Raw genomic sequence first — 112,162 nt, 5'->3', positions numbered from 1 at the left:
CGGTCACGGATACCGCCACGGCCGATCCGTTCTTCCCGAGGACCGTGGCCGAGCGCGCCGAACTCCTCGCGGCCGCGAAGGAGCAGGCCGCCGCGTGTGCGAAGCACAGCGGCGGCATCCTGCGACACGTCGGCACCGAGGACGTCGCCCGGGACATGGACGTGCTGCGGGCCGCCCTCGGGGAGTCCCAGGTCACGTATCTCGGCTGGTCGTACGGGACGAGTCTGGGCACCTCGTACGCCGAGCAGTTCCCCCGCCGGGTCCGGGCGATGGTCCTCGACGGCGCCGTCGACCCCTCCCTCGACTGGTCGAAGCGAGCCGTGAGCCAGGGCGTCGGCTTCGAGCGGGCGGTCGAGGACTACATCGCCTCGTGCGCCGACGTGGCCGGGGACAGCTGCCCCGGCAGCACCCCCGAGGAGATACGGACGCTGATCGACGGACTCTTCGAGAAGACCGCCCGCGATCCCCTGCCCATCGACGGCGAAGAGTACGGCGCCGACGCAAACGTGCTGCTCGAAGCGCTCGTGATGTCGACGTACACGCCCGAGACGCAGTGGAAGGACCTCTCCGAGGCCCTGGCCGACGCGGGCCGCGGCAACGGTACGAAGCTGGCGAAGCTCGCGGCGCCCGAGGAACCGGCGCCGGAGACCGACGACTCCGAGGGCTCCACCGAGACCCCCGCCCCTTCGGACGGACCGGACGACGGCGGCGAGCCCGGCACGGAGCCCCCCTCCGACAACAGTGACGCCGCTCTCCAGGCCGTCAACTGCTTCGACGTCCCGCACCCCCGCGATCCGCATGCGTACTGGAATGCCCTCGCCCCTGCCGAGAAGGCCGCCGGCCGCTACGGCACCTCGAGCGTGACCACGGCACTCACCTGCAAGGACTGGCCCACGACCGCACGGAAGCCGCATCGGGTCAGCGCCGCGGGCGTCGTCCCCGTCCTCGTGGTGGGCACCACCGGCGACGCGGCGACCCCCTATGAGGAGGCCGCGAGTCTGGCCTCCCAGTTCCCCGGCGGCATGCTGCTCACCTACGAAGGGTTCGGCCACACCGCGTACGGCCGCAGCAACACGTGCGTCACGGATCGCGTCGACGACTACCTGATCGAGCGGAAGCCGGTCCCCTCGGGCACCAGCTGCTGAAGCCGAGCGCGGCGAGCCGCCTCCCTCGGCCGTCACGGGGCCGAGGGAGGCGGTGGGCGTCGGCCTTACGGTGCCATCTCGTACGCGCCCGACAGCGCCTCGACGCGCTGCCAGACCCGGCCCGAACGGGCCTCGTCGACGACCGGGCGCCGAACGGCCCCCAGCGACCAGGCCTGCTGCTGCTCGGTGGCGGAGTCCTTGCCGTGCAGTTCGACGGCGTGGGCGGAGAAGTCCCGTACGAGCACGGCGAACAGCTCGTCGAGAACGTCCTCGTCCAGATCCGTGAGCGCCGCCTGCTCCAGGACCAGCTGGCCGTGGACGACGAGCGCGAACAGCTGGCCGACGGCGAGGAGGAGGTCGAGGTCGCGGCTCTGCTCCTCGTCGGGGGCGGCGGTCGCGACGAACTCACACAGGGCGTCGGCCTGTTCGCGGAAGCGCCCCACGTTGGGCAGGTGGGCGTACGTGTCGTACGCCGTGCGCCAGTCGTGGAAGCGGACGGATCCCAGGCCGCGGGCCGGTCCCTGGCGGAAGAGGAAGTCGTCGTCGGCCGCGTCGAGGCGGGTCGGGACGGCCTCGTACGCGACCGGGTCGAGGAGGTGGTTCCGCATGAACTTCAGGATGAGCGCCAGGTTGACGTGGACGGTGCCCTCCAGCTTCGGCAGGCCCCGGATCTCGACGGCCGCCTGGGCGAAGTAGTTGTCCTTCTCGAAGCCCTTGGCGGCGATGACGTCCCACATCAGGTCGATGACCTTCTCGCCCTCCGTGGTCACCTTCATCTTCGTCATCGGGTTGAAGAGCAGGTAGCGGCGGTCGTCGGGCCCGGCGGTGCGGAAGTAGTCGACGGCGCGGTCGCTGAACAGCTTCATCCCGACGAGCCGGACGTAGGCGTCGGTCAGCTCACGGCGCACGTGCGGGAAGGCGGTGACGGGGCGGCCGTAGAGGATGCGGTTGTGGGCGTGCGTGACGGCTTCGTACATCGCGTGCTCGCAGATGCCGATCGACGCGGTGCACAGGTTGAACTTGCCGACGTTGACAGTGTTGAGGGCGGCGTCGAAGGCGGCGCGGCCGGTGTGCAGGACGTCCTCCGGGGCTACCGGGTAGTCCTCCAGGCGGAACTCGCTGACGTACTTCGACGAGTCGACGACGTTCTTGACGAGGTGGTACGCCGGGTGGCGGCTGTCGGCGGCGAAGAAGACGTAGCCGTCCGGGCCCTCGACGTCGGTGCGGCGGCCGAAGACGGAGACGAGCCCGGCGGCGTTGCCGTTGCCGATGTAGTACTTGGAGCCGGTGGCCCGGAAACCGCCCGAGCCGTCGGGCTCCAGGAGCATGTCGGTGGAGTAGATGTCGGCGCCGTGGGACTTCTCGGACAGGCCGAAGGCGAACACCTCTCCCTGGGAGAGGAGCTCCGCGGCGCGGGCGCGGGCGGCGGGGTTCTCGCTCTGCCAGACGGGGCCGAGGCCGAGGATGGTGACCTGCCAGGCGTACCAGTAGTCGAGGCCGTAGAAGCCGAAGATCTCGTTGAGGGCGGCGATGCGGGCGGTGTCCCAGCGCTTGTCCCCCTCCCCGTCGGCGGCGGAGGACGGCGTCAGGAACGTCGCGAACAGCCCTTCCTTGGCGGAGAAGGCGAGGAAGTCGGCCAGCCAGGCGCGGGACCGGTAGTCCTCGATCAGCCGGCGCTTGCCGCGCTGCTCGAACCAGTCGACCGTGGCGCGCAGCAGCCGGCGGGTCTCGGGGTCGAAGTGTGCCGGGTCGTAGGTGTGCGGGTTGAACAGCAGCGAGTCGGCCATGTTCTCCGTCTTTCGGTCCGGTGGACGAGAGGGGTGGTGGCGCCGGCCGGGTGGATCCTGCCGACGGGTGGTCTTGGGGGTGGGGGCTCGGTTCGGGGGCGGTTCAGTGCTCGGCGCCGAGCCGGCGGAGGGTGGCGAGTACGTCGTCGAGCCAGGCGAGGGTCATCCGCTCGTAGGCGATGCCGCCGCGCAGCACCACGTGCTGGAGCTCCCTCCCGGCGTCGGGCGGGCCGGCTGCCGGGCCGGGCTCCCCCGATCCCGTGGAGTCTCCGAAGTCCCGTTCCTCGCCCGCGAGGTAGTGGGCGAGGCGCTCGGTGTGGGCCCGATGGTGCCGCTCCACCTCGCTGATCAGCGCGGCGGGGTCGTCGAAGGCCGCGCCCCGGATCTTCACGGCGAGGTCGTGCCGGACGCTCTCGGGTTCGATCGGCTCGTGCAGCCACGTGGACAGCGCGGTTCGTCCGAGGGCGGCGACGGAGTACTCCTTCTTGTCCGGACGCCCCTGTTGCGGCACGTCCCGGACGTCGACCCAGCCTTCGCTCTCCATCCGCTTGAGCACGCGGTAGATCTGCTGATGGCTGGCGGTCCAGAAGTACCCGATGGACCGCTCGAAGCGCCGGGCCAGCTCGTAGCCGGAACCGGGCTTCTCCAGCAGGGACACAAGAATCGCGTGTTCGATCGCCACACCCGGATCCTTCTATGCAACTCGTTGCATAGGCAAGCGTGACCGCGTGGGTGAGACGCGGCTCACCCGAGGGGACCCCACCGAAACGCTCAGGAGGTGGCGGTCCGGGTCAGTCGCGGGCGGCGGCCTTGTCCAGTTCCTCGTCGAGCGCGATCGCCGCGGTGATCAGGGCCAGGTGGGTGAACGCCTGAGGAAAGTTGCCGAGTTGTTCGCCGGTCGGGCCGATCTCCTCGGCGAAGAGCCCGACGTGGTTGGCGTAGGTGAGCATCTTGTCCATCGCGTAGCGGGCCTGGTCGAGGCGGCCCGCCCGGGCGAGCGCTTCGACGTAGAGGAAGCTGCAGAGCGAGAAGGTGCCTTCGGAGCCGCGCAGTCCGTCGGGGGACGCCTCGGGGTTGTAGCGGTAGACGAGGCTGTCCGTGACGAGCTCTCGGTCCATGGCGTCCAGGGTGGACAGCCACGAGGGCGCCCTCGGGGAGATGAAGCCGACCAGCGGCATCAGCAGCAGGGAGGCGTCGAGCACGTCGCTGCCGTAGTGCTGGACGAACGCCTTGAGCTCGGGGTTCCAACCGCGCTCCATCACCTGGATGAGGATCGCGTCGCGCGCCGCGGTCCAGCGTGGCAGGTCGGCGGGGCGGGCGTACCGGGTGGCGAGACGGATGCCGCGGTCGAGGGCGACCCAGCACATCACACGGCTGTATGTGAAGTCCTGGCGGCCGCCGCGGGTCTCCCAGATGCCCTCGTCAGGACGGTCCCAGCTGTCGGCGAGCCAGTCGAGGAGCAGGGCGAAGCCCTTCCACCCCTCGTAGCCGGCGAGTTCGGCCAGATCCGGCGAGTAGGTCATCGCATAGGCGAACTCGCCGTAGATGTCGAGCTGCAGCTGGTCGGCCGCCCCGTTTCCGGCCCGTACGGGAGCGGAGTCGCGGTAGCCGGAAAGGTGCCCCAGGATCTCTTCGGCCAGCTGGGGATCACCGTCGATCCGGTACATGATCTGCGCGGGCTCGCTGCCGGCGGGGCGCGGCCCGCGGAAGCGGTCGCCGAGCCAGCGACGGAAGGCGTCGACCTCCTCGAGGTAGCCGAGGTCGAGGAGGACGCGCATCGAGAGGGACGCGTCACGGATCCAGGTGTAGCGGTAGTCCCAGTTCCGCTCACCGCCGATCTGCTCGGGGAGCCCCATGGTGGCGGCCGCGATCGGCGCGCCCGTCGGGGCGTAGATGAGCAGCTTGAGGGTGATGGCGGAGCGAACGACCATGTGCTGCCAGCGGCCCCGGTAACGGCAGCGGCGGATCCACCGGTGCCAGAAGGCCTGGGTCTCCCCCAACTCCGCCTCCACCATCCGCTCGGTGACCGGCGCGGGGACGGCTCCGGGGGAAGAGGTCTCCAGAACGATTCCGGCGACCTGCCCCTGCTGGAGGGTGACGGTGGCACGGATGTCCTGGCCGTCGGCGTCCAGGGGGACGTTGCTCCGCAGATGCACGTCGAGGTCGGGGCCGTGGAAGGTGGCGGAACCGCCGTCGAGGGTGAGCGTGTGCGGTGCGCGTCCGTAGTCGAAGCGCGGTCGGCACTGCACGTCGAAGGTGAGGGTCCCGCGCACCACGCGCAGGACCCGCACCAGGCGGTGCCGGTCGGTGGCCACGTCCGGCCGCTCGTCCACCGTCATGAAGTCGACCACTTCGCCCACCCCGTCCGGGGTGAGGAACCTGGTGATCAGGACCGCCGTGTCGGGCAGATAGAGCTGGCGGACGGTCACGTCGTCCAGGGCGGGGGCGATGGTGAAATGGCCGCCGCGCTCCTGGTCGAGCAGGGAGGCGAAGATGCTCGGCGAGTCGAAGCGGGGTGCGCAGAACCAGTCGACCGCGCCACCGGCGGAGATCAGGGCGGCGCTCTGGAGGTCGCCGATCAGTCCGTGGTCGGCGATCGGTGGGTAGCCGGGCACGGGGACCTCGCTTCCGCCGCGGATCAGGGGGTTCCGCTGCCGCTCTTCGCCTCCCACGCAACCCGCCACCGTCCGCTTCGGCAACAGGGAGCGACCGACCGGGCGAACTGCTTCGGCGTGTCGCCGCGGCGGGCTCATGCAACGGGCGACCGCAACGGACTCCGCCGGGACCGGAAGGCTCGGCCGTCGCCGCCCGAACCAGTGGGCTCTACGGGCCATTCCGTCGCGTGTCGGCCCGCGCAGGTGCGGGGTCCCCGCGCCGTCCGGGCATGCTCGCCCCATGCGCGTGATCGCCGCCGTTCTGGCCTCGGCCGCAGTGTCCGTGGGGCTCATGGGGCTCGCGGGCTGCACGGGTACCGAAGGCCGGGCAAGGACCGCCGAGGCGGCCGCTCTCGCCTTCGTGGCGGAGCTGCGCGGCCCCGACCTGGGCCGGGCCTGCGAAGCACTGGCGCCGAGCACGCGCGAGGAGCTGGAAGAGGAGGGAGGATGCGTGCGGGCGCTGACCGCGCTGCGGCTCGGTCCCGCAGCCGCCGGTGCGGTACGGACCGAGGTCTACGGCTCCCAGGCCCGCGTCGTCCACGGCGACGAGAACATCTACCTGGCCTCCTTCCCGGACGGCTGGAAGATCACGGCGGCCGGCTGCACACCGCGGCCCGGGCGGCCGGACCGGTGCGTGGTGAAGGGCGGCTGACATGCGTGTGCTCTTCGTGCTCTGCCTCGTGGTGCTCTTCGGCGGCCTCGCCCACGCCTTCACCGTGGGGTTGATGCAGCGGTGAGGACGGGCACCCGCTTCCTCCGCGAGAACGGGCTGACGCTGGCCTTCGGTACCGGTTTCCTGCTCGTGCTGGCCGGTCAGGCGGTCGCCGGCTGCGCGGAGCTCAACACGCTCCTCGAGGCGGAGGGCATGCCGCGGATCGCCGTCCACGACTACGTCCTGACGTCCGACTTCATGGTGGACGTCACCGAGAACTGGCAGTCGGAGTTCCTGCAGTTCTTCCTCTACGTCTTCGGGACCGTCTGGCTCGTGCAGCGGGGTTCGCCCGAGTCGAAGTCGCTCGACAGGATCGGGGTGGAGTCGGACGAGGAGCAGAAGGTCGGTGCGTACGCCACCCCGGACTCGCCGCGCTCCGCGTCGGCGGGCGGTGCGAGGCAGGCTCTGTACTCACGATCGCTGGGCCTGGTCATGTTCCTGGTCTTCACCTTGTCGTGGCTCGCGCAGTCCGTCACAGGACGGGTGGCGTTCAACGAGAAACAGCTGAGCGAGCTGCAGGCGCCGGTCTCCTGGGGGACGTACGTCTCGTCCGCGGAGTTCTGGAACCGTACGCTCCAGAACTGGCAGTCCGAGCTGCTGGCCGTCGCGTCCATGGTGATGCTGTCGGTCTACCTGCGGCAGCGCGGCTCCCCGGAGTCGAAGCCCGTCGGTTCCGCGCATGGGACCACGGGTGTGGAGGGCTGACCGCCTCGCTCCGGGTCGGCATCGCGTCCCGTGCGCACTCCCTTCCCAGCCATCCGACCAGTCGGTATGTTGCCCGGGACCGCACCGAGCGCCCCTGGAGGACGTCATGCCCGAGCCCGACCCGGCCCGTTCACCGGCCCCCGCCGTCGAAGGACACTGCGACCGTCGCTTCGCCGCCGTACGGGATGCCTTCGAAGCCAACTTCCGTACGAGGGACGAGCTCGGCGCCGCGGTGACGGTCCAGGTCCACGGCGAGACCGTGGTCGACCTGTGGGGCGGCTGGGCGGACGCCGCTCGCGCGCGCCGCTGGGAACGCGACACCGTGGTCAACGTCTGGTCCACGACCAAGGGCGTGACCGCACTCTGCGCCCATCTGTTGGCGGACCGCGGAGTGCTCGACCTGGACGCACCGGTCGCCTCGTACTGGCCGGAGTTCGGCACGGCGGGCAAGGAGACGCTCCCCGTACGCCATCTCCTCTCCCACCGCGCGGGGCTGGCCGGCCTGCGAGAGCCGCTCACGCTCGCGGAGTTCTACGACTGGGAGGTGACGACCGCCCGGCTCGCCGCCATGGAGCCGTGGTGGGAGCCCGGCACCCGCTCCGGCTACCACGCGATGACGTACGGCTTCCTGGTCGGCGAGGTGATCCGGCGCGTCACCGGACAACCGACCAGCGCCTTCCTCCACGAGGAGATCACCGGACCGCTCGGCATCGACTTCACCATCGGCCTGCCGGAGAAGGAAACCGCCCGCGCGGCCGAGCTCGTACACCCCCCGGCCGCGTCCGCGAGCGAACAGGCCGCCCTCTTCGCCCAGTTGGAGCCGGCCGCACAGGCCGCCCTCGCCAACCCGCTCGTGGGTGCCACCCAGGCCAACAGTCCCGAGTGGCGCGCCGCCGAACTGCCGGCCGCCAACGGCCACGGTACGGCCCGCGCGGTCGCCCAGCTGTACGGCGTCTTCGCGGGGCGCGGCCGGTACGGCGAGCGCCGGATCCTCTCCGAACCGGCCGCCGAGCGAGCCCGCGAGGGACAGGGGTCCTGCCGGGACCTGGTGCTGGGCGCGGGCTTCGCCCACGACACGGAGTGCGCCCTCGGCCTCTGGCTCAGCGGCCCCAACGCCTCCTACGGCCCCAACCCGCGCGCCTTCGGCCACGACGGATTCGGGGGCTCCTGCGGACTCGCGGACCCGGAATCGGGGGTCTCACTGGGCTACGTGATGAACCGTATGGGCCCGAACATCGCGGACGACCCGCGCAAGATGGCTCTCATCGACGCGGTGTACGCGGCGCTCTGACGCCCGGCGCACGGAGTCGGCACCGCACGGCGGCCGCCGGCGACGACGGGAACCGGACACCCGATCGGCCGGGAGCAGAGGGAACGATTACGGCATTGGGGCCGTCCACACCTCTACCACTGGCCCGTGGACGGCCTCCCCTCCGCCGCGTACGCGGGCCACTCGCACCGCCCGTCCGACCCGAGGCCGCGGCCGAATCTGTGCGCTCGCTACTCCTCCGACCGGTGGCGAAGGGCTCCATCCGCCGGGTCGCCGCCGAGGCCGGCGCTCCGGGTGCGGGGCGAGGACGCCGCCGTCGTTGAACTGGAGAAACGGTACGCCTTCTTCCACTTCCTCACTCCACCGCCCCGGCTCCCTCCCACCCACCTGACGTCTCCCTGAAAGAACGTCAGCAAAGACCGGAAAGCGTTTGCAGCACCCCTCCCACGCACGCACACCACGGCAAGCGAGCCGGATGCACGCGGCGCCCGCCGGACCTCGGACCACGTGAACGCGCGTAGATCGGCCGAAAGGCGTTCTTGCCGTCAGGGTCGCCCGGATTCGAGGATTCCCCTGTCGAGCTTGACAGGTCCATGGCGGAGTACCCGCCGCCCCGGACCTGCCGGTTCGGCTTCATGGGCCCGCCCACCCAGCGAGTCCCCCACTCCCCCCACCGGAGGAAGTAGTGAACCTCAAGCGTCTGTCCCCCCTCGGCGGCGTCGCCAAGGGCGCACGGCTGATCGCCGTGGCCTCCGCGCTGCTCGCCGCCTCAGCGCTTGCCACCCCCGCCTCGTCCGCGGCGACGACCGTGGACGGCCGGGCCACCGCCGCCCAACTCGCCGTCACCGACGAGGCCGTGCGCGGAGCCGACGTGCCGGGCACCGCGTGGTACACCGACCAGGCCACCGGGAAGATCGTCCTCACCGCCGACTCCACGGTCTCGGCCGCGGAGATCGCCAAGATCAAGAAGGCGGCAGGCGACCGCGCCGCCAGCCTGGAGATCAAGCGGACTCCCGGCACGTTCAACAAGCTCATCGCCGGCGGCCAGGCCATCTACGCGGGCGGCGGGCGCTGCTCGCTCGGCTTCAACGTCCGCAGCGGCTCGACCTACTACGCCCTGACGGCCGGCCACTGCACCAACATCGGCAGCACCTGGTACACCAACTCGGCCAACACGACGGTGCTCGGCACCCGGACCGGTTCCAGCTTCCCGACCAACGACTACGGCATCATCCGCCACTCCAACGCCTCGGCGGCGGACGGCCGGGTCTACCTCTACAACGGCAGCTACCGCGACATCACCGGCGCGGGCAACGCCTCCGTGGGTCAGTCGGTGCAGCGCAGCGGCAGCACGACCGGCCTGCACGGCGGCACGGTCACCGGCCTCAACGCCACCGTCAACTACGGCGGCGGCGACATCGTCTACGGTCTGATCCAGACCAACGTCTGCGCCGAACCGGGTGACAGCGGCGGCGCACTGTTCTCCGGCACCACCGCGCTCGGCCTCACCTCCGGCGGCAGCGGCAACTGCTCCAGCGGCGGCACCACGTTCTTCCAGCCGGTGACGGAGGCCCTCAGCGCGTACGGCGTGAGCGTCTTCTAACCCCGAACGCACCACCCCGCCAACCCGCCCCACGGGCCGGCGGCCCCCAAGGGGGCCGCCGGCCTCATGCGTGGAACCGCGCACCGTGTCTCCGCGTCTGTGGCGGGCATGGGAGGTGGACAATGCCACGAACCACAGGTCTGACCCCGGAGCTCAGAAGCACCGCCGGATGCCTCATCGCCGGCCTCGGCGCGACGACCGCGATGGTCGTGTGGACACCGCGGGCCGCGTTCAGCATCGACGGCGGCTTCGAAGGTCATGCCCGCGATCTGAGCGTGATCTTCGTCGATCTGCCGCTCATCCTGCTCGGCTGCACGGTGATTCCGCTCTCGGCCTGGGGACTGGCCGCGCGTTGGGGCCAGCGCCCCTGGGTCGCGGCACTCGCGGCCGTGGCCACGCTCGGGCTCGGGGTGTGGGGCATCACCGAGTGGTGGACCCCGCGGCAGGAACCGGACCCCGGGTACCGGGGCGGCATCTGACTCGGGGCCGTGGCCACGCTGCGGAGCGCCGTACCGCAGGTCGGTGTGCCGTACCGCCGGTCGGTGTGCCGTACCGCAGGACGGTGTGCCGGACCGCAGGACGGTGTGCCGGACCCCCCGAGTCCCCGGACGGGCCCCACTGGCATTCTTGCCGCGTGCAGACGCCGAGCTCCGTCACCCCCGACGCCCCCGTCGACATACCCGACCCGCTGCTCACCCAGCAGTGGCTCGACCTCGCTTTCCTCCACTGGGCCGTCGACCCGGACGTCGTGGCGGGACTCCTGCCGAGCGGGACCGTGCCCGACACGCACGACGGGGTCACCTACGTGGGGCTCATCGCCTTCCGGATGCATCGGGTCGGGTGGCTGCGGCTGCCCGGAGTGCCGTACCTCGGCTCGTTCCCCGAGACCAACGTGCGGCTGTACTCGGTCGACGCGGAGGGGCGGCGCGGTGTCGTCTTCCGTTCGATGGACGCCGCGCGGCTGCTGCCGGTGATGACGGGACGTCTCGGCTTCCGGCTGCCGTACCTGTGGTCCCGGATGAGCGTCCGCACCGCCGGCGACACCGTCGCCTACAGCAGCTCCCGCCGCTGGCCGGGTCCGCGCGGCGCGTACAGCCGGATCACGCTGAGGACGGGCGAACGCATCGAGGAGCCCACGGACCTCGAGCACTTCCTGACCGCCCGGTGGGGTATGCACAACGCGTTCTTCGGCGGAACGGCGTACCTGCCGAACCACCACCCTCGCTGGCCGCTGTACCGCGCCGAGCTGATGGCGTGCGAGGAGAACCTGCTGGCGGCGGCAGGCCTCCCCGAGCCTGTCGACGGCCCGGTCAGCGTCCTTTACTCGCCCGGCGTCCCGGTGAGCCTCGGCCGCCCGTCCCGCCCGGCGGTCATCCCCGCTCCCCGCCGCCCGGAGTAGACACCGCCCCTCGCCTCGTCTCGCCGATGTGCGGCGCCTTCCCGGGGAAGGCACCCTGGAAGGGACCTGTCCGGACGAAGGCGCCCGGGCCGCCGGGCGCATCCGCCCGCTGTCGGCGAGTGACGCATGGAGGCGATCTGCCCATGGCCCCGGACGACGCGCTGCTCGTGATCGACGCAGCGGGTGTCGTGGTCGGGTGGAGCCAGGAGGCCGGGTCCCTGTTCGACCGTGGCTCGTCCGAAGCCCTCGGCCGCCCCGTCGTGGAGCTGTTGGCCGGCCAGTCCGTCAGCCCGGCGGCGGTCCCGGAACTCGTCGTGCGGCCGGTGACCTTGAGCGACGGCGGCTCGGGCTGGAGCGTGCACCTGCTCCGGTCGGAGCAGAGCACGGACGCGCGCGAGCAGGCCCTGCTGAAGGCGCTGTTCACGCAGTCGCCGATCGGGATGCAGGTACTGGATCCCCAGCTGCGCGTCCTGAGGGTGAACACCGCGGCGTCGGGGATGAGCGGGTTCGACCACACGCACACGCTCGGACGACGCCTCAGCGAGACGTTCCGGCTGTCCGACCCCGACGAGGCCGTGGCGATGGTCCGGGAGGTGCTCGCCACCGGCGAACCCGCGCTGGACAGGTTCGTACGCGTCCGCCCGCCCAACGACCCGGGTCACGAGCACGTCTACTCCGTCTCCGTGTTCCGGCTCCAGGACGCCGACGGGCGGGTACTCGGCCTCTCCACGGCGACCGTCGACGTCACCGTGCGCGAGCGAGCCCTCGCCCGCGCGCGGGTCCTCAACGACGTACGGGACCGCGTGGGGCACACGCTGGAGCTGGACGCCACCTGCGCCGAGCTCGTCGACGTCCTCGTACCCGCCTTCGCCGACGCCGCCGAGGTCGATCTGCTGGACCCGGTGGTCCGCGGTGAGGAGCCCCCGTCGGCGCCGGTCGGACCCGACGTACCGCTACGTCGGATGTCCTTCGCCTCGACGGACCGTCGGCAGGACTCCCTGGGCGCCGGTACGGGCCCGTTCCGCTTTCCGGCGGTGTGGCTGCAGTCACTGACCGACCTGCGGCCCCATCTGGTCACGTACCACCCGGACGACGACCCCCAGCATTCCGCCATCGTCACCCCGCTCACCCTCCGGGACGGCGTCCTGGGGACGCTGAGCCTCTACCGTTCCCCCGACCGCGACCTGTTCGTGGACGAGGACCTCGACCTCGCCCTGGACGTCGCCGCGAGCACCTCGCTGCACATCGACAACGCACGCCGCTACACGCGCGAGCACACCATCGCCCTGACCCTGCAACGCCGTCTCCTGCCCCAGCGTCCGGAGCCGCAGGTTGCCGTGGAGAGCGCTCACTTCTCCCAGTCGGATGAAGCCGGCGGCGGCTGGTTCGACGTCTTCCCGCTCTCCGGAGCTCGCGTCGCCCTCACCGTCGGCCGCGTCTCCGGTACCGGCATCAATGCCGCCATGGCGATGGGGCAACTGCGCACGTCCATCCGCACCCTGGCCTCGCTCGACCTGGAACCCGACGAGCTCCTCGCCCGGCTCGACGACACGGTGGCCCGACTCGCCGCTGAACGCGCCGACCTGCCCGTCGGCGACCCCCTGCGGAGCCAGACTCTGACAGCCGACTGCCTCTTCGGGGTCTACGACCCGCTGAGCCTGAGGTGCGTGATCGCCGGAGCCGGTGGCCCGCAACCCGTGATCGCGTATCCCGACGGAACCACCGCAACAGCTGACCTTGTCGTCGCTCCCCCGCTGGGCGGCGCCGAAGGAACACCGTTCGCGAGCACACGTCTCGACCTGCCCGAAGGAAGCGTCCTCGCGCTGTACACCGAGGCGTTCCTTCCCGCCGCGGGCGAGGGCGAGAGGAAGGCCGGCCAGGACCGTCTGCGACAGATCCTCGCCGAGAGCGGATCCTCTCTCGCCGACCTGCGCGACGAAGCCGTACGCACCGTCCCGGCGCCCGCCCCCGGTACCGACGCGGTCCTCCTCCTCGCGCGAACCCACACCCTCGCCCCCGACCTGGTCGCCACCTGGGACCTCGCCCAGGACCCCGCGGCCGTCGCCACCGCCCGCGCCCGCACCCGGCGTCAACTGGCCGCATGGCACCTCGACGAGCTCTCGCTCACCACCGAACTCATCGTCAGCGAGCTGGCCACCAATGCCGTCCGCTACGGCACCCCACCCATCACGCTCCGCCTGATCAACAGCGGCCGCACGCTCACCTTCGAGGTCAGCGACTCCAGCCCCGTCTCACCCCACCTTCGCCACGCCCAGACCAGTGACGAAGGAGGCCGCGGACTGTTCATCTGCGCCGAACTCGCGCAGAGCTGGGGCGTCCGCTTCAGCGAGAACAGCAAGACCATCTGGACGGAACAGGAACTCCCCCACCCGGCATAGCTTCGCCACGTGGAAGCTCCAGGTGGGGCTGACCTCCGGCTACGGATGACGCCCTGGTCCCCGTGGGACCGAACCCCCTTTTGCGGTCCTGGCAAAGTTCCTGGTCCTCGGCGCTCCCTCCGACCGAGTCTGGGCGGCGTACCTGTCTCGTCGAAGGGGGAACTCCCGTGCTCACGACATCTCTTGCCGCTCCACCCTCCCCGCTGAGCGCGCGCCGGCGCTGGACGGTGCTGGCGGTCTGCGCGCTCAGCATGTTCCTGGTCGGTGTCGACACCACCATCGTCAACGTGGGGCTGCCCGAGATCGGGCGAGGCCTCGATGTGGGTACGCGCGGTCTCGAGTGGGTCGTCGACGCCTACACCGTGGTCATGGCCAGCCTGCTCATCGTCTCCGGCGCCCTCGCGGACCGCTTCGGGCGCCGCCGGGTATTCCGGTGCGGACTGATCGTCTTCGGCCTGGCCTCCCTCGCGTGCGCCCTCGCCCCGTCCCTCGGCGTGCTCGTCGCCGCCCGGGCCGTCCAGGGGATCGGGGCCTCGATGCTGAGTCCGGTGGCCCTGGCGATCGTGGTGAACGCGATGCCCGACCCCCGGGAACGGGCCCGGGCCATCGGGGTGTGGGCCTCGGTCTTCGGACTCAGCATGGCGGCGGGCCCGGTCACCGGCGGGGCGCTCATCGCCGCGTTCGGCTGGCGCTCGGTGTTCTGGATCAACGCGCCGGTGATCGTCGCCGCTCTCGTCCTGATCGCCATGTTCGTGCCGGAGTCCCGCGGAGAGCGCACCCGTCGCCTCGACCTGCCCGGCCAGGTGCTCCTCACCGTGGTCCTCTGTCTCTCCATCGGCATCCTCATCGAAGGGCCCCGCATCGGCTGGACGTCGCCCGCGGCCCTGACCGGTTACGCCCTGACCGCGGCGGCCACGGCCGGCTTCGTCCTGGTCGAGCTGCGCCGCGGTGAACCCCTGATGGACCTCGGCCTCTTCCGCCGGCCGCCGTTCCTCACAGCGGTGCTCGGCGCGACGGCGGTGTTCGTCGCGCTGAACGTGACCCTGCTGCTCACCACCCTCTACCTCCAGCACACCCGTGGCTGGACACCGCTCGCGACCGGCGCCGCGACCCTGCCCATGGCGCTCGGGGCCACTCTGTGCGCGCCCTGGTCCGGCGCGCTGGTGGGTCGTCTCGGACCGCGGCGTCCGCTGATCCTCGCGGGCGGGTTCACCGCGGCCGGTGGTCTGTGCCTGGTGAACCTGGACCAGGACACGAGCGTGTCGCTGATCCTCCTCGCCTTCCTGCTGATCGGCATCGGGTTCGGCTTCGCCAACGCCCCCCTGACCAACACCGCGGTCAGCGGTCTGCCGCCGTCCCGGGCCGGAGTGGCGGGGGCGATCACCTCCACCGCGCGCCAGGTGGGTGCGGCGGTCGGCATCGCCGTCGCCGGCGGCTTGGTCACGGGCGCCGACCCCGCCGGCCTCGTCGCGGCGACCCATCCGGGATGGCTGCTCGTGTCGACCTGCGGACTCTTCCTCTTCGTCGTGGCACGCGTCGCGGGACCCCGACCCGCCGGGACTCGCTAGGGGTGTCTTCCGGGCCCGCCTCGGCCAGGGCTCACTCCGCCGTGGATTGCGCGCGGCCGAACCGCCGCCCGGCGTCGGGCCGCTGTCACTTGACCCGGCGCTCCTCCAGCGGTGCCCGTGCCAGGACGCCGTGGCCGACGCGTGGCAGGTGCGGGGTGTGGTTGACCAGGCGAGCCGAGTTGCCGACCACCGCGATGCTGCTGGTGTTGTGCAGCAGGGCCGCGAGCACCGGGTTCATCGAACCGCCCGCTCCCGCGACCAGACCGACCAGGTTGACGCCGATCGCGAGCCCGTAGTTCTGCCGTACGACGCGCAGGGTGTGCCGGCTCAGTTCCACGACGGCGGCGACCTGGCGGAGGTCGTTGCCGGCCAGGGCGATGTCGGCGGTCTCCAGGGCCACATGGGAGGAGTGTTCGCCCATGGTGATGCCGACGTCGGCGAGGGCGAGGGCGGGGGCGTCGTTGGTGCCGTCGCCGACCATCGCCACCGTGTGGCCCTCGGCCTGGAGATCGCGGATCAGCTGGAGCTTCGCCTCCGGCAGGGCGTGCGCGTGCACTTCGGTGATGCCGAGGGTGTCGGCGACGACCTGGGCGGTCTCGGGCGCGTCGCCGGTGAGCAGGATCAGCCGGGAGACCCCGAGGTCGCGCAGCTGCTGGATGACGGTCTCGGCCCCGGCCCGTACGGCGTCGGAGACACCGAGCATGCCGATCAGGTCCTCGTCGTGCGCCAGGCAGATGACGGTCTCGCCACTGCCGCGCAGCCGGTCCGTCCAGTCCTGGGCGCCCTCGGTCAGCTCCACGCCGTGCTGGCGCAACAGCGCCGGGCTGCCGACCAGCAGGCGGGTGCCGTCCAGTTCGGCGCGCATCCCCATGCCGAGCACGACCTCGCACGCCTGGTGGATCGGCACGTGGAGGTGTTGTTCCTCGGTGCGGGCGACGATGGCCTGGGCCAGGGGATGACGGGCGTGGAGTTCACCGGATGCGGCGAGGCTGAGCACCTCGTCGGCCGTGACGTTCTCGCTGAGGGTGACCACGCTGGTGACGAGCGGGCGGCCGAAGGTGAGGGTGCCGGTCTTGTCGAAGACCACGGCGGTGACCCGGCCGATGCCTTCCAGGTGGGTGCCGCCCTTGATGAGGGTGCCGCGGCGGGCGCCGTTGCCGATGGCGGCGCTGATGGCGGTCGGGGTGGCGAGACCCGCCGCGCACGGGCAGGCGATGAGCAGCATCGTCATCGCGCGCCGCGCGTCGCGGGTGATGCCGTACGTCAGCGCCGCCAGGGCGAAGGAGACGGGGACGAAGCGCTGGGTGAAGCGGGTGGCGACGGTCTGGATCGGGGCGCGGTCCGACTGCGCCTCCTCCACGCGGCTGATGATCCGGCCCACGGTGGTGTCACGGCCGACCGAGTCCGCGCGGACGGTGAGCGAGCCGGAGGTGACGATCGTGCCGGCGTAGACGTGGGAGCCGTCGCGCGCGTAGACGGGCAGGGCCTCGCCGGTGACGGCCGCCTGGTCGACGAGGGCCTCGCCGAAGAGCACGTGTCCGTCGACCGGGATGCGGTGGTGTTCGTACACGGCGACGACGTCGCCGGGCTCCACGGTCTCCAGATCGACCTCCACCTCGACGCCCTCGCGTACGAGCCAGACGCGCTCGTCGCCGATGGTGAGCAGTTCCTCGATGGCGCGCCGGGTGCGGCGCAGGGTGAGGGTCTGAAGGAACTCGCCGATGTTGAGGAGCCAGAGGACGGTCAGGGCGACCACGTTCTCCCGGAGCACGAGGGAGATGACCGTAGCCGCCGTGACCAGGGTGTCCGTGCCCGGACTGCCGCGGCCGCGCAGCGTCCGCAGGGCGCCGCGGAAGAACGGCAGACCGGTGAAGACCGTCACCACGCCGAGCAGTCCCGAGGAGCCGAGGGTGATCCTGGGCCTGCCCAGCAGGCGCCTGAGGGCCACGAAGGCCAGCACGGCCCCGCCGACCACCAGGCGGGCCACCTCTCCGGTGGAGGTGTCCGGCAAGGACCGGGAGGGCTTGACGGCGACGACTGTGGCCGGCGGGGCCTCTTCGAGGGCATCGACGAGTTGTTCGACGTTCAACTCGTCCGGCTCCACCCAGATCACGACACTGCCCGTACGCGGGAAGATCCTCAGCGCGCGGAAGCCGCTCACTCCGGTCAGGCGGTCGTCGACGAGGCCGGCGCAGCCGGGCCGGGCTTTCAGCCAGGGCACGGACAGTCGGGCCCGCCCCGCGGCCACGGAGCGGACGAGCACGGTCGACATGATCAGTGCTCGTGTCCGTGATCGTGGTTCACGTCGACCGCGGAGGGCGGCGGCACTTCTTCGCCGAGCGTGGTGCGAGCCTCGGCCAGCATGTCGCCGGCCTTCAGCCGGGCCTCCTCGGCGGCCGAGGCCAGCCAGCGGCTCGCGACGATCCCGCCCGCGAGGCCGCCGACGAGCGCCTTGCGGGCGGCGGGCTTGGCGGCGGGGAGGTTCTTGATGATCAGGCCGCCCACCACTCCGGACACCGCGTAGTGGGTCAGCTTGCCGGCTGCGGCACCGGCGATGGCGAGGGGATGCATACGTGCTCCTTCCGTCTGCGCCGGATCGGCGCGACGGCTCTCCATTCGCAACGGACCTCCCTTCCAGTGTGAACCCGGGAGGTCACCGGGGTCGAGCGGGCCGTCGATCCCGCTCACACGGGCGCGGCCGGCCTGTCCGGGACCGCGATCCGAACCGCTCGCACGGCGCGCCGGGAGCCGACCAGGCGGCAGCCGAGGTAGATCAGGAACGACAGGGTGGTGACGTACGGGCTGATGGGGATGGTGCTGCCGAGGGCGAGCAGGATGCCGCCCTCCATGGAGACCAGCGCGAAGGCGACGCTCAGTACGGGCAGCAGCACGGGGGACGCCGTGATGCGCGCGGCGGCGGCCGCGGGTGTGACCAGGAGCGAGAGGACCAGCAGAGCTCCGACGATCTGGACGCAGAGGGCCACCGCGAGACCGAGCACCAGCATGAAGGTCAGGGAGAGCCCCCGGACGGGCAGACCCCTTGCCTCGGCCACCTCCGGGTCCGCGCCGGCGAAGGTCAGCGGCCTCCAGACGACCGCGAGGGCGATGAGCACCACGACGGACGTGCCGACGAGCCATGCCATCTGCGGGGTGTCGACGGCGATGATCTGCCCGGTGAGAATCCCGAACTTGTTGGCCGCCCGCCCCTTGTAGAGGGCGAGGAAGAGCACGCCGAGTCCCAGGCCGAAGGGCATGATGATGCCGATGATCGAGTTGCGGTCGCGGGCCTTGACGCCCAGCACGCCGATCACCCCGGCCGCGAGCAGGGATCCCACGATGGACCCGGCGACGATGTTGACGCCCAGGAACAGCGCCGCCGAGGCGCCGGCGAACGACAGCTCGCTGATTCCATGGACGGCGAACGGCAGATCGCGCATGATCACGAACACCCCGACCAGGCCGCCGACCAGGCCCAGCAGGGCGCCGGCCAGCAACGAGTTGTCGACGAGAGCGAGCAGGTCGCCGTAGTTCTCGAAATTGAAGATCTGGCGCCAGACGCCGTCGTCTTCGCCGGCGAGTGGTCGATCACCGGTGAACAGCCCGGTCACGACCCTCCGCCTCCGTTCGGCCCGTCGGGATGGTGCTGCGCGGTGGCGGCGTCGGGTGCCCCCGCGACGATGATCCGGCCGCCGACCCGGACGACGTCGACCTGCGTCCCGTACAGCTGCGAGAGGGTGGAGGTGGTCAGCACCTCGTCGGGACGCCCGATCCGGAAACCGCCCTGGGCCAGGTACAGGACCCGGTCGACCAGGCCGAGGACGGGGTTGATCTCGTGCGTGACGAAGACGACGGCGGTCGCGGCGTCCCGGCGCCGCCGGTCCACGAGCCGGGTGACCGTGCGCTGGTGCTGCAGGTCGAGGGAGAGCAGGGGCTCGTCGCAGAGCAGGATCCGCGGGTCGGTGGCGAGGGCCTGGGCCACGCGCACCCGCTGCTGTTCACCGCCGGAGAGGCTCCCCACCGGAACCCGTGCGTACGCCATCGCTCCGACGGACTCCAGGAGTTCGTCCACCCGGCGTCGGGTGACGCCGGGCAGCAGGGACAAGCCCCATCGGTGGCCTTCCATGCCGAGCCGTACCAGGTCACGGGCGCGCAGCATCGTGTGCGCGGGCAGGGACTTCTGCTGGGGGACGTAGCCGATGTGTCTGCCACCGCGCCGTGGAGCCCGGCCGAGGACGGTCAGCGACCCCGCTGTCAGCTGCTGTCGGCCCAGCATCACGCGCAGCAGGCTCGTCTTGCCCGAGCCGTTGGGACCCAGGACCGCGAGGAACTCCCCGGGCCACACATCGAGGTCGAGACCGCGCCACAGCACCCGGTCGCCGTAGGCCAGCGCGGCTCCGCGCATGCGGATCACCGGAGCTGCGGGGGTGGTCTCCCGGTCGTCCGGGCGGGCGAGGGGCGCGACGGCCTCGGTACGGTCCATCACCGGTCCAGGGCGCTCTCGAGTCCGTCGACATTGGCCGTCATCCAGCCGATGTAGTCCTCGCCTTGCGGGAGAGTCTCGGTCACGGGGACCACGGGGACGCCGTTGTCCTCGGCTGCCTTCTTCACCTTGTCCGTCTGGGGGCCGGTGGTCTGCTCGTTGTAGACCAGCGCCTCGACCCGGGCGTCGGTGAACAGCGCGATCGTCGCCTGCAGACTGCTCGGTGAGACCTCGTCGCCCTCCTCGACGGCTTCGCTGAAGTCCGGGGGCGTGAGGTTCCGCAGCCCGCTCGCCTCGATCAGATACAGCGGGACGGGCTCGGTGACCGCGACCGCGGCTCCCGCGTGATCCGCCTTGATCCGCTCCGTCTCGGACGTGAGGGACGTCAGTTCGTCCTTGAAGGACGTGGCGTTGTCGCGGAAGACCGCCGCGTCGGCGGGTGCGGCCTCGGCCAGTGCCGCCGCGACCCGGTCGGCCAGCTTGGCCATCGTCGGGAAGTCGTACCAGAGGTGTTCGTTGAACTCCCCGGCCGCGTCGGGAGACTTGCCGGAGACCTCCACGACGTCGATGACGTCGGCCGAGGAGTTCTCCGCGCTGCGCAGCATGCGGCCGACGAAGTCGTCGTAGCCTCCGCCGTTCTGGACGACGACCTCCGCTTCGGAGAGTTCCAGCTGGTTGCGCGTACTGGCTTCGTACGAGTGGGGGTCCTGGGCCGGGTCCGTGATGATCGAGACGACGTCGACCTTGTCGGCCCCGATCCGCTCGACGACGTCGCCGTAGACGTTGGTGGAGGCCACCACGGGGATCGGTGCGCTGTCGGAAGGTCCGGCTCCCGCGGGGCTTCCACAGCCCAGGATCAGGACCAGCGCGATACCGGTGAGGAGGCCCGGACGGCACGCGGACGTCTGCATACCCGCCATACCCGCTCTCCCAGCCGAAGCGAAGTCGAAACGGTTATCACTTAGATTGTCCCCCCATCGCTTCGCGCCCTCTACTCGGCGGGGCGTCGCGGCGATCGTCGGCCGCGCATCACTTAATCTGCGAAAGCTGACATTCCATCACGAAAGGATAATTTCGTGCCCTCTCTGCTCAACCCCTACATCTCCTTCGCCGGTGACGCCAGGCAAGCCATGGAGTTCTACCGGGAGGTCTTCGGCGGCAACCTGACCGTGAACACCTACGGTGACTTCGGCCAGAAGGAGGCCGGGGAGGCCGCCGACAAGATCATGCACAGCATGCTCGTGACCGACAGCGGGTTCGCTCTCATGGGGGCGGACACGCCGCCCGGCATGGAGCACAAGCCCGGGAACAACATGTCGGTGAGCGTGAGCGGCGAGGACGCCGACGAACTGCGCGGCTACTGGGACAAGCTTTCCGGTAGTGGCACGGTATCGGTCCCCCTGGAGAAGCAGATGTGGGGCGACGTGTTCGGCATGTGTACGGACCGGTTCGGCATCACCTGGATGGTCAACATCAACCAGCGGCCGGCCTGAGTCGTTCTCCGGTTCAGGAGCGGGATCGAGCCGGGCGCGGTCCGGCGACGGCCTCGGCGAGCAGGCGGCGCCCCGCCCGGTTGGCGAGGACGCCGCGCAGGGCCGTGTCCCGTACGGCGCGGACGGGCGTCGAGCGCAGCGTCCACGCGCGGGTGGCGAGATCGGTGCGGGCGAGCACGCGCAGGGCGTCGGCGCGACGGCCGCGGTGCCAGGCCGCGAGCACGTCGGCCGCGCGGCCGCCGCGGGCGGTCGCGTCGGGCAGTACGGCGGCGAGGGAGACGGCGTCCCGCAGGCCGAGGTTGAGCCCTTGCCCGCCGATCGGGCTGCACACGTGCGCGGCGTCGCCGATCAGCAGCACGCGCCGATGCGCGTGGTGTGCGGCGAGGCGCCGCTGGGTGCGGAAGGTACTGGTCCAGCGGCATTCGCGGACGGCCGCCGTCCACCCCCGGGCCGCCGCCTCGGCGGCGAGCGCCGCCGGACCGTCGGCGCCGTCCGCACCGCTCGGCGCGAGGCCGTGCGGAAGGTGCAGCACCACCCTGGCCCAGCCGTCGAGATGCATCGGGAGCACCACGAGAAGGCCGCGCGGCCCGCCGACCATGTGCACGCGCGTCGGGTCCAGGGAGGGGTCCTCGACCCGCAGGTCGGCGAGTTGCCACAGACCGGCGTAGGTCCGGCCGCGAAACGCCGTACCGGCCAGGGCACGCAGCGTGCTCGACGCGCCGTCGGCCGCTATCACCCAGCGGGCGCGCAGCGGATCGAGGGCGTCCGACCGCACGGTGACGCCGTCGACGTCCTCGTCGATGGACCGGACGGCCACCGAGCGGTGCACACGCACACCCACACGCTCGGCCTCCGCGGCGAGCAGGCCTTCGGTGGCGCATTGCGGGACGGTCAGGATGTACGGGTACGGGGATGCCAGCCGTGCCAGGTCGAAGCCACCGAGCCTGCGCCCCTGAGCCCACATCTCCACCGTGTCCACGCGGCGGCCCAGCGGGTGAAGCGCATCGGCGAGGCCGCTCGGGGTCAGGGCCTCCAGGGTCCTGGCGTGCAGATCCGTGGCGCGGGACTCCGTGACCGGGCCGGGACGGCGCTCGAGCACGACCACGCCGAGTCCCGCCCTGGCGAGTAGCAGGGCGGCGCTCAGACCGACCGGCCCTGCCCCCACCACCGCCACGTCCGTGTCGACCCCCATGCCCGGCACTCTATCCGGGGCCGGCTGGCCGCGGCCCACCAAGCGCTGCGCACCGCGACCACACTGAACTCGCCCCGAGGAAGCGCCCCTTGGGTGCTTCGTTCTCACGACGGCGGTCGAAAGACGCGCAAGTCCCGTACCTCGTAGGACAGTTCCGTCGCTTCAGCATCCGGCGCAGGGTGGTAGCGGCCGGCGCAGACGGAGAGATTGACGATCAGGTAGGCGTGCCAGGACCGTCCGACGCCCCGCCCGTCCGAGAACACCTCGACGTCGTCGACCCACCACACCACCGAGTCGGCGCCGAACTCGGTCCGCAACCGCACCCAGCCGCCGGGCCGGATGCCGGGGTCACGGTGGTAGAGGTAACCGCCCCGGACGCGGTTGGACAGCTCCAACAGATCCGGGTTGTCGGGGTGGTACTCGAAGACGTCGATCTCCTGGCCGCCGTCCCGCCAGGTCCAGATCGCCGGCCAGGCGCCGGTCCCCTCCGGGAGCCGTACGCGCGCCTCCAGGACATCACCGGCACGGACCTCGAAACCCTCGGGGCTGCCCTCCGTCGTCAGGAGCCCCGCGTCCCAGAGGCCGTCGCGGCGCCGGGTCGCCCGGAATTCGCCCGATCGACTGTAGGCGGGGTCTGCCACCAGGTGGTCCAGCTTGTTGTCCCGCGGGTTGACCGGTCCGCCATCGGGATAGGCCCATGACCGGCCCGCGGTCCACTGCTCCAGAGAGGCGAAGTCGGCGGTGAAGACCAGCTGGGCGGCCGGAGGCGATGTCGACATGGACTGCTCCCCTGGTGTGCGACTGCGTGGTGTGTCCTCCACAATCTGCCCACGTGCTCCGCCGATATCCGGAACTCATCACTCACTGTCGTGAAGTCGTCACGTCGGCACATCCCCGGCATGGGCGGGCCTTCTGCCGGAACCGTCCCCTCCCTGTACCTCGTCGGTAACAGATCCACGAGACACGCGTGTCAGGGACGACTTCTGGTCAAGCTCTGCATGCAAGCGAGAATCGAGACCGGCCGCTTGCGGCCAACCACGGGGGAAACGACATGAGCACTCCTGCCTGCAAATCCCGCAAGAGCCAGAGAGGCTGGAAGCCCTACGCCATCGGGGCTGCGGTGGTCGCCGCGCTGCTCTCGGCGACGGCGTGCGAGTCGGGAACGGCCGGCGGTTCGGACGACGCCAAGGCCTCGGACCAGCCGAGCGCGACGAGTTCGGCGAAGCCGGGCAAGAAGGCTTCACCGAAGCCGGGCAGCCCTTCGGGCGACTCCGGCGGGAACGGCGGCGGCACCATCGCCGCCTGCACCAAAGAGGACCTCGCGGTCTCCGCCGTGAAGGAGCCTGCGGACAGCAAGGAGGCACGGCACCTCCTCATCACCGTCCAGAACTCCGGCGACAAGAAGTGCAACCTCTACCACTACCCCCACGTACAGCTCGGTGCCGATGCGCAGACCACGGTCCCCGTGATCGAGGACAGCAACATGGACCCGGGGACGCCCGTCACCATCGCTCCGGGTGAGGAGGCCCACGCCGCTCTGCTCGTCAGCGGTGGCGCCAGGGACGAGTACGAGGCGAAGAGCATCTCCCTCACCCTCCAGGGCAAGAAGCTCGGCAGCGAGGCGAGCAAGCCGATGGACGTCCCCATGCCGGTCGACACCTTGTACGCAGACGACGGTCAACTCGTCACCTACTGGACGACCGCCGAGGGCGTGGCCCTGGACTTCATCATGTCGAAGTAACGGCCGCCGATCGCGGACATCCTCACCGGAACCGAGCCAGCGTGCCTGAACCCCGCCCTATCTCTGCGCCAGACTGGACTGACGTACCACCAGCTCCGGCTGGAGGATGACGTGTTCGTGCTCGTGCTCGTCGGCCTCGTCGCCGGTCTCCTGGAGCAGGAGGTCCGCCGCGAGGGTGCCGATGGTGCGGGCGGGCTGGCGTACCGAGGTGAGGGGGACCGTGGCCGCCGCCGCGAACTCGATGTCGTCGTAGCCGACGATCGCCATGTCCTCGGGGACCCGGACGCCCGCCGCGTACATGGACTGGAGGACGCCGAGGGCCAGAAGGTCATTGGCGCAGAACACGGCGGTGGGCCGCTCGGCCAGGCCGAGGAGTCGGGCGCCCGCGTCGCGTCCGGCGGCGACGTCGAGGCGTTCGGCGGGGATCTCCCTGAGCGCCTCGGCGGGCAGGCCGGCCTCGGCGAGGGCGAGCAGGGCGCCCTCTCGCCGGTCCCGTATCTGCTGGAGATGCGGAGGGCCGCTGACGAAGGCGATCGACCGGTGCCCGGCCATGGTCAGGTGACGGATCGCCATGGAGCCGCCGGCGACGTCGTCGACCGAGACCGAACAGCCGTCCAGATCGGTGGCCACCCGGTCCACGAGCACGAACGGGATGCCGTGACGGCGGAACTCCCGCAGGTTGGCGCCACTGGGGTCGGCGGGGGTGATCAGCACACCGCGCACGCGCTGCTCGGCGAAGAGGGAGAGATAGTCGGCCTCGTCCCGCGCGTTCTGTGCGCTGTTGCACACCATGACGCCGAGGCCGGCGGCCCGGGCTGTGCGCTCGGCCCCGTGTGCGATGTCGACGAAGAACGGGTTGCCCATGTCCAGGACGAGCAGCGCCATGATGCGGCTCCGACCCGCCCGGAGCTGCCGGGCGGAATCGCTGCGGACGTAACCCAGGCGAGCGATCACGCCTTGCACGTGCTGCCTGGTCCCCGGCGACACACGCTCCGGCTGGTTGATCACGTTCGAGACCGTGCCCACGGAGACGCCGGCTTCGCGTGCCACGTCCTTGATGCCGACTGTCCGTGCGGTGCCCGTCATCCGTCCCACCTGATCTGTCCCGCTGCCTGCTCGTCCGAGCGACGTCCCGCCTGGGAATGCCATCCTACGCAGGAGGTATTCCGCGTCATGCGAGGTGGAAGACCTCCGTGAGCGGCCGCATCGCGGCGTCCGGGGCCTGTCCGTCCAGCTCTTCGAAGAACTCGGCCATCTCCGCCTGCCAGCGCGCGTTCACCTCCGTGGCGTCCATGGCGGAACGGGCCCTGTCGAAGTCCGGGGTCTCCAGATATCCGACGAGCAGACCGTCCTCCCGGAGGAACAGAGAGTAGTTGTGCCAGCCTGTTGCCGAGAGCGCGGACAGCATCTCCTCCCAGACGTGCTCATGACGGACTCGGTACTCCGCGACCTTCTCGGCCCGGACCTTCAGAAGGAAGCAGACGCGCTCCACGGGGGTCTCCTCGCTCGTGACATGGGATGGGGCGGGGTGTGGGGTGCGGTGGGTTCGGGAGAGGGGCCGCACCTCTCCGTGGCGGCCCCACGTCCCTGACGGATCAGAAGTCGAACCGGTCGATGTTGGTCTTGTCGAAGACGGTGGGCTTGCCGAGCGAGACCACGCCGTTGTCTCCGATGGTGAAGGTGCCCAGGTCGCCGGCCGTGAACGTCTCGTCCTTCGCACCGGTGATCCGGCCGGACTCGAGCGCGACGGCCGTGTGGGCGGCGAGCGCGCCGAGCTTGGCCGGGTCCCACAGCTCGAAGCCCTCGACGGTGCCGTCCTTGACGTAGGCGCGCATGTCGTTGGGGGTGCCGAGGCCGGTCAGCTTGACCTTGCCCTTGTACGTGGAGCCGGACAGGTACTGGGCGGCCGCCTTGATGCCGACCGTGGTGGGCGAGATGATCCCCTTGAGGTTCGGGTACTCCTGGAGCAGGCCCTGGGTCTGCTGGAAGGACTTCTGGGCGTCGTCGTCTCCGTAGACGGTCTTGACCAGCTTGATGTCCTTGTACTCGGGCTTCTCCAGCTCCTTCTTCATGAAGTCGATCCAGGTGTTCTGGTTGGTGGCCGTCTGCGCCGCCGAGAGGATCGCGATCTCGCCCTTGCCGCCGATCTGCTTCGACAGCAGCTGGGCCTGGGTGCGGCCGAGGTCCTCGGCGCTCGCCTGGGAGACGAAGACCTGGCGGCAGTCGGCCCGGGTGTCGGAGTCGTAGGTGACGACGCTGACACCGTTCTTCATGGCCTGCTTGAGGGCCGTGCACAGAGCGCCCGGGTCCTGCGCGGAGACCGCGATGCCGTCGACCTGTTGCTGGGTGAGGGTGTTGACGTAGGAGACCTGGCCGGCGGTGTCGGTGCCACTGCTGGTGCCGACCTCCTTGTACGCGGAACCGAGCTGCTCCAGGGCCTTCCTGCCACCGTTGTCGGAGGTGGTGAAGTACGGGTTGTTGACCTGCTTGGGCAGGAAGGCGACGGTGAGGCCCTTCTTGGTGGCCGCGTTCGGGTCGGCCTTGCCGGTGACGGCCGGGCCGGCCTCCTTGTTCGCCGAGTCCTTCGTCGTACCGGAGCAGGCCGTGACGCCGAGGGCGAGGGCGGCGGTGACGGCGAGCGCGGCGGTGAGGCGGCGGTTCCTGGCGGTGGTGCCGTGCATGGAGGTGCCTTTCTCTGTGGAACTACGCGGTGGGGGAAGGCGATACGGGGGATGCGGCCGCGGTTCTCCTGCGAGCCCGGGCCTGGGCGATCTGCCGACCGACGCGGGGCGCGAGGACGGAGAGGACCAGGAGGACCCCGGTGACGACGATCTGCGACTGGGCGGAGACGTTCACGAGGCTCATGACGTTCTGCAGGGTGCCGAGCAGGAACACGCCCGCGATGGCGCCGCCGAGGGTGCCCTTGCCGCCGTCGAAGTCGATACCGCCGAGCAACACCGCGGCGATGACGGAGAGTTCGAGGCCGGTGGCATTGTCGTAGCGGGCGCTGGCGTAGTGCAGGGCCCAGAAGACACCGGTGAGCGCGGAGACGAGGCCGGTGGTGACGAACATCGACAGCTTGAGCCGCTTGACGCGGATGCCCGCGAACCGGGCTGCCTCCTCGCTCGCGCCGGTCGCGAACAGGGAGCGTCCGACGGGGGTGGCGTGCAGCACCACGACAGCGACGGCGAGCAGGACGGTGAAGGGAACGGCGGCGTACGGGATGGAGGTGTCGCCGATTCGGCCCGCGCCGAAGTCGAGGTACTGGGCGGGGAAGTCGGTGACGGAGTCGGAGCCGAGCACGATCTGCGCGATGCCGCGGTAGGCGGCCATGGTGCCGATGGTGACCGCGAGGGACGGCAGGCCGAGCCGGGTGACGAGCACTCCGTTGACCAGGCCGCAGACGAGGCCGAGCAGCAGGCACAGCGGGATGATCGCCTCGATGCTCATGCCGGCGTTCCACAGCGCGCCCATCACGGCCCCGGAGAGTCCCGCCGTGGAGCCGACGGAGAGGTCGACCTCGCCCGCGACCACGAGCATGGTCATCGGTAGGGCGATCAGGGCGATCGGCAGGGTGTTGCCGATCAGGAACGACAGGTTCAGCGCGTTGCCGAAGTTGTCGACGAAGGAGAACGAGCAGATCAGCAGCGTCAGCAGGAGGGCGCCGACCGCGCTGTCCCAACGCACCGCGCCCTGAAGACGGGCGAGGGCGGGGGCCTTGGAGATGTCAGGCATGGCGGGCACTCCTCATCTGTGCGGCCTTCTTGCGCAGGGCTGCGGCCACCCGCAGGGCCAGGATCCGGTCGACGGCGATGGCGAGCAGCAGCAGGAAGCCGTTGATCGCGGTGACCCAGACCGAGTTCACTCCGAGGGCCGGGAGCACGCTGTTGATGGAGGTCAGCAGCAGGGCGCCGAGCGCGGCGCCGTAGACGGTGCCGGAGCCGCCGGTGAAGGCGACACCGCCGACGACGACAGCGCTGACGACGGTGAGCTCGAATCCGTTGCCGGTGGCGGAGTCGACGTTGCCGAAGCGGGCGAGGTAGAGGGCGCCCGCGAGGCCGGCGAGCGCGCCGCAGAGCACGTACGCGGTCATGATCCGCGCGCGGACCGGGATGCCGGCGAGCCGTGCGGCCTCCGGGCTCGATCCGAGCGCGTACATGTCGCGTCCGCCGTGGTAGCTGCGCAGGTAGAAGGCGACGGCCACCAGAACGGCGAGAGCGAGCAGGGCGAGATGGGGCACCACTCCGATCCCGTCGTGGCCGAAGTCGACGAAGCTCGACGGGAGCGCGTCGGCGGTGATCTGCCGGGAGCCGACCCAGATGGAGTCGATGCCGCGGACGATGTAGAGGGTGCCCAGGGTCACGACGAGGGCGGGCACCTTGCCGAGGCTGACGAGCGCTCCGTTGAGGACGCCGAACACGGCGCCGAGCGCGGTCGCGAGAAGGACCGCGACGAGCGGGTTGCCCCCGTCCTGGAGGTGGATGCCGGCGGCGAACGCCGAGATGCCGAGCACGGAGCCGACCGACAGGTCGACGTTCCGGGTGATGACGACGACGGCCTGGCCCACGGCGACCAGGACCAGAATGGTCGCATTGAGCATCAGGTCCTTGATGCCCTGCTCGGACAGGAACTCGGTGTTGGACAACTGGGTCGCACCGAGCATCAGCACGAGGACGGCGACCACGGCCAGTTCGCGGGCCTTGAACACCTTGTCGACGAGGCGCCGCGAGGCGGTGGGCGTGGGTGCGGTCTCCGGCCGCACCGGTCCGGCGGTGATGGTCATGCCGCGTCCCTTCCTCGGTCGGCACGCCCCGTCGCCGCGGCCATCACGCTCTCCTCGGTGGCCTCGGCCCGCGGGATCTCGGCGGTCAGCCGCCCCTCGTGCATGACCAGGACCCGGTCGGCCATGCCGAGGATCTCGGGCAGGTCGGAGGAGATCATCAGTACCGCCACGCCTTCGGCGGCGAGCGAGGAGAGCAGGCGGTGCACCTCGGCCTTGGTGCCGACGTCGATGCCCCGGGTCGGTTCGTCCACGATCAGTACCTGCGGGGCGGTGGCCAGCCACTTGGCGAGTACGACCTTCTGCTGGTTGCCGCCGGAGAGCGTGCCGACGACATCGGCGAGGCGGGCGTACTTGACCTGGAGCTTCACCGCCCAGTCCACCGCCCGGCTGCGCTCGGCCCGGCGGTTCATCACCCCGGCGCGGGTGGTGTCGGCGAAACCGGTGAGCCCGATGTTCCGCTCGATGGACATGTCCATCACCAGGCCCTGGGCGCGCCGGTCCTCGGGTACGAGGGCGAGACCGGCCGCCATGGCCAGGCTCGGCGCGCCCGACTTGAGCTTCCTGCCGAGCACCTCGACCTCGCCGCCGTCGAAGCGGTCGACGCCGAACACGGCCCGCGCCACTTCGCTGCGACCGGCTCCGACCAGACCCGCGAGTCCGACGATCTCTCCGCGGCGGACCTCGAAGGAGACGTCTGTGAAGACCCCTTCTCGGGTGAGCCGGCGCAAGGCGAGGGCCACTTCGCCGATCTCGGTCTCCTGCTTGGGGTACAGCTCGTCGAGATCGCGGCCCACCATGCGGCGCACGAGGTCGTCCTCGCTCAGGCCGTCGACGGGCTCGCCGGCGACGAAGGCGCCGTCGCGGAGGGTGGTGACGCGCTGGCACAGGTCGAAGATCTCCTCGAGGCGGTGCGAGATGAACAGCACCGCCGCTCCCTGCTCGCGCAGCGTCTTCACGACGCCGAAGAGGCGGGCGACCTCGCTGCCGGTGAGCGCCGCGGTCGGCTCGTCCATGATCAGGACACGGGCGTCCAACGACAGGGCCTTGGCGATCTCGACCAGTTGCTGGTCGGCTATGGACAGGCCGCGGGCGGGCTGGTCGGGATCGAGGTCGACACCGAGACGGGTGAAGAGTTCGGCAGCGGCGCGGCGGACCGCGCGGTGGTCCACCCGGCCGAGCGAGCGGCGCGGCTGTCGTCCCACGAAGATGTTCTCCGCCACCGACAGGTCGGGGAAGAGGGTCGGCTCCTGGTAGATCACGGCGACTCCCGCGTCACGGGAGTCGGCCGGGCTGTGGAAGTCGACCGGCTTGCCGTCGAGCAGGACCGTGCCCGTGTCCGGACGGTGCACGCCGGCGAGCGTCTTGATCAGGGTCGACTTGCCCGCGCCGTTCTCACCCGCGAGGGCATGGGCCTCGCCGGCGTACAGCCGCAGCGAGACGCCGCGCAGGGCCCGGACGGCACCGAAGGACTTGCTCACCCCCTCCAGCGCGAGCACCGGAGTCGTCTCCGGTTCAGGTTGCGTCATTGCGTGTCTCCATGGGTGTGCCAGGGGTCTGCCAGGGGTGATGTGTCGGGGTGGTGTGTCGGCGGGGCGCGGCAGGTGGTGCCGCCGGATCCCCTCGATGTGAAATGTTTCATTCGGGTTGCCCGGAAGTTAGCCCCGCCCGCCTCGTCGGTCAAGAGGTCTCTTCCGCGCCCCCACCGCCCCCTGGCGACCGCCCGCTCGGTTCAACTCCTGTGAACTGCGAGATGAGCGGCGCGTTCGGGATACCGGACGATGCGAACGACACGATTCGACAACGCGGTCGGAACGCTCCCTCGGCCGGCTCGACACCTTGACGGTCACCATGTCGCGGGCTAGCTTCACTCACGAAATGAATCGATTCACACATTCGGTTCGGCACTCGCCGACCCCACTTCGGGGACGGGGCCGGCCGGGCTCCCCCGTTCTTCCAGCCATCCAGAGGTGACCATGCCTGACATCGCCGCCGTGAAGGCCGCACTCGCCGGCCAGCGGATCGAGACACCGTCCTGGGGGTACGGGAACTCCGGCACCCGGTTCAAGGTGTTCGCGCAGGACGGTGTGCCACGGACGCCGTACGAGAAGCTGGACGACGCGGCTCAGGTGCACGCGTTCACCGGCGTCGCCCCCAAGGTGTCGCTGCACATCCCGTGGGACCGGGTCGAGGACTACGCGGCGCTGGCGACGTACGCCAAGGAGCGCGGCCTGGAACTGGGTGCGATCAACTCCAACACCTTCCAGGACGACGCGTACAAGCTCGGCAGCGTCTGCCACCCGGACCCGAAGGTGCGCCGCAAGGCCGTCGACCATCTCCTGGAGTGCGTCGACATCATGGACGCCACGGGGTCGAAGGACCTGAAGCTGTGGTTCGCGGACGGCACGAACTACCCCGGCCAGGACGACATCGTCGCCCGCCAGAACCGGCTGGCCGAGGCGCTGGCCGAGGTGTACGAGCGGCTCGGGGACGACCAGCGGCTGCTGCTCGAGTACAAGTTGTTCGAGCCGGCCTTCTACACCACCGATGTGCCGGACTGGGGCACCTCGTACGCCCACTGTCTCAAGCTGGGCCCGAAGGCGCAGGTCGTCGTGGACACCGGCCACCACGCACCGGGCACCAACATCGAGTTCATCGTCGCGTTCCTCCTGCGGGAGGGGAAACTGGGCGGCTTCGACTTCAACTCGCGCTTCTACGCGGACGACGACCTGATGGTCGGCTCCGCGGACCCCTTCCAGCTCTTCCGGATCATGCACGAGGCCGCCAGGAACGGCGGCCTGCTGCCGGAGACGAACGTGGCCTTCATGCTCGACCAGTGCCACAACATCGAGGCGAAGATCCCGGCCGTCATCCGCTCGGTGATGAACGTCCAGGAGGCCACCGCCAAGGCCCTCCTCGTCGACCTCGACGAGCTGCGCGACGCCCAGCGGTCCGGTGACGTGCTCGCCGCGAACGCCGCGCTGATGGACGCCTACAACACCGACGTACGTCCCCTGCTGCGCGAGCTCCGCGAGGAACAGGGACTCCACCCCGACCCGGTCGCCGCCTATCGGGCCGCCGGCTGGCAGGAGCGGATCGTCGCCGAGCGGGTCGGCGGCGAGCAGGCCGGCTGGGGCGCCTGAGCCCCCGACGCGACGGACCGACACTCCCATGACGAAGGAACACGCACCCATGGCACCGCACCCCGAAGTCGCCGCCCTCCTGGAGCGCGCGCACCGACTGGGCTCCGACCCCCGCACCACCAACTACGCCGGCGGCAACGCCTCGGCCAAGGGCTCGGTCACCGACCCGGTGACCGGCGGCGACGTCGAGCTGATGTGGGTCAAGGGCTCCGGCGGCGACCTGGGCACCCTCACCGAGGACGGCCTCGCCGTACTGCGCCTGGACCGGTTGCGGGCGCTCACGGACGTCTACCCGGGGGTGGAGCGCGAGGACGAGATGGTCGCCGCGTTCGACTACTGCCTGCACGGCAAGGGCGGCGCCGCACCCTCCATCGACACCGCCATGCACGGCTTGGTGGACGCCGCACACGTCGACCACCTCCACCCCGACTCCGGTATCGCGCTCGCCTGTGCGGCGGACGGGGAGGCGCTGACCAAGGAGTGTTACGGCGGCAAGGTGGCCTGGGTGCCGTGGCGCCGCCCCGGATTCCAACTGGGCCTGGACATCGCGGCGATCAAGGAGGCCAACCCGCGGGCGGTCGGTGTCGTCCTCGGCGGCCACGGCATCACCGCCTGGGGAGCCACGGCCGAGGAGTGCGAGAAGAACGCCCTGTGGATGATCCGTACGGCTGAGGAGTTCCTCGTCGGCAGGGGCAAGGAGCAGCCGTTCGGCGCGCCGATGGAGGGGTACGAAGCCCTGGACGAGGAGCTGCGCCGGGAGCGGGCCGCCGCACTGGCGCCCGTGATCCGAGCCCTGGCGTCCCAGGACCGGCCGCAGGTCGGCCACTTCACCGACTCCGACGCGGTGCTCGACTTCCTCGCCCACGACCAGCACCCGCGTCTCGCGGCCCTCGGCACCTCCTGCCCGGATCACTTCCTGCGCACGAAGGTCCGTCCGCTGGTCCTGGACCTGCCCGCGTCCGCGCCCCTGGACGGGGCGGTCGCCCGGCTGAAGGAGCTGCACGCCGAGTACCGCGAGGAGTACGCCTCCTATTACGCGCGGCACGCCACCGCCGACTCGCCCGCGATGCGCGGCGCCGACCCGGCGATCGTTCTCGTCCCCGGCGTCGGCATGTTCTCCTTCGGCAAGGACAAGCAGACCGCACGCGTGGCGGGCGAGTTCTACGTCAACGCGATCAACGTGATGCGGGGTGCCGAGGCGGTCTCCACGTACTCCCCCATCGAGGAGTCGGAGAAGTTCCGCATCGAGTACTGGGAGTTGGAGGAGGCCAAGCTGCGGCGCATGCCGAAGCCGAAGCCGCTCGCCACCCGCGTCGCGCTGGTGACGGGTGCGGGCAGCGGCATCGGCAAGGCGATCGCCCACCGGCTCGTCGCCGAGGGCGCCTGTGTGGTCGTCGCCGACCTCGACGGCGAGAACGCGGAAGCCGTGGCCGAGGAGCTGGGCGGCCCCGACAAGGCGGTCCCGGTGACCGTGGACGTGACGTCCGAGACGCAGATCGTCGCGGCCTTCCGTGCGGCCCTGCTCGCCTTCGGCGGCGTCGATCTGGTCGTCAACAACGCGGGCATCTCGATCTCCAAGCCGCTCCTGGAGACCACGGCACGCGACTGGGACCTCCAGCACGACATCATGGCCCGCGGCTCCTTCCTGGTCTCCCGGGAAGCCGCGCGGGTCATGACCGAGCAGGGCCTCGGCGGCGACATCGTCTACGTCGCCTCCAAGAACGCGGTCTTCGCGGGCCCGAACAACATCGCCTACTCCGCCACCAAGGCCGACCAAGCCCACCAGGTCCGCCTCCTCGCCGCCGAGCTGGGCGAACACGGCATCCGCGTCAACGGCGTCAACCCCGACGGGGTCGTCCGCGGCTCCGGCATCTTCGCCGCGGGCTGGGGAGCCCAGCGGGCGGCGACCTACGGCATCGAGGAGGAGAAGCTCGGCGAGTTCTACGCCCAGCGCACTCTGCTCAAGCGCGAGGTCCTGCCCGAGCACGTCGCGAACGCGGTCTTCGCCCTGACCGGCGGCGACCTGACCCACACCACCGGCCTCCACATCCCCGTCGACGCGGGCGTCGCGGCGGCGTTCCTGCGCTGACGGGCGCGCTCCGATCGCTGTGGGGGCCGGTGAACTGACGCGCCGGGCCCAGGGCGCCGACCCGCGCACCCGATCGACCTGGGGCCCGTGACCTGACGCGCCGGCCCCAGGTGCACCTTCCTCCGGCTCTCCTCCCCCGGCTATCCCCCCGACTCTCCCCCCCGGCTTTCCCCCCGACTCTCCCCCCCGGCTTTCCCCCCGGTTCTCCTCCCCCGCTCTCCTCCCCGACCAGCCGCGCGCACCGCGGAGGTACCTCACGTGACGACCACCCCACCGTCCTCCGCCTGTCCGTCCCCGTTCGCCGCGGTCGATCTCGGCGCCACCAGCGGGCGCGTGATCCTCGGTCGGGTCGGCCAGGACAACCTCGACCTCACCGAGGTCCACCGGTTCCCCAACCCTCCCGTTCTGCTCCCCGACGGGCTGCGCTGGGATGTCCTCTCCCTGTTCCAGTGCATCCTCGACGGTCTGCGTGAAGCCGCCCGTGCGGGCGGTGTCACGTCGATCGGCGTGGACACCTGGGCGGTCGACTACGGCCTCCTGGACGCGGACGGCGCCCTGCTCGGCCACCCCTTCCACTACCGCGACGGCCGCACCGAAGGAGCCGCCGAACGTGTGTGGACCACGGTCCGCCGTGAAGAGCTGTACGGGATCACGGGCCTGCAGCACCTCCCGTTCAACACCGTGTTCCAGCTCGCAGCGGCCGCGGGGAGTGTCCAACTGGGTGTGGCTCGGACCCTGTTGCTCATCCCGGACCTGCTGATCCACTGGCTGACCGGATCCATCGGAGCCGAGGAGACCAACGCCTCGACCACCGGTCTCTTCGACGCTCGCACCGGGACCTGGTCCAAAGAGATCCTCGGCCGGCTCTCCCTCGAACCCGGACTGCTGCCACGACTGCGCGCCCCCGGTGACCCGGCGGGCACGTTGCTGCCCCATGTCGCCGCCTACACAGGGCTCGACGCCCGGACTCCGGTGACCACGGTCGCCTCGCACGACACCGCGTCCGCGGTGGTCGCCGTACCGGCAACGGAACCGAACTTCGCGTACATCTCGTCCGGCACCTGGTCACTGGCCGGGCTCGAACTCGACGCCCCGGTCCTGACCGGGGCGTCCCGGGCCGCCAACTTCACCAACGAGCGCGGCATCGACGGCACCATCCGCTTCCTGCGCAACATCATGGGCATGTGGCTGCTCGAGGAAAGTCGCCGCACCTGGGAGAAGCAGGGCCTCCCCACCCACATCCCGGCCCTCCTCGCCGACGCCGCCCGAGCCGAGCCGTTCGCCTCGGTCGTCGACCCGGACGCCCCGGAGTTCCTCGCCCCCGGCGACATGCCGGCCCGCATCCGGGACTTCTGCACCCGCACCGGCCAGCGCGCACCGGGCAGCCAGGGCGCGGTGGTCCGCTGCATCCTGGAGAGCCTGGCCCTCGCCCACCGCCGCACCCTGCGGCAGGCAGCCGAGCTCGCCGGCCGTGACATGACCCACGTCCACCTCGTCGGCGGCGGATCGCGCAACGATCTCCTGTGCCAACTGACCGCCGACGCCACCGGACTGCCCGTGATCGCCGGCCCCGCCGAAGCCACCGCGCTCGGCAACATCCTCGTCCAGGCCCGGGCCGCCGGCCTGGTGGGGGACCTGTCCGCCATGCGCACGCTCGTCGCTTCCACCCAGCACCTGCGGCACTACGCCCCCCGGGGGGACACCGCCGCCTGGGACGCGGCCGCCGCCCGACTCGACCCCGCCCCGAGGACCTCCTGATGCGCGTCGCCCTCTTCGCCACCTGCGTCAACGACGCCGTCTACCCCTCCACGGCCATCGCCACCGTCAAGGTGCTGAGGCGCCTCGGCCTGGAGGTCGACTTTCCCGCCTCCCAGACCTGCTGTGGGCAGCCCCAGTTCAACACGGGCTACCGGCGGGAGACCGAACCTCTGGTACGGCGCATGGCACGGGCCTTCGCGGGCTACGACTACGTGGTCACGCCCTCCGGGTCCTGCGTCGCCATGGTGCGCGACAACTACCCCAGGATCGGGGCGAAGGCGCGCGCCGAGGGGCGTGGCACGGAGCTGGCGGACGCGGCCTCGTCACTCGTCCCCCGGACGTACGAGCTGACGGAGTTCCTGGTCGACGTGCTGGGGGTGACGGACGTCGGCGCGTACTACCCGCACAAGGTCACCTACCATCCCTCCTGCCACGGCCTGCGCTCCCTCCGCCTCGCGGACCGTCCGTACCGGCTACTGACGGCGGTCAAGGGGTTGGAGCTGGTGGAGCTGCCGGGGGCCGAGGAGTGCTGCGGTTTCGGCGGTACGTTCGCGGTGAAGAACGCCGACGTGTCGGCCGCCATGGGCGCCGACAAGGTCCGCAACGCCCTGTCCACCGGTGCGGATGTGCTGTGCGGCGCCGACAACTCCTGTCTGATGCACCTGGGCGGCATGCTTCGCCGCCAGGACGCCCCGCAGCGCGCGCTGCACATCGCCGAGATCCTGGCGAGCACGGAAGAGGAGCCAGCGGCATGAGCGGTGCGTTCGTGGGGATGCCGGCTTTCCCGAAGGCTGCGCATGAGGCCGTGCGGAACGCCACGCTGCGGGCGAATCTGCGGCACGCGACGCACACCATCCGAGACAAGCGGGCGGTGGCGGTGGCCGAGCTCGACGAATGGGCGGAGCTGCGCGAGGCGGGCAAGCAGATCAAGGACCACACCCTGCGTCATCTCGACCGGTATCTGGTCCAGTTGGAGGAGTCGGTCACTGCGGCCGGGGGGACGGTGCACTGGGCGGTGGACGCCGCCGAGGCGAACCGGATCGTCGCCGACCTGGTCAAGGCCACCGGGGAAAGCGAGGTGGTGAAGGTCAAGTCGATGGCGACGCAGGAGATCGGGCTCAACGAGGCGCTGGAGGCGGAGGGCATCTCCGCCTACGAGACGGATCTGGCGGAGCTGATCGTGCAGCTCGGCGAGGACCGGCCCTCGCACATCCTCGTGCCGGCCATCCACCGCAATCGTGGTGAGATCCGGGACATCTTCCGCTCCGAGATGGGCAAGTGGGGCCGGCCCGCGCCCGAGAACCTGACCGACAGTCCCAGGGAGCTGGCCGAGGCCGCGCGGCTGCACCTCCGGGAGAGGTTCCTGCGGGCGAAGGTGGGCATCTCGGGGGCGAACTTCATGGTGGCCGAGACCGGCACCCTGGTCGTGGTCGAGTCCGAGGGCAACGGCCGGATGTGCCTCACCCTGCCCGAGACCCTGATCTCCGTCGTCGGCATCGAGAAGATCGTGCCGACCTGGCAGGACCTGGAAGTCTTCCTCCAGACCCTGCCCCGCTCCTCGACCGCCGAACGCATGAACCCCTACACCTCCATGTGGACCGGCACCACCGACGGCGACGGACCCCGCACCTTCCACCTCGTCCTGCTCGACAACGGCCGCACCGACACCCTCGCCGACGAGGTCGGCCGCCAGGCCCTGCGCTGCATCCGCTGCTCGGCCTGCCTCAACGTCTGCCCCGTCTACGAACGCGCCGGCGGCCACGCCTACGGCTCCGTCTACCCCGGTCCGATCGGCGCGATCCTCAGCCCTCAACTCCGGGGCACCGCAAGCGAGATCGACGCCTCACTCCCGTACGCGTCCACCCTCTGCGGAGCCTGTTACGACGTGTGCCCGGTCGCCATCGACATCCCCGAAGTCCTCGTCCACCTCCGCGAACGCGTCGCCGACCAGGGTGGCAAGGGCCACCGCCTGGAGAAGGCCGCCATCAAGGCCTCGGGGTGGATCTTCGATCATCCCTCCGCCCTGGCGGCAGGCGAATGGCTCGCGTCCAAAACGCGCACCCTGCATCCCAGACGCCTCCCCGGCCCCGGCGCCGGTCAGTGGACCGACAGCCGCGACCTTCCCGAACTCCCCGCGGAACCGTTCCGTACCTGGTGGAAGCGGAACCAGCAGCGAAAGGAGGACTCCCAGTGAGCAGCAGAGACCTCGTCCTGGGCCGGATCCGACGGGCCCTGGCCGACGTACCTCCGACCGACACCCCGTATGAGCAGGCCGTGTCCCGCGCCTACGTGCGGGAGCACGGCAACCGGGACGCCGAACGGACTGTCGACCTGCTCGCGGAGAACCTGGCCGACTACAGGGCGATCGTCCACCGATGCCGGCCGGACGGGCTGCAGGAGCTGATCGGACGGCTGCTGGCCGAGCGGGGCGCCGGCACCGTACTCGTACCGGAAGGCCTGCCGCGACACCTGCTGGAAGGGACGGCCGCCGACGTCGTCCGCGAACGGGCCGACCACTCCCCCGACGACCTCGATCGTCTCGACAGCGTGGTGACCGGCTGCGCGGTGGCCATCGCCGAGACCGGCACCCTCGTCCTCGACGCCGGCCCGGACCAGGGCCGCCGCCGCCTCACCCTCGTCCCCGACCACCACATCTGCCTCGTCCGCGTCCCCGACCAGGTCGTCTCCTCGGTGCCCCAGGCCCTCGCGCGGCTGGACCCCACCAGGCCCCTCACCTGGATCTCCGGCCCCTCAGCCACCAGCGACATCGAACTCGACCGCGTCGAAGGCGTCCACGGCCCCCGCCGCCTCGACGTCGTCCTCGTCAGCCGCGCCTGACGAGGAAGCCGCGGCATCCGGGAGAGAAACCGTGGGTTTCGAAGACGCCGTCGAGGACCCCCGTCAGCCGGGCACGGGAGACACCCCGTGACCTCTTGAGTACGCGTACTCATGGCACGACGATCCACTTCGGCGAGAGTGGTGCGCACGCCGAACTACAGGAGAGCGCTGTGCAGATGTCCCGCAGGACCAGCCGAACCGCGACTGCTTCCCCACGCGGCAAGTACCGCGCCGCTGCTGCCGCGGCATTCGCATCCGCGGCGGCGATCGTCGCGCTCACCGGATGTTCCTTTGCCTACGAAGAGGACATCTGCAGCGAAGGCGAATACCCGGTACTGACCGTCGGGGGGACCGGGTCCGCTTGCGTCGCGAACGGCGAACAGCCCCCGGAGGGGTTCACGCGCTACCCCGAGGGCAAGGTGCCGCAGCAGGTCGACGACGAGTGGGACGTGTACTGGCGTACCCACACGCTCGACAGGGAAGGCAACATCATCGACGCGCCGGACGCCGGCTGACCAACGTCGGCGTCGCCGCGCACCGTGCCGGTCGCGTCGAGCAGCAGGGTGGCGGCGTCCACGGCCGGCACCATCGCCGCCAGAGAAGAAATGCCTAGACCTCGGGGAGGGAAGGGTCGGGCGTCCAAGGAGATGGTGCGCTGATGGACCAACGCTCGTGGTCGCGCCATGCCCCGTCGATGAAGAGATAGGCGGGCGACAGACCCTCGTAACGAAAGCCCAGGCGCTGAACCAAGGCCAATGACGCCTTGTTTCCCGGCTGAATGTTCGCCTCCAGCCGGTGGAGCCGCAGGTCGTTGAAGGCGTGCTGCAGGGTGACGGTGAGCCCTTCGGCCATGTAGCCCCGCCCCGCAGACGGAGCGAAAGCCGCATAGCCAAGGGACGCTCCCTGGTAACGGCCCCGGATGATCGAGTTGATGTTGACCATGCCGGCAGCTGCACCGGTCTCCTGAACGCGGATCAGAAAGCCCCTGGTGGTTCCGTCGTCAAAGCGGCGCATCCACTCCTGGAACTCCTCCGCGGTCGCGGGCAGTTGCATCCACGGCGCATGGAGCTCGGTGCTGGCCCTCACGAGCGAGCAGAACTCGTCCTGGTCGGCGAGGGTGAGCGGGCACAGTTCGACCCGTGACGGCATGTTGGACATGGGCCAATGTTAGGGCCCTCTCCTGAACAGAAGATCACATGAGTGATCCCAGTTCCGTGGGCGGGCCGCTGCTGTGGCCGGCGGACGAGGCATGGCCGGCGAGCTCCTTCCCGTCCGCACCCTCACGATCTTCGATGTGCACTGCGGCGACGACTCGGCAGCTCACTCGCGGGCGGCGGGGGCCGTAGGTGGCCATTCGCCGGCAGGGCCTGGTTCCGCCTTTCTATATGCAACGCGTGTTGTTCCTAGAATGGTCTGGTGAAGGACATCGACGCGATCGCGGTGTTGCAGGATCCGGTGCGGCGCCGCCTGTACGAGTACGTGGCGGCCCAAGGCCGTGAGGTCGGCCGCAACGAGGCCGCCGAGGCGGCCGGGGTGGCGCGCACGCTCGCTGCGCATCATTTGGACAAGCTGACCGAGGCCGGGCTGCTGGAGAGCGGTAGCCGCCGCCTGACGGGCCGCTCCGGGCCGGGGGCGGGCCGTCCCGCCAAGGTGTACACGCGGGCGCGGGCCGAGCACTCGGTCTCGTTGCCCGCCCGCGACTACCGCACCGCCGCAGAGCTGCTGGCCGAGGCCGCCGAGCAGGCCGGGCTGGACGCCGGGCTCTGCGCGGCCGCACGTCGACGGGGTGAGGCTCTCCGTGGCTCGGCGGCGGCCTGCGGCGACCTGGCAGAGGCCATGGAGGTGCTCGCCGCCCGCGGTTACGAACCGCACCTGGAAAACGCCGAGGACGCCCAGGACAGCGAAGGCCCCGAGGGGGCGACCGGGGCAGCCGCGCGCGTCGTCCGCATGCGCAACTGCCCCTTCCACGCCGTCGCCGAACGCTTCCCGCCGCTCGTCTGCGGCATGAATCTCGCACTGCTGGAAGGGCTGCTCGGCACGGACGGCCCTGTCCGCGCCCGCATGGACGCCCGCCCCGGGGAGTGCTGCGTGGTGGTCGAGGCTTCTAAAAACAATCATGATTGACATAGAAAAGCGGGCCGTGCTGGGATGTGGCCATGACCGCATCCGCGCATGCCGCCCACCTCGCCGAGCTCAACGTCGCCACACTCCTCCACCCCCTCGACGACCCGCGCATGGCGCCGTTCGTCGAGATGCTCAATCCGGTCAACGCCGCCGCGGACAACGCGCCGGGCTTCGTGTGGCGGCTCGTGGAGGAAGGGGTGGCTGACGCCACCGGTCTGCGTCCGGCGGGCGAGGACGTCATCGTCAACCTGTCGGTGTGGGAAACCCAGGAGGCGCTGTGGGACTTCACCTACCGCAGTGGGCACCTGGAGGTGATGCGGGGGCGCCGCGAATGGTTCGAGCGGCACGTCGAGGCGCACCTGGTGCTCTGGTGGGTCCCCGCCGGTCACCTCCCGACCGTCGACGAGGCCCTCGAGCGGCTGACGGAACTGCGGGCGCACGGGCCGTCCGCGCGCGCGTTCACCTTCACCTCCTCCTACACCGCCGCCGAGGCCGCCCACCTCCTTCAGGCCGTACCGCCGGCGCGGCCCGAACAGGCCGCCAGGAGCGCGCGGCCGATGCCCGCCGGGGACGCGGCGGCGCTGTAAGGAAGGGTTGCTCACACCCGGCGTGCAGGCTGCAGGCTGCAGGTACGCCCGCGCTGCGGTGACGGACGCCCCCGCGTCGGCAGGCGCCGCAGCCGACCAGGACCTAGCGTGGACGTGCGGCCGATCCACCAAGGAGGGAGCTCTGCCATGAGCAGCATGGACAAGGCCAAGGGCAAGCTCAAAGAGGTCGCCGGAAAGATCACCGGCAATGAGCGACTCGAGTCCGAGGGCAGGACCGACCAGGTGAAGACCAAGATCCGCGAAACGGTGAAGAGCGTTCGCGAGCACGCCGAGGGCGTCAAGGACTCCCTCAAGCGCGATCGCTCTTGATTCCAACCTCCCGAAGGGTTCTCCCGTGACTGCTGGTCGTCACTGGAGAGCGCCGCGCAGGTCCCGGATGTACCAGTCGAGCCGTGTGCCGTCATTGCTGTGACTGGTGTGATCACAGCGTCGGAGCCGTCCTGGACAGCCCCGTTCACGGCGCCGGGCTGATCGTCCCGTCCTCCGCCATGTCGAAGCTGCCGTGGGTCTTGCCGTCGACCTTGGCGTGCTTGAGCCAGTGCTTCGACAGGTTGTGCAGGTTCTTGTGCTGGCCTTCCCACACGACCTGGTGCCCGGCGCAGGCCATCTTCACCAGCAGCCGGTGCGGCCCCTTGATGGCGTCGTAGAGCGCGGGGACGGAGAAGTTGAGCAGGGGATCGGAGCTGGGCGGTGTCGTGTTCGCTGTCGTGTCGTACTCCCCGTAGGCGATCAGCACCGGCACGCTCCCGCCGAGCACGCCGCCCCGCGCCGCGGCCTTCGTGTTCCAGCCCCACCACAGCGCGTTCCGGAATCGGCTGAGACCCATCGGCTTGCCGGACGACTGAACCTTCCCCCAGGTACGGCCGATCGGATCGATGGCCATCAGTGCCTTCCACACCACATCGACCATGCCGGGTTCACGCTGGTTGGAACAGTGGATCTGAGGGTCCCACGATTTCTGGAATCCATCTCGTGTGAACACATGGGTGGGGAACCCGGCCGCCGGCAGCGTGGACGGCGGGTCCATCCTGCCCAGCGGCGGGAACATGGGTGCGACCAGGAAGAGACTTGAGACCTTGCCGGGGTTGTCGATCGCGTACGGCCCCATCTGGAACGAGGCTGCGGACCACCCGATGAACGCGACCTTCGAGACGTTCCGCAGGGTCCGGATGTACTCGACCACGGTGTCCAGTTCGTCCCAGTCGCTCTGCGAGTTGTTCAGCTGGAAGGGATAGCTGGGCGTGCGCTGCCCCGAGAGTGGATTGGGCGTGAGCAGGGTGGTGTGCAGGGCCGGATTGACGTTGCATGGATCCTCCATGCGAGGCCGCGTCGACCCGCCCGACCCCTGCAGGTCCATCATGAACACGTCGTAGCCGGCCTTGGCCAGCGCCTCGCCCCACCCGTACGTGCCGTGCTGGAGGTCGAAGCCCGCCAGCACGGGAACGCTCCTGCCGTGCAGCATGAGGACGGCCTCCCGCTCGGCTGTGTGGCCGGAGGGCGTGCCGTCGTGCTCCCGTACGAAGAGCTCGATCTGCTGGTCCTTCGTCGCGGGGACCATCGAGGTATGGGGGACCAGGTGGTCGGTCGTTTTGATGGCCAAGACGATTCCTTCCGTCGGCTCGGTCATGAGCGGGGAATTGGCTTTGTTGGGTGAGATTCGAGAGCGTCTGCCGCTCAGCGGTGAAAGAGCCCCTCGCCGAAGTCCCAGGGCGGATCCAGCCTCAGGGCGGCGACGCCCCGGCCTGCCGGGATCAGGAGCTGCTGCGGGGTGATGACAACAGCTCCGCAACAGGAGCGGCGAGGCGCACGCTCCCTCCGGTCGGTACATGGACCGTGCAGGTGACGTGCCCTTCAGCCTGTCCGGCGGGCCAGAGCAGGTCGCAGCGAAGGACGACGTGCCGCCGGCCCGGCACCACCGGCACCCTCTCGTTGACGGGGTGGCGAGCCCCGTCGACGGAGAGCGTCCAGCAGGACACCGGGCCGGGGACGTCGACGCGAAGCGTCTGCCTCACTCGAACTTCACTGAGGACAGGAAGTCGTTGAAGGTGTCCGACCCCCCCGACGGCGAGTGATGCACGGTTACCAGGGGAGGGTCACCGACCGGATCCGATACGGGGACGGCCCCGCCGAGGTTCCGGATGACGGTGAACAGCTGCGGCCCGACCTTCAGACTGAAATCACCGTTCTCGGTGTCGTAGTTGTCCTCGCAGAACCAGTGGACGGCCTTGCCCGGCGGCCCGATGAAGATCATCGAGCTGATCTCGTCCTCGAGCTCGATGTCGTTGGTGAGCAGGTCGTTCTGGATCACCGTCATGTCGTTGAGCACCGGCACCCCGTCCTCCGCGGCGAACGCGAAGTACGTGCTGGCGGTGATCCCGCTGACCAGGGAGTCGAGCCTCAGCAGGAACGCAGCGAGATCGGCGAAGGACTTCAGCGTGGTCAACGTCTCCTGCACGGTCGCCAGCGTCGTCTTCAGCTGGTCGACGCTGCGCAGCGGCGAGTGCCCAGGGACCATGAGGAAGACGAACCCGTCGTCGTCGCCGGCCTTGGGCTGGAACTCCCCATGCCTGAACGCCGCGATCAGCTTCGGGATGAGGAGCGTGGGGATCAGCACGGGGACGGACGGCAGGTCCGCAGGGGACTCCGCCGTCACCGGCGGCGTCGGGGGCGTCCCCTGGACCGTGAGCTTGATTTTGGCGTGAAGCTGGCGACGGACCGGTGCCGGCACCGGATTGGTCGTGGTGAGTTCGTCCACGAGCGGCTTGAACGCAACGGTGATTTCGGTCCCTTTGATCTTGGGCGTACCGCCGTCGTCGAAAGGGACTCCCTTGGCGATGTCCCACTGGTCCTCATGGAGTGGGTTGCCGTTCTCGTCCTTGACGGTCCACACCACCTCTACCTGTACCGGTACCTGCGTCTTGCTGAGCATGGGGATCGAGCCGGCGAGCTGGCCGAGCAGGCCGTTGACTCCGGCTGGCGCGGTCACGCCGCCCAGGGGCTGCCCGCCTGTGATCGCGTTGCCCAGATCCTCCGGAGTGAGGGAGGCTTTCTCAGGCCTGAAACCCGCGAACCTGACGTCCTTCGTGATGAACGTCATGTCGACGGCGCCCTTCACCATCTCCGTGATCTCGACCTGTCTGGGCAGTGGCTCGATCGTGGCATCCACGAGTACGCCGCCCGGCCGCGCTTTGACGACCGGCTGAAGCGACCTCACGAGAGTGTCGAGGACGTTTTGCACGGGAGTGACGGGAGTGGACATCAGCGTGCCTCTCCTGCCATGGCCTGCTCGGCGGCGGGACTGACGGGGTTGGCCGACTGCAGCGAGATGAAGAAGTCCTCCCCACTGGAGAGCAGGAAGTCATTCGCCTTGACGTCGATGAAGTCGTTGTGTCCTTCGTTCATGAGGGCACGGAGTCTTCCCGCCGCGTCGAAGGTGATCCGCCACCCGTTGTTGTGCGGTGTCATGGTGTGTGCCATGGGGATGTCGATCCGCAGGACGGATCGCCTGTTGATGTAGATGGCGGTGCGAGCGGGCGCCGCTTCGGTCCCTTGTATGTGGTCGGCCACGGTGAGCCGCCTCCTTCGTCAGGGTGCTCGGGGTCTCACCGTCAGCATGACCACTGCCCCGCGTCCCCTCCCGTGGCGCGCGACGAACCATTCGCGTGGGGCCCGGCGCTCGGGATCGCTTGGGATCACGCCTTACGCTCCCGGCGCCTCAGGTTCCCCCGCCTGCCCGGCCCCGCCTGTGGTGCTTGCCGCCGACCGGCCCGAGCGTCGGCCGCCGTACGGCGGACATCGACAGCAGCTACGTGGGACAGGCGCACAGCGCCCTTGCCGACCGATCACGCACCGGTGCGCGCCCACGACCTTCACGGCCCAGGGGGCGACCTGCTGCCCACGCCATCGTGAAGACAGCGAGCTCCGTCGCCGACTCGGCGTGCCACACCATCGGCCCTGACCGCCCAGACCTCAAGCGACGGGCCGTGATGGTTCTCCTCGGTCGGACCGGACGGCATGCGCGTCGCGCACACCGTGTCGATGCCCGGGGCGGACGCGTCGGAGCCCGATCATGAGCAGATTGGCGCATCCGATCCTGATGGGTACTCAATGCCGGAAACTGAATCAGGCGGCCGCTGCTGCACTCCGTCCCGAGGCGAGACAGCACGGCATGTGACCGCGACGGTCCCGTCCGCGCCCCCGGCCGACGCGCGGGCGGACGGCATGGTGCGCATTCCCGGCGGTGAGTTCCTGATGGGGGCGGAGGACGACTGGACCGTGCCCGGCGATGGAGAGGGGCCCGTTCATCCGGTGCGGCTCGCGCCCTTCCGGATCGACCGCTGTGCCGTCTCCAACGCGGAGTTCCAGGACTTCACCGACGCGACCGGACACGTCACGGATGCCGAACGCTACGGCTGGTCATTCGTCTTCGCCGGGCTCCTGCCCGCCGACTTTCCCGACACCCGGGCGGTCGCCGATGCCCCCTGGTGGCGACAGGTGTACGGGGCATGGTGGCGGCACCCCGAGGGTCCCGCATCAGATGTACTCGACCGCGCCGAGCACCCGGTCGTCCACGTCTCGTGGAACGACGCCTGGGCCTACGCCGTCTGGGCGGGAAAGCGGCTGCCGACCGAGGCGGAGTGGGAGTACGCCGCCCGTGGCGGCCTCGAACAGCGTGTGTTCCCCTGGGGGGACGGGCTGGAGCCCGGCGGTGAGCACCGGATGAACGTGTGGCAGGGCAGCTTCCCCGACCACAACACCGGCGCGGACGGCTGGTACGGCACGGCGCCCGTCACCGCGTACCCCGCGAACGGTTACGGCCTGCACAACATGTGTGGCAACGTCTGGGAGTGGTGCGCGGACTGGTACTCGCCCACCTACTACGAAGGCAGCCCGAAGGACGGTCCGCTCGGCCCTTCGCTCGGCATGCAGCGGGTGATCCGCGGCGGGTCCTACCTTTGCCACGCCTCCTACTGCCGCCGCTACCGCGTCGCCGCCCGCAGCTCCAGCTCCCCCGACAGCAGCACCGGCAACCAGGGGTTCCGCTGCGCCCGCGACGACACACCGGCGAGGGCCCAGTGAGCGGCAGCGCGTGGACAGGGGCGGCCGTGGCCGCAGTTACGGCGGGGTACGCCCTCTTCTCCCGGCGGCTGTCGACGACCGCCGTGTCGGCGCCGATGGTGTTCACCGGCTTCGGGGTGGCCATCGGTCCGATCGGGCTCGACCTCATCGATCTGGACCATGACTCAGGGCTGGTGCTCACCCTGGTCGAAGCTGCCCTTACGTTGGTCCTGCTCACCGACGCGATGTCCGTACGCCGACGTGATCTGCGCGTCGGCGGCTTCCTTCCCGGCCGTCTGCTGGGGATCGGGCTGCCGTTGACCATCGGGGCCGGCTGGCTCCTGGCGTGGCCCTTGCTGCCGGGGCTGACCGTGTGGGAGCTGGCGCTGGTCGGGACGATCCTGGTCCCGACCGACGCGGCTCTGGGCAAGACGGCGGTCTCCAGCCCGCGGGTCCCCCCGCTCGTGCGCAGCGGCCTCAATGTCGAGAGCGGTCTCAATGACGGCATGGCGCTGCCCTTCTTCCTGCTGTTCCTTGCAGCTCTGCCCGGAACCACAGCCTCGGAGGAGGGAGTCGCCGGGGTCTTCTGGCGTGCCCTCGTGCTCAGTACCGCGCTGGGTCTGGCTGTGGGGTGGGGCGGCGGGTGGCTGCTGCGCTGGTCGCGTGAGAGGGGCTGGGTCAGTGACGGTTGGCGGCAGGTGTTCGTCCTGGCCGTGGCAGCTGGCGGGTACGCGCTGGCGGTCGTCGTCGACGGAAGTGGGTTCATCGCGGCCTGGGCGGCCGGCTTCGCCTTCGGTGTCTCCCTGCGGCAGAGTGCGACAGTGGACGCACCGGCTGCCGGCGACGACACCGCCGGCCTCGCCGAGCGTCTCGGCGAGTTGCTCGCGTCCTTGAGCTTCCTGGTCTTCGGCGCCGTCCTGCTCGGTCCGACTCTGGAGCACCTCGACTGGCGGATCATCACCTACGCCGTGCTGAGCCTCACCGTGGTCCGGATGCTGCCCGTCGCCCTCTCCCTGGCCGGAACCGGCCTGGCCCTTCCCACGGTCGGCTACATCGGGTGGTTCGGGCCGCGCGGCCTCGCCTCCGTCGTCTTCGGGCTTCTCGTGGTCGAGGAGCACGTCCCGGGGGTGCAGCTCCTCGGCCGGGTGATCGCGGTCACCGTCGCGCTGAGCATCCTTCTGCACGGCGTCTCCGCCGTCGTTCTCGCCAACCGGTACGGCGCCTGGCACAGGAAGGCCGCTGCCGCGCGGCCGCACCTGCGTGAGGGCGTGCCCGAAGAGGACAACGCCGGGCCCCCACCCAGCGCGCCGTAGCGCACGGACGAGCTACGGAGGAATGATGCGTGGCGACGCCGCCGAGATCGCCCGCGACGCTCTGGCGGACGGCGCGGATCTCCTGCGGCGTGGCCGGCGGAGACGGTACGTATGCCCTCGTCGCCGGTGTGCCGGCGGAGCACGGAGTTCCCTTCATGGTGATCTCGGCCGGGACACGGAATCACTTCGCCCTCGACGTGGGTCACTGACGGCCCATAGCGATGCGGATGCGGTCTTCGGGGCGGATGTAGTGGTCCGCGTCGTTCGGCCCGGTGTCGACCTGGACCCAGTGGATGTCACCGGTGAACGCGCCGTTGGCGCTCTCGTAGTCGGCGGCGACCGGAGTACCGGTGTCCTGCCCGACGTCAGCTGTCTCGTCTGCCGAGAAGATGAACGGGACGGTGTGCTCGATGTGCCCTTCGCCCACCTTGTCGCCGTCGTAGAAGAGCGAGACGGTTCCGCCCTTGCCGAGGCCGCCACCGTCGTAGTCGAATTCCATGCGCACTTGGTGTTCACCGGAGGGCACTGGCCTGTCGGCCTCGATCTCGGCCGTCTCCATGGCACAGAGATTGTAAGCGAACTTCGCGCGGCCCTGCCTCGTGTACAGACTCCAGCCGCCGAAGCTTCCGCCCTGCGCGAGGATCACGCCCGAGACAGGTCCGTTGGTGGAGGCGATCTCCGCGGTGACCGAGAACGACTTGTTCTTGACGTTGACCAGGCTGCTCTCCGTCAACCGGCCCATACCGCCGTACAGCAACTGGGTGTCGGCCTTGATGAGTTCGGGTCGCCCGGCGATCTCGGAGTTGAACCGCTCGGCCGTACGGTCGTCCATAGGCAGCACGTTGTAGCGGGTGGCCTCGATCAGCCACAGACGCTGCAACTCATGCAATTTGTCCGGCATGTCGGCGGCCAGGTCGTGCGCCTGGGTCGGGTCGTTCGAGCCGTCGTACAGCTCCCACACGTCGTCGTCGAAGGCCACCGTCTGCCCGCCGACCACCCACGGCGTGCGGTGCTTGGTCACGGCGGACCAGCCCTTGTGGTAGATGCCGCGGTTGCCGAACATCTCGAAATACTGCTGGTCGTGGCGCTCGGGGGCGTCGGCGTCGTCGAAGGTGTAGAGCATCGAGATGCCCTCCATCGGCGACTGCTGTACGCCGTTGACCATGGTCGGCTCGGGAATTCCGGCAGCTTCGAGGAGCGTCGGGCCGACGTCGATGACATGGCAGAACTGGCTGCGGACCTCGCCTGCGGACCGGATCCGGCTCGGCCAGTGGACGATGGTGCCGTTGCGGGTGCCGCCCCAGTGCGAGGCGACCTGCTTGGTCCACTGGTACGGGGTGTCCATGGCGTGCGCCCAGCCGACCGCGTAGTGGTTGAACGCCTCCGGGGTACCGAACTTGTCGATGCGCGAGGCCATGAACTCCGGTGTCTCGATTGCGGCCATGCCGTTGAAGGTGAGCAGCTCGTTGAAGCTGCCGCGCAGACCGCCCTCGGCGGAGGCGCCGTTGTCCCCCGTGATCACGTACACGAGGGTCTCGTCGAAGATGCCCAGTTCCTCCAGCGCCGCCAGCAGCCGGCCGACGTGATGGTCGGTGTGCTCGAGCATGCCGGCGTAGACCTCCATCTGCCGGGCGAGCACGGGCTTCAGCACGGGCTCGATCTCCTCCCAGGCGGGGATCTCCGCATGACGTGTGGTCAACTCGGCGTTCTGCGGTACGACTCCGAGTTCCTTCTGCCGAGCGAGGATCTCCTCACGGATCGCGTCCCAGCCCTGGTCGAAGCGGCCGCGGTAGCGGTCGGCCCATTCCTTGGGCACATGGTGCGGCGCGTGCGTGGCACCCGGCACGAAGTAGCAGAAGAACGGCCTGTCAGGCATGAGGGTCTTCTGCTGGCGCACCCAGGCGATGGCCTGGTCGGCGAGGTCCTCGGTGAGGTGGTAGCCCTCCTCGGGGGTCTTCGGGGTTTCGATCGGGCTCGTCCCGTCGTACAGCGCGGGCTCGTACTGGTTGGTCTCGCCTCCGACGAAGCCGTAGAAGTGCTCGAATCCGCCGCCGCCGGTCGGCCATGCGGCGAAGGGACCGGCCGGACTCGTCTGCCACACCGGCACCTCGTGGCACTTGCCGAACTGCGCCGTGGAGTAGCCGTTGAGCCTGAGGATCTCGGCGACCGGCGCCTTCGTGTTGGGTCTCATCGAGTTGTAGCCGGGGGCCGAGGTGGCGATCTCCGTGACGCCGCCCATGCCCACCGAGTGGTGGTTCCGTCCGGTCAGGAGCGCCTGACGGGTCGGCGAGCACAGCGCCGTGGTGTGGAAGCGGGTGAAGCGGAGCCCGCCCTCGGCCAGACGCTCGAAGACCGGGGTCCGGCAGGGCCCGCCGAAGACACTGGGCGCCCCATAGCCGACGTCATCGAGCATGATCAGCATGATGTTCGGCGCGCCGTCCGGAGGCATCAGCGGCCGGATGGGCGGGAACGAGGTGTCCGGATCCTTGGCGTCGTACGTGACCGGCCCCGGGCGGGTCACGTCAGGGATCGGCAGGATCTGGCGATGGATCTCGGACATGAGCCGTGCCTTCCTTCCAGGTCACCCCGGTAGGGCCACGCCGTTCCCTGCTCACGCTGTGCTGGGCGGTGCGCTCGAGCGCCTCGCCCGTCCTGGGTGAAGATCGGCGGGAAGCGGGCGGCCAGTTCCCCTTCTACCCAGGTCCCGGGTCAGGCGCCGGTCGAGCAGATCGTGACGGCCGGGGTGCCTGCGCTCGCTGGACGCATGGGCAACACCCCCAAGGAGACTCAACCGCGCGTAGCAGGGCCGGCCCGGACCGCCGCCCCGATTGAGGCAGGCTGCGTCTGGGACAGGCCCTTTCATGGTCGCGTGCTCGGCCCTTGATCGCATACGAAGACAGACGCCGAGCGCGCTGGCCGCATGGATGTACCAGATCTGGTTCTGAGCAGTGTGTTGCAGGGGCAGGTTGCGCAGCTCGGCATTGGGGTGATCGTGGCACTGCTCAGCATCGGCGCGTGCACCTCGGCGGAGCCGGAGCCGACGTTCGAGGAGAAGCGGGCGCCGCATCGAACGGTTGTGGCCGCCTCGGTCCTTTCCGACCGGCTACGGTGCCTGGCGCGAGGCCGCTACCTCCACCACGCCCGGCCTGCGCGAGGGCGAAGGCGTACCCGAGCGCGGCCGGGCGCCGGCCCGGCCACGCCTGCGATGACATCGAGCTGGATTCCTCTCGCTGACTACCCGGCTGGCCCACCGGCCCGGCATGCCACTCCTCCAGCCCACTGCGCTTCCACCGCGGGAGGCTCAGTGAAGCCTCCGTCAGGGGCTTTCGATCCGGGCCACATTGTCGCCGCACAGCGGTCGACAGCACTCGCTTTGAACACATTCAAAGAGCCGCCCGCTCCGTGAATCGGTTGACTTGCGCGCATGTGGACACGCGTTGGACGGGCCGTATCAGGCGTGACATTCACCGTCCTGATGGTGGTGGCCGCCGCTCCCGTGAATCCTGCGGCGGACAGGATCTGCGCCGCGGCGGCGGGGCACCGGGAGGCCGGCTCGCTCGACCGGGCGAAGAAGCTGTATGAATCCGTGAAGCCGGCCGACGACGAGCGCAAATGTGCCGTGGAAGGCCTTCAGCTCGTGGCAGCGGCGCGTCAGGCGGCGGCGGAGCAGGTCACAGACGGCCAGCAGCTGATTCGCTCGGGAGACCTCAATGGGGCGGAGCGGATGTTCCGGGCCGCGCTGAAGCTGGATGCGGCCAACGCGGGCGCCGTGGCGGGTATTGCTCGGGTGGCAGATCTGGAGAGTCGCCCACTGCCGACGGCGGCGTCGAACTGGGATCGGTTCTACGGGGACTGGGTCCTCCCCCTGGGCAGACTCGTAATCTTCAGCGCGATCGGATTTCTCGTGCTCGGTGCGCTCGCCGGGCTGTCCTCATGGCTCTGGGTGAAAGTGGGCTCAGTTGCCTGGCCGACCGCGGTCAGACACATCGCAAAGGTCGTCGGCCTCTCGCTCCTGGTCGGCGCGGCGATCATGACGCCTCTGTTCGCCATGTTCAATCCCTTCACCCCGACGTGGATGCAGTGCTGGATCGCAGCGTCGGTGATTTTCGGCATCGGGGTGGCGGCAGTCCTCCTGGTGTTGTGGGGTACACGCCAGAGCCGCTTCCGGGATTGGTGGGCCTTGCTCGTCTCCATTGGCGTTGTGGTTGTGGCAGCGATCGTGATTCTGATGGTACCCATCGCCTACGAGACACGCCTGATGGTGGCCCATATCGCTCTTGCTCTGATCGGTCTTGTTCTGACCTCGGCAGCGTTCGGGCAGAACCTGCGTCTCCAGGTGGAAGTGCAGGAGCCCGATGGGAACGTGAACGCGGCCGCAACCGACTACCTGCTGGCCCGAATGAAGGGGCTCGGCACGGAAACACCGAGGGGTCTCCATCGGGCCGACTCCGCTCTGGCCACCACCCCTCTGAGCAAGATCCCGACCGAAGAGCTGAGCGTGCTTCCCGCCGGCCATGTCATCGGGGCACTGTCGCGTCTGTTCTTCGCTCTTCGACCCGATCTCACCTGGCGAGCACGCGTGACCCTCGTGGACGACAACAGGGTGGCGACCGCTGTCTTCCGCAACGGACGTCACGCGGCAAGCGCGGTGTTCAGCAGGATGGAACTCGGGCTCCCCGTGGACACCGACCATGACCGGGCAAGAGCGCAGATGCTCACCGGCGCTGCCGCCTTTGTCCTGGTGCACCTCAGCGGCGTGCACCAGGAGCTGAAGGAAGATCTGTGCGGGGCTCGCAAATGGAAAAGCGTCGCACTGCAAGTCATCGCCAAGAGCAAGTCTCTCCTGGAAGACGAGAATCGAAGCGAGCGCCGTGTGAATCTTCTGTCCCGGGCCACGGACGAGGACCCCGGGAACGTGTTGGCACGCTTCGAGTACCTGTGGGCGGGCTATGGGAAAATCCCGCACGAAGAGACGGACTTCGCGGCATTCGCGGGAACCCTCGATACAGAGTACGAAAGATCAGGTTTGGCGAAAAAGTTTGCCGGCAAAAAGGAGGAAGGCTGGGTACCGCTGAAAATCCGCGTATTGTACAGCCGTTCCACCCAGTGGCTCAACGCCTACAAGACCGCCGCCGACAAAGACACCCATGCGGACACCGGAGACCACCCGTATCTGGAGAAGGCGAAGAGGCCCGCAGTCGAGCTTGAGCGCTTGTGTTCGCGCCGCTCGTGGAACCGTACGGAGCTGCGGCGCCAGGCCGAGGAGATGCACCCGTTCGCTGAGAACCTTCTGCGTTGTATTGACGCCTTGAAGGGTGTGGAGCTGGACAAAGTCCCAGAAGAACATGACCACGAGGGCACCGATCCATCACCAAAGCTGACCTACGATCACGCGTGCCTGCACATGTTCCTGGCCGCCAAGCTGCCTCCGGAGAAGCGTAAGCAGCAGCTCGAGTTCGCATTGGACGATCTGCAATTCGCGCTCGTCACAGACCGCGACAGGGAGGACGCCGCGGCGGACCCGTGGTTCCGAGAGCTGCGGTCTCACGAAAGGTTCACGCAGTTGGTACGCGGACGGCCGCCCCAGGAATTCCTTGGCCTGCCCGTCTTCGTCGCACGGCGCGCGAGTCTTCAGGATGCGGGAGTCACCACTGCCGGAGACGTGCTTCGCCGCACCCGCACCACTCAGCTCCAGGCGCAGCTGGCCGGTCATCTAGAGGTTTCGACCGTGACCATCCAACAGATGCGCGACGTTGCGCTGCTTGCACACGTCCACGAGGACCTGCGCGACCCCCGCATGCTGCACGTGCTGCTGAGCGCGGGCATCACCTCCCGGGAAGCACTGTGTGAAGAGGCGCGCCGCGACCAAGGCAAACTCGTACTTCGGATTCAAACCCGCGCTGCTGAAGAGCATCTGACCAGCCTCGCGGGCGTCAAGAAACCTCAGTCGTGGCTGACAGCCGCTCAACGCAAGCGCCGTCCCTGGCGACGCTGACCTCAGCTCACCTCCTCGTCGCGATACCGCCGGCCCGTGCCAGAAGGCCATACCGGGCGAAAAGCCCGGCCCGCCGGGATGTCGGTCCTGGTGCAGCCGCGAGCCCAGCCCGCAACAGCGGGGCCTCGCGGTCGTAGTCCTCCACAACTCCTACGCGCCGTACATGGACTAGCTCGGTGTCAGGCAGCCGGCCATGGCCCTTTCACGTTCGGTCGTTTGCTGCGTGACCTGCGCAGGCGGGGACGCGTTCATCGGTCATGCGAAAGATCATCACTTGCGGCCTGCTGGCCGCCGCGGCCCTTTCTGCCGCCACGCCTGCCTTCGCCGACAACGACAGCAACTTCGGCAGTGGGGTCAACGCGGCGAACAACTGGAACTTCACCGCCGCTGACGTGTGTATCCAGGAACTCGCGGTGGTGCCCGCCCTAAGCGACTGGACCGGCAACCACAAGAACAACTGCTCCAACGGCGACGTCATCGACCACTCCGGCGGCGCGCTGCCGTCCGGACACTGACAAGCACCACATCCACCGAGCCCCGCCCGGTCCCGCGTGCCCAGGGGCGGGCGGGGCCACACCACAGACATTGAGCCAGAGCCAAAAAGTGCGTCACATCAGCGTCCACTCATCACCCGTGGCGTACAAGGGTCTGGCCCTGTGGGCCCGGATCGTGCAGGCGTGCGCGGAGGGCAGGCCGAACCTGGTGGTCGCGGCCCGACTCGGGGTGGACCGGGGCACCGTCGCCAAGCGGCGGACCCGGTTCCTGCGGGACGGGGCCGGCGCCCGGGCGTACGAAAGCCGTCCCGGTGGCGCGGGGGAAGCCACTGGGACGGTTTCACTCGGCGTAGGGCCTCAAGGGCCCCGTGGGTCGCACAGCCGGCCTGTCGTCAGGCCGTGCCTGTTGTGCCGCTAAGTGGTCGGCTCCGGAAATCCTTCGGGGGTTGACGCAGGGGTAGGGGCCTGTGCGGGGTGCTGGTCAGCTACCGCGTAGGCCGTTGAGTAGCTGCATGACATGGTCGCTGGCCTGGGTTGGGTCGAGAGGGGCGTGGCCGACGAGGAGCCGGTACCAGAAGGGGCCGAAGACCAGGTCGGTGGCGTGTTCGAGGTCCAGGTCGGCAGGGAGTTCACCGCGTTCGATGCCGCTGGTTAGCATTGTGGTGACCACCGTGCGGCGGCTGTGCACCCACTGGCGGAATGGTTCGGCGAAGGCCGGGTCCAGTTGCGCTTCGGCCATCAGGCCGCGGAGTGCCTTGCTCCGCAGCGGGTATGCGCTGATCCGGTAGAGGTCGGTGATGAACGACGTCAGGTCGCCGGCGACTGTCCCGGTATCCGGTTCCGGTACACGTATGGCGACCGTGTGCGTGTAGGCGTCCATGACGAGGGCACCCTTGGACTTCCACCACCGGTAGACCGTGCTCTTGGCGACGTTCGCGTGCCGAGCCACGCCTTCGATGGTCAGTGCGCCATAACCGCCCTCCTCCAGTAGTTCGGCGGTGGCATCCAGTACGGCCTGGCGCGCGTCCTGACTGCGGACACGGCCGCCGGTGCGGGAGGAGCGATAGTCGTGATCGGGGGAGTCCTTCGTAGCCACAGTGCCCACTGTAGTGCTGTGCTATCTTTTTTCGAAACGCTACGGAGCGTTTCGATTGATGAGGGGGCATCCTATGAGCACGATCATCGTGTCGCACGGCTTCGGCATGAACAGTGAGGACCACTGGTACCCCTACCTGCGGGACGAGTTGGGCGCTGAAGGTCACGAGGTGCGCATCCCGCAACTGCCGGACCCTCAGGCGCCTCGGCCAGACGCCTGGCTCAAGACGCTGACGGCGGAGACGGCCGCATCTCCGGCCGCCGACACCGTGCTGGTGGGCCACAGTCTGGGCGGAGTCAATGTGCTGCGACTGCTGGAACAGCACGATGCCGAGACCGAAGGCCCGTACGCCGGCGTGGTCCTGATCGCTTCGATGGCGGGCGAGGTCGGATATGACGCCCTCGCGGGCTTCTTCGAGCCGGACTTCGACTGGCAGCGCATCCGCCGTGCCGCCAAGACCTTCCGGATCCTGCACGCCGCAGATGATCCGGTCACCGGGGCGGCAACCAGCGAACACATCATGCGGTTTGTGACCGAGTTGGGCGCCACGGCAACGGTCGCCGCGACAGGCGGCCACTTCCCCAGCACCGGCGCGAGCCGACTGCAACTGCCCGAAGCGATCCGCCTGGTCCACGACAGCCTGCATAGCTGAGCAGCTGTCGGCGAACGCGAGTCATAGGGACGGAGTGCCCCTACCGGAGACGGCAAGCGCGGTGCCGGACGTTACGTCACTGCGCATGCCGGGCGGGCCCCTTGCTGCCGCCGCGTAGGGCGGCTGGTCGAGGTGCCGGCGCGCAGGGTACGGGGGCGGGCTCCCGGCCTCGTCATTGACCGTCCCCAAGGATCGGCCGGCCTCCTGCCATGTCCGTGTGCGTCGCTGTGCCAGTGGAGCTGAGCGCCACCGAGCGTCACCGGCTGAAGAAGATGGCCTACGGCCATAAGACCCCGTACCAGGCCCGGCAGCGTGCCACGGTAGTGCTGCTGGCGGCGCGCGGCCGGGCCAACGCCCGGATCGCCCGCGAGACCGGTCTGCACGTGGACACCGTGCGCACCTGGCGTCGCCGGTTCGCCGACGGCGGGCTGCCGGCCCTGGCCGACCGCAAGCGCACCGGCCGCCCGGCCCGCTTCACCCCGTGCAGGTCGCGGAGGCCAAGGCGCTCGCCTGCCAGCTCCCCGCCGAAACCGGCGTGCCGCTCTCGCACTGGTCGTGCCCGGAACTGGCCGCCGAGCTGACCACACGCGGGATCACCGACACTATCTCGGCCTCCACCGTGCGCCGTTGGCTGCGCCAGGACACCCTCAAGCCCTGGAATACCGGTCCTGGATTTCATCCGTGACCCGAACTTTCGCACCCGGGCCCAGCGGGTCCTGGACCTGTATGCCCGCACCTTCGACGGCGTACCACTCGGCGATGACGAGTACGTGATCTCCAGCGACGAGAAGACCTCTATCCAGGCCCGTTGCCGCTGCCATCCGACCCTGGCTCCGGGCCAGGCCCGTGCGATGCGCGTCAACCACGAGTACGGACGCGGCGGCGCCCTGGCCTACCTGGCCGCCTACGACGTCCACCGCGGGGAGGTCTTCGGCCGCTGCGAACCCAGCACCGGAATCGTCCCGTTCATGAATCTGGTCGAGCAGGTGATGACCAGCGAGCCCTACGCCAGCGCGAAACGCGTGTTCTGGGTCGTCGACAACGGCTCCTCGCATCGCGGCAGACGGGCCATCGACCGTCTGGCCGCCAGGTTCCCGAACGCCGTCTTGGTCCACACCCCGGTCCACGCCTCGTGGTTGAACCAGGTGGAGATCTTCTTCTCGATCGTGCAACGCAAGGCCGTCGCGCCCAACAACTTCATGAACCTCGATGAGGTCCGCAACCGGCTCCGAGTATTCGAAGACCGCTACAACGCCACGGCACAGCCGTTCCAGTGGAGGTTCACCACCTCCGACCTGGACGATCTGCTGGCCCGACTCGACCGGCACACACTCACCGACCGACAGGAAGAATCTTCCGTCGCCCTGGTTGCATGATCAACCCCCGAAGGACTTCCGAACGTGACCACTAAGCCTGCGGATCGCCAGCGTGCGCGGGTGCCGCACGGCGCCGGCCGGCGAACGCGAGCGCGGGGCCGATGGCCAGGAGGAGGGCGAGGGCGGCGAAGCCGTGGGTCAGGGTCGTGAGGGTGGCAACCACGGCGACCAGAAGCGGGCCGCCGGCGTCGCCGAGTTCGCGGCCGAGTTCGGCCGATCCCATGGTCTGACCCAGCCGCTCCTGCGGTGTGGTGGCTGCAAGAGCAGCGAAGCCGAGCGGGGTGATCAGTCCGGTTCCCGCGCCGATCAAGGCCGCTCCGGACAGGATGCCGGGCAGGCCGGGCAGCATCGCGCAGCCCAGGCCGGCGGCGGTGAGCAGGAGCCCGGCGGCCAGGCCGTTGCGGGTCGTGATGCGTCCGGCGTCCAGGGCCCGCCCGGCGGCCGGCTGGACGACGGCGGCGCATGCGGCGAGGACGGAGACGGCGGCGCCGGTGGCCACGGTGCCGAGTCCGGCGGTGGCGCCGGAGACGGGTAGGAAGCCGACGCCGACGGAAAGCGCGGCGGTCGCTCCGGCGAGGGCCGCGGTCGGGGCCAGGAAGGAGCGGGAGGTGAGCCGCCGGGCCAGGTCGAGTACGGTCTGGCGGCGGCGGGGCAGCGGCGGCACGGCGGGTACGGCGAACGCGGCCCAGGCCGCGACCGCCATTCCGAGCACCGCCATGACCGCGAAGAGCAGCTGCAATCCGCCCGCCCAGACCAGGACACCGCCAAGGAGCGGGCCGAGGGTGTAGCCGATGGACTTGTAGAAGCCGTAACTGCCGAACGCCCGCCCGTGCTTGGCAGCCGGGTTGAGCCGAGCCACCAGCGCGGAGGCCGAGGGAGAGAAGGCAGAAGCCGCGGCGCCCTGGCCGAGGCGGGCCGCCCACAGCCAGCCGGGGCTGTCTGCGACCGCGTAGAGGGCGGAGGCCGAGGCGAAGGCGATGAGTCCGCCGATCATGACGGGGCGAGCGCCGATCCGGTCGGCGAGGGTGCCGAAGAGCGGCTTGAGCAGGACCTCAGCCCCGTCGTAGAGGGCGAGCAGCCCGCCGAGCACCAACAGGGAGGTGACCGCGTCGTCGGAGAAGCCGCCGAGGTTGGCGGCGATGCCATGAGCGCCGAACGCGGTGGTGAATCCGGCCGCGTACAGCGGCCACATCTGCCTCCCGGGTGCCAGATGGCCCGGCGTCGCCGTCACGCGCCCTCCCCCTCGCTCTGGTGCAGGACGTTGAACACCCGCTCCGCATAGTCCTCGCAGGCCGCCGTGCACTGCTTCAGCCGCTCGGTCGCCCCGGCCGCCTCTGGAGCGCCGAACACGTCCCGCGCCATCAGGTCCCGGTGCCAGCGACGCAGCCGCTCCAGGCTCTGCTCCTCTTCCTCCAGCTCGGCCAGGGTGAACTTGGCGATGCTGATTTCCTTGGCGATCTCCGCCTCGAACTTGCCGCAGTCCGCGAGGAACTCCGTCCAGTCCTCGGACCGCGCGGCGGTGAACAGCGCCTCGAAGCGGGCCGCGTCCTCGGGCCCGCGTCCAGCCGCCTGCAGCGTCACGACCTGTCCCTCAGCACGCTCGGTCAGCTCCACCGCTCGCCGTACCCCGTCGGCGAAGACCTGCACATCCGGCACCGCCCAGATCCCCTGGCCCAGCGAGAGCGCACCGATCTTGCGCAGCTCCCGCCAGACCGCCACCCGATGCTTCGAGGGCTCGGCAGGCAGCTTGATCACCAGCACCAGCCACCGTATTGCTGCCTGACCGTTCGTCACGCATTGAAATGTAGCAGGCGTTACATCCCCCCGAAGCGCTCCTGCGGATGCGGGCCGCCACAGCGCCCCGGCCAGTCCTTAGACCGACCGGGGCCCCACGTGCTGTGCACTGCGAGCCCTGGCTGTTCCGGTGCCGCACAGCCCGTGATCGGGGGGCCGAGCCGAGGGGCAACGCGGCGGACGAGCGGCAGATCGAGCGCGCGGTCCGGTGCTTCCTGGCCGAACTGCCGCTGGTCATCGAGACCCCGTCGGTCGTCGGCGCCACCTCGTCGGTCTTCTGCTACCCGTACGAGACTGGAGGTGAGAGGAACTGCCATGGCCACCACCACCTCGGCCGAAGCCGATCACTCCGTAGAACTGGCCATCACCGGCATGACCTGCGCCTCATGCGTGGCGCGGGTCGAGCGGAAGCTGGCCAAGCTGCCCGGAGTGAGCGCGACGGTGAATCTCGCGACTGCGACCGCACACATCACTCGGGAGGACCCGGAGGTCTCACCTGAGCAGCTGATCGCTGCGGTCGAGGCCATCGGCTACGGCGCAGCCCCGATCCGCAGCCTGGTCTCGACCGACACAGCGGAGGAGACCGAGGCGGTCGACGCCGAGGGATCCCACGTCGCAGGTCTGCGCCGTCGCCTGATCGCCTCGGCGCTGCTTGGTCTGCCGGTGGTCGTCGTGTCGATGATCTCCGCCCTCCACTTCCCCGGCTGGCAGTGGCTCGCGCTGACCCTGGCCATCCCGGTGGTCGCCTGGGGCGCGTGGCCGTTCCACCGGGCCGCTGCGCTGAACCTGCGACACGGCTCGGCCACGATGGACACCTTGGTGTCGCTGGGTGTGCTGGCCGCCTACCTGTGGAGCGTCGGCTCGATCCTGGCGGGCGGCGAGCACCTGTACCTGGAGGTCGCCGTCGTCCTGACGATCTTCCTGCTGGCCGGCCGGTTCTTCGAGGCCCGCGCCAAGCGGCGGGCCGGGGACGCGATCCGGGCGCTGATGGACCTGGGTGCCAAGGACGTCGCCGTGCTCCGCGACGGTACGGAGCTCCGTATCCCGGTCGAGGACCTGGTCGTAGGCGACCTGTTCCTCGTACGGCCGGGCGAGAAGATCGCCACCGACGGAGAGGTCGTCGAGGGCGCTTCGGCGGTGGACGAGTCCCTGCTGACCGGGGAGAGCGTGCCAGTGGAGGTCGAGCCGGGCTCGGCTGTCACCGGCGCCACCGTCAACAGCCACGGCCGGCTGACCGTGCGAGCCACCCGGGTCGGATCGGACACGAAGCTGGCGCAGATCGCCGCCCTGGTGGAGCGCGCGCAGACGGGCAAGGCAGAGGTGCAGCGGCTGGCCGACCGGATCTCCGCGGTGTTCGTCCCCGTCGTCATCGCGCTCGCCGCGGCCACCTTTGGTGTCTGGATGCTGACCGGCGCCCCCGCCGCGACCGCGCTGACCGCGGCCATCGCCGTGGTGATCATCGCCTGCCCCTGCGCTCTGGGCCTGGCGACACCCACCGCACTGATGGTCGGAACCGGGCGCGGCGCCCAGCTCGGACTGCTCATCAGCGGACCGGAGGTACTGGAGTCCACCCGGCGAATCGACACCGTCGTCCTGGACAAGACCGGCACCGTCACCGAAGGGAGGATGCGCCTGGTCGGCGTCGTGCCCGCCGACGGTGAGGACGAGGACGACGTCCTGCGGCTGGCCGGCGCCCTGGAGGACGCCAGCGAGCATCCCATCGCCGCCGCGATCTCGGCTGCCGCGCGGGAACGGTTCGGCGCCCTTCCCCCGGTGACCGGCTTCGCCAACACCCAGGGCCGGGGAGTGACCGGTCAGGTCGAGGACCGCACCGTACTGGCGGGACGCGCTTCCTGGCTGGACGGTCAGCTGCTGCTGCCGCTGCCCGGCGAGCTCGCCCGGGCACGCGACGCGGCCGAGGCTGGGGGTCGCACGGTGGTCTTCGTCGCCTGGGACAACCGGGTACGCGCCGCGCTGATGGTCGCCGACACCGTCAAGGCCACCAGCGTCCAGGCGATCGCCGACCTCAAGCAGCTCGGGCTGACACCGGTCCTGCTGACCGGCGACAACACGGCCGCCGCCCGCGCCGTGGCCGACGAGGTCGGCATCGACCAGGTCATCGCGGAAGTCCACCCGGAGGACAAGGTCGCCGAAGTCCGGCGACTGCAGGAGCAGGGCCACGTGGTGGCCATGGTCGGCGACGGAGTCAACGACGCCGCCGCACTGGCCCAAGCGGACCTCGGCCTGGCCATGGGCACCGGCACCGATGCCGCGATCGCCGCCTCCGATCTGACCCTGGTACGGGGCGACCTGCGGGCCGCCGGGGATGCGATCCGACTGGCCCGCCGCACCCTTCGTACGATCAAGGCCAACCTGTTCTGGGCCTTCGCCTACAACGTCGCCGCCCTGCCGCTGGCCGCACTCGGGATGCTCAACCCCATGCTCGCCGGGGCCGCGATGGCTTCCTCCTCGGTCTTCGTCGTATCCAACAGCCTGCGGCTGCGTCGCTTCCAGCCGCTGCACCGCTGATCCCGGGAGCCGGTTCAACGGGCATCAGCCGGCCGCGCGCTCTGCCGACCTCCCAGGTTTTAGGCCTTCCAGTTCTGTGATCTGCTGGAAAGGGCAGCTCGCGTCCCTGGGAGGCGTTCGATGCCGCACCTGCGCCTTGCCCCGCCCGTACCCACTCGGCCCGGAGTCCTGCTGCCCGCGCGCGATCTGGCCGTCGCATGGTTCCTGATGGTGCTGCTGGCCGCGCTGGCATGGGTGCTCACCGTGCAGCAGTCCCGGCACATGGGGATGGAGCCCGGCACCATGGGCCTGGCGCTCCCGCTCTTCCTGCTGCTGTGGGTGGTCATGATGGCGGCGATGATGCTGCCGTCCGTCGCGCCTGTGGCCATCACCTGGGTACGCGGAATCAACCGCCGCTCGGCCGGGCCTGCCCGCGCCCTGCGGATCGCCGAATTCGTCAGCGGCTACCTCCTCGCCTGGACCGCCTTCGGGCTGCTCACCTACGGCGCCCTTGCGGCCACCGGACACCTCGTGGACCGCAATCCCGGGACGGGCCGCTGGATCGGCGCCGCCGCCTTCCTCCTCGCGGGGGCTCAGCAGTTCGGGCCACTGAAGCGGGTCTGCCTGCGGCACTGCCGAAACCCGATGTTCCAGCTGGTCCAGTACTCGCGTTACCGGCCATGGGCGAAGGACCTGCGCGTCGGGGCACACCACGGGCTCTACTGTGTCGGCTGCTGCTGGGGACTGATGATCATCCTGATCCCGCTCGGCGTCATGAACGTGGCCGCGATGGCAGGACTGGCGGCCGTGATCTTCCTGGAGAAGCTCTGGCGGCAGGGACCCTGGCTCACATGGGCCGTCGGCCTCGCGTTTCTCGTCCTCGCCGTACTCGCCCCCTTCCAGGACTGGCTCCTCCCCGGCCTGGACACGTCCGGTCCAGCCATGGACCAGATGACCGGCTGAGCAGGATGAGCGGTCGCTGCACACCCCGCCGGGGGCGGCCTGTGCGACGGTCGCCTTCCCGCGTTCCGACGGAACCGGTTGTTGCGCGCTGACTCGACCCCGTCCGGTGGCTGCGCTCGCGGGCAGCCCGGCTTCAGCAGGAGGAGAATTGATGATGACCCGCGATCGATGATGACCCGCGCCACCGAGCGCAGCGCCTGTGTCGACGTCCGGCAGAGCATCGCCGACGGCGATTCCCGCCTGTGCGGGCCACGAGGAGGCGACGAGATGTCCGAGACGACAGCGGCTGTTCCGAGATGGCACGTGGCCGGTGACTGGTTCGACACGTGCAGGTGCAATGTCCCCTGCCCCTGCTCGTTCGCCCAGCTGCCCACCTACGGCGAATGCGACGGCGTCCTGGCCTGGCACATACGCGAGGGCAACTACGGTGACGTACCGCTGGACGGCCTCAACGTGCTGATGCTCGGCTCCTTCGTCGGCAATGTGTGGGCCGAGCACACGGACGCGTACGCGGCGGTCTTCCTCGACGAGCACGCCGACGACGCGCAGCGTGGAGCCCTTCAGATGATCTTCGGCGGCCAGGCCGGCAGCTGGCCCGCCGAGATGGTGAGCATGATGGACGCCGAGATGCGGGGCATGGACTTCGCCCCTATCGAGATCGAGGTCGACGAGGACCTCGGCGGCTGGCGAGCCAGGATTCCCGACCGGGTCGAGGCGAGCGCGCAGGCGCTCACCGGCCCGACGACACCGGAAGGCGCCCGGGTCCAGTCGACCAACCTGCCGGGCTGCGAGACCGGACCGGGACAGGTCGCGACCTGGGGCCGCTCCACGGCGGACCGCGCCGATGCCTTCGGCTTCCACTGGAGCCGGGAGGGCCAGTCCAGCAAGCACATCACCTTCGACTGGTCAGGCCCTGACTGAGGTCAGCCGCTGTCGCCGAGGGTGAGTTGGCGACGGTGGAAGTCGAAGTGCTGGGTGGGGTATCGGTAAAGGTCCGCGAGGGTCATGAAGTCCTGGAAGAACGGGTCCCACCTGACCGGATAGTGCATGCCACGCACAAGGTCACGCTCGGACTCCTTCGCGAGCCGCCGCTCCAGCGAGCCGGTGATGCGGTCGAAGGTGACGCCCATCCTTCGGGGTCCGAAGACCTTCACCGCCCCGCAAGGCCCGAGGTAGTTGATCGCGTCGAAGGCCTGCGTCCCCGCGTCGAGCAGTCGAGCGAAGCCCTTGTTCATGCCACGGGGCAACCGGCTGAAGACGCGGGCGAGGCCCAGCAGGACGCGCGCGATGAGGTAGCCGAAGAGCATGTGCCACAGCAGTTGCCCGTTGGTCCAGCGAGTGCCGCGCGTCGGGCGGGCGAGGTCGGCCGGTGTGGCCTCGTCCAGGAGGGCGTGGAAGGTCCGGCGGGCCCTGGCGTAGTCGTCGAGGACGGCCTGCCGGTCCAGCACGGATTGTTCGCCCATAGTCCTACGGCTCCTGTTCGGGGCCTTGGGTGCCCGGGCTTGGATGATTCCCGCCCCGATGCGCCACGGAACCCGGTGCTCTCGTTCAGTCCTCGTCGAGCAGCGGTCGGAAGGTGCGTGTTCCGATGGCGACGGCCTCGGTCTGGCTGATGGTGCGTCCGCGGAACTCGGGGTGACGGCGCGCCCATGTCTCGGCCGTGGAGCGGTTGGTGAAGAAGTTCAGGGCGTCGCAGCACAGGTCGGCTGCTGGGCCTCGTCCCGGCCGTCGGCCGACGAAAACGACGGCGCCCTGCGGTTCCCACCGGGCCGTGCCGCTGGTGAAGGAGACGGTGATCGCGTGACCGCTGACCGGGTCGGAGGAGGTGACGAGGAGGTCCCGGTCGAGCATCGCCGCGATGCCGAGCGCGTCGATCGCGCACATCGACCACACCTCCGGCCCGGCGCCGAGCCGGACACGGTGAGGCGTCTCCACTGCGGAGAAGGGGTACGCGGCACGAATCCGGTCCTCGGCGTCGAGGGTGAGGAAGTCCTCGGCGTCGAGCTCGGCAAGGACGTCAGCAGCTGCGCGGCCGGCGCCGGCCGCCACCGCCTCGAGATCGGACGTACTCGGTGCGGAACCGGTCGCGGCGAAGTGCCGCAGCACCGCCTGGTGGACGGCGCGCAGCCCTCGCTCGGCAGGAGCCCGGCGGCCACGTCCCGCCCGCCCGATCGGATCAAGGACATCGTCCTCGCAGCACTCCTCCGTGGCCGCGAGCGCCTTCCGCAGCGCCTCGACGCCGGGTGCCCCGTCCACAGTGCCCTCCTCGTCCCGGTACAGCCGGCAGGAGACACTGGCCCGCGCACCGGGCACGGCGAACGGGTCGGCACCGTCGACCAGGACGGTCGGCGAACCGGTCATCCCGCACCTCGCGGCCTCCGCTTCCTCTCGTACCTCGACCAGCTCCAGCTCCGCCTCGCGCCCGTCCAGCGCAGCGGTGATCCGCTCGCGTACGAGAGGGGCGTTGGGGCAGTCCGGCACGGTCAGGACGGTGATCCTCGTGACGCTCATGAGGCGACCGTAGACCTTCCAGCGCACTGGAAGGTCAAGCCCGTACCCTGGTGGTGTGCGCATCGGAGAGCTCGCCACGAAGGCGGGGCTGTCGACCAAGACGATCCGCTTCTACGAAGAGGCGGGCCTGCTGCCCGCGCCCCCACGCACCGCCGGCGGCTACCGCGACTACCCCGAACAGGCCGCCACCCGGCTCTCCTTCGTCCGCGACGCCCAGGCCGCCGGACTCACCCTCGCCGAGATCCGCTCGGTCCTCGCCCTGCGCGACAGCGGCCAAGCCCCATGCGCCCAGGTCAGCACACTCATCGACCAGCACCTGGCCGCCATCGAACACCGCATGACCGAGCTGCGCGAGGCCCGCGACGCCCTGCGTGAGCTGGCCCACCGGGCCGCCGTGACCGACCCGGACACATGCACGGACGGCGACATCTGCACGATTCTCACGCGCCCCGCTCGCTCACACAGGGCCCATTAGTTGAGGAAGGCAGGCCCGGATCCGACCGATGACGCACCGGTGCGCGCCTGCGACCTCGAGTCGATAATTGCGCCATGATGCGCATTCGCAACGTTCATTCACTCGGCCCGAATCCGGCGAACCATCAGGAAAGGCAGCACTGAGTCGGCATCAGTACCGCGCAGGACCGCCCTCCGTCGCCGCGAACCGCACCGATCAACCATTTGCCGCGCATGCTCTGACCTGCACAAACCCTGCTCAGCTGCTCGCCTGCTCATCTCATCAGGAGGTACCCATGAGGATGCTGATCAACGTTCCGGAGACCGTGGTCACCGATGCGCTGCGGGGCATGGCCGCCGCGCATCCCGAGCTGACCGTCGATGTCGAGCATCGCGTCGTGCTGCGGCGGGACGCGCCCGTCGCCGGCAAGGTGGGGTTGGTGTCCGGGGGCGGTTCGGGGCATGAGCCGTTGCACGGGGGGTTCGTGGGGCCCGGGATGCTCGCGGCCGCGTGTCCCGGTGAGGTGTTCACGTCGCCGGTGCCCGATCAGATGGTGCGTGCCGCCGCCGCTGTCGACAGCGGGGCCGGGGTGCTGTTCGTCGTCAAGAACTACACCGGGGACGTCCTCAACTTCGAGATGGCCGCCGAGCTCGCCGAGGACGAGGGCATCCAGATCGCCAAGGTGCTCGTCGACGACGACGTGGCGGTGACGGACAGTCTGTACACCGCCGGGCGGCGCGGGACCGGGGCCACGCTGTTCGTGGAGAAGGTCGCCGGGGCCGCGGCCGAGGAGGGCGCGCCCCTGGAGCGGGTGGAGGCCGTGGCGCGGCGGGTGAACGAGCGCTCGCGGAGTTTCGGCGTCGCCCTGAGCGCCTGCACCACGCCCGCCAAGGGCAGCCCCACCTTCGATCTGCCCGCGGGCGAGCTGGAGCTGGGCATCGGGATCCACGGCGAGCCGGGGCGTGAGCGGCGGTCGATGATGACCTCGCGGGAGATCGCGGACTTCGCCGTCGATGCCGTACTGGAGGACCTGCGGCCGTCCGGGCCGGTCCTCGCCCTGGTGAACGGCATGGGCGCCACACCGCTGCTCGAACTGTACGGGTTCAACGCCGAGGTCCAGCGGGTCCTGACCGAGCGTGGGGTGCCGGTCGCGCGGACCCTGGTGGGGAATTACGTCACCTCGCTCGACATGGCCGGCTGTTCGGTGACGCTGTGCCAGGCCGACGAGGAGATCCTGCGGCTCTGGGACGCGCCCGTACAGACGCCCGCCCTGCGCTGGGGCCGGTGAGAAGGGTGAACGATGGGAGCAGAGTGCCTGAAGTGACCGAGTTCGACGCCGATTTCTTCCGTCGTTGGCTGACCGTCGGCGCGGCCGCCGTCGACCGTGAGGCCGACCGTCTCACCGAGCTCGACTCGGCGATCGGCGACGCCGACCACGGGACCAACCTCAAGCGGGGGTTCGCCGCCGTGACGGACCTCCTGGAGAAGGAGCCGCCCGCGACTCCCGGGGCCGTACTCGTCGCCGCCGGACGGCAGTTGATCTCCACCGTCGGCGGGGCCTCGGGGCCGCTGTACGGGACGCTGCTGCGCCGCACCGGGAAGAGCCTCGGGGACGCCCCGACGGTGACCCGGCCCGAGTTGGCTGCGGCGCTCACCGCAGGAGTCGCCGCCGTCGGGCAGCTCGGCGGGGCCCAGGTCGGTGACAAGACGATGCTGGACGCGCTCGTTCCTGCGGCGGAGGTGCTCGGCGAGTCCTTCGCGGCGGCCCGGGACGCGGCCGAGCGCGGCGCCCTCGCGACCGTCCCCCTCCAGGCGCGCAAGGGCAGGGCGAGCTATCTGGGCGAGCGGTCCATCGGCCACCAGGATCCCGGGGCCACCTCGTCCGCGCTGCTGATCGCCGCCCTCGCGGAGGTGGCGGGCGCATGAGCGCGCAGGTGGGCATCGTGCTGGTCTCGCACAGCGCGGCGGTGGCCGCCGCCGTCGCCGCCCTGGCCCAGGGTCTCGCCGGCGGCGGCGGGACCGCGCCGATCGCCCCCGCGGGCGGCGCCCCGGACGGCGGCCTCGGTACCAGCTCCGAGCTGATCGTCGAGGCGGCCCGCGGGGTCGACCGGGGGGCGGGTGTGGCGCTCCTCGTCGACCTGGGCTCCGCCGTACTGACGGTCAAGGCTCTGCTCGCCGAGGGCGACGAGCTGCCGGAGGGCGCACGGCTCGTGGACGCCCCGTTCGTCGAGGGCGCCGTCGCCGCCCTCGTCACGGCGAGCGCCGGCGCGGATCTGGACACGGTGGTCGCCGTGGCCTCGGAGGCGTACACGTACCGGAAGGGGTGACCGGAGTCCGGAAGGGGCATCAGGGGGCGCGCGGGAGATCCGTCACACACCGATCCGAGGTGCCTCCGTGTTGTGATGTACCTGGTCAACCCACTAATGTCACAGCGCCTTGGTGTACGGGAAACCGGTGCGGTACCGGTGCGGCCCTCGCCACTGTGATCGGGAAGTCCGGCTCCATCCCTCCGGGGAAGCCACTGTATCGCCGCGGGAGACCGCGGTGGTGTGGGAAGGCGGAGTCGCGGCGGCATGACCCGTCAGCCAGGAGACCGGCCAAGGTGCGTTGTCCATCCACGAGGTGCTGGAGAGGGTCTCCCAACCATGCATATAGCCGAGGGGTATCTGCCCCCTGTGCACGCGGCCGCCTGGGGCGTCGCGTCCGCTCCGTTCGTCGTCCACGGTGTCCGCGCGCTGACCCGTGAGGTCAAGGCCAACCCCGAGTCCACCCTGTTGCTGGGTGCCTCCGGTGCGTTCACGTTCGTTCTGTCCGCGCTCAAGATCCCGTCGGTGACGGGCAGTTGCTCGCACCCCACCGGTACGGGCCTGGGCGCGATCCTGTTCCGGCCGCCCGTGATGGCGGTTCTGGGCACGATCACTCTGCTCTTCCAGGCGCTGCTGCTCGCCCATGGCGGGCTCACCACGCTCGGCGCCAACGTCTTCTCGATGGCGATCGTCGGACCGTGGGCGGGCTTCGGCACGTACTGGCTGCTGCGCCGGTCCAACGTGCCGCTGATGGTGAGCGTGTTCTTCGGCGCGTTCGTCGCGGACCTGTCGACGTACTGCGTCACCAGCGTGCAGCTCGCGCTGGCGTTCCCCGACCCGGGCAGCGGTGTGGCCGGAGCGCTGGCCAAGTTCGGCGGGATCTTCGCCGTGACGCAGCTGCCGCTCGCCGTCAGCGAGGGACTGCTCACGGTCCTCGTGATGCGCCTGCTCAAGCAGTCGAGCAAGGCGGACCTGACCCGGCTCGGGGTTCTGCTCCCGTCCGGAAAGAAGACCGAGAAGGCGGAGGCGAGCGCCTGATGAGCAGGAACGCGAAGATCAACACGCTGCTGCTGCTCGTCGTGGCGGCGCTTGCGGTGCTCCCGCTCATGCTGGGGCTCGGCGACGACAAGGAGGAGCCGTTCACGGGCGCGGACGGGCAGGCGGAGGCGGCGATCACCGAGATCGATCCGGATTACGAGCCGTGGTTCAGCCCGTTGTACGAGCCGCCGTCCGGCGAGATCGAGTCGGCGTTGTTCTCCCTGCAGGCCGCGCTCGGGGCCGGAGTGCTCGCGTACTACTTCGGCCTGCGGCGCGGGCGCAGGCAGGGTGAGGCGCGCGCGGCGGCGGCGAAGGCGCCGCTCGTCACCGCCGGCGACGAGTAGCAGGTGCTGCCGATCGACGCGGCGGCGCACAGCAGTCGCTGGCGCCGCCGTCACCCGTGCGAGAAAGCAGTGCTCGGTTTCGGCCTGACGCTCTGCGCGGTCTGTCTGCCGCCGTGGCCCGGGGCCGTTCTCGTCGCGGCGGCCACCCTGGCCGTCCTCCTCGGTCCGGCCGGTGTGCCGGGGCGTCAGCTGTGGCGCGCGTTCCGCATTCCCCTGGGCTTCTGCGTGACGGGGGCGATCCCCCTGCTGTTCGAGGTCGGCGGGGCGCGGGGTCTTGTCGCCCTCGCGCCGGACGGCCCGGTCCACGCGGGCGAGTTGCTGCTGCGGACCTCGGCCGCGTCCCTGGGCGTGCTGCTGTTCGCGTTCACCACGCCCGTCTCGGACGTGCTGCCGCGGCTGGTACGGGCGGGGGTGCCGGCGCCCGTGGTGGACGTCGCCCTGGTGATGTACCGGATCAGCTTCCTGCTGCTGGACGCGATCTCCAAGATCCGGCAGGCGCAGGCGGCCCGGCTCGGGCTGACCACCCGGGCGGCGACCTGGCGCTCGCTCGCCGGGCTCGGGGCGACGGCGTTCGTCCGCGCCTTCGACCGGGCGCAGCGCCTGCAGACCGGGCTCGCCGGGCGGGGGTACGACGGGACGCTGCGGGTCCTGGTGCCCCAGGCCGCGGTCTCGGGTCGCTTCCTCGCCTCGACGGCCGGCCTGCTCGCCGGTCTCGTCGCCCTCACCCTCGTACTGGAAAGGTCCCTGCCGTGAGCCCTGAGCCACCTGTCGTGGAACTGGTGAAGGCCACCTTCGCCTACGAGGACGGGCCGGTCGTCCTCGACGGCATCGACTTCGCCGTGCCGGAGGGCCGGGCGATGGCTCTCCTCGGCCGCAACGGCGGCGGCAAGACGACGATGCTGCGGCTGCTGAGCGGGGGCCTGCGCTGCGGCAGTGGCGCGCTCCGGCTGGACGGCGAGGACGTGTCGTACGACCGGAAGGGGCTGACCCGGCTGCGGACGACCGTGCAGCTGGTCGTCCAGGACCCGGACGACCAGCTCTTCGCGGCCTCGGTGGGCCAGGACGTGTCGTTCGGGCCCATGAATCTGGGGCTGCCGGAGGAGGAGGTACGACTGCGGGTGCGCGAGGCGCTGGAGGCGCTGGACATCGTGGCCCTGGAGGACCGGCCGACCCATCTGCTCTCGTACGGGCAGCGGAAGCGGGCGGCGATCGCGGGCGCCGTGGCGATGCGGCCCCGGGTCCTGATCATGGACGAGCCGACGGCCGGGCTCGATCCGCACGGGCAGGAGCGGCTGCTCGAGGTGCTGGGGCGGCTGCGGGAGTCCGGCACGACGGTGGTGATGGCGACGCACGACGTCGATCTGGCGCTGCGCTGGGCGGACGAGGCCGCGGTCCTGTCACCCGAGGGGTTGCGGACAGGCCCGATCGAGGAGCTGCTCGCCGACGACTCGCTGCTCGCGTCCGCGCGGCTGCGCCGCCCGTGGGGCATGGCGGTGACGCGGCTGCTGCGTGCGCACGGCCTGCTCGCCGCGGACGCGGAGGGTCCCCGCACGGCGGAGGACCTGGACGGCTGGGTCGCGGCACCCCGCGGCGCGTAACCCCAGCCGGACCACACCCCCGACGGCCCCCTGGCGGAGAACCCGCCAGGGGGCCGTGGCGCGTCGTGGAGCGTCGCAACGTCGCGCAGATCACCCTCCCACCCTTATGCAACTTGTTGCACAAGCATGCTCGGGTCGTCTACAACAGTCATGACGACACTGCGCGAGGAGGCGCCCCCCATGACCCCGTACCCGCACCTGCTGAGCCCGCTCGACCTCGGGTTCACCACCCTGCCCAACCGGGTGCTCATGGGTTCCATGCACGTCGGCCTCGAAGAGACCGAGAACGGCTTCGAGCGCATGGCGGCGTTCTACGCCGAGCGCGCCCGCGGCGGCGTCGGGCTGATCGTGACCGGCGGTATCGCCCCGAACGAGGCCGGCCGGCCCTGGGACGGCGGCGCCAAGCTGACCACCGACGAGGAGGTGGCCGAGCACCGGCTCATCACCGACGCCGTGCACGGCGAGGGTGGGCGGATCGCGATGCAGATCCTGCACTTCGGGCGGTACGCCTATCACCCCGCGCTCGTCGCGCCGAGTGCGATCCAGGCGCCGATCAGCCCCTTCGTCCCCAACGAGCTCACCGACGCCGAGGTCGAGCAGACGGTCGAGGACTACGCCCGCTGCGCCGAGCTCGCCAAGGCCGCCGGATACGACGGCGTGGAGGTCATGGGCTCCGAGGGTTACCTCATCAACGAGTTCATCGCGGCCGCCACCAACCACCGCACCGACCGCTGGGGCGGCAGCTACGAGAACCGGGTCCGCTTCCCGCTGGAGATCGTCCGCCGCATCCGTGAGCGGGTCGGCGAGGACTTCATCGTCGTCTACCGCCTCTCGATGCTGGACCTCGTGCCGGGCGGGTCCACGCTGGAGGAGGTCGTCGCCCTCGCCAAGGAGATCGAGGCCGCCGGCGTGACCATCATCAACACCGGCATCGGCTGGCACGAGGCCCGTATCCCCACCATCGCGACCTCCGTGCCGCGCGGCGCGTACACCTGGGTCACCAAGAAGCTGATGGGCGCGGTGAGCATCCCCCTTGTCACCAGCAACCGCATCAACACTCCCGAGGTCGCCGAGCAGATCCTCGCCGAGGGCCGCGCCGACATCGTCTCCATGGCCCGCCCGTTCCTGGCCGACCCGGAGTTCGTCGCCAAGGCCGCCGCGGACCGCGCCGACACCATCAACACCTGCATCGGCTGCAACCAGGCCTGCCTGGACCACACCTTCAGCCTGAAGATCACCTCCTGCCTGGTGAACCCGCGCGCCTGCCACGAGACCGAACTGGTCCTCTCCCCCACCCGTCTCACCAAGCGGATCGCCGTCGTCGGCGCGGGCCCGGCCGGACTCGCCTTCTCCGTCTCCGCCGCCGAACGCGGCCACGCCGTCACCCTGTTCGACGCCGCGGGCGAGATCGGCGGCCAGCTGAACATCGCCAAGCGGGTGCCGGGCAAGGAGGAGTTCAACGAGACCCTGCGGTACTTCCGCACCCAGCTCGACGCCCGTGGCGTGGACGTCCGGCTGAACACCACCGCCACCACCGAGCTGCTCGCGGAGTACGACGAGGTGGTCGTCGCCACCGGCGTCACCCCGCGGACCCCCGAGATCGAGGGCATCGACCACCCCAGCGTCGTCAGCTACCTCGACGTCCTGCGCGACGGCGCACCGGTCGGCGAGCGGGTCGCGATCATCGGGGCCGGCGGCATCGGCTTCGACGTCGCCGAGTTCCTCACCGACGGCGGCGAGGGCGCGAGCCAGGACGCCGAGACCTACTTCCGTCAGTGGGGTGTCGACACCTCGTACGAGACGCGCGGCGGACTGCGCACGCCCGAGCGCCCCAAGCCCCCGCGCCAGGTCCACCTGCTCCAGCGCAAGACCACCAAGGTCGGCGCCGGCCTCGGCAAGACCACCGGCTGGATCCACCGCGCCGAGATGAAGCACCGGGGCGTCACGATGGTGGCGGGAGCCTCGTACGAGCGGATCGACGACGAGGGCCTGCACATCACCCTCGACGGCGAGCCGCAGACCGTCCCCGTCGACACGATCGTCCTGTGCACCGGCCAGGAGCCGCGCCGCGGCCTGTACGAGGAGTTGATCGCCGCAGGCCGCTCCGCGCACCTGATCGGCGGCGCCGACGTGGCTGCCGAGCTGGACGCCAAGCGCGCCATCGACCAGGGCACGCGCCTGGCGGCCACCCTGTGATCGTTCCGGCGCCCCGAACCTAGGATGCGTGCATGTCCCTCCCGCACGCGATCCTGACCGCGCTGCTCGAGAAGCCGTCCTCCGGGCTCGAGCTGACGCGCCGTTTCGACAAGTCGATCGGCTACTTCTGGTCGGCCACGCATCAGCAGATCTACCGCGAGCTGGGCAAGCTGGAGCAGGCGGGGCACATCCGTGCCCTGCCCGCTCCCGTGCCGGCGCGCGGGCAGAAGAAGGAGTACGAGGTCCTGCCCGCGGGCCGCGCCGAGCTGAGCGAGTGGGTGGCGCGGAGCGAGGACCCCAAGCCGATGCGGGCGGCGCTGCTGCTGCGGATGCGGGCGGCCGCGGTCGTCGGGGCGCCGGGGATGCGGGAGGAGCTGGAGCGCCATCTCGACCTGCACCGGCGGCAGTTGGAGGAATATCTGGCGATCGAGGTACGGGACTTCCCGCCGGCCCGCCGGGAGAGCGAGCCGGACCGACTGCGCCATCTGGTTCTGCGCGGCGGGATCGATCTGGAGCGGTTCTGGGTGGAGTGGCTGACACACGCGCTGACCGAGCTGGAGCGTTGACGGGCCGAGCTGAGGCGCCCCGGTGCTTCGGCTGGCTACCAGAGCTGACGCCCCGCCCCCCAGGGGGCTCTACTCCGTGCCGGCGAGCTGCTCCACGAGCTCCTTCTCGTCCTGCTCCGTGAGCGAGGTCTTCAGGACCGTCCCGCCGTGGGACTGCATCGCGGCGGCGAACTTGTCCTCGGTCATCTTCGTGGCCATGATCACCACGGCGGCGGAACCGGGCGTGAGAAGGGACTGGACCTTCTCCCGGAAGCCCTTGTCCACGCCCATCTGGCTCAGCTTGCCGATCAGTCCCCCGACTGCGGCGCCCACCAGACCGAGCCCAGGGGTGAGCACGAGGATTCCGAGGAACAAGCCCCAGAGGGCCCCCGCCGTGGCCGAGACGGCCGTCTTCTCGCTCTTCTTGGGCGTGTCGACATGCGTCTCACCCTCCGCGTCCACGGAGACGACGGCGAGGCCGGCGAGTTCGACCACATGGGACTTCTCCAGCTCCTGGACCGCCTTGAAGGCCTTGTTCGCGACGGCGCGGTCTTCATAGCCGATGACAATGAGTTCCGACATCTGTTCCTCCGTGGTGATGCGCGAGTGCGCTGCGGGGACGGCGTCTTCTGTGGAGGGCGCGGCTCAGTAGCGCAGGACGCCGGCGATCCGGCCCGCGTCGGACAGCGTGTCGTCGGGGACGAAGCGCACTTCCGCTCCGGTCTCCAGGGCCTGTTCGACGATCTCGTCCACGATGTCGTCGCGCGCGTCGAGGTCGGTGGCCTCGGCCGGTTCCAGATGGTCCCCGTAGTCGCGGACGATCGCCCGGAAGTGCTCCTCCACGGCCAGGAGCCGGATCCGGCCGTCCTTCGCGGCCTGCGAGACCTCGTCGAGACCGCCGGCGAACTCGCGTCGGCCCTGTGCCGCGTCCAGTTCGGAGACGATCGCCGCCTTCTCCGCCTCGACCTTGTCCGTACGCAGCGGTTCGAGGGCCTGCCACACCTGTGCGGCCGGACCGGCGGCGAGGCCGCCGCGCTGGACCTTCGTCGTGTCCTTGCCCAGCGGGCCGATCTCCTCCAGGAGGGAGAGCGCGGCGGCCTCACCGATCACATACAGCGGGCGAGGGGAGGAACTGAGCACGACGCGCGCCGCCTCGTGCGCCTGGCGCATGAACTGGCGGGTCTGCTCGTCGCGGAAGGTGCTCGGCAGGTCGCCGATGCGCTCCTTGCGCTCCGCGTCCGGGTCCTCCAGGCTCCGCGACAGCGGAAAGCCGTCCCCGGTGTGCTCGGTGACCTGCTCCGCGTCGCCGCTCCACAGCGAGACGCGGTCGGCCGCCACGGCGAGGGCCCAGAAGGGCTGCTCGGCCGCCTGGGCCGCGACGAGGTTGCGGGTGAGGAAGGTGTCGGCGATGACCACGCGCTCCGGTACCGAGCGGGCCACGGACCAGACCTGATGCTCTCCGGGTGCCGCATAGATCACGAGGCCGTCCTCGGAATGGACGAGATCCACCTCCTTGAGGGCCTGCTCCAACTGGCTCAGTACGTCCGTACGCCGCTCACGGGTCACCGCCGGGTCCGCCTCGAGCAGCTCCCCGGCCTGGGCCAGGAGATTGCGGAGCCGGACGGGATCCTGGGTGTTGTCGGGCTCTCTGCGGTGTGTCGGCATGAGCAGGGACACGGCCGGATAGGGACGGGGCTGACGCAGTTTCGCAAGCACGTCGGTGCTGAGCGCGGGATGCATGGAAGCCGACCTTTCGGGGTGCTTGAGCATGACGTCGTGGCAGGTCAGGGCCGCGATGTCGGGCGCCTGGGCGCCGCATCGACGCGCGCCCGGGCCGCGCGGAAGTCCGGGACTCCTCCGTCCGGCCATCGTCGCCCGGAGTGTCATCGACCGCGAGCCGAGCACTTCTATCCGGGGAGGGGCCGCTTTTGTTAATGAGAACCATTTCCATGTAGCGTGACCGCCACGTCCCGACGATGGAGGTCCGATTCCCATGGCCGTACCCAAGCGGAAGATGTCCCGCTCCAACACCCGCCACCGCCGTGCCCAGTGGAAGGCGACCACGCCCCAGCTGGTCCCGATCACGGTCGACGGAGTCGTCTACCGGGTGCCGCAGCGCCTGGCCAAGGCGTACGAGCGCGGCCTGCTGCGCCCGGAGGGCTGAGCGCGATGACGGACACGGCGACGCCCGTCGAGGCCGGCGACTCCCGCCTCCCGGTCACCGTCCTCTCCGGCTTCCTCGGTGCGGGCAAGACGACGCTCCTCAACCACGTCCTGACCAACCGGGACGGCCTGCGCGTCGCCGTGATCGTCAACGACATGAGCGAGATCAACATCGACGCCGCGCTGGTCCGCGGCGGGGACGCGGCGCTCTCCCGCACCGAGGAACGTCTCGTCGAGATGACCAACGGGTGCATCTGCTGCACCCTCCGCGACGACCTGCTCGAAGAGGTCGACCGGTTGGCCCGTGAGGGCCGCTTCGACCATCTCCTCATCGAGTCCAGCGGCATCTCGGAGCCGATGCCCGTCGCCGCCACCTTCGCCTTCCCGCGCGACGACGGCGCCACGCTCGGCGATCTCGCCCGGCTCGACACGATGGTCACCGTGGTCGACGCGGCGAACTTCCTGCCCGAGCTCCAGGGCGGTGACGCTCTCACCGAGCGCGAGCTCGCGCCGTACGAGGACGACGAGCGCACGGTCAGCGATCTCCTGATGGACCAGATCGAGTTCGCGGACGTCATCGTCGTGAACAAGCTGGACCTCGTCCCGGCGGCCGAAGCCGACCGGCTGCGGGCCGCGCTGACCCGGCTCAACCCGGCCGCGCGGATCGTCTCCGCCACGCACGGTCGGCTGCGTCCCGCCGAGATCCTCGGCACCGGACTCTTCGACCTGGAGCGCGCCCAGCAGGCGCCCGGCTGGGTCATGGAGCTCAACGGCGACCACATCCCGGAGACCGAGGAGTACGGCATCTCCTCGACGGTCTTCCGCGCCGAACGTGCCTTCCACCCCGGGCGGTTGTGGTCATTCGTGACCGAGGGGATGGACAGCGGGGCGTACGGCCGGGTCCTGCGCTCCAAGGGCTTCTTCCGGCTCGCCGGCCGCGAACGGGTGACCGGGCTGTGGTCGCAGGCGGGCGCGGTGGCCCGGTTCGAGCCCTCGGGCGTCGTGGACGACCGGCCCGAAGGCCCCTCCCACGCACAGGAGTTGGTGTTCATCGGTACGGATCTCACGGTGGACGCGCTCCACGCCGCGCTCGACCGGTGTCTGGTCGAGGACGGGGAGACGGGTCCGTGGGACGACCCGTTCCCCGAGTGGGCCGTGCACGGCCTCGACGACGTCTGCGAGCACGAGCACGCCTCCGTCCCGGAGCACGCCTCCGTCCCGGCCGCGACCGCCTGACTCACTCCCCTGCCGTCGCCTTCCGCCAGGCCGCGTCGCGCAGCAGCCGCAGCCCGTTCAGCCCGACCAGGACCGTGGAGCCCTCGTGGCCGGCCACGCCGAGCGGCAGCGGGAGGTGGCCGGCGAGGTCCCAGATCACCAGGGCCCCGATGCAGGTGCCCGCGATCACCAGGTTCTGCACGACCAGGCGGCGGGCCCGGCGCGAGAGGGCCACGACCGCGGGGACCGTCGCCAGTTCGTCGCGCACGACGACCGCGTCGGCGGTCTCCAAGGCGAGGTCGGAGCCGGCCCGCCCCATGGCGATGCCGCTGTGGGCGGCTGCCAGGGCGGGGGCGTCGTTGACGCCGTCGCCGACCACGAGGACCTTCGAGCCGGCCTGCTCCCACTCCCGTACGGCGGCGACCTTGTCCTGCGGCAGCAGCCCCGCCCGTACGTCGGTGATACCGGTCTGCTCCGCGATCCGGGCCGCCGCGCCGGCGTTGTCGCCGGTCAGCAGAGTGGGGGTGGTGCCGGTGAGTCGGGTGAGCGCGGCCACCGCCTCGGGCGCGCCGTCGCGGAGCCGGTCGGCGAATTCGAGGACGGCGACCCGTGCGCCGTCGACGATGACCTCGACGGTGGTGTCGGCGTGGTCGCCGTCCGCACGCCGGACGCGTACCTCCCGGCCCTCGACCACGGCCCGTACGCCCTCGCCGGGCACCGAGACGAAGTCGCTCGCTTCGGGGATCGTCAGTCCGCGGGCGCGGGCGGCGGCCACCACGGCGCGGGCCAGGGGGTGTTCACTGGGCAGTTCGGCCGCGGCGGCGAGGGCGAGCGCCGCCGGGTCCCCCTCGACGCGGGTCACGCGCGGCGCGCCCTCGGTCAGGGTGCCGGTCTTGTCGAGCGCGACCCGGTCGACGGCGCCCAGACGCTCCATCACGACGGCGGACTTGACCAGGACGCCGTGGCGTCCGGCGGTGGCGATCGCGGAGAGCAGTGGCGGCATGGTGGCGAGGACGACCGCGCAGGGCGAGGCCACGATCATGAAGGTCATGGCGCGCAGCAGCGTGCTGGTGACGTCGGCGCCGAACGCGAGCGGGATCGCGAAGAGCGCCAGGGTGGCGACGACGACGCCGACGGAGTAGCGCTGTTCGACCTTCTCGATGAAGAGCTGGGTGGGCGCCTTGGTGGCACTGGCCTCCTCGACGAGGGCGACGATCCGGGCGATGACGGAGTCGGCCGCGTCCTTGCCCACCCGGACGCGCAGGGCGCCCGTTCCGTTGAGGGTGCCGGCGAAGACCTCGTCACCGGGCGCCTTGGCCGCGGGCAGGGACTCCCCGGTGATGGTCGCCTGGTCGACGTCGCTCGCGCCGTCGAGGACGGTGCCGTCGGCGGGCAGCCGCTCCCCCGGCCGTACGAGAACGGTGTCGCCGATCCGCAGGTCTGCCACGTCCACCGGTTCCTCGACCCGGCCCGTGAGGCGAACGGCCTTCGCCGGCGCGAGGTCGAGCAGTCCGCGTACGGAGTCGGCGGTGCGTCGGGTGGCGAGCGCCTCCAGGGCGCCGGAGACGGCGAAGATGACGATCAGCAGGCCGCCGTCGAGGTACTGGCCGATCGCGGCCGCGCCGATCGCGGCGACCACCATGAGCAGGTCGACGTCGAGGGACTTCTCACGGAGCGCCTGGAGCCCCGCCCAGCCGGGCTCCCAGCCGCCGGCGGCGTAGCAGACCGCGTAGAGCGGCCCCCAGGCCCACGCGGGGGCGCCGGCCAGGTCCAGTGGCAGGGCGAGGAGGAAGGCGAGGGCGGACAGCGCGGCCCAGCGGACCTCGGGCAGGGCGGACGCGCGGGTGCGGCGGACAGGCGGCGGGGCCTTGGCCGCGGGGGTCGCGGTCCGGGCCTCGAGCACCGGAGAAGCCATGGGTGGACACCTCTTCGATCGGGGACGGCGGGGTGGCAGGCCCCACCATAGCGGAATACATGAAGAGGTCTTCATTCATCAGCTTATCGCCGCCGCTACGATGAGCGCATGGGACACGGAGTGAACGGCAGGACGACCCCGGCAACCCACCTGGACGCGGAATCCGCGGCCACCATCGCCGCCACCCTCCAGGCCCTCGCCACGCCCTCGCGGCTGATGATCCTCACCAAGCTGCGCCAGGGTCCGTGCGGAGTGACCGAACTCGCCTCCGCCGTCGAGATGGAGCAGTCCGCCGTCTCCCACCAGCTGCGCCTGCTGCGCGCGCTGGGCCTCGTCACCGGGGTCCGGCAGGGGCGCCGGATCGAGTACAGCCTCTACGACAACCATGTCGCCCAACTCCTCGACGAAGCCGTCTACCACATCGAGCACCTGCGCCTCGGCGCACGCGACGTGCCCCGCGAGAGCGTGGATACTGGTCAGTCGTAGATCTATTACGGCGAAAGGGCGGGAATGGCCGACGAGTTGGGGCGCCGCGGGACACGTCACGCGGTGGTCATCGGGGGAAGTCTCGCGGGCCTGCTGGCGGCGCGGGTGCTCAGCGAACACGCGGAGAAGGTGACGGTCGTCGAGCGCGACCGCTTCCCCGAGGGGCCGGATGCCCGGCCCGGAGTGCCGCAGAGCCGCCACACGCATGTGCTCATCGAGGGCGGACAGCGAGCGCTGGACGAGCTGTTGCCCGGGTTCATGAAGGAACTCGGCGAGCTCGGCGCCCCTCGGGTGGGCATGCCCGAGGACATGGTGCAGTGGCAGAACGGACGGTGGTTCCGCCGGACGGCCGCCACGTCCACCCTCTCCACGGGCTCGCGCTCTCAGCTCGAATGGCTGGTACGCCGACGTGTGCTCGCCGATCCGCGGATCGAGACGATCGAAGGGGCCGAGACGGTCGGTCTGATCGGTGACTCCTCGCGGGTCCGCGGAGTGCTGCTGCGCGAGCGCGGCGCGGGCGCCTCCAAGGAGACCCGCTCCCTGGCGGCCGACCTGGTGGTGGACGCCTCCGGCCGTGGCACGGGCGCCCCCGACTGGCTGGCCGCGATCGGCGCCGAGGCTCCGCACGAGGAGACGATCGACACCGGGCTCGCCTACTCCACCCGCGTCTACCGGGGCCCACAGGACAGTACGTCGGACGAGTCGGACGCACTCGCGTACTACATCATCCCCAACCCCGAACAGGTCTACAGCGGTGGGGTGTTGCCGCTCGGCGGCGGCCGGTACATGGTCACGCTGTCCGGGCTGCGGGGTGACGCACCGCCCACGGACGAGGCGGCGTTCGAGGAGTACGCGCTGCGGCTGCCGCACCCGCTGATCGGCGAGTGGCTCGCGAAGGCCGAACCGGAGTCCTCCGTCTTCGGCTTCCGCAAGACCGCCAACATCCGTCGCCGGTACGACCGTCCGGGCCGCCGCCCGGCCGGCTTCCTCGCGACCGGCGACGCGCTGTGCGCCTTCAACCCGATCTACGGCCAGGGCATGGCGGTCGCCGCGATGAACGCTGTCGCCCTGCGCCGGGCACTGACCGATCCGAAGCGCGCGGCGACCACCCGGGCCGTGCAGAAGGCGCTGCTCGACTCCTCGAAGCAGGCGTGGGACATCTCCGCCGGCGCGGACAAGAAGATGCCGGGCGCCACCGGCAACGCGACGGCCTCGCGCGCGGTGGACAGGCCCGTGGGGTGGTATCTGAGCCGGCTCCAGCAGCGGTACGCGGGCGATCCGGTGGTGGGAGCGGCGTTCCGATCCGTCCTGACCCTGACGGCTCCGATGACGGCGCTGTTCGCGCCCGCCGTGGCCTGGGCGGTGCTCTTCGGTCCGGTCCGCGAGACTCCGGACCGGCCGCCGATGCGCCGCGAGGTCTGAGCACAGGGGCGGGGGCCGGTTCACCGCCCGGCCCCCGCTCGTCACACCCCCGGCGCCGCCGTGACGACGCCGGCGGCGATCGCCGCGCTCAGTGCCGCGTAGTCGTCGGCGTTCTGGCCCGCGTACCGGATCGCGAAGTCGGCGATCGACCGCTCGAAGACGTCCGAGGAGCCGAGGTACGCGGCGATGGCGATGCGGTCGCCGGAGCGGGCGTGGGCGCGGGCCAGGGCGCGGCCGCAGAGTCCCGCGTACGCGCGGAGCATCGCCGGGGACATCGTCTCCACCTCGGCCGAGCCCTTCATGTCGCGCAACTGGCGCCAGTAGAAGTGGCGTTTCTCGGGTCCGGTCATCCAGCCGAGGAAGATGTCGCTGGCGGCCTGGGTGAGGCGCTGTCCGCAGACGACCCGCTGCCCCTCGTGGGTGTACGCGCTCGGCGTCAGGTACGGCTCCAGGACCGAGCGGCCGGCCTCCTTGATCTGGAGGATCAACGGGTCGGTGTCGTCGCGGCCTTCGAGCAGGAGGACGAAGCAGCGGGTACCGACGCTGCCGACGCCGACGACCTTGCGGGCGGCGTCGACGAAGCGGAACCGGTCCAGGAGCAGCCGGCGCTCCTCGGAGAGCGAGCTGCGGTAGTCGCTGAAGATCTTGCCGAGGGTGACGCGGTCGACGTCCGTGGCGCGTTCGAGGAGCGGCGGGTCGTCGACGAAGTGGCGGCCACCGCTCTCGTCCTGCTCGGTGAGTTTGCCGAGCGCCTGGAGGCTGGTGCGGCGGCGGGCACGGGCGAGGCGGTTCTCGACCCGGGACCGGCGGTCGGGGCGGACGAGGGCCGTGATGTCGTCGGCGTCGATCCGCGCGTACCAGACGGCGAGCTCTCCGAGATCCGCGAGAGTCGCCATGGCGGTGCGGTACGCCTCGGCGGCGACGAGGGCCGCGCGGTGGGCCTTGGCATTGGTGGTGCCGTTCTGCAGGGCGGCCACGGCGACGCTGGCGGCGAGCCGCTTCACATCCCATTCGAAGGGGCCGGGCAGGGTCTCGTCGAAGTCGTTGACGTCGAAGAGAAGCGCCCGTTCGGGTGAAGCGTAGACGCCGAAATTGAGCAGATGGGCGTCGCCGCAGAGCTGGACGGTGAGGCCGGTGTGGCGCTGGGCGGCGAGGTCGGCGGCCATGACGGCGGCGGCGCCGCGCAGGAACGCGAAGGGCGAGACGACCATGCGGCCGTACCGGATGGGGACCAGTTCGGGCACCCGGTCGACGGCCTGCCGCTCCAGCACGGCCAGCGGGTCAGGGCGCTGCGAGGACGGTATCCAGCGGCCGTGCGAGGACCGCGGCACGATCTTGCGTGCCGCCCTGCCGGCCTCGACCCGCGCCGCCGGTGTCGTCATCCGGCCTCACCCGCCTCTTCCGCAGCTCCTACCGGTCGAGACTCATTACAAGGTCAGACGCTCCCGCGCGCACCCCGGGGCGGTCCGGGTTTCGGCCACTCCCCCCGAACCCCCTTCCTTAATGGTTTAGACCAATGATAGACATTGGTCACCCACACGGCCCAGACTGTCACGCTGAGCAAAGAGAGGGTTGGAACATGGCTGAGCCCGAACCCGAGCAGGCGGCGGTGGCCCCGCTCTACCTCAAGGTCGCCGCCGCGCTGCGGAGCGACCTCGCCGAACGGCAGATCTCCCCCGGCAGCCGCCTCCCGTCCGAGCGCTCCCTCGCGCACCGCTACCACGTGAACCGGCAGACCGTGCGCAGCGCGCTCCAACGGCTGCGCGAGGAACGGCTCGTCGTCACCGACCGCCGCGGCACCTTCGCCGCGGGCACCGAACACGAGGCACACGTGCCGGTTCTGACGGCACGACAGCACGCCTTTCCCGGAGGTACGGAGGCGACCGACGCCCTGGTCCGCGCCGCGCTCTCCTGGGAGGCGCCGCCGGCCGCGTCGGCAGGACGGCTCGCTCTCGTCCCGGGCGAACCCACGCTCGTCCACCGGCATGTCGTCCTCTCCCCCGGCGGCACACCCCTGCAGCGTTCGGTCTCCTGGTTCTCCCGGCCGGCGCTCGCCGAGATACCGCAGCTCGCCCGCTACCGGCGGGGCAGGAGCGCCATGCCCCAGCCCGATCTACGGCTGCTGTACCACTGGATGCACCAGGCGGGACTCCGGCTCACACGCCGGGAGTCGATCGCTGTGCCGCCGGCCTCCGCCACGGGGGTCGGGGACGGCACGGCCCGGCTGGTCGTCCACCGCGTGGTGAGCGACCAGCACGGCCACGCGCTGGAGATCACGGACATCGACTTCGCGGCGCACGGAGCCGCGTGGACCTACGAGTTCAGCGGCTGACGCCCCCTCACACGGTCCCTCACGCGGCACTCGCGCGAGCCGTCAGACGATCCCCTCGGCGATCTCCGCCTCCTCGCGGGCGCTTCCGTACGCCGAGGGAGTGCCGTACGAACGGCGTGCCACGTACCACCAGACACTGGCGAGCAGGAGGACGACGGCGAGGGCGATGACCGCGTAGTTCATGGAGTCGATGGTCACCGGGGACTTCTGGGGCAGACAGAACAGCACGGTGACGACGGCCACCCAGATCACGGCCGTCCAGCCGATCGGTGCGCTCCAGCGGCCCAGGTTCCACGGGCCCGGCGTGAACCGGTTGCCCGCTCGCAGCCGCAGATAGATGGGGATGGCGTAGGCCGGGGTGATGCCGATGACGTTGATGGCGGTGACCGCGCCGTAGGCCGTGGCGGAGTACAGCGACGGCACGGCGAGCAGCGCGGCGACACCGACCGCGAGCCAGACGGCCGGCACCGGGGTCTGCGTACGGCTGCTGACCTTGCGCCAGAGGGCCGAGCCGGGAAGGGCGTTGTCGCGGCTGAAGGCGAAGACCATCCGGCTGGCCGCGGCCACCTCGGCGTTGCCGCAGAAGAGCTGGGCCACGATCACCACCAGCAGCAGGGCGGTGGCGCCGCCGGAGCCGAGCGCGTCGAGCAGGATCTGGGCGGGCGGGACTCCGGTGGCGCTGTTCTGTGTGCCCGCGTAGTCCTGGATCGCGAAGGTCAGCCCGGCGAGCAGCGCGAAGCCGGCGATCCAGGAGACCCAGATGGCGCGGACGATGCCCTTGGCCGCGCTGACCGAGGCGTTGGAGGTCTCCTCCGAGAGATGGGCGGAGGCGTCGTAGCCGGAGAAGGTGTACTGGGCGAGGAGCAGGCCGACGGCGGCGACGTAGAAGGGGTTCGCCCAGCCCGTGTCGTTGACGAACTCGGTGAAGACGAACTCTGCGGACTGATGGCGGTCGGGGATGAATGCCAGGGCGCCGACGATCACGGCCACCCCGGTCAGATGCCACCAGACGCTGATGGAGTTGAGCACGCTGACCAGACGCACGCCGAAGAGATTGAGCACGGCGTGCAGCAGCAGGATCGCGAGGAAGATCAGGAACGTGGAGCTGGCCGTGGGCACGATGCCCCACTGGAGGTTGAGGAAGGCTCCGGTGAAGAGGGCGGCGCCGTAGTCGATGCCCGCGATCGCGCCGAGCAGACCGAGCAGATTGAGCCAGCCGGTGTACCAGCCCCAGCGTCGGCCGCCGAGCCGGTCGGCCATGTAGTAGAGGGCGCCTGAGGTGGGGTACGCGCTGGTGACCTCGGCCAGCGCGAGGCCGACGCACAGGACGAAGAGCCCGACTCCCGCCCAGCCCCACATCATGACGGCGGGGCCGCCGGTGCCGAGGCCGAAGCCGTAGAGCGTCATGCAACCGGACAGGACGGAGATGACGGAGAAGCTGATGGCGAAGTTGCCGAAGCCGCCCATGCGGCGGGCGAGGACGGGCTGGTAGCCGAGCTCTCTGAGCCTGGCCTCCTCGTCCTGCGCGGCCGCGGGCCTGCGTATCTCGTCGGCGGGGACGGTGCGGGACATGCCGTTACCTCCGGGGAAGGGGTGAGCGGGGGCTGGGGCGCGCCGGGGGCGGTGATGGTGACGGGATCACGGGTCCGGGCGTGGCGGTGACGGGATCACGGATCGAGGCAGCGGGCGCGGGCTCGTACGAAGACCTCTTCGGCGAGCGCCCGGTCGTCGGGCCGGGCCGTGCGGTACGCCCAGGGCTGGACCGTCCAGTACGGCCCGAGGGCCTCGAAGACGCGGGCCGCGTCGGCGAAACGGAGGGCGCCGTAGAGGGCGTGCGCGAGATGGTTGAGGTCGAGGAGCGATGCCTCGGCGGTGGCGCAGAAGAGGAACCAGGTGTCCAGGGCGCGGCGGGCGTCACGAATGGCGTCCTCGGCGACCCAGTGCAGGTCGAGGGCGTGCTCCTGGCCGCGCTCGCGCCGGTAGCGCTCGACCCGGACGTAGAGCGGGAGGGCGTGCAGGGCGGAACCGGAGGGGGCCGAACCAGCCGCCCACTGGGCGTAGTTGACCGCCTCGGAGAGCGGTCCGGACTGGCGCCCGTTGAAGAACTGCAGCATCCGGTGGTGGGCCTCGCGGTTGTGCGGGTCGCGCTTCTCTGCCTCGGCGAGGAGGCCCCAGGGGCCGGGCGGCAGCATGGGCGCGGGCGGGCGGAGCCGGTGCTCCTCCATGCGCTGGTGTTCGTCGAGCGCGGCGAGGGCGAGCAGGCAGACCCAGGGGACGGGGTCGTCGGGCGCCTGTGCGGCGGTGTCGCGGCAGGCGGTCCACGCCTCCTGCCAGAGTGCGCGGGTGCGGGGGTGGCCGCCGCGGTGGGCGCGTACGGCCCGCTCCACGGCGACCCGGGTGTGCATCACGGTCGCGGGGACGCTGTCCGGCTGTTCGGCCCGCCAGGTCCTGACGACGTCGGTGCCTGCGGCGACGGCGGCGAGCACCTGGGTTCGGCGGGTCCAGGCGTCCCAGCCGGGCGTCTCGTCGAGTAATCGGGCCATCGACACCCAGCGGCCGGTCCGCAGGTCCTGGACGGCGTGGCGCAGGGCGTGGTCGTGGCCCGCCGGATGGTAGACGGGCCGGAATCCGTGTCCTGCCCTCACGGAGCGGGGCGTGCGGTGGGAGACATGGGTCCTCGGTGGGTGGAGGGGGGTGGTCAGTCCCCCGGTGGGCATCCCGGCCGTTGATCGGCGATCACTATAGAGGCGTCTGGACGAGACCGATCCACTTTGGCTTCTGACCGTAACTATCCAGCCACAGACTGGATATGAGCATCCATCACATCTGTGTGACGAGCTGACGCGTGCGCGGTGAACCGCTTGACGGAACGGTTCGCGTGCACCAGTCTTTCCGCTTCCGCGATCAAGGACCGAAGGCGCTTCGGGGACGGGAGTACGAGGATGACGGGCCCGGTACTCGCCGTCGACCAGGGCACTTCCGGGACCAAGGCGCTCGTCGTGTGCCCCGAGCGGGGCGTCATCGGCTCCGGTTCGGCGCCCGTACGGCCGCGCTATCTGCCGGGCGGCCTGGTCGAGGTCGACCCTGCCGAGCTGTACGACTCCGTCGTCGCCGCGGGCCGGGCGGCACTTGCCGAGGCGAACACCTCGGTCGCGGCGGTCGGTCTGGCCAACCAGGGCGAGACCGTACTCGCCTGGGACCCGGCGACGGGCGCACCGCTCACCGACGCGCTCGTCTGGCAGGACCGCAGAGCCGAGGGTCTCTGTGCCGAACTGTCCGCTCATGCCGATGAGTTGAGGGAGCGGACCGGGCTGCCTCTGGACCCCTATTTCGCCGCTCCCAAGATGGCCTGGATCCGTCGGCACCTCACCGGCGCGGGCGTCGTGACGACGAGCGACGCCTGGCTGGTGCACCGCCTCACGGGCGAGTTCGTCACGGACGCCGCGACCGCGGGGCGGACCGGTCTGCTCGATCTGGACACCGTGTCCTGGTCCGCTGCCGTCCTCGACGTCTTCGGTCTCGGCGGCGAACGCCTGCCCCGCGTGGTCGACGCCGACACCCGGGTGGGCGTCACCACCGCCTTCGGGCAGGCGCTCCCGCTGACCGGACTCCTCGTGGACCAGCAGGCCGCCCTCCTCGCCCAGCGCGTCACCGAACCGGGCGCGGCCAAGTGCACCTACGGAGCGGGAGCGTTCCTGCTCGCGCAGACCGGGCCGACCCCGCGTCGCGGCGATTCGGGCCTCGTGAGCTGTGTGGCCTGGCGGCTCTCCGGGCGGACGAGCTACTGCCTGGACGGCCAGGTGTACACGGCCGCGTCCGCCGTGCGCTGGCTGACCGACCTCGGGGTGCTCTCGGGTGCCGAGGACCTCGACGCGGTGGGCGGTGCGGTGCCGGACTCCGGCGGAGTCACCTTCGTACCGGCTCTCGCCGGGCTCGCCGCCCCGTGGTGGCGCGGCGACGTCCGCGGTTCGCTGCACGGCCTCGGCCTGGACACGACCGGCGGGCACCTGGTCCGCGCGCTGTGCGAGGGGATCGCCGCCCAGGTGGTGGAGCTGGCCGGCGCGGCCGGCGCCGACCTCGGGACACCCGTGACCGCACTGCGCGTGGACGGCGGGCTGACGCGCTCCGCGCTGATGATGCAGACCCAGGCCGATCTGCTGCAACTCCCCGTCGAGGTATCGGCGTTGCCCGACGCGACGGCGCTCGGCGTCGGCGCGGTGGCCCGGCTCGGCCTCGATCCCGGGCTCACCGTCCAGGAGGCCGTCCCGGAGTGGAAGCCCTCGGCCGTGTACGAGCCCGCCATCACGCGCAGCGAAGCGGGGGAACGGCTGGACCGGTTCCGTACCGCCGTGGCGGCGCTCCTCGACGGCTCCCCCGCCTCGTCCCGCCCATGACGGCGCGACGGCGGCTCGGGGTCGTCACCCGCACGGGAGCGCTGCCGGACACCTCGGCGCCGGGGACGGAGTACGACGTCGTGGTGGTCGGCGCCGGGGTCGTCGGCTGCGCGATCGCCCGCGAACTCGCCCGCCGCCCCCTGCGGGTCGCGCTCGTCGAGGCGTCCGGCGACGTCGGCGAAGGCACGTCGAAGGCCAACACGGCGATCCTGCACACGGGTTTCGACGCCGCGCCGGGCTCGCTGGAGGCCCGGCTCGTACGGGACGGGCAGCGGCTGCTCGCCGATCACGCCCGGGACACGGGTATTCCCGTCGAGCCGCTCGGGGCGCTGCTCGTCGCCTGGGACGAGGAGCAGCTGGCCGCGCTCCCCCGCCTCGCGGCCAAGGCGGTGCGCAACGGCCACCGCACCACCCGCGTCCTGGGAGCCGACGAACTGCGCGCACGGGAACCGCACCTGGGCCCCGGCGCGCTCGGAGCGCTGGACGTCCCGGGCGAGTCGATCATCTGCCCCTGGACGACCACGCTCTCGTACGCCACCCAGGCCGTCCGCTCCGGGGTCGACCTGCACCTCAACTGCCGTGTGGAGAAGGCCGATCCCGGCGAGCCGCACCGGCTGGTCACTCCGCGCGGCGTCCTGCGCGCCCGGTACGTCGTCAACGTCTGCGGACTGTACGCGGACCGGTTCGACGCGCTGTTCGGCCGACACGACTTCACGGTGACGCCGAGGCGCGGCCAGTTGATCGTCTTCGACAAGTTCGCGCGCTCCCTGGTCCGGCACATCCTCCTTCCCGTGCCCGGCGCTCTCGGCAAGGGAGTTCTGGTCGCGCCGACGGTGTACGGGAACGTCCTGCTCGGCCCGACGGCCGAGGACCTGGACGACAGGAGGGCCACCGGGTCGACGGCCGACGGCCTGGCGGCGCTGCGCGCCCAGGGCGGCCGGATCCTGCCCGCGCTGCTCGACGAGGAGGTCACGGCCGTGTACGCCGGGCTGCGGGCGGCCACCGAGTACGACGACTACAAGTGCGTCGCTCACCCGGGGCTCCGGTACGTCACGGTGGGCGGCATCCGGTCCACCGGCCTCACCGCGTCCCTGGCGATCGCCGCGCACGTGGTGGAGCTGCTCTCGGACAGCGGGCTGGTCCTGGGGGCGGAGCACCCGATCGCCCCGGTTCGGATGCCGAACCTGGGCGAGGCGTTCCCGCGCCCGTACCGGGACGCGGAACTCATCGCCCGGGAGCCGGAGTTCGGGTCGATCGTGTGCCACTGCGAGCGGGTCACGCGGGGGGAGATCCGGGCCGCGCTCGCCTCGACGATCCCGCCGGGCTCGCTCGACGGGCTGCGGCGCAGGACGCGAGCGCGCGGCGGACGCTGCCAGGGGTTCTTCTGCGGGGCGACGGTCCGGGCGATGTTCGAGGAGGCGGAGCCGCCATGGCCGGAGCGGTGAACCGTACGGTGGACGTGCTCGTCGTCGGCGCCGGGCCCGCCGGACTCACGGCGGCCGCCCGGCTCGCCGCAGCCGGAGCGGGCCGGTACCGGATCGAGGTCCTGGAGCGGGAGGAGGAGGCCGGTGGGGTGCCGCGGCACTGTGCCCACGGCGGCTTCGGCCTGACCGGCCCGGGCCGTCCCACGGACGGGCCGGGGTACGCGCGCCGGATGGCGCGGGCCGCGGTGGTCGCCGGGGCCACGCTCCGTACCGGCGTCTCCGCGACCGGCTGGGCGGGCCCCCTCACCCTGGACGTCACGGCACCGACCGGACTCGAGCGGATCACGGCGCGGGCGGTGGTCCTGGCGACCGGCGCGCGCGAACGGCCGCGCAGCGCACGCCTGGTGCCGGGGACGCGGCCGGCCGGGGTGCTGACGACCGGCGAGCTCCAGCAGTCCGTGCACCTGTACGGGGTGCGGCGTGAGCGGCTCGGGCGGCGGGCCGTGGTCATCGGCGCCGAACCGGTGGCCCACCACGCGGTGCGGGCGCTGCGTCGGGGCGGAGTGGAGGTGGTGGCCATGGCCACCGAGCAGCCGCGCGGACCACGGCGGTTCGCCGCGGCGCCGCTCCCTCCGCTGCTGACCGGCGCCGTGGTGACGGAGCTGCTGGGCCGAGGGCGACTCACCGGCGTTCGGCTCAGCCGCCCGGACGGACGGAGTGTCACGATCCGCTGCGACACGGTCGTCTTCACCGGGGACTGGATCCCCGACCACGAACTGGCCCGGTCCGGGTCGGTGTCGCTGGATCCCGGTACGCGGGGGCCCGCGGTGGACGGCTTCTTCCGCACCGGATCGGTGGGCGTCTTCGCGGCGGGCAACGTGCTGCGCGGGGTCGAATCGGCGGGAGCGGCAGCGGCCGAGGGGCGCGGGGTGGCGGACGCGGTCCTGCGACACCTGTCGGGAGAGCCGTGGCCCGCTCCGGGCGTGCCGGTGGTGGCGGAGGCCCCCCTGGCGTGGGTGGCGCCGAACCGGATCACGGCGGGTGCGGTCGGTCGTCCGTTTCTGCTGCGGGTGCGTGAGCCGCTCGCGCGTCCGGTCGTGGAGGTCGCGCAGGACGGCCGGATCCTGCACCGCGGAAGGCTGCTCGGCTCGGCGTGGCCGCACCGCTCGGTACGGCTCGCCGCCGCGTGGGCGCGCGAGGTGGATCCGGCGGACGGTGCGGTGATCGTACGGATCGGCTCGTAGGCGCCACTGGCCTGGGCCATTGGCAGGTGTCCGGCACCGTTGACCGCCGCCCCGCCCCACCCCATGCTCTTGGTCGTGCTCATGACGGGACCCGACGGTGGTCCCGTTCCCTTCCGACACGGAGGTGTCATGGCCCGGCGCTTGGTCAGATCCCTGCTCTCGATGGTCCTGGTGGTGGTCGCCGCCCTGGCGGGCACGGTCGCCACCTCCGGAACGGCGCACGCCGACGAGTGCTACACCTGGGGCCGCACCCTGTCCTCGGGCATGTCCGGCGCGGACGTGACCCAGCTGCAGATCCGGGTCGCGGGATATCCCGGCTACGGCGCCGTGCTGGGCGTCGACGGCGACTACGGCCCCGCCACGAAGGCCGCGGTGACCCGCTTCCAGCAGGCGTACGGACTGGCCGCCGACGGCGTCGCGGGTCCCGCGACCTTCTCGAAGCTGTACGCCCTTCAGGACGCCGACTGCACGCCGATCCACTTCACCTACGCCGAGCTGAACAAGTGCAACAGCGACTTCTCCGGCGGCGCCGTCAGCGCGGCCACCGCCAGGTCGAACGCCCTGCGAGCGATGTGGAAGCTGGAGGCGATGCGCCACGCGCTCGGCGACGTCCCGATCTCGGTGAGCAGCGGTTTCCGCTCGTACGCCTGCAACTCGGCGGTCGGCGGGGCGTCGGACAGCCGGCACCTGTACGGCGACGGGATCGACCTGACGGGGTCGCCCTCGCTCTGCACCCTGGCCAAGCAGGCGCGCAACCACGGCTTCAACGGGATTCTCGGCCCCGGCTACCCGGGCCACGGCGACCACGCGCATGTGGACACCCGTGCCTCCCGCTTCTGGTCGGCGAGCAGCTGCGGCATCTGACCCGTTCCGCCACACTGGACGCCATGTCGGACAAGCGCAGCGCCGGGCTTCTTCTCTTCCGCAGGACGGGCGACGGTGGCTTCGAGGTGCTCATCGGCCATATGGGCGGGCCGTTCTGGTCCTCCAAGGACGTCTCGGCCTGGTCGATCCCCAAGGGCGAGTACGGCCCCGAGGAGCCGCCGGAGGCCGCCGCCCGCCGTGAGTTCGAGGAGGAGCTCGGCCTGCCGGCGCCGGACGGCGAGCGGATCGCGCTCGGCGAGGCGCGGCAGGCGAACGGAAAGACCGTCACGGTCTGGGCGGTCGAGGCCGATCTCGACCCGACCCGGATCGTGCCGGGGACGTTCACCATGGAGTGGCCGCGCGGTTCGGGCGTCCAGCGGGAGTTCCCGGAGATCGACCGGGTCGGCTGGTTCGCCCCCGCGGCGGCCGCTCCACTCCTCGTGTCGGGCCAGCGGGTCTTCCTCGACCGGCTCGCCGAGAGGCTCGACGGGCGGGACGACGTCCTATGACGGGACAGGCGTACCGGTGTGCGGTCCATCGGTGCGCGGCTCGTCGATCGCCGGTTCGCCGGTTCCCGCTTCGTCGGTCTCCGGTTCCGCCAGGGGTTCGCTGAGCTGTTCGCGTACGTAGTTCCAGACCACGGCGATCAGCGCGGCGGTCGGCACGGCGAGCAGGCTGCCCACGATGCCGGCCAGGCTGCCGCCCAAGGTCACTGCCAGCAGGACCACGGCGGCATGGAGGCCGAGCCCGCGGCTCTGGATCATGGGCTGGAACACGTTGCCCTCCAGCTGCTGCACGACGACGATGATCCCCAGCACGATCAGCGCGTCGGTCGGGCCGTTCGACACCAGCGCGATGAGCACGGCGACGAGGCCGGCGAACAGCGCACCCACGATCGGCACGAACGCGGACACGAAGGTGAGCACGGCCAGCGGGAGGACCAGGGGCACGTCCAGGATCCACAGTCCGAGGCCGATGAAGACGGCGTCGAGCAGGCCGACGAAGGCCTGGGAGCGCACGAACGTGCCCAGGGTCTCCCAGCCGCGCTCGGCGACGACCGGGATGTCGGTGGCGAGCCGGCCGGGGAGCTGCCGGGCGAGCCACGGCAGGAACCGCGGCCCGTCCTTGAGGAAGAAGAACATCAGGAAGAGCGCCAGGACGGCGGTGACGATGCCGTTGAACACGGTGCCGACCCCGGAGGCGACGGCGGTGACCATGCTGCCGACGCTGTCCTGGAGGCGGGTCATCGCGGTGTCGAAGGCGCCGGAGATCTGGTCGTCGCCGATGTTCAGGGGCGGCCCGGCGGCCCACTCGCGCAGCTTCTGGATGCCTTCGACCACACCGTCGGCCAGCTCGCCGGACTGGGACGTCACCGGCACCGCGATCAGCGCGACGGTGCCGGTGACGAGCAGGAGGAACAGGACGGTCACGGCAGCCGCGGCCAGTGCGGGGCGCCACCCGTGCCGCCGCAGGAAACGGGTCAGGGGCCAGGTGAGGGTGGTGAGGAACAGGCCCACTATGAGCGGCCAGACGACCGGCCACATGCGGCCCACGATCCACAGGCTCACGGCGGCCATCACGAGGACCAGCAGCGACTCGGCGGAGACGCGTGCTGCGGTGCGCAGCGCGGCGGCGGTTTTCGTGGAACTCAACGTGGCAGGCATGGGGTCACCCTATGGGGGCCGCGCGGCCTCCGACCGGCCCGGGGCGACCGCGACGGCGCGCGGTGGTCCCTGCCGGACGGCAGGGACCACCGCGGGCCCTTCATCTCACGGGCCGCGCCTCAACGGCCCCGGCCGGCCTCAGCGGTGCTCGGGCAGGTCCTCCTCCGCCGGGAGCGTCGAGAAGGCGCGCGCCGAGGGCGACGAGGCGGCAGTGGGCGGCTTCTTGCCGCAGAACGCGGCCTCCAGCGTCCCGCCGAGCGCCGTGTTGGCCGCGCCCCGGTTGGAGGTGTTGGCCAGCGCGGCGAGGCTGCGGCGGCCGTCCCGGGTGGCGAAGGCGTAGGTGTAGAAGCCCTGGACGGTGCCGGTGTGTCCGTACACCTGGGTGCCGCAGGACAGGTCGTAGCGGCGCAGACCGAGCCCGTAGAAGCGGGTGTTGGTCGTGTCCGTCGGGGTGACCGTGGTCATGGCGTCGAGCATCCGGGGCGACAGCAGTCTGCCCCGCATCAACGCGGTCGTGAAGGTGTTCAGGTCGGCGGTGCTGGAGATGACCGCGCCGGCCGACTGGGCCCAGGACACGGTCTGTTCCGTGGAGTCGACGAGCGGGGCGCCGGCCTCGTCGGGGTGCAGGTAGCCGCGTGCGTGCAGACCCTGGATCCGGGTGTCGGGGTGGACGTAGGAGGTGTTGCGCAGCCCCAGCGGCTTGATGATGCGGCGCTCGTACTCCTTGGCCACCGGCCTGCCGGTGGCCTTTTCGATGAGCATGCCGACCACGACGAAGTTCGTGTTCGAGTACTTGTACGCGACGCCGGGCTCCGTGGTGCGCGGTTCGCTCAGCGAGAGGTCCACCAGCTCCTGGTGGCTGAAGACTCTGTTCCGAACGGCCTCGAAGCCGGGCACGGTGTGCTGGAACATCGCGTCGGTGTAGTCCGCCAACCCGCTGCGGTGGGTGAGCAGATGACGCACCGTGATCCGGTCGTCGGGGAGCAGTCCGGGCAGGTAGCCGTTGACCGGCGCGTCGAGCTCCAGTCTGCCCTCGTCCACCAGCTGCAGCAGCACCACGGAGGAGAAGGTCTTGCTGACGCTGCCGATCCGGAAGCGTGCCCGCGTGTCCATGGCCGCGCCCGTGACCCGGTCGCGGACGCCGGCGGACCGTGTCTGCACGCCACCGGGGCCGGTGAAGCGGGCCATCGCGCCCGGTGCCCCGTTGGCCATGGCGGCGTCCAGGGCGGCGCGTACGCCCTCCATGTCGGGGGCGGGAGTGGTGGGGACCGTGGAGGTGGCGGGGTTGAGGGAGGTGACGGGTGCGGCGGACGCGGTGGCGGGGGCGATGCCGGCGGCGAGCGCGGCGATGAGGGTGGCGCTCACGGTCAGGCGTCGGTGTGACGAAAGGGACACGTTTCTTCCTCGACTCGATCGGTACGGCGCACGAACTGTGGTCAGCCGTGAGGACCGTGGGAGGTACGGCGGTGCGCCGTCTCCCGGTCCCATGGGTCATGAGTGCCAACGTCACGGAACGGTTCCTGACACGGGCGTGCGGGTTCCCCTGGCGGTTCGGACATCCCGAGCGGCGCCGCCTGCCGCCTCATTGTCAGACCCGTAGGAGAGGGTGGAAGGGTCCAACCTGTCGAGAGGGAGCCCGACATGACCACCATCACCGCCCGTGAGCGCGCCGCTGCCCAGGCGTACCTTCGCCTCCTGGAATCCACCCAGGCGGTGCTGACGGATCCGCACCTCGTGCCGTACGCCGCGGCGATGCTCACCCACCCCATGGCCGAAGCCGACGAGGCGTTGCGCGCCGCCGGCTTCTCGGGCAACGAGGCGCAGTTGCTGCGCCTCGTCTCGGCGCTGCGCGGCTCACCCGCGGGCGACCTCGGCCGGACGGGATGAGCGCTACCGCAGGCGTACGGGGAGGGTGCGGACGCTGTTGCCGACGAAGCTCGCGTGGCGGGTCAGCTCCCCCTCCGGGACGGCGAGGTCCAGGTCGGGGAAGCGGGTGAAGAGCACTTCCAGGGCGATCGTCGCCTCCATGCGGGCGAGCGGGGCGCCCAGACAGTAGTGGGGGCCGTGGCCCAGAGAGAGGTGCTTGGCGGCGGGGACCCGGGTGATGTCGAAGCGGTCGGCGTCCGGGCCGTGGGCCTTGGTGTCACGGCCGGCCGCCGAGTAGCCCGCCAGGACCGGGGTGCCCTTCGGGATCAGCGTGCCGTCGACGGTCAGGTCGCGCGTGGGATAGCGGAACGGGAAGTAGCTCACGGGGCTGTCCCAGCGCAGGGTCTCCTCGACGACGTCGGACCAGTCGGCGCGTCCTTCGGCGAGGTGCGCGAGCTGGTCGCGGTGGGTGCACAGGGCGCGGACGGCGTTCGTGACGAGGTTCAGGGTGGTTTCGTGACCGGCGATGATCATCAGCACCAGGGTGCCGATGAGTTCGGGCTGGCTGAGCCGGTCTCCGCCTTCGTCGCGTGCGGCGATCAGGGCGCTGGTGAGGTCGTCGCCCGGCCGGCCGGCACGATCCGCGGCGATGGCGGTGAGGACCTCGAGGAGTTCCCTGTTGGCGGCCACGGCCTGCGCGGGGGCGATGTCGGTGGCGACGACCTGGCCGGAGAGGTGGTGCAGCCGGTCCTGGTGCTCCTCGTCCACGCCAAGGAGTTCGCAGATGACCCCGAGGGGCAGCGGAAGGGCGAAGTGACGGCGCAGGTCGGCGACGCCTTCGCCGGCGTCGGCGGCCTCGGCGAGCCGGTCGAGGAGTCCGGCGGTCACGGTCTCGACCCTGGGCCGCAGCTCCTCGACCCGCCGCGCGGTGAACGCCTTGCTGACCAGCGAGCGCAGCCGACGGTGGTCGGTCTCGTCGGCCGTGGTCATGCCCTGGACGGTGGCGAAGGTGCGGAGCGGCCAGCCCTCAGGTATGCGGCCCTCGGCGAGGGCAGTGAAGTGCCGTGCGTTCTTGGCGACGTCGGGGTGCGAGAGGAAGTCGCGCAGGGCGTCGTGGCCGAGTACCGCCATGCCCGCGACCTCGCCGGGGAGCACGACGGGGGTCACGGCGCCCTGGGCGAGCAGCCGGGCGTTGGCCGCGTGCGGGCAGCCGCCGGCGGGGTCGAGGCGGTACGGCGAATCGTTCAACGGGGCACTCCTGACGGCGAAGGCGGTCCGATTCGGCTCACGAGCGCTCAGATCCTACGGTCAACCCGGTCCCGGTTGTGCGGAGTTGGTCACCCGCCCGTTCCTCAGCCGGCCGGGTCCGAGGCGGCCTGGCGGGGGCGGTGGCCGAGGAGTTCGGCGAGGCCGCGGCGGGTCGCGGCGATCACGACCCGGTCCCAGGGCTCCAGGACGCGGTCCGCCTCCAGTTGCCAGACGAGCCCCGCGCCATGGCGGCCGAGGGGCGCCGAACCGGTCGCCAGGGCGATCACCCGCCAGGCCCCCGGACGGAACGCCTGCGCCACCGTCCGGCCCTCCAGCAGCGGGTTGCCCGCGGCCTCCACGGCCGCGAACAGCAGCACGCGGCGCTCCACCGGGATGGCGCCCAGGATCTGGCGGCCCATCATGGCGCCGGCGAAGGCGGGCGCGGCCAGGTGGGAGACGCTGCGGCTGCGGGTGAGGGCGTCGGGGTGGGCGGCGCGCAGGGTGCGGTAGACGGCGGTGGCGAAGTCGTCGTCGTACAGCCGCAGAGCGACCCGGAGGTCGGCCTTGACGGCGCGGGCGGAGAGCGCGGCCTCCAGGTTGGTGATGTCGACGCTGGTCAGGGCGAGCAGGGCGTGGGCCCGGTGGATACGGGCGGCCTCCAGGACCCCTTCCTCGGTGACGTCCCCGATGACGGTGGGTACGCGCAGTCGGCGCGCCAGCGCGATACCGCGCGCCTCCGGATCGGACTCGACGCACACCACGGGGATGTTCAGCCAACGCAGTCGCGCCAGGACGCGCGTGCCGACCTTGCCGAGGCCGAGGAGCACCACATGGCCGGACAGACCGCGCGGCGGGCGCCGCAGCGAGGTGGCCGTCCGGAAGGTGCCGAGCGCCTCCAGGATGCCCGCGATCAGGACGGGCATCAGCAGCAGGCCCACGAAGCCCGCGAGGATCTGCAGCACCTGACGGCTCGTCGTCTCCCCGACGGCCGGTTCCCCGATGGCGAAGAGGTCGAGGAGCGTCAGATAGGCGGCGTGCAGGGGGTGGTCCCCGGTGCTGAGCCAGGAGGCGAGGGCGATCGCGCCGACGGCGGCCGCCACCCCCGCGAGCGACCAGCGCAACCGGCGGGAGAAGAGCGAGCCGACGGGCAGAGCGGAGGCGCCGAACCGGTTCGAGGGCAGGGTCGGTCCGGCGTACGAGATCGCTTCGAGCGCGACCGTGCCCCGGCCTGGAGCGGCGGGGACCGCCCCGTCGTCGGGCAGGAGCAGCGGCCCCTGGTCGCCGCTGCGCTCCGAGCCCTCGCAGCCGGCCGGGTCGTTGGTGGTCGCCGACAGCAGGGCGAGCGTGCACAGTCCCGGGTCGACGACCTCGCCCCGGGCGGGCGGAGTCCGCTCGACGGCGTGCAGCAGCAGACCGCCGGCCTGCACGACCTTGCTCGTGCCGGCGACGGCGGTGGCCGCGAGGGCGGGGGCCGCCGTGTCCGCGTCGGAGAGCACGGTCGTCGACGCGTCGAGCAGTTTGGGGTCGAGACAGGGCTCGGCGACGGCGGCGGCCTGGTCCAGGAGCGTCTCCAGGTGCTGGCCGAGCTTGCGGTTGTAGAGCCGGATGACCAGGCGCAGCCGTGGGTTCAGGCGGCGCGCGGCGAGCGCGGCGCGGATGTTCGCCTCGTCGTCGTCGTGGACGAGGGCGAGGGCGGCGGCCCGCTCCACCCCCGCGTCGAGCAGCACCGCGTCGTCGACCTCGGCCGTCTCCACGACGCGGACGGAACGGCCGGCGGGCACGCCCCGCTGTTCTCCGACGGCGGTACGCGTCACGGCGGCGGTCACCCGCCCGAAGAGCGCGGAGGCGCGACCCGGACGTCCCGCGGGCCGCTGCGGGGCGTCGCCACGCGCCGGCACGAGCAGGGTGACCCGCTCCCCGTACACCTCAAGGAGTTCGCCCGCGAGCCGGTGGCCGAGGACGTCGTCCCCGCTGACGATCATGTGGCCGACCGGCGCGGGCTGGGGCGGCCGCTCGCCCCGGAGCACGGGTGCGCCGAACGGCGCGCCCTGCGGGTCGGCGGCGGGCGGACGCTCCACGGGCTGCTCGGGAGGAACGGGCGTGCTCTGGTACGGAAGTGAGGACACGTCACCAGGATGCCCTGCCCCACCGACAAGCCGGCCACCGGTCGCCCACATGATCGTCTACGGGCGGCTGGTCGCCACCCGCCACGGGTCCTGGGACCGAGCCGTGTCTCTCCGGACACCGCCGGACGCCTCGCGCCGCGACACCGCCCGTCCGCCACGTTCCGTACGCCGGTCGGCGCACTACGTTCTGCGGGCTCCGCCCGCACTTCCTACGGTGGCTGAATGATCGTCACGTCAGCTGTCCGTCAGGTTGCCGCCGGTACCGCGGCGCTGCTGCTCGTGCTGCCCGTCCCGGCGGCCACCGCTTCCTCCGTCACCGAACCCACGCCTCCCGCAGCCCGCTTCATCGACCCCGCCCGGCTCTACCGCTCGGGAACCCAGGCCCACCCCCTTCCCGGCGGACCGGACGCGCCCTCGGACGTCTCCGCGCTGTCGTGGCTCGTGGCGGACGCCTCGACCGGCGAGGTCCTGGCGGCGCGCAACGCGCACCGCCGGCTGCCACCCGCCAGCACGCTCAAGACGCTGTTCGCGGTGACCGCGCTCCCCCGTGTCGACCAGGAGCAGCGGCACACCGTCACGGAGTCGGAGCTGGAGGGCATCGGCCACGGGAGCAGCCTGGTCGGGGTGCAGGCGGGTTACACGTACAAGGTGTCGGACCTGTGGAACGGGGTCTTCCTCAGCTCGGGCAACGACGCCGTGCGGGTGCTCGCGGCGATGAACGGCGGCTGGAAGTCCATGGCCCGTCAGATGCAGGAGAAGGCCCGCGCGCTGGGGGCGCGCGACACGCGGGTGGTGTCGCCCGACGGGTACGACGCGCCGGGGCAGGTGTCGTCGGCCTACGATCTGGCGGTCTTCGGCCGGGCCGGGCTGCAGGACCCGGCGTTCGTCCGGTACTCCTCCACGGCTTACGCCGACTTCCCGTCCGGGAGCTGGTCGTACGGCATCGCCAACACGAACAGGCTGCTGACCGGCGCGGACGGGGTGGACCGCTATCCCGGGCTCCTCGGGGTCAAGAACGGCTACACGAGCGGCGCCGGGAACACGCTGATCGCGGCGGCGCGGCGGGGCTCGCGGACGCTGGTGGTGTCGGTGATGAACCCGCAGTCGGGCGGCGGGTTCGCGGTGTACGAGGAGGCCCGCACGCTTCTCGACTGGGGCTTCGACGCGGCCGGCCGGGTCCAGCCGGTGGGGTCCCTGGCGCCCGTACGGGACGGGGCGAAGAAGAAGACGGTGAAAAAGACGACGAAGGAGACGACGAAGGAGACGACGAAGGAGGCGGTGAAGGAGGCGGTGAAGCAGGCGGCGAACGCCAGGTCGCCGCGCGAGGCGGTGCCGCAGGCCGGTCCGGAGTCCGGTCCGGAGGCGGGGCGGGCAGCGGTGTCGGCGGACACGGCCGCTCTCGCCGCGCCGGGGAAGGACGTCTCCCGCGACATCCCCTCCCGTCCCTGGGCGGGGATGCCCCTGGCGCTGGTGGGGGCGTCGCTGGGCGCCGCGCTCTCCCTGTGGTGGTGGCGCCGCCGCTCGCCCGGGCGGGGCGACGAGGGCGTCTGACGGCCGCCGCCGGTGCTCACCACGGTTCGGTGAGCACCGCAGGATCCGGCACCTAACCTTCGGGAACGCCGTCAGGGAGGGACCCTGTGGCGTTCCCGAAGGGGGTACATGATGTCCGGACCGGACCTGCGGCGGCTGCTGGCCGACCGCTTCCGCGCGGTGAACGGCGACCATCCGATGACGTCGGCGGACGACGCCTACGTCACGTCGCAGTTCACCGCCCTGGGCGACGTGTGCGCGGCTCAGGGCCGCGATGTCGACGAGACCAGGCGGCAGATGCTGGACGGGCTGCTGCCGCTGCCAGGCTATCTGCGCTCCGACGGTACGGAGATGGTGCCGACCTCGCTGTTCCTTCTCGCCGAGGAGGCCGGCGGACCGGACCGGCTGCGCTCCTGGTTCACCGCCCACTGGGACGACCCGGCCGTGGGCGCGGCGGAGTGGGAGGCGTACCTGAGCGGACAGTACGTCTGTCTCCACACGGTCACTCCGGAGACGATCCAGCGCAAGGAGCAGCTGACGGCCGCGATCGGCGCCGCCGAACAGGCCCCTGACGTGGGGGCACCGAGGTGGGCAGAGGCGCTGCACGCGCTCGTCGACGAGCTCGACCGGCTGGAGCCCGCCTTCACGGCGTACGACCGGTTGCGCTTCGGCGGCCCGACGTCACGGGACACCTGTATCGACGCGGTACGGGCCCGGTTCGCCCGGGGCGCCGAGGCGCTCTGACCGGCTTCCGGTCTCCCGGGGCCGGGTCAGGCCGGCAGAAAGTCGCCGAGCAGGGTGGCGAACTCCTCCGGGTCCACCAGCCGGACGCCCAGTTCCTCGGCCTTCGTCCGCTTGGAGCCGGCCTTCTCGCCCGCGACGACCAGGCCGGTGCGCTTGGAGACGCTGGAGGACGACTTGCCGCCGGCGCGCTCGATCAGCTCGTTCATCTGGTTGCGGCTCAGAGCCTCCAGAGGGCCGGTCATGGCACCGGTGACGACCACCGACAGCCCCGCGAGCGGGCCGGCCGTCGCGTCGGAGGCGGCGTCGGGCCCGGAATCGGGCTCGGTCCCCGGCGGGGGCGGCGGGGTGGCTCCGGGCTCGGTCATGTTCACCCCGGCGGCGACGAGCTTGTCCACGACCGAGGCGAGCTCGGCCAACTCCGCGACGACGACCGGCGCCTTCTCCGCGCCGATCCCCTCGACCTGCTGCATCGCCTCCGCGTCGGCCGCCCGGACGGCGTCCATGGTGGCGAAGTGGCGGGCTATGCGACGGGACATGGAACGCCCCGTCCCCCGGATGCCGAGGGCACACAGCACGCGGCCGAGCGGCCGGGTGCGCGCGGTGTCGATCGCGGCGAGGAGGTTGTCGGTGCTGGTCTCCCCCATCCGGTCCAGGCCGAGCAGTTGCTCGCGGGTGAGGGTGAACAGGTCGGCCACGTCCGCGACCAGGGCGGCGTCGACGAGCTGGACGATCCTGCTCGCGCCGAGCCCCTCGATGTCGAGCTGGTCGCGGCCCACGGCGTACGACAGGGAGGCCACGAGGTGGCAGTCGCGTCCGCGGGCGCACCGCCAGCGCTGCTCACTGCGGTCGATCTCCGAGCCGCACTGCGGGCAGGTCTCGGGGAAGCCGATCGGCTCCTCCTCACCGGTCCGCAGATGGGCGACGGGCGCCTCGACCCGCGGAATGATGTCGCCCGCCTTGTAGACCATCACGTGGTCGCCCAGGCGCAGATCGCGGCGGGTGATGTCGGAGGGGTTGTGCAGCGTGGCGTACGTGACGGTGCTGCCGTCGATCTCCACCGGCTCCAGGACGGCGCGGGGCGCGATGACACCCGTACGACCCACGTTCCATTCGACCGCGACCAGGCGGGTGACCTTCTCCACGGCGGGGAGCTTGTACGCGATGGCCCAGCGCGGCGCGCGGGAGCCCGCGCCGGCCTCGCGCCGGTCCGCGGCGAGATCGGCCTTGATCACGATCCCGTCGATCCCGAACGGCAGTTCGGCGCGCAGCGCGGCTATCTCCGCGACGCGGGCAAGCACCTCCTCCGTGCCGGTGACCGTGCGGCCGGGCACGGCCGTGGCGCCCGAGGTGTGCAGGCCGAGGGCGACCGCCCGCGCGATCAGCTCGCTGTGCGCGAGGTCGTCCAGGCCGTCCTCGTCCGGGGCCTGGGCGTCGTCCGTGGTCAGCGGGAGCATGTCGTAGGCGAAGAAGGTCATCTCCACCGTGTACGGGCGGTCCTTGGCGCGCAGCGTCCCGGCCGCCGCGTTGCGCGGGTTGGCGAAGGGTTCGCCGCCGTGGGCGACCCGTATCGGATTGGCCGTCTCGAACTGCTGGGTGGTCATCAGCACTTCGCCGCGGATCTCGACGGTGACGGGCTCGGCGAGTCGCTCCGGCAACCCGACGATCGTGCCCCTCGCGTGCGACACGTCCTCACCGGCCGTTCCGTCGCCCCGTGTGACGAGGCGGGTCAGCCGCCCGTGCTCGTAACGGGCGGCGATGGCCAGTCCGTCGAGCTTCGGCTCGACGCTCCACCGCTCGACGCCGCGGCCGATCCGGCGCTCCAGGGACGCGGCCCAACTCGTGAACTGCTCGGCCGAGAAGACGTTGTCGAGCGAGAGCATCGGCCGGGTGTGGGGGACGTCGCCGTCCGCCGCGCCCCCGGCGACCTTGCCGGTCGGGGAGTCCGCTCGCACCTGGTCCGGGTGGGCGGCCTCCCATGCGGCTATCGCCCGGCCGAGGCGGTCGTAGGCGTCGTCGTCGAGCGGGGACGTGCCGCCCGCGTAGTAGGCCGCGGCGGCCTGCTTGGCGTCCACGACCGCCTGCGCGTACGCGGCGGCATCGGCAAGTACCGAAGTCGTTGTCATGGTGTCCATCGTGCCGGGCACCACTGACAATCGACCTCGGTCGCTCAGCGGCCGAGCGCCCGCTTCAGTTCCGCCTTGTCCATGGACGAGCGGCCGTGGACGTTGCGCCGCTGCGCCTCCGCGTAGAGCTGGTCGTACGTCGGGCCCTGGGCGCCGCTGTGCGAGCGCTTTCCGCCGCGTCGGGAGGAGGACATGTCCTCGAGGGAGCTCCTGCTCGCGGTCTTCGACTCACCGGCGCGGGCGCGTTCCTTGTTGACGGTGCGCGCCGCGATCTCCTTGGCGCGCTTCTCGCTCTCACCGCGGTCCTTCGCGCTCTCCTTGATGTGCTCGTACTGTCGTTCGCGCTTGGGGCTCGATCCACGGGGCATGGCGCGCTCCTCTCCTCACGGCTTGCCGGTCGGCCAGGACCTCGGCCTGAGGTGCCGGGACCAGCGGATGACCAGGCGCAGCAGACACCACAGGGTCAGCACCCACACCGCTGCGAAGGCCCAGATCAGGGCGGGGTTCCCGGTGGCGACCGCGAGGGCGAGCAGGCCGAGGGTGACCACCCCCAGCAGGGCGACACCCACCACGGCGGACCGGCCCCCTCCCGCACGCTCTCCCCTGCGCCCTTGTCGGCGGCGTCCCCCGCGCCGCCCGCGTCGCATCGTGCGGAGTCCGCGCTCCAGCGCTTCGTCCTCGCTCAGCGCGTCCTCGATCTCGGCCAGGATGCGCCGCTCACGCTGCGAGAGGCGGGCCTCGTCCATCGCCGACACCTCCCACGTGGCCGTCGGAGCCGTTCCGCCCGGGCGGGTACCCCGGCGGAGCGCGTTCAGACACCCGAGCGAGCAGACACCCGGGCGGGCCGGACCGGTAGAATCCGGAGCGGACGCGATCATTCCGGACAACCACTCGGTGGAGGGACGGGAGGAGTCGTGACGACGTCTGCGGCGGGCGCTCCTGAGCCCGGCACCAGCGGCCTGTCGGCCGAGAACAGACGGCTGCGCGCCGAACTGGGCCGCCGGCATCTGATCGATCTGGCCACGGGTGTGCTCGCCGCCCAGCTCGGCGCGTCCCCGGCCGATGCGGCGGAGCACCTGGACTCCCTCTCCCACGCGACCGGCCTCGGCATCGAGGATCTCGCCGCCGACATCGTCAACGCCGTCGCCGGTCCCGCCGCCGAGGGCACGACCCGCCCCACCGCGGCACGCACCGCGACCGGCGCCGAGTCCACGGTTCCCGCGCCGGACGAGCCCGCGGGCCCGCCCGTCGTGTTCAGCACCCCCGACGAGCGGCGCGCGAGGCGCGCGGCGACGGCGGCCGAGACGAAGGACACCGTCGGCGAGGCGGCGCACGCGCTCCTGGAGGGCGGACTCGTGCCGCTCGGCGCGGAGAGCCTGTGGCTCTGGCGGCGCGACGCGTGGGGATGTCTGCGCCTGGCAGGTCACGCGGGCGTCGGGGCCGCGGAGGCGGCCGCCTGGCAGTGGATCCCCCCGTCGGCACCTCCCGCGTTCCGTTCGGCGCTCTCCGACGGTTCGCCGGTCTGGCTGGACTCCGGCCCCGAGGACGGCGAGGTGCTGCCGGGTCCCGCGCCCCGCGCGGCGCGGGCGCTGCTCCCCCTGCGCCTGCGCGGTACGACGGTCGGCCTGGCGCTGGTCGCCTGGCCGGGGCCGGTCGCGTTCGACGACGCGCTGCGCAGGGCCCTGGTGGGCCTGACGGACGTGGCCGGCACCGTTCTCGACGCGGCGGACTCGCCCCCGCCGGCCACTCCGGTCCTGGTGGACGCCCTGGACGCCCTCGCCCATCCCGCGATGCTGCTGAAGATCGCCCCGTCGGGAGGCGCGCCGCCGACCGTCGAGCACCTCAACGAGTACGCCGTGGCGGCTCTCGGCGGCGCGCCTCCCGCCGAGGACCGTTCCCTGTCGCTCGCCCTCCCCCGGGTCCACGCGGATCTCGCGCATCTCGCGCGACGCGCCCACCGGACCGCGCGCACCCAGCGGGTGGCCCGGCTGCCCGCGTCGGCGGACCCCGGTCCGGGCGATCCGGCGCCGCTCCTGGACGTGCGCGTGCTGCCGGCGGGCGACGAGCGGGCCGTGGTGTTGTGGCACGACGCCACCGACCCGGGGCTCGCCTCGGAGCGTGCGGTGTCCCGGCTGCAGAGCGTGGCCCTCTTCCAGGACAGCCTGACGGGCGGCGACACGGTGTGGTCGGAGCAGGCGTACGCCGTCTTCGGCAGGACTCGTGACGAGCCTCCGGTACCCCTCCTGGGCCTGCGGGGGCTGGTGCACCCGGAGGACGGCGAGGCGCTGACCGAGTTGCTGAGAACGCTGGTGGAGCGGCGCACGGGCGCGCAGACCGTGCTGCGGATCGTGCTCGGGGACGGGGCGGTGCGCCATGTCCGGGTGGCGGCGGAGCCGCTCCTCGACGCGGGTACGGTCGTCGGTCTCGCCGGGGTGTACCAGGACGTGTCGGCGAGCCGGCGCACCGAGGCCGCGCTGACCGCGACGTTCGACCAGCTCACCGCCGTACGGACGCAGGCCGAGCTCAGGCACCAGACGGCCCTGCAGCTCCAGCAGGCGATCGTGCCGGAGGTCCCCGATCTGCAGGAGCTGCCCGGCCTGGTGGTGGCGGCCCGTTACCGGCCCGCGGCCGAGGAGTACCGGGTGGGAGGCGACTGGTACGACGTCCAGCCGCTGCCGAGCGGCAAGGTCCTCGTGGCGGTCGGCGACGTGGCGGGGCACGGCATCGACTCGGTCACCGGCATGGTGGCGCTCCGCAACGCCCAGCGCGGCCTGGCGTGCACCGGCGACTCACCGCGGCGGCTGATGGAGTGGCTCAACGAGATGACGCTGCGCACCAGCGGATACCCCACGGCGACCGCGGTGTGCGCGCTGTACGACCCCGAGGACCACGGGCTTGTCTGGTCGAGCGCCGGGCACCTGCCGTTGCTGCTCCTGCGCGACGGTGTGGCGCGGCTCCTCGACCCGCCGCAGGACATCCTGCTGGGCGCGGTGCCCTCGTACGCGTACCAGGAGCGCCGCACCCCGCTGCAATCCGGCGACACCTTGCTGCTCTACACGGACGGGCTGGTCGAACGGCGCCACGACGGTCTCGACCACGGGCTCACGCAGCTCGTCGCGGCGGCGGAACGGCTCAGCGGCTACCCGCCGGACGAGCAGGTGGAACGGCTGCTCGGCGCGGCCACCGGTGACACGGACGACGACACGAGCATCGTCGCGGTCCTCGTACGGTGACGAGAGGGTTCCGAGGAACCCGGACACGGCGTCGTCCGACCCGCCGACGCGGTGTCATCCGGCCAGCCACTGCCGGACCTTGGCCATCAGCTCGTCCGCGTCGACGGGCTTCGCCACGTAGTCGCTGGCCCCGGCGGCCAGGGCCCGGGCCCGGTCGCCGGGCATGGCCTTGGCGGTGACGGCGATGACGGGCAGGTGGGCGCGGCCGGGCAGGTTCCGGATGGCGTCGGTGGTGGCGTACCCGTCCAGACCGGCCATCATGACGTCCATCAGGACGAGTTCCACCTCGTCGTGAGACGCGAGCAGGTCGAGGCCGGCGCGGCCGCTGTCCGCCTGGAGCACCCGGACGCCGTGGCCCTCGAGCACTTCCGTCAGCGCGTAGACGTTGCGCACGTCGTCGTCGACCACGAGGACGGTGCGGCCGGCCGCCCGGGGGTCTTCGCCGCCGGTGGCGGGCTGCCCCTGGCTGCCAGTGGCCGTCTCCGTGCCCGCGTCGGCGGCCGCCGCCCCGGGGCCGGTGGGCGCGCCCGCGGGAGCCGTCCTGGGGGCGGGCAGGTAGAAGGTGAACCGGCTTCCCTGCCCCGCGGTGGAGCGGACGTCGATGGCGCCGCCGAGGAGGCCGGCGACCTCGCGGCTGATGGAGAGCCCGAGTCCGGTGCCTCCGTAGCGGCGGGCCGTGGTGCCGTCGCCCTGCTGGAAGGCGCCGAAGATCCCCTCGAGCCGCTCGGCGGGGATCCCGACGCCGCTGTCGCTGACGTGGAAGGCGAGCACCGGTCCGCTCCCGCGCAGCGTGGCCGGCGGTTCGTCCTGGCCGGCGTACTCGATCGTCAGCTCCACCCCGCCCTCGTCGGTGAACTTCAGCGCGTTGGACAGCAGGTTGCGCAGGATCTGCCGCAGCCGCGACTCGTCGGTGGTCAGCTCCTCGGGCACGTCCGAGGAGACCGTGACGGAGAACGTCAGCCCGCGCTCGTCGGCCACCGGACCGAAGGTCGCCTCCAGGTACTCCAGGAGCTGGTGGAGCGGGAACCGTTCGGGCCGGATGTCCATCTTGCCCGCCTCGACCTTGGACAGGTCGAGGATGTCGTTGATCAGCTGGAGCAGGTCGGAGCCGGCCGAGTGGATGACCTCGGCGTAGTCGACCTGTTTCTCCGTCAGGTTCCCTTCCGGGTTCTGGGCGAGCAGACGGGCCAGGATCAGCAGGCTGTTGAGCGGCGTGCGCAGCTCGTGGCTCATGTTCGCCAGGAACTCGGACTTGTACATGGACGTGCGGGAGAGCTGCTGGGCGCGCGCTTCCAGCTCCTGGCGGGCCTGTTCGATGACGAGGTTCTTGGACTCGATGTCCTTGTTGCGTTCGGCGAGCAGCGCCGCCTTCTCCTTCAGTTCGGCGTTGGACCGCTGCAGTTCCTGCTGTCGTGCCTGCAACTCCTGGGAGCGGGAGCGCAATTCGTCGGTGAGCCGCTGGGACTGGGCGAGGAGTTCGTCGGTGCGGAGGTTGGCGACGAGCGAGCTGACGACGGCTCCCGCGGTGTCCACGAACTGTTCGAGGAAGTCGCGGTGGATGGCGGTGAAGGGCTGGAGCGAGGCGAGTTCGACGGCGCCGAGGACCTGGTCCTCGACGACGATCGGCAGGATGATCAGCGTGACCGGTTCGCCGGAGCCCGCCGCGGAGGCGACGGTGGCGTACCCGACCGGGATCCGCTCCACGACGACGGTGCGCCGGTCGTGGGCGGCCTGGCCGACGAGGGACTGGCCGAGCCGGAAGCGACGCGGCGGGCTGGCCGGGTCCTCGGGGGCTCCGTAGGACGCGGTCACGACGAGTTCGGTGCCGCGCGCGTCGTGCCGGGCGAGGAAGAAGGCGCCGTACTGCGCGGAGACCAGCGGCGGCACCTCGGTCATGATGAGCGCGGCGATCGCGTCGAGGGTGCGGGTGCCCTGCATGCGGGCGGCGATCCGGGCGATGTTCGTCTTGAGCCAGTCCTGCTCCTCGTTGGCGCGGGTGGTGGCCCGCAGCGACTCGACCATGGCGTTGATGTTGTCCCGCAGTTCGCCGACCTCGCCGGGGGCGTCGACGGTGATGGAGCGGGTGAGGTCGCCCTCGGCGACGGCGCCGGTGACCTCGGCGATGGCACGGACCTGCCGGGTCAGGTTCCCGGCGAGTTCGTTGACGTTCTCGGTGAGCCGCTTCCACGTGCCGGAGACGCCTTCGACCTCGGCCTGACCGCCGAGCTTGCCCTCCGTACCGACCTCGCGGGCCACGCGCGTGACCTCGGCGGCGAAGGAGGAGAGCTGGTCGACCATCGTGTTGATGGTGGTCTTGAGCTCCAGGATCTCGCCGCGCGCGGACACGTCGATCCGGCTGGTCAGATCGCCCTGGGCGACGGACGTGGTCACCTGGGCGATGTTGCGCACCTGGTTGGTGAGGTTGTCGGCCATGGAGTTGACGTTGTCCGTGAGGTCCTTCCAGGTGCCGGAGACACCGTGGACCGTGGCCTGACCGCCCAGCTTGCCCTCCGTGCCGACCTCGCGGGCGACCCTGGTGACCTCCTCGGCGAAGGAGGACAGCCGGTCCACCATGGTGTTGATGGTCTCCTTCAGCTCCAGGATCTCGCCGCGGGCGTCGACCCGGATCTTCCGGGTGAGGTCGCCGCGGGCGACGGCGGTCGCGACCTGGGCGATGGATCTGACCTGGGAGGTCAGGTTGTCGGCCATGGTGTTCACGCCGGAGGTCAGCTCGCGCCACACGCCGCTCACCCGTGGCTCGCGGGCCCGGCCGCCGAGGAGGCCCTGTCCGCCGACCTCGCTGGCGACGCGGGTGACCTCGGAGGTGACCAGGGAGAGCTGGTCGACCATGTCGTTGTAGACGGCCGCGATCTCGCCGAGGATGCCTCCGGCGGAGTCCGGGAGTCGGACGGAGAGGTCACCGTCTCGTACGGCGGTGAGCCCGGCCAGGAGCCTGCCCAGCCCGTCCTCGCCCAGCTGTTCCGGGGGCACGCGCGGCTCGGACGCGGGCGGTCGGGGGGAACTCTCCATCGCTGACCTCGCGCGGCGCGGAGACGGCAGGGACGCGGTTCGGGTCCCGCCACGGGTACGGGACGTGCCCGAGACGGCCCCCGCTCCGCTCCTCCACTCTAGGCACGGCGTGCGCGGGTGGCAGTGTCTACGGAGCGCGGGCGGCAGTGTCTACGGAGGGGGCTGGCGCCAGCTCCACCTCGAACCAGACCGCCTTGCCCTCGCCGCGTGGGAGCGAGCCCCACGCCGTGGAGAGGCGTTCGAGCAGATAGAGGCCGTGCCCCGAGGAGCGGCTCGCGACGTGCGGGCCGTGCGGGCGGGGCCGTACCGGGCTGGTGTCGCTGACCTGCACCCACAGCCGCCCGTCGGTGCGGTCGAGGCAGAGCTCGTACGGGGTGCCACCATGGGTGTACGCGTTGGTGACGACCTCCGAGACCAGCAGCAGGACGTCCTCGACGACGATCTCCTCCGCGCCACTCACCGGGCCGAACCAGTCGCGCAGCGCCTGGCGGGTGAGGTCGCGGCACTCTCCCACCACGCCGGGGCCGTCGGGCAGGGCGAAGCGGCGCGCCTGCACGGCGTCGTGCCGTCCTGTCGTCGTCATAGGGTGCCGCTTGCCTGGCCACACGGTGTCAAACCATCATCAAGGGGAATATTTCTCTCAGGACGCTCGAACGACGGACCCCCGCCGCCCGCTGGGCGGCGAAGGCCCACGCCACCCGTCGAGGGAGCCTTATGTCCACCCGCCGCACGCTGAAGTCCACGGAACCCGCCGCCGTGCGCCGCCGTGCGCTGGACGGTCTGCCCGAGATCGACCGGCCCACCGAGGTGAGCACGGCGGACGCCCAGACCCTGTCCACGGCGCTCTTCGCCCGCTTGGAGGGCCTGGAGGAGGGCACGCCCGAGCACGCGTACGTACGGAACACCCTGGTGGAGCTGAATCTGAGCCTGGTGAAGTTCGCGGCCCGCCGGTTCCGGAATCGAGCGGAGCCGACGGAGGACATCGTCCAGGTCGGCACGATCGGCCTGATCAAGGCGATCGACCGCTTCGAGGTCGGCCGGGACGTGGAGTTCTCGGCGTTCGCGCTGCCCACGATCGTCGGCGAGATGAAACGCTTCTTCCGGGACACCAGCTGGTCCGTCCAGGTACCGCGGCGGCTCCAGGAACTGCGCATCGAGCTGGCGAAGGCGGTCGACACCCTGGAGCAGCGCCTCGGCCGGCGTCCGAGCCGGGCCGAGTTGGCCGCGTATCTGCACATCGGCGAGGAGAGCGTGGCGGAGGGCGAGCAGGCGTCGAACGGCTATGTCGCCCGCTCGCTCGACACCCCGGCCGGCGACGACGAGTCGGCCGTCACCGCGGGCGCCCGGCGCCTCGGCGGGGAGGAGCGCGCCTTCGAGCTGATCGACTCGCTGGAGTCGCTGAAACCGCTGATCGCCGGGCTCGACGCACGCGATCGCACGATCCTCGCGTTGCGCTTCGGCGAGGAGCTGACCCAGGCGCAGATCGGCGAGCGGCTCGGCCTCTCGCAGATGCACATCTCCCGGCTGCTCGCCCGGATCCTGGACGAGCTCAGGGCGGGACTCCTCGAGGACCGCGACAGCCCGCGCCGCAGCGCCTCGGCCTGATCGAGGCCCGAGGGATCGAGTTCGGGCGGTCAGGGCTCGGGGCCCGGCCCGTCGGCGCCTGATCGAGGCCCGCGTGCACGGCCGGGGAATCAGGCCTCGGGTGGCACGGCCGGCGTCTGCGGGAGCCTGGATGGTCAGGGTCGGCCGTCGTCGCGCCAGGATGGGCGGGAGGGCCGGCCGACCTCCAGCCAGACGACCTTGCCCCGCTCACGGGGCTCGGACCCCCAGTCCCCCGCGAGCCGGTCCAGGACCATCAGCCCGTGGCCGCCCGGCAGCGACGGCGCCCGGGGCTGCCGCCGCCGCGGGTGCTCCGGGTTGGCATCGGAGACCTCGACCCGCAGACGGTCCTCGCGGTGGCGCAGCACCAGCTCCTCGGGCCCTCCGGCGTGCAGACAGGCGTTGGTGACCACCTCCGAGACCAGGAGGAGCACGTCGTCGACGCGCTCCCGCGCCTCGTCGTCACCGGCCGGGATCCAGCCCCAGTCGGCGAGCGCCTCGGCGGTGAAATCGCGGCAGCGCACCACCACGCCCTTGGTCCCGAACAGCATGAGCCGCCGGACCTGGCCTTCCTCCACGACTTCCTCGCCCACCGCTCCCTCCGCCATCCCCCGCCTAGCCGTCCGCCCGTCGGTCCGTGAGCGCCTCGGCCACGTTCTCGTACACCCGGAAGACGGTCCGCGCGCCCGTGATCTCGAACATCCGGGTCACCGGGGGCCGCAGCCCGGCCAGCTCCAGCCGGCCGCCCGACTCCAGCGCGTGGAGCCGGGCGCGCAGCAGCACGTTCAGACCGGTCGAGTCGCAGAACCGCAGTCCCTCGCAGTCGACGAGGATCCGCACCGCACCGTCGCGCTCCTCCAGCGCCCCGCGCAGCGTGTCCGCGGTGTCGTGGTCGAGCTCGCCCGTGAGGGACAGCACCACGACGCCGGGCTGCGGCCCGGGCGCCGCCGTGACGGTGAACCGCTCCGACGCCATCGGGTCACCCGCCTCCCTCCGCTCCGTACGGGACCTCTATCCCTCTCATGCCCCGCAACGCGACTTTTGCCCCACTGATCTCACGAGCCGGCGAGTCCTTCGAGAGCCTGCCGGGGCGCGGGGCCGGCCTTCCCGACGTACCGCTCGGCCGCGTGGACCGCCTCGCGCGCGGTCCGCTCCCCCATCAGCACGCACAGCGTGTACGCCGTGTCCTCGAAGCGCCTGCGGATCGACAGGTCGCACGGCCTGGCCAGGACGGCGCGCTCCTGGGCCCGGTAGTGCCGCAGCAGCCGGTCGATCGTGTTTCTGTCGGGCAGCAACATCATGTCCTCCTGGCACGCCCCCTTCGCTCCGTCGCTCCATATTCGGGTCGCTCCGCCACCTGCGCGACCCACACGGACACACTCCGTCACGACCGGGGCCCGGGGTGCGCGCCCGCCGGGGATGACGGAAGGTCGAATCATGAAGGCGAGCGAGGGACTGAAGGTGGTCGTCACGGGCGCCACGGGCAATGTCGGGACGAGTCTTGTCCGGGCTCTGGAACAGGAGCCGCGGATCGCCTCCGTCCTCGGACTCGCCCGCCGCACACCGGCGTTGACGCTGTCGAAGGTCACGTGGGCCGAGGTGGACCTGTCGCTGGAGGGCGACGAACCGCGGCTCGCGCAGTACATCGAGGACGCCGACGCGGTCGTCCATCTGGCATGGCGCTTCCAGCCGACCCACGCCCCGGCGGAGACCTGGCGGTCCAATGTCCTGGGCTCGCTGCGGGTCTTCGACGCGGTGGCGGCGGCGCGGGTGCCCGTCCTGGTGTGCGCCTCGTCGATCGGGGCGTA

At 71.0% G+C, this 112,162-nt stretch carries 102 protein-coding genes, 3 pseudogenes and 1 riboswitch (2 of these 106 only partly in view); of the genes and pseudogenes, 61 read left to right on the top strand and 44 right to left on the bottom strand.

Annotation, left to right across the window (positions count from 1 at the left end; translation table 11 throughout):
* Positions 1 to 1,145, top strand: partial view of an alpha/beta hydrolase gene (locus tag ACFV9D_RS11595; protein WP_385144199.1) — the 3' portion only. Its footprint begins 532 nt before the window's first position; the window shows 1,145 of its 1,677 coding nt (coding positions 533-1,677); the start codon falls outside the window, past its left edge; it ends in the stop codon at positions 1,143 to 1,145.
* Between the two features lie 65 nt (positions 1,146 to 1,210).
* Here ACFV9D_RS11595 and ACFV9D_RS11590 read toward each other — a convergent pair whose 3' ends face one another.
* The 3 genes from ACFV9D_RS11590 to ACFV9D_RS11580 form a co-directional block, all read right to left on the bottom strand.
* Entirely contained in the window at positions 1,211 to 2,932 is a 1,722-nt protein-coding gene (locus ACFV9D_RS11590; protein WP_385144197.1) for an acyl-CoA dehydrogenase family protein, read from the bottom strand.
* Between the two features lie 103 nt (positions 2,933 to 3,035).
* The gene (locus ACFV9D_RS11585) at positions 3,036 to 3,614 is read right to left on the bottom strand and encodes a PadR family transcriptional regulator (protein ID WP_385144195.1); all 579 of its coding nucleotides are present in this window, start codon (positions 3,612 to 3,614) and stop codon (positions 3,036 to 3,038) included.
* A gap of 109 nt (positions 3,615 to 3,723) precedes the next feature.
* On the bottom strand, positions 3,724 to 5,547 hold the full coding sequence (locus tag ACFV9D_RS11580; protein ID WP_385144347.1) for a glycoside hydrolase family 15 protein: 1,824 nt from the start codon (positions 5,545 to 5,547) through the stop codon (positions 3,724 to 3,726).
* A gap of 280 nt (positions 5,548 to 5,827) precedes the next feature.
* On the opposite strand from ACFV9D_RS11580, the gene ACFV9D_RS11575 reads away from it, so the two are divergent.
* The 8 genes from ACFV9D_RS11575 to ACFV9D_RS11540 all read left to right on the top strand — a co-directional run bounded on the left by ACFV9D_RS11575 (position 5,828) and on the right by ACFV9D_RS11540 (position 15,242).
* Positions 5,828 to 6,238 (top strand): hypothetical protein, encoded by a 411-nt coding sequence (locus ACFV9D_RS11575; RefSeq protein ID WP_385144193.1) that lies wholly within the window; start codon positions 5,828 to 5,830, stop codon positions 6,236 to 6,238.
* A gap of 81 nt (positions 6,239 to 6,319) precedes the next feature.
* The gene (locus tag ACFV9D_RS11570) at positions 6,320 to 7,003 is read left to right on the top strand and encodes a DUF6766 family protein (RefSeq protein WP_385144191.1); all 684 of its coding nucleotides are present in this window, start codon (positions 6,320 to 6,322) and stop codon (positions 7,001 to 7,003) included.
* A gap of 106 nt (positions 7,004 to 7,109) precedes the next feature.
* The gene (locus tag ACFV9D_RS11565) at positions 7,110 to 8,294 is read left to right on the top strand and encodes a serine hydrolase domain-containing protein (protein WP_385144189.1); all 1,185 of its coding nucleotides are present in this window, start codon (positions 7,110 to 7,112) and stop codon (positions 8,292 to 8,294) included.
* Between the two features lie 664 nt (positions 8,295 to 8,958).
* Positions 8,959 to 9,876, top strand: coding sequence for a S1 family peptidase (locus ACFV9D_RS11560; RefSeq protein WP_385144188.1), 918 nt, complete (start codon positions 8,959 to 8,961; stop codon positions 9,874 to 9,876).
* Between the two features lie 122 nt (positions 9,877 to 9,998).
* Positions 9,999 to 10,355: a hypothetical protein gene (locus tag ACFV9D_RS11555; RefSeq protein WP_385144186.1), complete on the top strand. Its 357-nt coding sequence runs from the start codon at positions 9,999 to 10,001 to the stop codon at positions 10,353 to 10,355.
* A 155-nt stretch (positions 10,356 to 10,510) separates the two neighbouring features.
* A complete protein-coding gene (locus tag ACFV9D_RS11550) occupies positions 10,511 to 11,275 on the top strand; it encodes a YqjF family protein (RefSeq protein WP_385144184.1) in 765 nt (254 codons plus the stop codon).
* 143 nt (positions 11,276 to 11,418) lie between these two features.
* Positions 11,419 to 13,674, top strand: coding sequence for a SpoIIE family protein phosphatase (locus ACFV9D_RS11545; protein ID WP_385144182.1), 2,256 nt, complete (start codon positions 11,419 to 11,421; stop codon positions 13,672 to 13,674).
* Positions 13,675 to 13,841: 167 nt separating this feature from the next.
* Entirely contained in the window at positions 13,842 to 15,242 is a 1,401-nt protein-coding gene (locus ACFV9D_RS11540; protein WP_385144180.1) for an MFS transporter, read from the top strand.
* An 85-nt stretch (positions 15,243 to 15,327) separates the two neighbouring features.
* On the opposite strand, the gene ACFV9D_RS11535 is transcribed toward ACFV9D_RS11540, so the two are convergent.
* From ACFV9D_RS11535 to ACFV9D_RS11515, 5 genes are all read right to left on the bottom strand, one after another.
* Entirely contained in the window at positions 15,328 to 17,514 is a 2,187-nt protein-coding gene (locus ACFV9D_RS11535; protein ID WP_385144178.1) for a heavy metal translocating P-type ATPase, read from the bottom strand.
* Between the two features lie 2 nt (positions 17,515 to 17,516).
* Positions 17,517 to 17,813, bottom strand: coding sequence for a DUF1490 family protein (locus tag ACFV9D_RS11530; RefSeq protein ID WP_385144176.1), 297 nt, complete (start codon positions 17,811 to 17,813; stop codon positions 17,517 to 17,519).
* A 113-nt stretch (positions 17,814 to 17,926) separates the two neighbouring features.
* A complete protein-coding gene (locus tag ACFV9D_RS11525) occupies positions 17,927 to 18,850 on the bottom strand; it encodes a metal ABC transporter permease (RefSeq protein ID WP_385144174.1) in 924 nt (307 codons plus the stop codon).
* Positions 18,847 to 19,722, bottom strand: a complete 876-nt coding sequence (locus tag ACFV9D_RS11520) for a metal ABC transporter ATP-binding protein (protein ID WP_385144172.1) — start codon at positions 19,720 to 19,722, stop codon at positions 18,847 to 18,849. Before ACFV9D_RS11520 ends, ACFV9D_RS11525 begins: the two co-directional genes overlap by 4 nt.
* Complete coding sequence (locus tag ACFV9D_RS11515) at positions 19,722 to 20,633, bottom strand: metal ABC transporter solute-binding protein, Zn/Mn family (protein ID WP_385144345.1); 912 nt, start codon at positions 20,631 to 20,633, stop codon at positions 19,722 to 19,724. The genes ACFV9D_RS11520 and ACFV9D_RS11515 overlap by 1 nt, the downstream gene beginning before the upstream one ends.
* A 165-nt stretch (positions 20,634 to 20,798) precedes the next feature.
* Here ACFV9D_RS11515 and ACFV9D_RS11510 point away from each other — a divergent pair, with 165 nt between their 5' ends.
* Positions 20,799 to 21,215, top strand: coding sequence for a VOC family protein (locus ACFV9D_RS11510; RefSeq protein ID WP_385144170.1), 417 nt, complete (start codon positions 20,799 to 20,801; stop codon positions 21,213 to 21,215).
* 13 nt (positions 21,216 to 21,228) lie between these two features.
* Here the strand turns inward: ACFV9D_RS11510 and ACFV9D_RS11505 are convergent, their stop codons facing one another.
* Complete coding sequence (locus ACFV9D_RS11505) at positions 21,229 to 22,407, bottom strand: FAD-dependent oxidoreductase (protein WP_385144168.1); 1,179 nt, start codon at positions 22,405 to 22,407, stop codon at positions 21,229 to 21,231.
* Between the two features lie 104 nt (positions 22,408 to 22,511).
* Positions 22,512 to 23,186 carry a beta-glucanase gene (locus ACFV9D_RS11500; protein ID WP_385144166.1) on the bottom strand — a complete coding sequence of 225 codons (675 nt, stop codon included), beginning with the start codon at positions 23,184 to 23,186 and terminating at the stop codon, positions 22,512 to 22,514.
* 272 nt (positions 23,187 to 23,458) lie between these two features.
* Between ACFV9D_RS11500 and ACFV9D_RS11495 the strand changes: the two genes are divergently transcribed.
* Positions 23,459 to 24,148: a DUF4232 domain-containing protein gene (locus ACFV9D_RS11495; RefSeq protein WP_385144162.1), complete on the top strand. Its 690-nt coding sequence runs from the start codon at positions 23,459 to 23,461 to the stop codon at positions 24,146 to 24,148.
* Positions 24,149 to 24,205: 57 nt separating this feature from the next.
* On the opposite strand, the gene ACFV9D_RS11490 is transcribed toward ACFV9D_RS11495, so the two are convergent.
* From ACFV9D_RS11490 to ACFV9D_RS11465, 6 genes are all read right to left on the bottom strand, one after another.
* Positions 24,206 to 25,234 (bottom strand): LacI family DNA-binding transcriptional regulator, encoded by a 1,029-nt coding sequence (locus tag ACFV9D_RS11490; RefSeq protein ID WP_385144160.1) that lies wholly within the window; start codon positions 25,232 to 25,234, stop codon positions 24,206 to 24,208.
* 85 nt (positions 25,235 to 25,319) lie between these two features.
* Positions 25,320 to 25,640, bottom strand: a complete 321-nt coding sequence (locus ACFV9D_RS11485; RefSeq protein ID WP_385144158.1) for an L-rhamnose mutarotase — start codon at positions 25,638 to 25,640, stop codon at positions 25,320 to 25,322.
* 103 nt (positions 25,641 to 25,743) lie between these two features.
* Positions 25,744 to 26,829 carry a rhamnose ABC transporter substrate-binding protein gene (rhaS, locus tag ACFV9D_RS11480; protein ID WP_385144156.1) on the bottom strand — a complete coding sequence of 362 codons (1,086 nt, stop codon included), beginning with the start codon at positions 26,827 to 26,829 and terminating at the stop codon, positions 25,744 to 25,746.
* Positions 26,830 to 26,851: 22 nt separating this feature from the next.
* The gene (locus tag ACFV9D_RS11475) at positions 26,852 to 27,883 is read right to left on the bottom strand and encodes an ABC transporter permease (protein ID WP_385144154.1); all 1,032 of its coding nucleotides are present in this window, start codon (positions 27,881 to 27,883) and stop codon (positions 26,852 to 26,854) included.
* Positions 27,876 to 28,931: an ABC transporter permease gene (locus ACFV9D_RS11470; RefSeq protein WP_385144153.1), complete on the bottom strand. Its 1,056-nt coding sequence runs from the start codon at positions 28,929 to 28,931 to the stop codon at positions 27,876 to 27,878. The genes ACFV9D_RS11475 and ACFV9D_RS11470 overlap by 8 nt, the downstream gene beginning before the upstream one ends.
* On the bottom strand, positions 28,928 to 30,457 hold the full coding sequence (locus ACFV9D_RS11465; protein WP_385144151.1) for a sugar ABC transporter ATP-binding protein: 1,530 nt from the start codon (positions 30,455 to 30,457) through the stop codon (positions 28,928 to 28,930). Before ACFV9D_RS11465 ends, ACFV9D_RS11470 begins: the two co-directional genes overlap by 4 nt.
* A gap of 447 nt (positions 30,458 to 30,904) precedes the next feature.
* Between ACFV9D_RS11465 and rhaI the strand changes: the two genes are divergently transcribed.
* From rhaI to ACFV9D_RS11430, 7 genes are all read left to right on the top strand, one after another.
* Positions 30,905 to 32,071: an L-rhamnose isomerase gene (rhaI, locus tag ACFV9D_RS11460; protein ID WP_385144149.1), complete on the top strand. Its 1,167-nt coding sequence runs from the start codon at positions 30,905 to 30,907 to the stop codon at positions 32,069 to 32,071.
* Between the two features lie 49 nt (positions 32,072 to 32,120).
* Positions 32,121 to 34,160, top strand: a complete 2,040-nt coding sequence (locus tag ACFV9D_RS11455; RefSeq protein ID WP_385144147.1) for a bifunctional aldolase/short-chain dehydrogenase — start codon at positions 32,121 to 32,123, stop codon at positions 34,158 to 34,160.
* 258 nt (positions 34,161 to 34,418) lie between these two features.
* Positions 34,419 to 35,918, top strand: coding sequence for a rhamnulokinase family protein (locus ACFV9D_RS11450; protein WP_385144145.1), 1,500 nt, complete (start codon positions 34,419 to 34,421; stop codon positions 35,916 to 35,918).
* Positions 35,918 to 36,673, top strand: coding sequence for a (Fe-S)-binding protein (locus ACFV9D_RS11445; protein ID WP_385144143.1), 756 nt, complete (start codon positions 35,918 to 35,920; stop codon positions 36,671 to 36,673). Before ACFV9D_RS11450 ends, ACFV9D_RS11445 begins: the two co-directional genes overlap by 1 nt.
* Complete coding sequence (locus ACFV9D_RS11440) at positions 36,670 to 38,112, top strand: LutB/LldF family L-lactate oxidation iron-sulfur protein (RefSeq protein WP_385144141.1); 1,443 nt, start codon at positions 36,670 to 36,672, stop codon at positions 38,110 to 38,112. The genes ACFV9D_RS11445 and ACFV9D_RS11440 overlap by 4 nt, the downstream gene beginning before the upstream one ends.
* Positions 38,109 to 38,756 carry a lactate utilization protein C gene (locus ACFV9D_RS11435; RefSeq protein ID WP_385144139.1) on the top strand — a complete coding sequence of 216 codons (648 nt, stop codon included), beginning with the start codon at positions 38,109 to 38,111 and terminating at the stop codon, positions 38,754 to 38,756. Before ACFV9D_RS11440 ends, ACFV9D_RS11435 begins: the two co-directional genes overlap by 4 nt.
* A 176-nt stretch (positions 38,757 to 38,932) precedes the next feature.
* Complete coding sequence (locus ACFV9D_RS11430) at positions 38,933 to 39,271, top strand: SCO0607 family lipoprotein (protein ID WP_385144343.1); 339 nt, start codon at positions 38,933 to 38,935, stop codon at positions 39,269 to 39,271.
* Positions 39,272 to 39,365: 94 nt separating this feature from the next.
* On the opposite strand, the gene ACFV9D_RS11425 is transcribed toward ACFV9D_RS11430, so the two are convergent.
* Positions 39,366 to 39,914: a GNAT family N-acetyltransferase gene (locus tag ACFV9D_RS11425; protein WP_385144137.1), complete on the bottom strand. Its 549-nt coding sequence runs from the start codon at positions 39,912 to 39,914 to the stop codon at positions 39,366 to 39,368.
* A gap of 258 nt (positions 39,915 to 40,172) precedes the next feature.
* Here ACFV9D_RS11425 and ACFV9D_RS11420 point away from each other — a divergent pair, with 258 nt between their 5' ends.
* From ACFV9D_RS11420 to ACFV9D_RS11410, 3 genes are all read left to right on the top strand, one after another.
* Positions 40,173 to 40,880, top strand: coding sequence for a helix-turn-helix transcriptional regulator (locus ACFV9D_RS11420; protein WP_385144135.1), 708 nt, complete (start codon positions 40,173 to 40,175; stop codon positions 40,878 to 40,880).
* A 32-nt stretch (positions 40,881 to 40,912) separates the two neighbouring features.
* Positions 40,913 to 41,467: a DUF3291 domain-containing protein gene (locus ACFV9D_RS11415; protein ID WP_385144133.1), complete on the top strand. Its 555-nt coding sequence runs from the start codon at positions 40,913 to 40,915 to the stop codon at positions 41,465 to 41,467.
* 147 nt (positions 41,468 to 41,614) lie between these two features.
* Positions 41,615 to 41,797: a CsbD family protein gene (locus ACFV9D_RS11410; protein ID WP_385144131.1), complete on the top strand. Its 183-nt coding sequence runs from the start codon at positions 41,615 to 41,617 to the stop codon at positions 41,795 to 41,797.
* Between the two features lie 145 nt (positions 41,798 to 41,942).
* On the opposite strand, the gene ACFV9D_RS11405 is transcribed toward ACFV9D_RS11410, so the two are convergent.
* The 3 genes from ACFV9D_RS11405 to ACFV9D_RS11395 all read right to left on the bottom strand — a co-directional run bounded on the left by ACFV9D_RS11405 (position 41,943) and on the right by ACFV9D_RS11395 (position 45,055).
* Positions 41,943 to 43,088 carry an alpha/beta fold hydrolase gene (locus ACFV9D_RS11405; protein ID WP_385144129.1) on the bottom strand — a complete coding sequence of 382 codons (1,146 nt, stop codon included), beginning with the start codon at positions 43,086 to 43,088 and terminating at the stop codon, positions 41,943 to 41,945.
* Between the two features lie 408 nt (positions 43,089 to 43,496).
* Complete coding sequence (locus ACFV9D_RS11400; protein WP_385144127.1) at positions 43,497 to 44,603, bottom strand: hypothetical protein; 1,107 nt, start codon at positions 44,601 to 44,603, stop codon at positions 43,497 to 43,499.
* A gap of 143 nt (positions 44,604 to 44,746) precedes the next feature.
* Positions 44,747 to 45,055 (bottom strand): hypothetical protein, encoded by a 309-nt coding sequence (locus ACFV9D_RS11395; RefSeq protein WP_385144125.1) that lies wholly within the window; start codon positions 45,053 to 45,055, stop codon positions 44,747 to 44,749.
* A 540-nt stretch (positions 45,056 to 45,595) separates the two neighbouring features.
* On the opposite strand from ACFV9D_RS11395, the gene ACFV9D_RS11390 reads away from it, so the two are divergent.
* The 3 genes and pseudogenes from ACFV9D_RS11390 to ACFV9D_RS11380 all read left to right on the top strand — a co-directional run.
* On the top strand, positions 45,596 to 46,567 hold the full coding sequence (locus ACFV9D_RS11390; RefSeq protein ID WP_385144123.1) for a formylglycine-generating enzyme family protein: 972 nt from the start codon (positions 45,596 to 45,598) through the stop codon (positions 46,565 to 46,567).
* A gap of 26 nt (positions 46,568 to 46,593) precedes the next feature.
* Positions 46,594 to 47,859, top strand: coding sequence for a cation:proton antiporter (locus tag ACFV9D_RS11385; protein WP_385144121.1), 1,266 nt, complete (start codon positions 46,594 to 46,596; stop codon positions 47,857 to 47,859).
* Positions 47,860 to 47,893: 34 nt separating this feature from the next.
* Positions 47,894 to 48,062, top strand: a pseudogene (locus ACFV9D_RS11380) (diacylglycerol kinase family protein); the annotation flags it as partial.
* Here the strand turns inward: ACFV9D_RS11380 and ACFV9D_RS11375 are convergent.
* Entirely contained in the window at positions 48,062 to 50,419 is a 2,358-nt protein-coding gene (locus ACFV9D_RS11375; protein WP_385144119.1) for an arylsulfatase, read from the bottom strand. The pseudogene ACFV9D_RS11380 and the gene ACFV9D_RS11375 overlap by 1 nt on opposite strands.
* Positions 50,420 to 51,316: 897 nt before the next feature.
* Here ACFV9D_RS11375 and ACFV9D_RS11370 point away from each other — a divergent pair.
* The 3 genes from ACFV9D_RS11370 to ACFV9D_RS11360 all read left to right on the top strand — a co-directional run bounded on the left by ACFV9D_RS11370 (position 51,317) and on the right by ACFV9D_RS11360 (position 54,766).
* Positions 51,317 to 53,854, top strand: a complete 2,538-nt coding sequence (locus ACFV9D_RS11370; protein WP_385144117.1) for a DUF4332 domain-containing protein — start codon at positions 51,317 to 51,319, stop codon at positions 53,852 to 53,854.
* 257 nt (positions 53,855 to 54,111) lie between these two features.
* A complete protein-coding gene (locus ACFV9D_RS11365; protein ID WP_385144115.1) occupies positions 54,112 to 54,369 on the top strand; it encodes a hypothetical protein in 258 nt (85 codons plus the stop codon).
* An 88-nt stretch (positions 54,370 to 54,457) separates the two neighbouring features.
* A complete protein-coding gene (locus ACFV9D_RS11360) occupies positions 54,458 to 54,766 on the top strand; it encodes a helix-turn-helix domain-containing protein (protein ID WP_385144113.1) in 309 nt (102 codons plus the stop codon).
* Positions 54,767 to 54,829: 63 nt separating this feature from the next.
* On the opposite strand, the gene ACFV9D_RS11355 is transcribed toward ACFV9D_RS11360, so the two are convergent.
* Positions 54,830 to 55,444 carry a TetR/AcrR family transcriptional regulator gene (locus ACFV9D_RS11355; protein WP_385144111.1) on the bottom strand — a complete coding sequence of 205 codons (615 nt, stop codon included), beginning with the start codon at positions 55,442 to 55,444 and terminating at the stop codon, positions 54,830 to 54,832.
* A gap of 73 nt (positions 55,445 to 55,517) precedes the next feature.
* On the opposite strand from ACFV9D_RS11355, the gene ACFV9D_RS11350 reads away from it, so the two are divergent.
* From ACFV9D_RS11350 to ACFV9D_RS11335, 4 genes and pseudogenes are all read left to right on the top strand, one after another.
* A complete protein-coding gene (locus ACFV9D_RS11350) occupies positions 55,518 to 56,096 on the top strand; it encodes an RBBP9/YdeN family alpha/beta hydrolase (RefSeq protein WP_385144109.1) in 579 nt (192 codons plus the stop codon).
* Positions 56,097 to 56,305: 209 nt separating this feature from the next.
* A pseudogene (locus tag ACFV9D_RS11345) lies at positions 56,306 to 56,563 on the top strand (helix-turn-helix domain-containing protein); the annotation flags it as partial.
* 14 nt (positions 56,564 to 56,577) lie between these two features.
* On the top strand, positions 56,578 to 56,781 hold the full coding sequence (locus tag ACFV9D_RS11340; protein WP_385144355.1) for a hypothetical protein: 204 nt from the start codon (positions 56,578 to 56,580) through the stop codon (positions 56,779 to 56,781).
* Positions 56,782 to 56,866: 85 nt separating this feature from the next.
* Complete coding sequence (locus ACFV9D_RS11335) at positions 56,867 to 57,472, top strand: transposase (RefSeq protein WP_385144107.1); 606 nt, start codon at positions 56,867 to 56,869, stop codon at positions 57,470 to 57,472.
* 31 nt (positions 57,473 to 57,503) lie between these two features.
* Here ACFV9D_RS11335 and ACFV9D_RS11330 read toward each other — a convergent pair whose 3' ends face one another.
* Positions 57,504 to 58,664, bottom strand: a complete 1,161-nt coding sequence (locus tag ACFV9D_RS11330; protein WP_385144341.1) for an MFS transporter — start codon at positions 58,662 to 58,664, stop codon at positions 57,504 to 57,506.
* A 35-nt stretch (positions 58,665 to 58,699) separates the two neighbouring features.
* Entirely contained in the window at positions 58,700 to 59,266 is a 567-nt protein-coding gene (locus tag ACFV9D_RS11325; RefSeq protein ID WP_385144105.1) for a Chromate resistance protein ChrB, read from the bottom strand.
* Between the two features lie 47 nt (positions 59,267 to 59,313).
* Here ACFV9D_RS11325 and ACFV9D_RS11320 point away from each other — a divergent pair.
* The 4 genes and pseudogenes from ACFV9D_RS11320 to ACFV9D_RS11305 form a co-directional block, all read left to right on the top strand.
* A pseudogene (locus ACFV9D_RS11320) lies at positions 59,314 to 59,499 on the top strand (hypothetical protein); the annotation flags it as partial.
* An 82-nt stretch (positions 59,500 to 59,581) separates the two neighbouring features.
* Positions 59,582 to 61,795, top strand: a complete 2,214-nt coding sequence (locus ACFV9D_RS11315) for a heavy metal translocating P-type ATPase (RefSeq protein WP_385144103.1) — start codon at positions 59,582 to 59,584, stop codon at positions 61,793 to 61,795.
* A gap of 120 nt (positions 61,796 to 61,915) precedes the next feature.
* On the top strand, positions 61,916 to 62,737 hold the full coding sequence (locus ACFV9D_RS11310; RefSeq protein ID WP_385144101.1) for a DUF2182 domain-containing protein: 822 nt from the start codon (positions 61,916 to 61,918) through the stop codon (positions 62,735 to 62,737).
* Between the two features lie 267 nt (positions 62,738 to 63,004).
* Positions 63,005 to 63,658 carry a DUF1326 domain-containing protein gene (locus ACFV9D_RS11305; RefSeq protein ID WP_385144099.1) on the top strand — a complete coding sequence of 218 codons (654 nt, stop codon included), beginning with the start codon at positions 63,005 to 63,007 and terminating at the stop codon, positions 63,656 to 63,658.
* Between the two features lie 2 nt (positions 63,659 to 63,660).
* On the opposite strand, the gene ACFV9D_RS11300 is transcribed toward ACFV9D_RS11305, so the two are convergent.
* Both ACFV9D_RS11300 and ACFV9D_RS11295 read right to left on the bottom strand, forming a co-directional pair.
* Positions 63,661 to 64,200, bottom strand: a complete 540-nt coding sequence (locus ACFV9D_RS11300; RefSeq protein ID WP_385144097.1) for a DinB family protein — start codon at positions 64,198 to 64,200, stop codon at positions 63,661 to 63,663.
* 85 nt (positions 64,201 to 64,285) lie between these two features.
* A complete protein-coding gene (locus tag ACFV9D_RS11295; protein WP_385144095.1) occupies positions 64,286 to 65,248 on the bottom strand; it encodes an alkylmercury lyase family protein in 963 nt (320 codons plus the stop codon).
* Positions 65,249 to 65,303: 55 nt separating this feature from the next.
* Between ACFV9D_RS11295 and ACFV9D_RS11290 the strand changes: the two genes are divergently transcribed.
* The 10 genes from ACFV9D_RS11290 (at position 65,304) to ACFV9D_RS11245 (ending at position 73,750) form a co-directional block, all read left to right on the top strand.
* Entirely contained in the window at positions 65,304 to 65,723 is a 420-nt protein-coding gene (locus ACFV9D_RS11290; RefSeq protein WP_385144093.1) for a heavy metal-responsive transcriptional regulator, read from the top strand.
* 274 nt (positions 65,724 to 65,997) lie between these two features.
* Positions 65,998 to 66,990, top strand: a complete 993-nt coding sequence (dhaK, locus tag ACFV9D_RS11285) for a dihydroxyacetone kinase subunit DhaK (protein WP_385144091.1) — start codon at positions 65,998 to 66,000, stop codon at positions 66,988 to 66,990.
* 32 nt (positions 66,991 to 67,022) lie between these two features.
* Entirely contained in the window at positions 67,023 to 67,628 is a 606-nt protein-coding gene (dhaL, locus tag ACFV9D_RS11280) for a dihydroxyacetone kinase subunit DhaL (RefSeq protein WP_385144089.1), read from the top strand.
* Positions 67,625 to 68,029, top strand: a complete 405-nt coding sequence (locus tag ACFV9D_RS11275; protein WP_385144088.1) for a PTS-dependent dihydroxyacetone kinase phosphotransferase subunit DhaM — start codon at positions 67,625 to 67,627, stop codon at positions 68,027 to 68,029. Before dhaL ends, ACFV9D_RS11275 begins: the two co-directional genes overlap by 4 nt.
* A 65-nt stretch (positions 68,030 to 68,094) precedes the next feature.
* Positions 68,095 to 68,319, top strand: a riboswitch (cobalamin riboswitch).
* Between the two features lie 28 nt (positions 68,320 to 68,347).
* Entirely contained in the window at positions 68,348 to 69,046 is a 699-nt protein-coding gene (locus ACFV9D_RS11270; protein ID WP_385144086.1) for an energy-coupling factor ABC transporter permease, read from the top strand.
* Positions 69,046 to 69,390, top strand: coding sequence for an energy-coupling factor ABC transporter substrate-binding protein (locus ACFV9D_RS11265; RefSeq protein WP_385144084.1), 345 nt, complete (start codon positions 69,046 to 69,048; stop codon positions 69,388 to 69,390). Before ACFV9D_RS11270 ends, ACFV9D_RS11265 begins: the two co-directional genes overlap by 1 nt.
* Before the next feature lie 3 nt (positions 69,391 to 69,393).
* Positions 69,394 to 70,143, top strand: coding sequence for a cobalt ECF transporter T component CbiQ (gene cbiQ / locus ACFV9D_RS11260; protein WP_385144082.1), 750 nt, complete (start codon positions 69,394 to 69,396; stop codon positions 70,141 to 70,143).
* On the top strand, positions 70,140 to 70,988 hold the full coding sequence (locus tag ACFV9D_RS11255) for an energy-coupling factor ABC transporter ATP-binding protein (RefSeq protein ID WP_385144080.1): 849 nt from the start codon (positions 70,140 to 70,142) through the stop codon (positions 70,986 to 70,988). The genes cbiQ and ACFV9D_RS11255 overlap by 4 nt, the downstream gene beginning before the upstream one ends.
* 180 nt (positions 70,989 to 71,168) lie before the next feature.
* Complete coding sequence (locus ACFV9D_RS11250) at positions 71,169 to 73,184, top strand: FAD-dependent oxidoreductase (protein WP_385144078.1); 2,016 nt, start codon at positions 71,169 to 71,171, stop codon at positions 73,182 to 73,184.
* Positions 73,185 to 73,216: 32 nt separating this feature from the next.
* Positions 73,217 to 73,750, top strand: a complete 534-nt coding sequence (locus ACFV9D_RS11245; RefSeq protein ID WP_385144076.1) for a PadR family transcriptional regulator — start codon at positions 73,217 to 73,219, stop codon at positions 73,748 to 73,750.
* A gap of 69 nt (positions 73,751 to 73,819) precedes the next feature.
* Here ACFV9D_RS11245 and ACFV9D_RS11240 read toward each other — a convergent pair whose 3' ends face one another.
* Positions 73,820 to 74,311, bottom strand: a complete 492-nt coding sequence (locus ACFV9D_RS11240; protein WP_385144074.1) for a DUF1269 domain-containing protein — start codon at positions 74,309 to 74,311, stop codon at positions 73,820 to 73,822.
* A 63-nt stretch (positions 74,312 to 74,374) separates the two neighbouring features.
* Entirely contained in the window at positions 74,375 to 75,469 is a 1,095-nt protein-coding gene (locus tag ACFV9D_RS11235; RefSeq protein ID WP_385144072.1) for a chemotaxis protein, read from the bottom strand.
* Between the two features lie 253 nt (positions 75,470 to 75,722).
* Here ACFV9D_RS11235 and rpmF point away from each other — a divergent pair, with 253 nt between their 5' ends.
* Both rpmF and ACFV9D_RS11225 read left to right on the top strand, forming a co-directional pair.
* A complete protein-coding gene (rpmF, locus tag ACFV9D_RS11230) occupies positions 75,723 to 75,893 on the top strand; it encodes a 50S ribosomal protein L32 (RefSeq protein ID WP_137991083.1) in 171 nt (56 codons plus the stop codon).
* A 5-nt stretch (positions 75,894 to 75,898) separates the two neighbouring features.
* On the top strand, positions 75,899 to 77,128 hold the full coding sequence (locus tag ACFV9D_RS11225; protein WP_385144070.1) for a GTP-binding protein: 1,230 nt from the start codon (positions 75,899 to 75,901) through the stop codon (positions 77,126 to 77,128).
* A gap of 1 nt (position 77,129) precedes the next feature.
* On the opposite strand, the gene ACFV9D_RS11220 is transcribed toward ACFV9D_RS11225, so the two are convergent.
* Entirely contained in the window at positions 77,130 to 79,022 is a 1,893-nt protein-coding gene (locus tag ACFV9D_RS11220) for a heavy metal translocating P-type ATPase (RefSeq protein ID WP_385144068.1), read from the bottom strand.
* A 108-nt stretch (positions 79,023 to 79,130) separates the two neighbouring features.
* Here ACFV9D_RS11220 and ACFV9D_RS11215 point away from each other — a divergent pair, with 108 nt between their 5' ends.
* A complete protein-coding gene (locus ACFV9D_RS11215; protein WP_385144066.1) occupies positions 79,131 to 79,508 on the top strand; it encodes an ArsR/SmtB family transcription factor in 378 nt (125 codons plus the stop codon).
* A gap of 24 nt (positions 79,509 to 79,532) precedes the next feature.
* On the top strand, positions 79,533 to 80,930 hold the full coding sequence (locus ACFV9D_RS11210; protein WP_385144064.1) for an FAD-dependent oxidoreductase: 1,398 nt from the start codon (positions 79,533 to 79,535) through the stop codon (positions 80,928 to 80,930).
* A 41-nt stretch (positions 80,931 to 80,971) separates the two neighbouring features.
* Here the strand turns inward: ACFV9D_RS11210 and ACFV9D_RS11205 are convergent, their stop codons facing one another.
* Positions 80,972 to 82,312, bottom strand: a complete 1,341-nt coding sequence (locus tag ACFV9D_RS11205) for a DUF2252 domain-containing protein (protein ID WP_385144062.1) — start codon at positions 82,310 to 82,312, stop codon at positions 80,972 to 80,974.
* A gap of 197 nt (positions 82,313 to 82,509) precedes the next feature.
* On the opposite strand from ACFV9D_RS11205, the gene ACFV9D_RS11200 reads away from it, so the two are divergent.
* The gene (locus ACFV9D_RS11200) at positions 82,510 to 83,262 is read left to right on the top strand and encodes a GntR family transcriptional regulator (protein WP_385144060.1); all 753 of its coding nucleotides are present in this window, start codon (positions 82,510 to 82,512) and stop codon (positions 83,260 to 83,262) included.
* Positions 83,263 to 83,304: 42 nt separating this feature from the next.
* Here ACFV9D_RS11200 and ACFV9D_RS11195 read toward each other — a convergent pair whose 3' ends face one another.
* Positions 83,305 to 84,834, bottom strand: coding sequence for an amino acid permease (locus ACFV9D_RS11195; RefSeq protein WP_385144058.1), 1,530 nt, complete (start codon positions 84,832 to 84,834; stop codon positions 83,305 to 83,307).
* A gap of 95 nt (positions 84,835 to 84,929) precedes the next feature.
* Complete coding sequence (locus ACFV9D_RS11190; RefSeq protein ID WP_385144056.1) at positions 84,930 to 85,907, bottom strand: hypothetical protein; 978 nt, start codon at positions 85,905 to 85,907, stop codon at positions 84,930 to 84,932.
* Between the two features lie 297 nt (positions 85,908 to 86,204).
* Between ACFV9D_RS11190 and ACFV9D_RS11185 the strand changes: the two genes are divergently transcribed.
* The 5 genes from ACFV9D_RS11185 to ACFV9D_RS11165 all read left to right on the top strand — a co-directional run bounded on the left by ACFV9D_RS11185 (position 86,205) and on the right by ACFV9D_RS11165 (position 91,697).
* Positions 86,205 to 87,656, top strand: a complete 1,452-nt coding sequence (locus tag ACFV9D_RS11185) for an FGGY family carbohydrate kinase (RefSeq protein WP_385144054.1) — start codon at positions 86,205 to 86,207, stop codon at positions 87,654 to 87,656.
* A complete protein-coding gene (locus ACFV9D_RS11180) occupies positions 87,653 to 89,101 on the top strand; it encodes an FAD-dependent oxidoreductase (RefSeq protein ID WP_385144052.1) in 1,449 nt (482 codons plus the stop codon). Before ACFV9D_RS11185 ends, ACFV9D_RS11180 begins: the two co-directional genes overlap by 4 nt.
* Positions 89,086 to 90,324, top strand: coding sequence for an FAD-dependent oxidoreductase (locus tag ACFV9D_RS11175; protein WP_385144050.1), 1,239 nt, complete (start codon positions 89,086 to 89,088; stop codon positions 90,322 to 90,324). The genes ACFV9D_RS11180 and ACFV9D_RS11175 overlap by 16 nt, the downstream gene beginning before the upstream one ends.
* Before the next feature lie 129 nt (positions 90,325 to 90,453).
* Positions 90,454 to 91,188, top strand: coding sequence for a D-Ala-D-Ala carboxypeptidase family metallohydrolase (locus ACFV9D_RS11170; RefSeq protein WP_385144048.1), 735 nt, complete (start codon positions 90,454 to 90,456; stop codon positions 91,186 to 91,188).
* A 23-nt stretch (positions 91,189 to 91,211) separates the two neighbouring features.
* Positions 91,212 to 91,697, top strand: a complete 486-nt coding sequence (locus ACFV9D_RS11165) for an NUDIX domain-containing protein (protein ID WP_385144046.1) — start codon at positions 91,212 to 91,214, stop codon at positions 91,695 to 91,697.
* Here ACFV9D_RS11165 and ACFV9D_RS11160 read toward each other — a convergent pair.
* Complete coding sequence (locus ACFV9D_RS11160) at positions 91,692 to 92,852, bottom strand: AI-2E family transporter (protein ID WP_385144044.1); 1,161 nt, start codon at positions 92,850 to 92,852, stop codon at positions 91,692 to 91,694. The two genes, ACFV9D_RS11165 and ACFV9D_RS11160, sit on opposite strands and share 6 nt — an antisense overlap.
* 138 nt (positions 92,853 to 92,990) lie before the next feature.
* Positions 92,991 to 94,247: a serine hydrolase domain-containing protein gene (locus tag ACFV9D_RS11155; RefSeq protein WP_385144042.1), complete on the bottom strand. Its 1,257-nt coding sequence runs from the start codon at positions 94,245 to 94,247 to the stop codon at positions 92,991 to 92,993.
* 246 nt (positions 94,248 to 94,493) lie between these two features.
* Here ACFV9D_RS11155 and ACFV9D_RS11150 point away from each other — a divergent pair, with 246 nt between their 5' ends.
* Positions 94,494 to 94,739 carry a hypothetical protein gene (locus ACFV9D_RS11150; protein ID WP_385144040.1) on the top strand — a complete coding sequence of 82 codons (246 nt, stop codon included), beginning with the start codon at positions 94,494 to 94,496 and terminating at the stop codon, positions 94,737 to 94,739.
* 3 nt (positions 94,740 to 94,742) lie between these two features.
* Here ACFV9D_RS11150 and ACFV9D_RS11145 read toward each other — a convergent pair whose 3' ends face one another.
* Positions 94,743 to 95,966 carry a cytochrome P450 gene (locus ACFV9D_RS11145; RefSeq protein ID WP_385144038.1) on the bottom strand — a complete coding sequence of 408 codons (1,224 nt, stop codon included), beginning with the start codon at positions 95,964 to 95,966 and terminating at the stop codon, positions 94,743 to 94,745.
* Positions 95,967 to 96,070: 104 nt separating this feature from the next.
* Positions 96,071 to 97,948, bottom strand: coding sequence for an NAD-binding protein (locus tag ACFV9D_RS11140; protein WP_385144339.1), 1,878 nt, complete (start codon positions 97,946 to 97,948; stop codon positions 96,071 to 96,073).
* Positions 97,949 to 98,314: 366 nt separating this feature from the next.
* Here ACFV9D_RS11140 and ACFV9D_RS11135 point away from each other — a divergent pair, with 366 nt between their 5' ends.
* The gene (locus ACFV9D_RS11135) at positions 98,315 to 99,643 is read left to right on the top strand and encodes a D-alanyl-D-alanine carboxypeptidase family protein (protein ID WP_385144036.1); all 1,329 of its coding nucleotides are present in this window, start codon (positions 98,315 to 98,317) and stop codon (positions 99,641 to 99,643) included.
* Between the two features lie 111 nt (positions 99,644 to 99,754).
* Positions 99,755 to 100,366 carry a DUF6058 family natural product biosynthesis protein gene (locus tag ACFV9D_RS11130; protein ID WP_385144034.1) on the top strand — a complete coding sequence of 204 codons (612 nt, stop codon included), beginning with the start codon at positions 99,755 to 99,757 and terminating at the stop codon, positions 100,364 to 100,366.
* A 26-nt stretch (positions 100,367 to 100,392) separates the two neighbouring features.
* Here the strand turns inward: ACFV9D_RS11130 and ligA are convergent, their stop codons facing one another.
* Genes ligA through ACFV9D_RS11115 form a run of 3 tightly spaced genes read right to left on the bottom strand, consistent with a single transcriptional unit; the run spans position 100,393 to position 103,235 of the window.
* Positions 100,393 to 102,489 (bottom strand): NAD-dependent DNA ligase LigA, encoded by a 2,097-nt coding sequence (ligA, locus tag ACFV9D_RS11125; protein ID WP_385144032.1) that lies wholly within the window; start codon positions 102,487 to 102,489, stop codon positions 100,393 to 100,395.
* A 44-nt stretch (positions 102,490 to 102,533) separates the two neighbouring features.
* Positions 102,534 to 102,857 carry a plasmid stabilization protein gene (locus ACFV9D_RS11120; RefSeq protein WP_385144030.1) on the bottom strand — a complete coding sequence of 108 codons (324 nt, stop codon included), beginning with the start codon at positions 102,855 to 102,857 and terminating at the stop codon, positions 102,534 to 102,536.
* A 15-nt stretch (positions 102,858 to 102,872) separates the two neighbouring features.
* Positions 102,873 to 103,235, bottom strand: coding sequence for a hypothetical protein (locus ACFV9D_RS11115; protein WP_385144028.1), 363 nt, complete (start codon positions 103,233 to 103,235; stop codon positions 102,873 to 102,875).
* 168 nt (positions 103,236 to 103,403) lie between these two features.
* Here ACFV9D_RS11115 and ACFV9D_RS11110 point away from each other — a divergent pair, with 168 nt between their 5' ends.
* Positions 103,404 to 105,722: a SpoIIE family protein phosphatase gene (locus ACFV9D_RS11110; RefSeq protein ID WP_385144026.1), complete on the top strand. Its 2,319-nt coding sequence runs from the start codon at positions 103,404 to 103,406 to the stop codon at positions 105,720 to 105,722.
* 54 nt (positions 105,723 to 105,776) lie between these two features.
* On the opposite strand, the gene ACFV9D_RS11105 is transcribed toward ACFV9D_RS11110, so the two are convergent.
* Together ACFV9D_RS11105 and ACFV9D_RS11100 are read right to left on the bottom strand one after the other, a co-directional pair.
* The gene (locus ACFV9D_RS11105) at positions 105,777 to 108,752 is read right to left on the bottom strand and encodes a HAMP domain-containing protein (protein WP_385144024.1); all 2,976 of its coding nucleotides are present in this window, start codon (positions 108,750 to 108,752) and stop codon (positions 105,777 to 105,779) included.
* A 127-nt stretch (positions 108,753 to 108,879) separates the two neighbouring features.
* Positions 108,880 to 109,335: an ATP-binding protein gene (locus ACFV9D_RS11100; protein WP_385144022.1), complete on the bottom strand. Its 456-nt coding sequence runs from the start codon at positions 109,333 to 109,335 to the stop codon at positions 108,880 to 108,882.
* Positions 109,336 to 109,466: 131 nt separating this feature from the next.
* Between ACFV9D_RS11100 and ACFV9D_RS11095 the strand changes: the two genes are divergently transcribed.
* The gene (locus tag ACFV9D_RS11095) at positions 109,467 to 110,357 is read left to right on the top strand and encodes a SigB/SigF/SigG family RNA polymerase sigma factor (protein ID WP_385144020.1); all 891 of its coding nucleotides are present in this window, start codon (positions 109,467 to 109,469) and stop codon (positions 110,355 to 110,357) included.
* 134 nt (positions 110,358 to 110,491) lie between these two features.
* On the opposite strand, the gene ACFV9D_RS11090 is transcribed toward ACFV9D_RS11095, so the two are convergent.
* The 3 genes from ACFV9D_RS11090 to ACFV9D_RS11080 form a co-directional block, all read right to left on the bottom strand.
* The gene (locus ACFV9D_RS11090) at positions 110,492 to 110,947 is read right to left on the bottom strand and encodes an ATP-binding protein (protein WP_385144018.1); all 456 of its coding nucleotides are present in this window, start codon (positions 110,945 to 110,947) and stop codon (positions 110,492 to 110,494) included.
* 22 nt (positions 110,948 to 110,969) lie between these two features.
* Positions 110,970 to 111,329 carry an STAS domain-containing protein gene (locus ACFV9D_RS11085; RefSeq protein ID WP_385144016.1) on the bottom strand — a complete coding sequence of 120 codons (360 nt, stop codon included), beginning with the start codon at positions 111,327 to 111,329 and terminating at the stop codon, positions 110,970 to 110,972.
* A gap of 80 nt (positions 111,330 to 111,409) precedes the next feature.
* Entirely contained in the window at positions 111,410 to 111,652 is a 243-nt protein-coding gene (locus tag ACFV9D_RS11080; RefSeq protein ID WP_385144014.1) for a DUF5133 domain-containing protein, read from the bottom strand.
* A gap of 139 nt (positions 111,653 to 111,791) precedes the next feature.
* Between ACFV9D_RS11080 and ACFV9D_RS11075 the strand changes: the two genes are divergently transcribed.
* A protein-coding gene (locus ACFV9D_RS11075; RefSeq protein WP_385144012.1) for an NAD-dependent epimerase/dehydratase family protein crosses the window boundary here: on the top strand, positions 111,792 to 112,162 show its beginning. 667 nt of this gene lie beyond the right edge of the window; the window shows 371 of its 1,038 coding nt (coding positions 1-371); it begins with the start codon at positions 111,792 to 111,794; its stop codon lies beyond the right edge, outside the window.

This window comes from Streptomyces sp. NPDC059875 (genome assembly GCF_042731085.1).
GTDB lineage: Bacteria > Actinomycetota > Actinomycetes > Streptomycetales > Streptomycetaceae > Streptomyces.
The sequence above is the reverse complement of the archived record's forward strand: the minus strand, read 5'-3'. Positions and strand labels throughout refer to the sequence as shown.

What these genes read in the sequence shown, in the direction of transcription:
- ACFV9D_RS11590 (WP_385144197.1), bottom strand. Translation starts at nt 2,932, where the DNA reads ATGGCCGACTCGCTGCTGTTCAACCCGCACACCTACGACCCGGCACAC.
- ACFV9D_RS11575 (WP_385144193.1), top strand. Translation starts at nt 5,828, where the DNA reads ATGCGCGTGATCGCCGCCGTTCTGGCCTCGGCCGCAGTGTCCGTGGGG.
- ACFV9D_RS11565 (WP_385144189.1), top strand. Translation starts at nt 7,110, where the DNA reads ATGCCCGAGCCCGACCCGGCCCGTTCACCGGCCCCCGCCGTCGAAGGA.
- ACFV9D_RS11555 (WP_385144186.1), top strand. Translation starts at nt 9,999, where the DNA reads ATGCCACGAACCACAGGTCTGACCCCGGAGCTCAGAAGCACCGCCGGA.
- ACFV9D_RS11545 (WP_385144182.1), top strand. Translation starts at nt 11,419, where the DNA reads ATGGCCCCGGACGACGCGCTGCTCGTGATCGACGCAGCGGGTGTCGTG.
- ACFV9D_RS11535 (WP_385144178.1), bottom strand. Translation starts at nt 17,514, where the DNA reads ATGTCGACCGTGCTCGTCCGCTCCGTGGCCGCGGGGCGGGCCCGACTG.
- ACFV9D_RS11530 (WP_385144176.1), bottom strand. Translation starts at nt 17,813, where the DNA reads ATGCATCCCCTCGCCATCGCCGGTGCCGCAGCCGGCAAGCTGACCCAC.
- ACFV9D_RS11520 (WP_385144172.1), bottom strand. Translation starts at nt 19,722, where the DNA reads ATGGACCGTACCGAGGCCGTCGCGCCCCTCGCCCGCCCGGACGACCGG.
- ACFV9D_RS11515 (WP_385144345.1), bottom strand. Translation starts at nt 20,633, where the DNA reads ATGCAGACGTCCGCGTGCCGTCCGGGCCTCCTCACCGGTATCGCGCTG.
- ACFV9D_RS11505 (WP_385144168.1), bottom strand. Translation starts at nt 22,407, where the DNA reads ATGGGGGTCGACACGGACGTGGCGGTGGTGGGGGCAGGGCCGGTCGGT.
- ACFV9D_RS11500 (WP_385144166.1), bottom strand. Translation starts at nt 23,186, where the DNA reads ATGTCGACATCGCCTCCGGCCGCCCAGCTGGTCTTCACCGCCGACTTC.
- ACFV9D_RS11495 (WP_385144162.1), top strand. Translation starts at nt 23,459, where the DNA reads ATGAGCACTCCTGCCTGCAAATCCCGCAAGAGCCAGAGAGGCTGGAAG.
- ACFV9D_RS11490 (WP_385144160.1), bottom strand. Translation starts at nt 25,234, where the DNA reads ATGACGGGCACCGCACGGACAGTCGGCATCAAGGACGTGGCACGCGAA.
- rhaS (WP_385144156.1), bottom strand. Translation starts at nt 26,829, where the DNA reads ATGCACGGCACCACCGCCAGGAACCGCCGCCTCACCGCCGCGCTCGCC.
- ACFV9D_RS11475 (WP_385144154.1), bottom strand. Translation starts at nt 27,883, where the DNA reads ATGCCTGACATCTCCAAGGCCCCCGCCCTCGCCCGTCTTCAGGGCGCG.
- ACFV9D_RS11470 (WP_385144153.1), bottom strand. Translation starts at nt 28,931, where the DNA reads ATGACCATCACCGCCGGACCGGTGCGGCCGGAGACCGCACCCACGCCC.
- ACFV9D_RS11465 (WP_385144151.1), bottom strand. Translation starts at nt 30,457, where the DNA reads ATGACGCAACCTGAACCGGAGACGACTCCGGTGCTCGCGCTGGAGGGG.
- rhaI (WP_385144149.1), top strand. Translation starts at nt 30,905, where the DNA reads ATGCCTGACATCGCCGCCGTGAAGGCCGCACTCGCCGGCCAGCGGATC.
- ACFV9D_RS11455 (WP_385144147.1), top strand. Translation starts at nt 32,121, where the DNA reads ATGGCACCGCACCCCGAAGTCGCCGCCCTCCTGGAGCGCGCGCACCGA.
- ACFV9D_RS11445 (WP_385144143.1), top strand. Translation starts at nt 35,918, where the DNA reads ATGCGCGTCGCCCTCTTCGCCACCTGCGTCAACGACGCCGTCTACCCC.
- ACFV9D_RS11440 (WP_385144141.1), top strand. Translation starts at nt 36,670, where the DNA reads ATGAGCGGTGCGTTCGTGGGGATGCCGGCTTTCCCGAAGGCTGCGCAT.
- ACFV9D_RS11430 (WP_385144343.1), top strand. Translation starts at nt 38,933, where the DNA reads ATGTCCCGCAGGACCAGCCGAACCGCGACTGCTTCCCCACGCGGCAAG.
- ACFV9D_RS11425 (WP_385144137.1), bottom strand. Translation starts at nt 39,914, where the DNA reads ATGTCCAACATGCCGTCACGGGTCGAACTGTGCCCGCTCACCCTCGCC.
- ACFV9D_RS11415 (WP_385144133.1), top strand. Translation starts at nt 40,913, where the DNA reads ATGACCGCATCCGCGCATGCCGCCCACCTCGCCGAGCTCAACGTCGCC.
- ACFV9D_RS11410 (WP_385144131.1), top strand. Translation starts at nt 41,615, where the DNA reads ATGAGCAGCATGGACAAGGCCAAGGGCAAGCTCAAAGAGGTCGCCGGA.
- ACFV9D_RS11390 (WP_385144123.1), top strand. Translation starts at nt 45,596, where the DNA reads ATGCCGGAAACTGAATCAGGCGGCCGCTGCTGCACTCCGTCCCGAGGC.
- ACFV9D_RS11375 (WP_385144119.1), bottom strand. Translation starts at nt 50,419, where the DNA reads ATGTCCGAGATCCATCGCCAGATCCTGCCGATCCCTGACGTGACCCGC.
- ACFV9D_RS11365 (WP_385144115.1), top strand. Translation starts at nt 54,112, where the DNA reads ATGCGAAAGATCATCACTTGCGGCCTGCTGGCCGCCGCGGCCCTTTCT.
- ACFV9D_RS11350 (WP_385144109.1), top strand. Translation starts at nt 55,518, where the DNA reads ATGAGCACGATCATCGTGTCGCACGGCTTCGGCATGAACAGTGAGGAC.
- ACFV9D_RS11330 (WP_385144341.1), bottom strand. Translation starts at nt 58,664, where the DNA reads ATGTGGCCGCTGTACGCGGCCGGATTCACCACCGCGTTCGGCGCTCAT.
- ACFV9D_RS11315 (WP_385144103.1), top strand. Translation starts at nt 59,582, where the DNA reads ATGGCCACCACCACCTCGGCCGAAGCCGATCACTCCGTAGAACTGGCC.
- ACFV9D_RS11310 (WP_385144101.1), top strand. Translation starts at nt 61,916, where the DNA reads ATGCCGCACCTGCGCCTTGCCCCGCCCGTACCCACTCGGCCCGGAGTC.
- ACFV9D_RS11305 (WP_385144099.1), top strand. Translation starts at nt 63,005, where the DNA reads ATGTCCGAGACGACAGCGGCTGTTCCGAGATGGCACGTGGCCGGTGAC.
- ACFV9D_RS11300 (WP_385144097.1), bottom strand. Translation starts at nt 64,200, where the DNA reads ATGGGCGAACAATCCGTGCTGGACCGGCAGGCCGTCCTCGACGACTAC.
- ACFV9D_RS11295 (WP_385144095.1), bottom strand. Translation starts at nt 65,248, where the DNA reads ATGAGCGTCACGAGGATCACCGTCCTGACCGTGCCGGACTGCCCCAAC.
- dhaK (WP_385144091.1), top strand. Translation starts at nt 65,998, where the DNA reads ATGAGGATGCTGATCAACGTTCCGGAGACCGTGGTCACCGATGCGCTG.
- ACFV9D_RS11275 (WP_385144088.1), top strand. Translation starts at nt 67,625, where the DNA reads ATGAGCGCGCAGGTGGGCATCGTGCTGGTCTCGCACAGCGCGGCGGTG.
- ACFV9D_RS11270 (WP_385144086.1), top strand. Translation starts at nt 68,348, where the DNA reads ATGCATATAGCCGAGGGGTATCTGCCCCCTGTGCACGCGGCCGCCTGG.
- ACFV9D_RS11265 (WP_385144084.1), top strand. Translation starts at nt 69,046, where the DNA reads ATGAGCAGGAACGCGAAGATCAACACGCTGCTGCTGCTCGTCGTGGCG.
- ACFV9D_RS11250 (WP_385144078.1), top strand. Translation starts at nt 71,169, where the DNA reads ATGACCCCGTACCCGCACCTGCTGAGCCCGCTCGACCTCGGGTTCACC.
- ACFV9D_RS11245 (WP_385144076.1), top strand. Translation starts at nt 73,217, where the DNA reads ATGTCCCTCCCGCACGCGATCCTGACCGCGCTGCTCGAGAAGCCGTCC.
- ACFV9D_RS11240 (WP_385144074.1), bottom strand. Translation starts at nt 74,311, where the DNA reads ATGTCGGAACTCATTGTCATCGGCTATGAAGACCGCGCCGTCGCGAAC.
- ACFV9D_RS11235 (WP_385144072.1), bottom strand. Translation starts at nt 75,469, where the DNA reads ATGCATCCCGCGCTCAGCACCGACGTGCTTGCGAAACTGCGTCAGCCC.
- rpmF (WP_137991083.1), top strand. Translation starts at nt 75,723, where the DNA reads ATGGCCGTACCCAAGCGGAAGATGTCCCGCTCCAACACCCGCCACCGC.
- ACFV9D_RS11225 (WP_385144070.1), top strand. Translation starts at nt 75,899, where the DNA reads ATGACGGACACGGCGACGCCCGTCGAGGCCGGCGACTCCCGCCTCCCG.
- ACFV9D_RS11220 (WP_385144068.1), bottom strand. Translation starts at nt 79,022, where the DNA reads ATGGCTTCTCCGGTGCTCGAGGCCCGGACCGCGACCCCCGCGGCCAAG.
- ACFV9D_RS11215 (WP_385144066.1), top strand. Translation starts at nt 79,131, where the DNA reads ATGGGACACGGAGTGAACGGCAGGACGACCCCGGCAACCCACCTGGAC.
- ACFV9D_RS11210 (WP_385144064.1), top strand. Translation starts at nt 79,533, where the DNA reads ATGGCCGACGAGTTGGGGCGCCGCGGGACACGTCACGCGGTGGTCATC.
- ACFV9D_RS11205 (WP_385144062.1), bottom strand. Translation starts at nt 82,312, where the DNA reads ATGACGACACCGGCGGCGCGGGTCGAGGCCGGCAGGGCGGCACGCAAG.
- ACFV9D_RS11200 (WP_385144060.1), top strand. Translation starts at nt 82,510, where the DNA reads ATGGCTGAGCCCGAACCCGAGCAGGCGGCGGTGGCCCCGCTCTACCTC.
- ACFV9D_RS11195 (WP_385144058.1), bottom strand. Translation starts at nt 84,834, where the DNA reads ATGTCCCGCACCGTCCCCGCCGACGAGATACGCAGGCCCGCGGCCGCG.
- ACFV9D_RS11185 (WP_385144054.1), top strand. Translation starts at nt 86,205, where the DNA reads ATGACGGGCCCGGTACTCGCCGTCGACCAGGGCACTTCCGGGACCAAG.
- ACFV9D_RS11180 (WP_385144052.1), top strand. Translation starts at nt 87,653, where the DNA reads ATGACGGCGCGACGGCGGCTCGGGGTCGTCACCCGCACGGGAGCGCTG.
- ACFV9D_RS11175 (WP_385144050.1), top strand. Translation starts at nt 89,086, where the DNA reads ATGGCCGGAGCGGTGAACCGTACGGTGGACGTGCTCGTCGTCGGCGCC.
- ACFV9D_RS11170 (WP_385144048.1), top strand. Translation starts at nt 90,454, where the DNA reads ATGGCCCGGCGCTTGGTCAGATCCCTGCTCTCGATGGTCCTGGTGGTG.
- ACFV9D_RS11165 (WP_385144046.1), top strand. Translation starts at nt 91,212, where the DNA reads ATGTCGGACAAGCGCAGCGCCGGGCTTCTTCTCTTCCGCAGGACGGGC.
- ACFV9D_RS11160 (WP_385144044.1), bottom strand. Translation starts at nt 92,852, where the DNA reads ATGCCTGCCACGTTGAGTTCCACGAAAACCGCCGCCGCGCTGCGCACC.
- ACFV9D_RS11150 (WP_385144040.1), top strand. Translation starts at nt 94,494, where the DNA reads ATGACCACCATCACCGCCCGTGAGCGCGCCGCTGCCCAGGCGTACCTT.
- ACFV9D_RS11140 (WP_385144339.1), bottom strand. Translation starts at nt 97,948, where the DNA reads ATGATCGTCAGCGGGGACGACGTCCTCGGCCACCGGCTCGCGGGCGAA.
- ACFV9D_RS11135 (WP_385144036.1), top strand. Translation starts at nt 98,315, where the DNA reads ATGATCGTCACGTCAGCTGTCCGTCAGGTTGCCGCCGGTACCGCGGCG.
- ACFV9D_RS11130 (WP_385144034.1), top strand. Translation starts at nt 99,755, where the DNA reads ATGTCCGGACCGGACCTGCGGCGGCTGCTGGCCGACCGCTTCCGCGCG.
- ligA (WP_385144032.1), bottom strand. Translation starts at nt 102,489, where the DNA reads ATGACAACGACTTCGGTACTTGCCGATGCCGCCGCGTACGCGCAGGCG.
- ACFV9D_RS11120 (WP_385144030.1), bottom strand. Translation starts at nt 102,857, where the DNA reads ATGCCCCGTGGATCGAGCCCCAAGCGCGAACGACAGTACGAGCACATC.
- ACFV9D_RS11115 (WP_385144028.1), bottom strand. Translation starts at nt 103,235, where the DNA reads ATGGACGAGGCCCGCCTCTCGCAGCGTGAGCGGCGCATCCTGGCCGAG.
- ACFV9D_RS11105 (WP_385144024.1), bottom strand. Translation starts at nt 108,752, where the DNA reads ATGGAGAGTTCCCCCCGACCGCCCGCGTCCGAGCCGCGCGTGCCCCCG.
- ACFV9D_RS11100 (WP_385144022.1), bottom strand. Translation starts at nt 109,335, where the DNA reads ATGACGACGACAGGACGGCACGACGCCGTGCAGGCGCGCCGCTTCGCC.
- ACFV9D_RS11095 (WP_385144020.1), top strand. Translation starts at nt 109,467, where the DNA reads ATGTCCACCCGCCGCACGCTGAAGTCCACGGAACCCGCCGCCGTGCGC.
- ACFV9D_RS11085 (WP_385144016.1), bottom strand. Translation starts at nt 111,329, where the DNA reads ATGGCGTCGGAGCGGTTCACCGTCACGGCGGCGCCCGGGCCGCAGCCC.
- ACFV9D_RS11080 (WP_385144014.1), bottom strand. Translation starts at nt 111,652, where the DNA reads ATGTTGCTGCCCGACAGAAACACGATCGACCGGCTGCTGCGGCACTAC.